This window comes from Mesorhizobium sp. B2-4-19, assembly GCF_006441315.1.
In the GTDB taxonomy this organism is placed as follows: Bacteria; Pseudomonadota; Alphaproteobacteria; order Rhizobiales; family Rhizobiaceae; genus Mesorhizobium.
Map to the genome: position 1 here is coordinate 161,887 of NZ_VFUV01000006.1, position 113,389 is coordinate 275,275.

Genomic DNA, 113,389 nt, shown 5'->3' on the forward strand with positions numbered 1-113,389 from the left:
CCGTCTTTTGCGGCAACGACCAGATCGCGCGCGGTGTCATCGATGCCTTGCGCGAGCGCGGCCTCGACGTTCCCGGCGATGTCGGCGTCATCGGTTTCGACAATTGGGAGATTGTCGCCGAAGCGACGCGCCCGCCGCTGACCTCGGTCGACATGAACCTGGTCGCCCTCGGGCGCGAGGCCGGGCTGACCCTGCTTTCCCTGGTCGGCGGTCAGCCCGCCGCGCCGGGCATTCGAAAACTGCCGTGCCGGCTGGTGGTGCGTCAGTCCTGTGGCCGCCCACCGGACGGCTGAAAACGCAGCGCCGCGTGACCGGCGCCAAGCCGCGCACCGCGGCCAACCCTTGGAGGAGGAGAACATGAGGAACGTGATTGCCAAACTGGCCCTGGCCGCTGCCGTACTGGGCGGTGGTCTCGGCACTGCCGCCGCCGACACCGCCAACATCTGGGTGCGCGCCGACGGCTCGAACTTCATGCCGCGCATCGTCGACGCCTACAACAAGGCACATAAGGACCAGATCAAGCTCGACATCATCCCCAATGCCGAGATCATCCCGAAATATGGCGCCGCCGCCGCCGGCGGCACGGCGCCCGACGCGCTGTCGCTCGACCTGATCTACACGCCCTCCTTCGCCGCCGCCGGCCAGCTGGAGGACATCACCGACTGGGCCAAGTCCCTGCCCTATTTCGCCAGCCTGTCGCCGGCGCATGTCAAGACCGGCACCTACAAGGACCACATTTACGGCCTGCCTTTCTCGGCCGACGCCTCGGTGCTGATCTGGAACAAGAAGCTGTTCAAGCAGGCCGGCCTCGACCCTGAAAAAGGCCCCACCAACTGGGCCGAAATCGCCGCCGACGCCGAGAAGGTCAACGCGCTTGGCGGCAACATCAAGGGCTTCTACTTCTCCGGCAATTGCGGCGGTTGCAACATCTTCACCTTCACCCCGCTGATCTGGGCCTCGGGCGGCGACATCCTCAGTGAAGACGGCTCCAAGGCGACGCTGGACAGCCCGCAATTGCGCGGCGCCATCGATCTCTACCGCTCGATGGTCAAGAAGGATCTGGTGCCGGCCGGCGCGCAGACCGACACCGGCGCCAACTTCTTTGCCGCCTTCGCCGCCGGCAATATCGGCATCTCGCCCTCCGGCGCCTTCGCCATCGGCGCGCTCAACACGCAATATCCCAATGTCGATTACGGCGTCACCTTCCTGCCGGGCAAGGATGGCGGCTGGTCGTCCTTTGCCGGCGGCGACAATTTCGTCGTCACCAAGGGCACCAAGAAGCTCGCCGTGGTGAAGGAGTTCCTGGATTTCGCCTATTCGCTGGAAGGCCAGACCATCCTCGCCAAATATGGCAGCCTGCCGGTGCGCGGCGACATCGCCAAGGATGCGCTGAAGGATCTCGATCCGCGCTACCAGGTTGCCGCCGAGGCCATGGCCAAGGGCAAGACGCCCTATTCGGTGGTGTTCAACGACCTGATCAACTCCGCCAACGGCCCTTGGACGCAGATGATCAACGAGGTCTTCTTCGGCGACGATGTCGATGGCGCCATCGCCAACGCGCAGGAGACCATGCAGTCGATCATCGACCAGGCGCCGCAGAAGTAGCGGCCGCCTGCCGGCCGCCCGCCTGTCTCCCTGGGCGGGCGGTCGGCGTGCTCCCTACCCTCCCCACAAGGGGGAGGTAGGGCGGCCACCTGGATGCGACGCAAGAACAGGCAAAGCATGACCACCATCACCGCAAGCACCACCGCCCCGCCCCGCGCCCGAAAACTCGTCGGCGCCGGGCGCCGGCAATGGATCGGCCTCATCTATGTCGCGCCGGCGGTCGCGTTGGTCATGGTGTTCTTCGTCATCCCGCTCGGCATGACGGCGTGGATGTCGCTGCACAACTGGCCGCTGATGGGCGAGCACGCCTTCGTCGGCCTCGACAATTACTGGGCGATCCTGCGCGACACCAGGTTCTGGAACGCGCTCAAATTCACCGGCTACTACACGGTGGTCGTCACCATCGCGATCTTCGCCGTCGCCTTTCCCTTGGCGATCTTCATCGAGAAACCGCGGCCGCTGACCAACCTCTACCGCACTTTCTTCTTCATGCCGGCGGTGGTCGGTTTCGCCTCGGCGAGCCTGCTTTGGTCATGGCTGCTCAACGTCGATTCCGGCCTGTTCAGCCCTGCCGCCTACGACCTCGGCCTGATCGACAGGAAGTTCAACCTGCTCGCCACCTTCCAGCCGGCCTTCTGGTCGATCATCGCCATGGTGGTGTGGAAGGTCGCCGGCTTCACCATGATCATCCTGATGACCGGCCTGCAATCGATCCCGCAGGATCTGCAGGAGGCCGCCGTCATCGACGGCGCCGGGCCGTTCGCGCGGTTCCGGGCGATCACCTTGCCGCTGATGCGCCGCACGCTGGCGCTGGCGCTGATCCTGTCGGTGGCGGGCTCGATCCTTGCCTTCGACCAGTTCTACATCATCCTGCGCGGCGGCCCGCGCAACCAGACGCTGACGGCGGTCTACTGGATCTTCAACCAGTCCTTCGTGTCGTTCAAGCTCGGCTATGGCGCGGCACTCTCCATGGTGCTGCTGGTCATCCTGGTGGCGCTCAGCCTCATCCAGCTGTGGCTGCTGCGCAAGCCCGAGGGGCTCGACTGATGGCGCAGGCGATATCAGCCAGGGGCAAGTTTGCCGCCCGCCTCGCCAGGCACTCCACCGGCATCATCGCCTCGGTGCTGTTCGTGGCACCCATCGTGTGGACGGCGCTGTCGGCCTTCAAGCCGGCGGCCGAAGCGCGCCTGCCGCCGCTGCCGCCCTGGCCGACCACGGGCTTTTCGCTGGAAAACTATGCCACGCTGAACTCCTTCGGCGACGGGCTCTGGGTGTCGGCGCAGAACAGCATCTATGTCTCGGTGATGACCGTCCTGCTGTCGGTCATCGTCAGCGTGCTGGCCGGCTACGGCTTTTCTCGCTTCCGCTTTCCGTTCAAGGACCTGTTCTTCGTCCTCATCCTGTCGACGATCATGATCCCATTCCAGTCGATCCTGACGCCGATCTTCCTGGTGCTGACCAAGCTTGGCCTGCACAACACGCTGACCGGCCTGGTCGGCGTCTATGTGACGCTGCAATTGCCGTTCTCGATCTTCATGATGCGCAACGCCTTCGACGCGGTGCCGCGCGAGATCGAGGAGGCGGCGCGCATGGACGGCGCCGGCAACGCCACCATGCTTTTGAAGGTGATGCTGCCGCTGGTCTGGCCGGGCGTCGTCACCATCGCGCTGTTCGCCTTCCTCGGCGCCTGGAACGAATTCCTCGCCGCCCTGGTGCTGATGACCGACCAGTCCAAATTCACGCTGCCGGTGATGATGACGGCACTTCAGTCGGGCCGCTTCGGCGCCATCGACTGGGGCGCCGTGCAGGCGGGCGTCACCGTGATGATGGTGCCGTGTCTCATCCTGTTCCTCGCTTTGCAGCGCTTCTACATCCGCGGCCTGATGGCCGGGGCCGTCAAATAACAGACTGAATGGAGTGAGTTCATGACCGCATCGCCATCCCCCCGCCCCGCCCCGAAGGGGAAGCCGAAACTCGCTTTCCGGCCGCTGCCGGTGCCGCAGGTCGATGTGCACGGCTTCTGGGGCGACCGCGCCGACGCGGTGGCGACCCGCACCGCCGACATCCTCTACGATCGTTGCGTCGAGGCGCGCATGCTGGAGCAGATCGATCCGGACCGCCCCTCGCCCGGCATCGTCATTCCCTTCCACTCGCCCTCGCCCGATGAAGCGGACCGCCAGGGCGCCGAATTCACCGGCTCGACGGTAACGACGCAGATGTTCTGGGATTCCGATCTCGGCAAGACAATCGAGACCGCGGCCTATTCGCTCTACCGGCGCAAGAACCCCGGGCTGGAGAAGAAGATCGACGCCGTCATCGACATGTATGGCAAATTGCAGCAGGAGGACGGCTATCTCTCCAGCTGGTACCAGCGCATCCAGCCCGGCAAGCGCTGGACGAACCTGCGCGACTGCCACGAGCTGTATTGCGCCGGCCACCTGATCGAGGGCGCGGTCGCCTACTACCAGGCGACCGGCAAGCGCAAGCTGCTCGACATTATGTGCCGCTATGCCGACCACATCGCCTCGGCGCTGGGACCAGAGCCCGGCAAGAAAAAGGGCTATTGCGGCCACGAGGAGATCGAGCTGGCGCTGGTCAAGCTGGCGCGGGTGACGGGCGAGCAGAAATACATGGATCTGGCGAAGTACTTCATCGACCAGCGTGGCCAGCAGCCGCATTATTTCGACGAGGAGGCGCGCGCCCGCGGCGCCGACCCCAGGGCCTATCATTTCAAGACCTATGAATACAGCCAGTCGCACCGGCCGGTGCGCGAGCAGGACAAGGTCGTCGGCCATGCGGTGCGGGCCATGTACCTCTATTCGGGCATGGCCGACATCGCCACCGAATATGGCGACGATAGCCTGCGCATCGCGCTCGACCGGCTGTGGGACGACCTCACCACGAAAAACCTCTACATCACCGGCGGGCTCGGCCCGTCGGCGCACAATGAGGGTTTCACCAGCGACTACGACCTGCCCAATGAGAGCGCCTATGCCGAGACCTGCGCCGCCGTCGGCCTGGTGTTCTGGGCAAGCCGCATGCTCGGCATGGGGCCGAACGCCCGCTACGCCGACATGATGGAGCGCGCGCTCTACAATGGCTCGATCTCCGGCCTGTCGCTCGACGGCTCGCTGTTCTTCTACGAGAATCCGCTGGAGAGCCGGGGCCGGCACAACAGATGGAAATGGCACCGCTGCCCCTGCTGCCCGCCCAATGTCGGGCGCATGGTCGCCTCGATCGGCAGCTATTTCTACAGCCTGGCGGACGATGCGCTTGCCGTGCACCTCTACGGCGATTCCACCGCCCGCTTCGACATCGCGGGCACGCCGGTGCAGCTCACACAGGCGAGCCGCTATCCCTGGGACGGCGCCGTCGAGATCACGGTCGAACCGCAGGCGCCGGTGGAGTTCACGCTGCATCTGCGCATCCCGGCATGGAGCAGCAGCGCCACGCTTGAGATCAATGGCGAGGCGGTCGACCTCGAAGACATGACCAGCGACGGCTATGCCGCGATCCGGCGCAGCTGGCAGAAGGGCGACCGTGTCCGGCTCGATCTCGAAATGCCGATCGAGCGGCTCTACGCCAATCCCGAAGTCCGGCAGGATGCCGGCCGCGTCGCGCTGTCGCGCGGGCCGCTGATCTACTGCGTCGAGGCATCGGACAATGACACCCGGCTGCACCGCCTGACCCTGCCGCGCACGGCAGGCATAGAGGCGCATGAAGCGCCCGGACTGCTGGGCGGCGTGGTGACGCTTTCAGCCACGGCGCGGGCCGACGCCGGCGACGGCTGGCAGGATGGCCTCTACCGACGTGAGCCGCCGGCCAGCGTCGAGACGCGCCTGACCGCCATCCCCTACTACGCCTGGGACAACCGCGAGCCCGGCGAGATGCTGGTGTGGTTGCGGGACGGCTGAGGCTTCCCGCTGCTCGACTATGTCCGGCTTGATTGGGCGGCGGCCGCCGGCAGCGCCGCGCTCGGCGCCGCTTGCGGCGCGCTGTTGTCGATATGCGCCCAGGCCGGCCGCTCGAACAGGAACATGCCGAAGCCGACCCGCTGGATGATGAGGTAGAGCACGACGGGGCTTATGATCGAGACCAGCAACACAGCCAGGCTGAGCAAGCCGGTATCGGTCAGCAGGCCACTCGCCAATGCGGCGCCGCGGAACAGCGACATCGGGATGGTGAAGGCGACATAGACGACCAGAGAATGTTCGCCGAGCCAGCGCAGCCATTCCATCGAGGCGAATGTCGACAGCAAGCCGCCAAGCACGCAGAGCGCCACCGCGCCGGCGACGGCCAGGGTGAGATGCAGCGGCGGCCATGCCGCCAGCCCCATCTGCATGCCGACCGGCTGCATGGCATAACCCGGCGAATAGACGAGCAGGCCGTTGACGACAGCCCACACGAGCAGGCCGGCGGCGGCCAGCATCGGGCGGGGCTGCGTCCATTCGACGAGGCGGAACACCAGCGGCGCCATGACGAAGCCGACATAGAAGAACACGAAATAGGCGGCGAACTGTTCGACCGCATAGCTGTCGGGACGCGGCGCCCACATCTGCAGGGCGGCAGCGATGGGGATGACGATCCAGGCGGGCACGCGGAACTGCCGAAAGAGCTTGGCGGCAAGGCCGAACACCGCCAGCATGTAGATGAACCACAGCACGCCGTATGGCTGGACGACGGCCATTGCCAGATCGTGCAGCATGCCGCCGGGATCCCGGCTGAAGATGCCGATCTTGAGCCCGATCGAGATGATCGCCCACAGCACGTAGAAATAGAGATAGTGGACGACGCGCCGGTCGATGTAGCGCCGCCACGGCCGGTCGATCACCTGCGACAGGAACAGGCCGGAGATCAGGAAGAATTCCGGCATGCGGAACGGCGTCGCGAAGCCGATGACATAGTGCAGGAAGCCGACGCCGCCCGTGTACTCGCCGGTGTTGTAGGCCGCGTACATCATCACCACGAGGACGATCGAGAGGCCCTTGGCCGTGTCCACCCACGGCATGCGCATCGGGCTGTTCATGGCAGATCCATCCGGGGCCGGCCGAGGCGGCCAGCCATCATCCGGCGACATCTAGCACCATCGAGCTTCCCAGATCGTAAACACGGCTGGTTTCGGAGGTGGCTGGCAGCGCCTAGCGCTTGGCCTTCGACTTGTTCAACGCCACGGCGGCTCGCACCAGCGCCTTCAGCGCCTCTTCGTCGACTTGCTCACCCTTCTGAAAATCGATCGCCCGCCGCGTATTGCCTTCGAGGCTGGAGTTGAACAGGCGCGTGGGATCGGGCAGCGCCGCGCCCTTGGCGAAGGTCAGCTTGACGATTCTCTTGTAGGTCTCGCCGGTGCAGATCATGCCGTCATGCTCCCACACCGGAACCCCGCGCCACTTCCAGGTCTCGACGACATCGGGATCGGCTTGATGGATGAGCGCGCGCAGCCGGGCCAGCATGTCGCCGCGCCAGTCGCCGAGTTCCGTGATCCTGCCGTCGATGAGTTCGGAGGGGGATTTGCTCTCCTGCGATCCGGTCATGCTGTTCTCCTCAAGACTTGGACAATAAGGCGCTCACATGCGCTCGCCAGGCAATTGGCTGGCCTGCTTCACCCAGGCGCTGAACTGCGCCTCGTCGAACGCGTCGTCCTCATGGATGTCGAGGTAGCGCGTGTCCCGACTTTTGGATTCGCCCGGCGGCACCGGATCCAGCGACAGGCCGCGAAAGAAGGCCACCTTGATGTATCTGGTGAAGCAATGGAAGCTCAGGAACCAGCCTTCGCCCTCGACGCCGTAGAAAGGTGAGTTCCATTTGACCGCCTTGTGCACGCCGGGCACGGCACGCTCGATGAGCGCGTCGAGCCGCCCGCCCATCTCGCGCTTCCAGCCCGGCATCGCCGCGATATAGGCCTGCACCGGAGCGTCGCCATAACCCTTTGCGATCTGCGGATTGCCGCCGGAAAGCAGCTTCGGCTCAGCCTTGGCTGGGGTCGACTTGGCCATGCGCTTTCCTCCTATCCATTGGCCCGCCGTGCGCCGCGTCCTTTCGCGACATAGGGCAGCACGAACATATAGAGGCCGCTGAACAGCATAAGGAAGAGCGGCGGCAGTGGCGAATAAACCACCCAGGCGGGCGGCTGTCCAAACGCCATGGTGACGAAATTGGCGACGACGGTCGCCGTGAAAATGATCGACATCCAGCGATGCGCCTGCCTGATCCATGTGCTCCAGTCCAACTTTACCTCCTGTGAAACGTGTGAACCCGGGTGCTACCAACGCGCCAGCTGCGTGATCTGGATGAGATTGCCGCAGCCGTCGTTGAGCTTGGCGATGGTCGAGCCGGTCACCTCGGTCGGCGCCATGGCGAATGTGCCGCCGCGCGCCTTGATGCGCTCATGATCGCCCTTGATGTCGTCGGTGAAGAACATTACAGCCGGCTGGCCCTGCTCGAACATCGCCTGCTGATAGGCCTTGGCGGCCGGCTGGTTGTTGAGCGCCAGCTGCAGCTCGGTGCCCTCGGGCTCGTCCGGCGAGGCGACCGTCAGCCAACGGAATGGCCCATTGCTGAAATCGGCTTTCTTGGTCAGGCCGAGCACGCCGGTGTAGAAGGCAAGCGCCTTTTCCTGGTCGTCGACATAGATGCTGGTCAGTTTGATCTTCATCGTCTTTCTCCATAGGTTTTGCTGGCGGCGGACCGCCCGGTGACGTCAGGCGTTGGGTTCGATCGACCCGGTCAGTTCGTCCGGTCGAGAAGCTGCTCCAGCTTCTCGAAGAATTGCGGCCAACCCATCTTGGCGCCGCCATAGGCGCGCCGCTGCTCGGGCCGGAAACCGGATTGTTCCATGCGCAGATGCGTTCCGGTTGGCGTCGGGGTGAGCGTGAAGGTCACCACGCTCCTGAGATCGAACGCCGGATCCTGGTGCGCGAGATTCCAGGTGTAGGACAGCGTCCTGTTCGGCTCGACAGCCAGCACCTCGCAATCGAGCACGCCGCCCCAATCGGCGCTGATGTTGAAGCGGTGGCCGACAGCGGGCTTGAAATCGTTCTTCATCAGCCACTCCTCGATCAGATGCGGTTGCGTCAGCGCGCGCCAGAGTTTTTCCGGCGGATGGGAGATCTGCCGCTCGACGACGACAGTGCGGTTTTCAGTGGCACTATCGTTCACTGGTCCATCCTTTTGAGCAAATCCTCGAGATCATCGAACCGGCTCTCCCAAAACCCGGCCATCTGGCGTGTCCAGTCCATCAGCGGCGCCAGCGCGCCAAGCTGCGCGCTGTAATGCGTCTGGCGGCCTTCATGGCGGTCGCGCACCAGACCGGCCTGCTTGAGCACGCCCAGATGCTTCGACACCGCCGGCTGCGACACGCCGGACTGGCTCGTCAGCGCCCCGACCGTCTGCTCGCCCTGGCGGCACAGCCGTTCGAAGATCGCCCGCCTGGTCGGGTCGGCGAGCGTCCTGAAGAGCATGTCATGGCTATCCGGCATGTCAGATCGATAACCCGTTGGCTATTGGTTGACGTATAACCGCAGGGATATATGTTCGTCAAGCGGAAGATTGGAGCGCTCTAAATATCGGCGGGCTAGGGAACCGCATGGGCGCGGCTGATCTCCTGCGCCACCAGTTCCTGCAACTGCCACAGATTGCGGTCGCGTATGCCGCAGCCGTCGAGGTGGCGGATCGTCTCGAGCAGATACTGCGCGCCCGAGCCCCAGTGGCCGACGGCCCTGGCCAGCGTCGCCGCGACCGCGGGCTTGTCGAGCTTGCCGGCATAGCGCGGATTGGCGGGATCGACGACGAAGCCGAGCGCCCGGCTCGCCTCGCCCTCGGTGCTGACCTGCAGCCAGCGCGGCACGTTGACGGCGGGCAGGATGGTCATCTCGCGGCGCAGCAGTGCTTCCAGATTTTCGGCGACCGGCTCGGCGATCTCGAACACCATGCCCTGGCACTGGCCGCCGCGGTCGAGCGCCATCATCAGGCCGGGCTGTTCGAGCGTGCCGCGAAAGCGCTGCACCGTGAAGCAGAACGACCGGTGCCAGCCCCGTGCCACCGCCCGTTCGCCACCCCGGACCTCGCCGGCCGGCTTCCACAGCAGCGAGCCATAGGCGAACAGCTTCAGCGGTCCGGGCGGCGCCGAGGCCAGGATCTCGTCGCGAAACCGCGCATAGTCGGCGTCCGTCATATAGACCATGCCCGGCGTCGGCCCGGCATCCGCGACCACGCGCATGGTCCGCGCCACCAGCGCCTCGGTCAGCGCCATCGGCGCCTTGCGCGGTACGGACTTGCGCGGTGGCGTGACGCCCTTTCCTGTCTGGCTCATCCCCGCGTCCACCTGAGTTGGTCCATGAAGCTTGTAAACCTCTGCACAACGGCATCGGGCGTCGTCTCCCGGTGCCATTGTCTTTGCGCGATCGCCGTGTCGACATACCGGAATTCGATCCGCCCAGAATGCAGTGGGGTCACCCTCAAATGTGGTCCCGAAAAAGGCTCGACGTCGACCTGCTGGATGCACAGGTCAAACATGGACGTCCACCCGTATAGAACCAACCTCAAGGGACCGCTTGCTATGAACGAGGCAAGCGTCTCCACACCACCAAACGCCGAAGCGGATGGATCCGGCTGATTCAAGCGCCTGTCTCGAATGGAAGCGACGATGTCTGGCCAATCGTTCTGCATCGGCTGAAGGTGTTGGGCGCCAAGTGGCTTGTCAACAAGGTGAACAGAAGCGGGTGGCACTGCGACCTTCATTCCTTCTCCATGAAGGACGAAGCCGCTTCGTTGATCCAGAGGCATCCTTGCTTGCCCAGCGCTTGTTGCTGTCCTATGCCGCGACCGGCTGGACCCAACCCGCTTTGCGACTGGTAGAAGGCGTATTGACATGGCTGGGGTCCCAAGGTGCACCAGCGGTATGCGCGCCATGGAAATATCGCCAGATCGTCCCCCAAACAGGCTGCCATATGTCGATGGCCTCCCGGAACATATCCAGGAGAACACCAACGGCAAGACCTTCTTCGTTCCGAAAACTGAGTTCGAGCAAGGCATTGTTCTGGCTGTCTTCGGACATATATTGCGAATAGGCACCGCAATGGACCGAGGTCGACGCTTCTAGATTTCCATGACGCTGGTTCCAAAGCGATTGGGGCGTCTTTCTCACGACAACTGGCCACCAACTCATGACACCAGCGCCATCGGCACCTTCAGCCCGTCGATGAGCGCATCTCGGAACTGCGCGATCGGGCGGGCCAGCCGTCCGGCGGGCGGGCGGTGCAGCAGCCAGGCGCGCACTTGCGGCTTGAAGTCGGGGCAGTCGATGACCTCCACCTTGTCGCGCCAGCGGCTGTCCGCGAAGGCGCCGGGCGTGACGATGCCGATGCCATGGCCGCGCGCCACCAGCGACATTCTGAGGTCGACGCTGAGCGCCTCCACCCCGACCTGGAACGGCAGCCTTGCCGCCTCGAAACCCTGGCGAATGAAGGCGCGAAACCCGCAGCCGTTTTCGTTCATCACCCAGGCAAAGCGCGACAGGTCGGCGAGCTTCGCCGGCTTCGGCACGCCAAGGCCGGGGGACGCGACCAGCAGCACCGACTGCGCGCCGAGATCGTCGCAAACCAACTCGTCCGGCGGCGCCAGGCCTTCGGCGAGGCACACCGCCACGGCGTCGAGTTCGCTGCGCGCCACCTGCTCCACCAGCCTTGGCGACCAGCCCGAGGTGATGCGCAGCGTCAGCTGCGGAAACGCGGCGCGCAGCGTGTCGAGCGGCAGCGCTAGTGCCGCGTCGGAGAGATAGGGCATGACGCCCAGGCGGAACTCGCCCTTGACCTCGCCTTGCGGCGACACGCCCGCCCTGAGATCCTCCAGCGAGCGCAGCACCCGCCTTCCATGCTCATAGGCCTCGCGCCCGGACGCTGTCGGCTTCAGCGGCTTCGACTGGCGGTCGAGAAGTGCTGTCGCCAGTCCGTCCTCGAGATTCTGGATGCGGCGCGTGACGCCCGGCTGGGTGAGGTTCAGCCTGGCGGAGGCGCCGACGATCGAGCCGGTTTCCACCACGGCGATGAAGGCTTCGAGGTCATGGATGTTCATGCACATCTCGCATAATCATTATCGAATTGATTGAATTGTAGCATGATAATCCTTCGGCATAAAGTCCTCAAACAATATGCAAGTTTAATGAGGACCTCATGCTCGACACCAAGGACGGCCAGCTGTGCGAGCGACTGCCCACCGGCACCATCACCGGCCCGCAGACGCTGCTCTTTGCCGCCTCCACCGGCATCATCGTCACCAATCTGTTCGCGCCGCAGACGCTGGTCGGGCTGATCGGCCCGTCGCTCGGCGCCAGCGCCGCGAGCGTCGGCCTCGTCGCCATGGCCACGCTGCTCGGCTATGCCGGCGGCCTGTTCTTCCTGGTGCCGATGGCCGATCTCGCCGAGAACCGCGCCTTGATCCTGCGCATGCTCCTGACGGCGGCCCTTGCGGCCGGCGTCGCCGTCTTCGCACCCACGATCGCCTCGCTGCTGGTCGTCCTGTTCGTCCTCGGCGCCGCCTGCTCGGCGATCCAGATCCTGGTGCCGATCGCCGCTTCGATGGCGCCGCCCGGCGAGGCCGGCCGGGTCATCGGCGATGTGATGAGCGGGCTGATGATCGGCATCCTGCTGGCGCGGCCGCTGGCCAGCCTCGTCGCCGACGCCTGGGGTTGGCGCGCCTTCTATGGCCTTAGTGCTACCGCGCTCGTCCTGGTCGCCGGCGTGCTCGCCATCACCTTGCCGCAGCGGCGCCCGGAAGCAAAATCGTCCTACGGCGCGCTGATTGCCTCACTGTTCGGCCTGCTGCGCGACGAGCCGGTGCTGCGGCGGCGTGCGCTGACGGCGGCGCTGGTGATGGCGGCGTTCAGCCTGTTCTGGACGGCGGTCGCCTTGCGTCTCGCACAGCCGCCTTTCGGCCTTGGCCAGCGCGGCATTGCGCTCTTCGCGCTTGTCGGCGCCGGCGGCGCCGTGGTCACGCCGCTGTTCGGCCGCGCCGGCGACCATGGCTGGACGCGATCCGCCACCATCGCCTGTCACCTCGTGCTGATCGGCGCTACGGCGCTCGCCGCCTGGGCCGGCGCCTCTCAGCCCGGTGCGTCATGGCAATCGCTGGTGCCGATGGGCCTCAGCGCCGTGCTGCTCGACATCGGCGTCACCGGCGACCAAACGCTCGGCCGCCGTGCCGTCAATCTGCTTCAGCCCGAGGCCCGCGGCCGGCTCAACGGGCTGTTCGTCGGCATCTTCTTCATCGGCGGCGCCATCGGCTCATTGCTGGCCGGTGTTGCCTGGACTTGGGGCGGGTGGACTTGCGTGTGCGCCATCGGCGCAATCTTTGGCGCCACCGCCCTGCTGGTCGACTGGATCGGCGGGCCGGAATGACCGGGCGTTCTTACAATCACGTCCAGTGACCCAGGGGAACTATGTTACCGGCAAACTGTTTTAGTCCTTGCCGGAGGATGCCATGAACGATGCGTCGGCGACGCCCGCGGGTCCCGTCCTTTCATCGACGGAGCGCGTGAACACGCTGTCGCATTTCCACCGCGCCGAGATCGCGCGCATGGCGGGCTGGCGCGATCGGCTCGACAGGACCACGAACTGGGCGATCACCGTGGTGGCGGCGATGCTCTCGGTCTCTCTGTCGACGGCCAGCGCGCACCATGGCGTGCTGTTGTTCGCCATGCTGCTGATCCTGCTGCTTTTGTGGATCGAGGCGCGCCGCTACCGCTTCTTCGACTTCTACCGGGCCCGCGTGCGCCAGTTCGAACGTCACTATTTCGCGCAGATCTTCTCGCCGCAGCCCGATTTCGCCTCGGATTGGCTGCTCATTGTCGGCGAAGGCCTGCGCGCGCCGAAGTTTCTGCTGTCGCAGCGCGCCGCGCTGGCGCGGCGCCTGCGCCGCAACTACATCTACCTCTTCCTCATCCTGCTCTTGGCCTGGGTGCTGAAAATATCGACACCCAGCCTGCAAACCGTGGGGATCAGGACCGGCTTCGTCAGCTCGCTGCGCGAGGCGATGGACGGGGCCGCGCTTGGTCCCATTCCCGGCGTCGCCATCGTCGTGATCGTGGCGGCATTCTATGCCTGGCTGTTCGCCATCGTCCTTTTCGCGGCGGGCGACGACGGCGAGCTCGCCTTCGGCGACGTCCACGTCTGACTTGCAATTCGGGCAACCGGCGGCGCAACGCAAATGCCAGCCATGCGTTGTCATGGTCAGTCCGCCGCGACGTTTGAGGGAACCCATGAACCGGCAACCGGCAACGACGTCAGGCCGCCTCGCGGCCACCCTGGTGCTGGCCACCCTCGTGCTGGCCACCCTTGCCCTGGCACCGGCAAGCCGCGCCTTCGCCGCCCAGGCGCCCGGACATGCCTCGGGCATGGGCGGCTCGGCCGAGGGCCTGTTCGTCGCCGAGATCGTGCTTCTCCTGCTGGTCGGCCGCGGCCTCGGCGAAATCTTCCAGCGCTACGGCCAGCCGGCGATCATGGGCCAGCTGATCGGCGGCATCCTGCTTGGCCCATCGCTGTTCGGCTGGATTTGGCCCGACGCCCAGCACCTGATCTTCTCCAGCGATCCGGCGCAGAAGGGCATGATCGATGCGGTATCCCAACTCGGCATCCTGCTTCTCCTCCTCCTGACCGGCATGGAGACGGATCTGCGCCTGGTGCGCCGCGTCGGAGCTGCCTGTTTTTCGATCTCGATCACCGGCGTCGTCGTGCCTTTCGCCTTCGGCTTCGCGCTGGCGCAGTTCCTGCCGGACTCGCTGCTGTCCGATCCACGGCAGCGCGTCGTCGCCGGGCTGTTCCTCGGCACGGCGCTGTCGATCTCCTCGGTCAAGATCGTCGCCATGGTGGTGCGCGAGATGAACTTCATGCGCCGCAATCTCGGCCAGGTCATCATTTCCTCGTCCATCATCGAGGACACGATCGGCTGGCTGGTCATCGCGGTGACCTTCGGCATCGCCACCAACGGCAGCCTGCAGGTCTTGCCGCTCGTCACCACGGTGGCCGAGGTGGCGCTGTTCATGGTGTTTTCCTTCACCATCGGCCGCCGGCTTGTCTTCACGCTGATCCGCTGGAGCAACGACTCTTTCCGCAGCGAATACGCCGTCATCACGGTCATCCTCATCATCATGGGCGTCATGGCGCTGATCACCAACCTGATCGGCGTCCACACAGTGCTCGGCGCTTTCGTCGCCGGCATACTGGTCGGCGAATCGCCGATCCTGTCCAACCACATAGAGAGCCAGTTGCGTGGCCTCATCACCGCGCTGTTCATGCCGGTGTTCTTCGGCATGGCCGGCCTGTCGGCCGACCTCACCGTGCTCACCGACCCGACGCTGGCACTGCTGACGCTGGCATTGGTCGCCATCGCCAGCATCGGCAAGTTCGGCGGCGCTTTCCTCGGCGGCCGGCTGGCCGGCATGTCGCTGAAGGAAGCCACCGCCGTGGGCAGCGCCATGAACGCCCGCGGCTCGACCGAGGTCATCGTCGCCAGCATCGGCCTGTCGATGAACATCCTGTCCCACAATCTGTTCACGATGATCGTCACCATGGCCGTCATCACCACGCTGGCCATGCCGCCAATGCTGCGCTGGGCGCTCGGCCGCCTGCCGGTTGGGCATGCCGAGAAGCAGCGGGTCGATCGCGAACTGCTCGACGAGCGCGGCTTCGTTTCCAGGCTGGAGCGCCTGCTGCTGCTGGTCGACGATAGCCCGGTCGGCAAGTTCACCGCCTACCTTGCAGGCCTGGTCGGCGGCGGCAGCGGCATGCCGACTACTCTGCTTCATCTCCAGGACGGCAGGCTCGCCGGGCAGGTCGGCGACAAAGGCCCGGAGCGGGCGTCCAGGGAGGTCAAGAAAGGCGCCGCCAGGAGCGCGAGGGCCGTCAGCAAGGCGGAGGACACGCTTGTCGACAAGGTCCACCTCACAGCTCGCACCGAGCTTCAGGCCAGCGCCGAGACAATCGCCGCCGAAGCCCGCAAGGGCTATGGGCTTCTGCTGGTCGGACTGGAGAACATGCTGACCGACAAAGGCACCTTCAGCGGCGCGCTGAAGGACGTCAGCAGCGGTTTCGATGGCCCGCTCTGCCTCGTGCTGAACGGCGCCAAGGCCGATGGAAAGATGCCGGTGCTGCGCGCCGGAACGACGATACTGGTCCCCGTCAACGGCACCGAGGTCGCGCGTCGCGCCGCCGATTTCGCGCTGGCGCTGGCGCGGCCGCACCGCGCCCGCGTCAAGGCGCTCTATGTCTCGCAGGCCAGGCAGGGCAGCCGGCCGGGCACGGTCTCGCACCGCCGGGAGGAAGCCGTGCTCAAGGATGTCGCCGATCTCGCGGACCGCTACGGCGTTGCCGTCGACACCGCGATCCGCACCCGCGCCACGGCGGATAGGGCGATCGCCAGGGAGGTGACCAAAGGGGCCGCGATGGTGGTGATGGGTGTCACCCAACGGCCGGGCGAGGAGCTGTTCTTCGGCGACACCGCGACAGCGGTGCTCGCCGCGGTCGCCTGCCCGGTCGTGCTTCTGGCCAGCGAACGCGTCAAGCGGGCCGACGCCAATGCCGACGAGGCGGCGGCCGAAATCAGTGCCTGATCATTCCGGCGCAGCTTTCGGAACTTACAGGCCGAAGAACTGTCGCCCTATGATGTAGCCCAACGCCGCCACCACGAGCGGGAACAGCGCCGGCGCTGCCTTGCTGAAGAAGGAGACTTTCGTGTCCTTGGGCGGCACATAGCGTGCGTTGCCGAGATTCTTGGTCATTGCGTACCCCGCGCCAAACCAGACAGTTTTGCGCATGTCGTTATCCCAAACCGCTGCGCGGTTCCGGCCGGCATGCATTAGCAGACGCTTATTAACAGCATGGCCAAATTAACGGGTTGCAAAGAAATTCGATCGAATAGGCGGCTTTGCGTGGTGAAATTCGCAACTTACTTGTCGCTGTTTTCGAACGCGCCAATTCCTTGCGCGATGAGGTTGGTGGCCATCACCAGCGAGATGATCGCCGAGCGCTAAATCCGGCAGACCGCCATGACGAAGAACTCGCGGTAGCAGAAGTCGGGATCGTCGAGCAGGCGATCCGGCCGCTGCTTCAGCTCCCGCCAATAGGCCTGGTCGGCGTCAGGCAGGGCGTAGCCAGGCGCGACGCTGGCAAAATAGGCCAGCAGGTCGCGAACATAGTCGCGCGTGAAGCGAGGCGCCGGCGCCCAGCGTTCGACCAGCCAGCCCTTGCGGCTGACGACCTCCAGGCCCGCCTGCCGCAGGCGCGCCGGAAGCGTCGAACCGCAATCGGTGCCGAGCACGCCCCGGTCGCGAAACCCCTGCAGCCTGGCGGCCATGAAGCGCGCCAGCAAGGCCCGGTCCATGGGCAGGATCTGCAGGATCGTCGAATCGAAATCCTTGACGGCGAAGATGCCGCCCGGCTTCAGCACGCGCCGGGCCTCGCCGACGGCAAGCTCGAACTCGGCCGGCGTCAGATACTGCATGACATTGCCGGACCAGACGCAATCGAACGATGCGTCGGCGAATGGCAGCGACAGGATGCTGCCGACACGCGCGGCAATTTCCGGCGGCTCGGGCAGCCTGCCCGCGAGCGCCTCGACCCGGCCGATGTTTTCAGGCGCGAGGTCGAGCGCGGCGATGAAGCCGGATGGGCCGACGGCCCTGGCGATGAGCGGCAGGAAGCCGCCGCTGCCGCATCCGGCGTCGAGCACGCTCCAGCCCGGGCGGATACCGGCGTCGAGCAAGGCGGCCTCGTATTCGGGCCGCGACGATTCGAAATGAAGATCGAGCCAGCCGGCCTCGCTCGCTTCGTGACCGGTGGACGTTTGGTTCCTGGCAGACAAATGATGACCCCCCATGGCGCGGCGGGATAGAAGCGCACCCAACGGCATCACGCAATGCCCCGCGAAGCAGGCGACGCCGGTCTACGCCGGCAGCGACGGCTCGGTGTTCGGCTCCAGCGCCTCTTCCGCCTCATGCTCGTCCGGAAGCACCTCGCCATGCACCGCCAGCGGCCGGCCGATCCAGACCGGATCGACCAGATGGTCGCGCTTGGGATTGTTCGTGTTCGGGTGGATGAGGATGCTCAGGCCGCCATGGTTCAGCATCAGCCACGGAACCAGCGCGCCGAAAATCCCGGTTGCGAAGGAGACCTGGTACATGGCCTGCTCATGCGGGCCGACTTGTCTGTCGTGCCAATTGCCCAGGCGCACGCGGAACCGTTCGGCGATGCGCAGACGCAGCCATTCGGCATGCTGCCGCTCGGCCTGCCCGTCGAAATAGATGTGGGCGTGATAGCTGGCGATCTCGGCAAGTGGCCTTGGACTGTCTTGGGTCATCTCGATGCCCCTCCTCGCGGCGTGTCCCGCCATTCAGCCCAAGAACGCGGCTTTAAGCAAGGCCACTCGACCCGCCGGGACGATCGGCAATGGCTGGACGCGGTTGACCGGCCAGGCATTCCGTCACGCCGCTCGCGGCGCCAGGCTTTCGGCCCCGCGCACATCGTGTAGTCTGACGGTTTTCCTGGGGAAATGACATGATGAACACCGCCGAAACCCTGCCCTATCTGTCATCGGCGGTCCTCGATCGCCTGGCGATCTCCACGCCCAACGTTGTCGACGAGATCGAGCGCCAGATCGTCGGCCAGAGGCGCGGCGAAGTCTGGTGCGCGCCCAAGGCCGCCGTGTGGCCGGGCGACGACCGCTACTTCATGGCCACGCTCGGCGTCGCCACCGTGCCGCCCGTGCTGGCCACCAAGTCGCTGGTGGTGAACCCGCGCAACGCCGCGCGCGGGCTGGCCACGCTCAATTCGCTGATCACGCTGCTCGACGCCGAGACCGGCCTGCCGCTGGCCCTAGTCGACGGCAATTGGGTGACGGCCAAACGCACGGCGGGCCTCAGCGCCGTCGCCGCCCGGCGCATGGCAAGGCACGATGCGTCGTCGGTCGCCTTCATCGGCTGCGGGGTGCAGGCGCGCGGCCACCTCGAAGCCTTCGCCGACCTCTTTCCGCTGCGCGAAATCCGCGCCTTCGGCCGCGGCAAGAGCAATCGCGACGCGCTCTGCGAGATGGCGCGGTCGCGCGGCCTGCAAGCAATCCCCTGCGACACGGCAAGGGCCGCGGTGGAAGGCGCCGACATGGTGGTGTCGACGGTGACCCTGGTGCCCGAACCCGAACCGTTCCTCGACGCCAACTGGCTGAAACCGGGAAGCTTCACCGCCATCACCGACCTCGCACTGCCCTGGCTGCCCGCAACCATGCGCCGCCTCGACCGCATCGTCGTCGACGATCTGGAGCAGGAGAGAAACATGACCAAGCCGATGGTCGACCCGGCGATGGTTGCCGGAGATTTGACGGGGCTGGTCTGTGGGGATTTTGCGGGAAGGCAGAGCCCGGGCGAGACGACGGCGTTCGTTTTTCGAGGGCTGGCCGTGGGGGATCTGGCGGTGGCGGGGTTGGTGTATTTGCGGGCGCGGGTGGCTGGGGTGGTTGGGGTGTAGGGTGAGGGCGGCGGGAACGGGTTTCGGTTCGGATTGCGCTGGATCGAAGGTCGCAACCGGGATTCACGCTTCGCGGCTCCGTGGTCGACGCAGAGCGCTTCCGCCTGGGCGGCTGCGGGTTGGAGCCACGGCAAAAGCCGCAGGATTAGTCGCAGCTGCCTGATGACGGATGTCAGCGCTCATGCCCGCGCGTAGGCCTCGATTTCGCACGTCGCCTCCCGGCTAGCGCGCTTGGAAGTTCCGGAAGATTTTCTCGAACGAGCCGCGTAGCCGGATTTCTTGATCTGGCCCTAGGGGAGAAAGGCCGATTTCATATTCTTTCCGGTGCCTAGAAAAAAGCTTATCAACCGAACCCGCATTTTGAGTTGAAACGAAGAAGCGGCCTTCCGCATAAATGTCATCGACGAGGCCCAGGAAAGATCGGCCAAGATTGATCCCCAAATTACTGCTCAAAAAGTATTTACATTCAACTGACAACAGTATTTTACTTGAGCGAGGGTTTACTCTGTTGGCACGGCAAGTATTAGCTTCGTCTCCGTATATTACAGCAACATCACACTCATGATTCACTCTCGACTTGCCAGATACATAAATACCGATATGCGCCTCGAGAACCGGCGATCGAGGGAAGCGTATTTCGGCATGACAATAATCATGCAAGTCGGAAAAGATCGATGTTGGGGAGGTTCGGAAGTAAAAACTGGTCGCCGGAGCACCCGATCGAGTCATAAGGCGAATCGTCGCCCCCTCTCGCCGAGCGGCTTCGAGAACTAGTGCCCAGATATAGCATTCGTAGAGATCATTGCCGGCTGACGCGGCGGAGAGATTGGCGTTGACCGCCGATCCGATCGCGGCAGTGATGTCTCCCCACATTTCGGGACGAAGAGGCATCAGAAACTAGCCTCGTCTGAGAACCTACGCCAGGTTAGTTCTGACTCTTTGGAAATCTCAGCCAATAGCCGGCCGAGATCCGTCGTAGCCGCACGCGATTGTGCGATACTCGCGCGCGAGATGGGCGGCGTGGCCTCAGTTTCTCCGGTATCGCCTACTCCGACCAAATGGATGTTGACGTAAGGCGACTCTCCAAGACCTTTCTCGGTGGAACTACTTGCGATCACGCCTAAGAAGCGGGTCGCCATCATCTGAGGTGCTATGAGGGCGATGCCAAGCGCGGCGACCAGCATGTCAAGCTGCTCGATTGTGCTATAATCTTTCTTACCGATAAAATCACCGCTTGTTGTTGTCCGTGTCCGCGGGACATCGGCCAGTTCATCCAGACCCGGACTTTCTCGAACCGTCAGCCTGCGCTCGACCGGACGGCCCGCTTCCACATCGGATCGCCACTGATTGAGCAAGTTGATTATTCCCTGTGTTTCGGGTTCAGTCGCAAGCTCCCTTACAGTATTATCGAGATAATCGACTAGACGCTTAGCCTCATCTTCTGAAATTGCCATCTTTGAAGCCTCCCATAAACCTTAAGCCTGGCGAACCGACCTCGCCGCATACCCAATAGTTACTAATGCCGGTCAAGCTGTAGACGTATTTTATGGTTGCCCGCTTTGCACCTGAACCAGCCAGTCCTTCGCGAGCGCCTGCGGGATATGGAAAACAAGCAAGGGCGCTCGTCTTGTAGCCAGAGTTTTGTTGCTCCCAAAGAACAAGTCGTACGAATGGAGTTGTACCGTGACGCGATTTGCTTGTTGGTAGAAGGTGTCACCGGGGTATCCACCCTGCCGGTCGGTCCGGCCCTGAAGGAAATTGTCGATTGTGCCGTCATCGTGAATTTCGCGCCGACCAAGAGCTGTCGGCCGCATTTTGTAAACAGCCGCAACCAAGGTAGGATCTCGACGGAGCGCTTCACCAATCGTTACCAGCAGGCCGGTGAATGCTGCCGTATCGCGAGGTTGCTCAAAGCGATAGTCTACCAACGCATCGACTACAGCCTGCATCGGGATATGTTGAGCAACAAGATGCTGTTGAGCTGGCTCCTTCGAAACGTATGTCGTGTCAGGAACGAATTGCGCGGCTTTCCCAAGTTTGTCCAACACAGCCACATTCGCCGAACTGTTCATGATGGAAACCAACGCTCCACGCTGTTGTGTCCAGCCGCCGCCGGCCCGCGCTCGGGTATAGGGGTCCGAGATCACCGATCTGCGGCATGGGCGAAGGGCAGGATCAAGAATAAGCCTTCGCCGCCACGAATGTAGGTTTGCGCCGGAATCCGCAAGTTGCTTCAACTCGGTCCGCATTGTCTGCTCATGTTCAACGTAGTCTTCAAACGCGGTCCTGAGATTGACTTCGAGAAATATCCGGCACAGCCCAAGATATTTCCGCTTGTAACCGAAGAAGCGCGCTCGCTGTTGGATCGTGTCGGCGTTTCCAACACCCACCCCCCTCGGCATGTAGGTGATCGAAAGCGAGTCGACCGTGAACCCACGGTCCACTGCCTGACCTCCGACAAGAATCCAACCCTCGGCGTTGCGCCAATTTATCTCAGGCGTCTTAGGGGCGCCGCGAGTATTGAACTCGATGACGGTCGTGCCTCGCAGAGCGCGCGGCAATTTCTCGACAATCTGGTCGTAGCTCGGCAACGTAGGGTCAGTCGTAGCGAGTTCGTCATAGGCCTTCTTAAACTCAAGGATTGCCTCTTTTCGATCCGGGTCGCTGGCAGGCGCCGTCAACGCCCCATACCAAACATCCTTCGCTGCCGCCGCCCATTGGACGTTAGCGAAATGCACTAAACGCTCTCGGGCGGGATGGATGAGCATTGAGCGCCGGCCTGACCTCACGATGATACTAGCAGCAAGCCCCACATAGAAGAGACGCATAGCCATAACGAGACTAACAGGCGGACCGACTGGCAATGGAGCATTTTTGGGCGGGATGTCTCCAGTGGGGATCGTCTTGGCGTAAGGGCTGAGCCGTTTGAAAAACTCTTCGCCACCGACGTAGCCTGTGCCCGGCTCCAACACATGGACAAAGTCAGGCGACAAAATGTCTGCGATATTGATGAGCAGGGGCGCTTGCGGAGTGGCCGTGTATTGCAAAAACGTGTGGCACGGTAGCGCGTCTCGCAATTCGCGAAGCCTTGTATAAGTCGTGCTCTCGTCGTTTTGGTTCACCTTCGTATTCAGGCTGGCCTGATCTGCTTCGTCATCAATGATCAGTGCGGGCACGTCCGCAAGGTTGAGCTTGCGTAGAAGTCTGGTCAGCGCGTCGAGCCGCTGATTCTGCTTGAGCACCGTCAGCAGAAGTGTCGGCTTTTCATCAAGATCTCGTGTGGTATCGCGCCAGTTCGCAATGGTTTGCCGCAAAAGCTGTTCATATTGGCCATCCTGGACCTTTGGATTCTTTTCCATAATCCACGCAGGTAATCCTTCCCCACCGTCGACATCCAGATCCTTATGGAGCCGCTGATGGGATTGGGTCAGCAGATTGTCCTTGTTTCCAGCTACAAGGATGACAAGCGGAAATCCGTTGTCACGTGAGAGGCCGATCACTGTTGTGAACGAGAGCGTTTTGCCGCTTTGCACGTACCCAACTACGAGGCCTGTTGCCCTATCTGGCAGCTTCTTTGGGTCCATGCCCGAGCCGAGGATATGGGTCGCCGAACGTATCAGCGACTCTTGGGCGCTTGCATCAAGCTTGGTACGGGCGGCCACACCGAGAGCCTGTTCGCCGCATACAGGCTGCCATTTCTGGGTCATGGTTGCGACAAGGCCTCCCTGAGAAGATCGTTCATATTGCGTCGCACCGTGCCTGCCGACTTCACACCGGCTCGCCGCGCCAACTTCTCGGAAATCGCCAATGCCGCCGCCACCCTGAGAAGGGGCTCAATATCGCCAGCATCGGTCTGGGCAAATGAAATCATAAATGGATGAGCCATCGACACGCGAATCTCAACCGTGTCGGGGCCAGACTGCATAGTTTGGCCTTGGTCACTGATCGCAAGCCAGTCGCCTTCAGCAGGATCGTCCGAAAGCGTGATCGTTACGAGCCACGGAACGCCTCGGAAATCGAACCGAAGCTCGCGAGTGGCCAGCATTGCCTGGTCTGGCAGAGGAGTGGTCGACGTTTCAACTGGCTCTTTGTCCGCAATGACAGGCAGTACCTCGGGCAAAGTGTCGGCGATGACATCGCCGGTTCGTTGTAGTGCTTTTTTGGCAGCCTCAATGCGGTCCTTTTTGGAGGCGAGTGAACGGTAGTTTTCACATTGCCGCAGCAGAGGTAAATCGTCGCTGTCGAGGTGCTCCCTCAAAAGCTCGAGGAAGGGTTCCTCATTTTCATCCCATCGAAAGCCGTCTTTCGTATGGCTCACCTCGAACCCTTCAAGATGAAACTCCCCAAATAAACGAAGCCGTGCATAGCTGCTGCTGCCGCCGGTGCCAAAGATGGTCGTAGGGCGATAGCCCTCCTCACCGCTTCCCTCGATGAGTCGACCGCGACGAAATAACGCGAAGCCCGAACGTGAGTAGTTGCCGGGATCGCGCAAGGCCGCGAATCCCCGCACTGATAGCCCTCCGCCCAATTCGAAATCGATCTCTTTGCGCCAAAGCTCCGGCTTACCGGATGGCTCCTTATAGTAAGCGGCTCTCAGCACTGGTGGCTCGACGTAGCTGAGTGTATCCGTGCCGAGCTTTAGTTCGAGAATCCCTTCGCGCATGAACACCCTATAGATGTCGGTCAGATGCTCTTTCATCTTCCCGAGCGTGCGCCCCATCGGAATGTGATGGAGGTCTTCGAGTACTACCTCGGTGTAATGAGCACTAAGCGGGCTGGGGCGCTCTTCGATTTTCAGTTCTTCGATCTCGTCCCGAACGATGTTGGCGATGTCAAAACGGACCGTCCGCTCGACGTCCTCGCCCAGAGCTTTTGTCCGCACGTGCCAGCGAGAGGAAAACCAGCAGGCAGCGCTCTTCATGCCCATTCCGAATTCCGACAGCCCGGAGCGGTCAGGTGGAACGACAGCAGGTCGAAAGGCTCTCGGGAATAGGGACTTCGGAATGCCTCCGGCATTATCGCGTATGGTGATGCGACCAGGGGACGACGTGTCGATCGAGATTGCGACCTTCAGCTTGCCAGCCGTGCCGGCAAGAGCGCTTCGGTTGTCGAGAAAGCTTTGCACGGCGTTGTCGACGAATTCAGCCAACGCAAACCACGGCTTGTAGTTAAGGTGCCGAAGAACGGACAACACGCTAACGCCAGGACGAATACTGACCGTTTGCAGCTGATCCTGACCGATAGGTGTTCCGCTAGCTAGCAAGCCCGATCCCATCAGCTCTCCTTCTGCCTACGTTGGTCGCGAGATCAGCCGGGCGCAGAGCGTGGTGTTCGCCTTTGCCGCTCAGAGGTGGGGGCATTGCCAAAAGGCGTGTTGCAACTGCCTTTACAACCTCAACGTTGACTGCGTTTCCAAGTGCCTTGTAGGCGGCCGTCTGTGTTTCTGGCAGATGCTCAAGATCGCCCATGCTTTGGAGCCGCGAGCACTCTCTCATGGTCATGTATCGCCGTTCCCAAGGGATTACTGGCACCTGGCTTGTCGTGAGGGCGACCAACGATGGTGCCGCGTTCGGACGCTTTGCTCGAATGCCCGAAGCACGAAATTGGATGATAGTGTGCCAGAGGTCTCTCGGCCCATCTTTCCAGTTCCATTCTAGTTTTTGAAAGCTCGGCGCAAACTCTCTAATGGCCGGAAGCCAAGCATCGATAATGGCACGATGCTTGCGATAATATGCTCGGTTCCGGGCAATAAATTCGACTTTCCAAGCGGGAAACTCTCGTTTGTCCGACCGAGCATAGGCAGGCAGAAGAGCTGCCATCTGAGATTTCTTTAGGTCTCGCAGCGATTGCCCGAAAGCACCCTTGAAAGAGCCTAAGTCTTTCGCCGACAAGCTCAAAGGCGTTTGGACCCTGAAGGGATACGTTGCTCCAAACTCCATCGCCCAAATCGGAAAGGACGGAAGTCGCTCGTCCTTCGGCAATCGATCGAGAAGCGCCTGCCATGCGGTAAGATATTCGATTGCTGCCGGTGTCAGTTGGCGTGCGTCGGCAGGGGCATGATCTAGGATAGATGTGACGGCAATCTCGTCGGCGTTATGGGTTGGTGTCGGCCATGAAAAAGCAGCTAAACCGTCTCGCGCACCTACAATCAGAGCACGGTCTCTAGTCTGCGGAACGCCGAACATGTGTGGCGAGAGAAGCCGGTAGTCGATAGAATACCCTGCATTGCGAAGCCGCTCACAGACACGCTCCCATGTACGCCCCCGATCGTGTCTAAGCAGATTGGGAACATTCTCGATAAGCAGATAGCGCGGCGTATGCCTCTCTAACGTTCTTATAACATACTCGAATAGATCGCCCCACTGAGGGCAATCGAAGCCAAGTTGCTCTCCGGCTTTCGAAAATGGTTGGCAGGGAAAACCGGCGCATAGGATGTCGTGCGGCGGAATTTCTTTGTATGATTCTCGGATGTCTCCGGATGGTTTCACACCAAAATTCCGCTCATAAAGCTCAGCTAAATTAGCGTCTATCTCCGACGCAAAAACACATTCATGCCCCAGGTATTCTAGAGCTTGATGAAAGCCGCCGAGCCCAGCAAACAGATCAATAAAACGCATCCCCGACAAACAGTATTCTCCCACAGAAAAACTCTGGGAAGGTTCAGAACTGCAACCTTGCTAACTGTCCCCCCAACATGCGATTCACTTGCGCGAGCATTCTAGCCGAAAATCGGAAAATCGCTAGAAAGGAAAGATGGCTTTCCTCCAATAATTTAGCAATGAATACCTGACTCCAGAAAGTCCCTAACGCATCGGCGAAGCAGGCGGGCAATTGTCCTATACAATTGGGTCATCTGTCGCGTCCATTTACAAACCACGCCTTGGTCATCGATCGCAGCGGGACGCCCGTCCCCGTCACCCCCCAGCCAGCCTCGGCAGCAGAAAAATCTCCGCCCCCTCCGGCAGCTTCTTCGACCACGTATCGCGATAGATCGTCCCGTCGATCGCAACCGCGATCCCGCGATCGATCCACGGCTCGAACCCGGGATACTGTTCAGCCAGTTTCCTGAACAGTTCCCTGATGTCCTTGGCCTCGACCTCGACCTTGCTCTTGCCGCCGGCGAGCTGGCCGAGCGCGCCCCAGAGGGTGACTTCGACCATTCGCCAGACCTCGCCCTACTCTCCCCGTTCCGCCTCGATGGCCGCCAGGATGCGCGGCGGCGACATCGGGATGTGGGTCATCCGCACGCCGGCCGCGTTCGACACCGCGTTGGCGATCGCCGCCAGCGGCGGCACGATCGAGGTTTCGCCGACGCCGCGCACGCCATAGGGGTGGTTGGGGTTGGGGATTTCCAGGATCTGCGTGTCGATCATCGGCAGGTCGGAGCACACCGGGATGCGGTAGTCGAGGAAGCCGGCGTTCTGCAGTCTTCCGTCCTTGCCGTAAATATACTCCTCGTTGAGCGCCCAGCCGATGCCTTGCGCGGCGCCGCCCTGGTACTGGCCCTCGACATAGGTCGGGTGCACCGCCTTGCCGGCATCCTGCACCACCGTGTAGCGGATCACCCGGGTCGAGCCGGTCTCGGGGTCGACCTCGATGTCGCATATATGGGTGGCGAAGGAGACGCCGGCGCCGTCGGCGACGAGCTCGCTGTGGCCGGCGATCGGCCCGCCGGTCTTGCCGGATTCGGCCGCGATCTCCTTCAGCGAAAGCTTGCCGAGATTGCCGTGCTTTTCGCCCTTGGCGACCGCGTGGCCCTGTTCCCAGACCACGTCGTCGACGGAAATGTCCCACATTTGCGCGGCGCGTTCGCGCAGGATCTTGATCGCGTTGCGGGCGGCCGAGATGGTCGCCATGGAGGAGGAGAAGGTGCCGCGGCTGCCGTCGGTCATGTCGTTGTAGCCGAGGGAAGAGGTGTCGGCGACAACAGCCTTGACGTGTTCATAGGCGATGCCGAGCTCCTCCGCCGCCACCAGCGACAGCGACGCGCGCGACCCACCCACATCCACCGTGCCGACGGCGAGCGACACCGAGCCGTCCATGCCGATGTTGAGGTCGGTGCAGGTCTGGCCGCCGAAATTGAACCAGAAGCCGCAGGCCATGCCCCTGCCCTGGTTTTTCCTGAGCGGCGCCTTCATGTGCGAATGGTTCTTCACCGCTTCCAGCGTCGGGCCGATGCCGATCGGGCCGTAGACCGGGCCGTAGGACGAGCGCGTGCCTTCCTGCGCGGCGTTCTTGATGCGGAAGTCGACCGGGTCCATGCCGAGCTCCTTGGCGAGCTCGTCGACCGCGCTTTCCACCGCGAAGGCCGCCATCGGCGCCGACGGCGCGCGATAGGCCGCGGTCTTGGGCCGGTTGACCAGCACTTCGTAGCCGACCGTCTTGACGTTATCGAGCTTGTAGCAGGCGAACGCCGTCATGGCGCCGATCTCGGCCCAGGAGCCGGCATAGGGGCCGGCGCTGTAGCGCAGCGTCGCTTCGGCGGCGGTGATGGTGCCGTCCTTGCGCGCGCCGATCTTGACGTCGATCGAGGTGGCGCTGGTCGGGCCCGAGGCGCGAAAGACCTCGTCGCGGGTCATCACCAGCTTCACCGGCCGTCCGGCCTTGCGCGACAAGGCAAGCGCCACCGGCTCGGCCCAGACATGGGTCTTGCCGCCGAAGCCGCCGCCGATCTCGGAGGAGGTGACGCGCAGCTTGGAGGCTTCCATGCCGAGCAGCTGGGCGCAATGCTGGCGGTAGACGAAATGGCCCTGCGTGCAGACCCACAGGTCGGCGGTGCCGTCGGATGAGACGCTCGCCACGCAGGCATGCGGCTCGATATAGCCCTGGTGCGTCTGCTCGGTCTTGAAGGAGCGCTCGACGATGAAATCGGCCTGGCCGAAACCCTGGTGGACGTCGCCATGGCCGAACTGGCTGCGCTTGGTGACGTTGGAGGGTTTTGCCGGCTTTTCCTCCAGCCCCTCGGTGAAGATCGTGTCGTTGATCAGCGGGGCGTGGTGCTGCATCGCCTCGTCGACATCGGTGACATGCGGCAGGATCTCGTATTCGACCTCGATCAGCTTCAGCGCCTGCCTGGCCGTGCGGGCATCGACGGCGGCGACCGCGGCCACCGCGTGGCCGTCATAGAGCGCCTTGGTGCGCGCCATGCAATTGTCGAGGATGTCGTACATGGCGGCATCGCCGTCGGTGAGGTCGGGCAGGTCTTTCGCCGTGATCACCGCCTTCACGCCGTTCAGCTTTTCCGCCTTCGACGTGTCGATCTTGCGGATAATCGCATGCGCATGCGGGCTGCGCAGCACGCGGCCGACCAACTGGCCGGCCATGTTGAAGTCGGCGCCGTAGCGGGCGCGGCCCGTCACCTTGTCGACGCCGTCGGGACGGATGGGGCGCGTGCCGACGGATGCGAATTTACGCCCGGAAAAACGCGGATCGAAATTCATCTTCAGGCTCCCTTCATCACAATTGCGGCGTCCTGGACGGCGCGCACGATCTTGTCATAGCCGGTGCAGCGGCACAGGTTCCCGGCGAGCCCAAAGCGGATCTCCTCCTCGCTCGGGTCGGGGTTTTTCGCCAGCAGATCCTTGGCCGCGATCAGGAAGCCTGGCGTGCAGATGCCGCATTGCAGGGCGGCATGCTCGAGGAACTTCTGCTGCAGCACATGCAGCTGGTCGCCATGCGCCATGCCTTCGACGGTCTCGATGCGCCGGCCTTCGGCCTCGGCGCCGAGCACCAGGCACGAGCAGACCAGCCGGTTGTCGAGGATGATGCTGCAGGCGCCGCAGTCGCCGGTGCCGCAGCCTTCCTTGGCGCCGGTCAGCCCGAGCCGGTCGCGCAGCACGTCGAGCAGCGTCTCGTCAGGCTGGCAGAGATATTCGATCGTGTCGGCGTTGATCGTCGTCGAGACTGCAATGCCAGCCATTATTTGCCTCCTGCACGTGCGTAGGCGGTCGTTGCGGCACGTCTGGCCAGCACGCCCGCGACTTTCCGCCTGAATTCGATGGTACCGCGCTTGTCGTCGATCGGGCGGCAGGCGCCGGCGCAGACCTTTGCCAGCCGCTCGAGCGCGGCCTCGTCCAGCTTCCTGCCGATAAGCGCCTCGGCGGCCTCTTCCACCAGCAGCACCGTCGGTGCCGCCGCGCCCAGCGCCACGCGGGCCGCCGTGACGACGCCATGCTCGTCGATCGTCAGGTTCACCCCGGCGCTGACCACGGCGATGTCCATCTCGGTGCGCGGAATGAAGCGCAGATAGGCGTCGCCCGAACGCGGCGAGCGCTTGTCGAGCAGGATCGCCTCGATGATCTCGCCCTTGGCGAGCGAGGTCTTGCCCGGTCCGGTCGGCACGGCCTCGACGGCAATGGTGCGCTTGCCCGAAGGGCCGGCGATCACCGCCTTGGCGCCCGCCGCCACCAGCGCCGGCACGCTGTCCGCCGCCGGCGAGGCGTTGCACAGATTGCCGGTGATGGTGCAGCGTCCCTGCACCTGCTTCGAGCCGATCAGCTTGGCCGCCTCGACGACGCCGGGCCACGCCTTTTTCAGGGCGGCATTTTCGCCCAGCACGGCGCAGGGAACGGCGGCACCGATGCTGAAGCCGTCCGCGGTTTCGCCGATGTCGCTCAAGCCGGCGATCGACTTGATGTCGACGATCAGGTCGGGCTCGACAAAGCCCCCCTTCATCCTCACCAGCAGGTCGCTGCCTCCGGCCAGAATGGCTGCCGTGCCAGCCGATCCGGCCAATTGGCCGACGGCATCTTCGATTGAAAGCGGACGTATGTAGCGCATCGTCTCCCCTTGGATATCGCGATTTCAGCGACCGTTATAAACACTCTCCTCATAATGGCTATCCGGTTCGTCATTTGCGACGATTGGTCCAGCCGCCGCAAAATCGAGTCCCAAATCAGGCTGAATTGGCCTACGCCAGTGCATATCGTCCAAAAGCGTGCAGCGGTTTTGCGACAACGACATGCGGAGATAGGCTGGGCCTACGGCCGGTTCTCGAAAATTTGCGAGCCCGTGTCGGATCGGTCAAGCCCCGTTCGTCCTTGGGACATCGAACAGGCATCATGAAAGGACAGGATATGCCCGGTACCGTACGTTTGCACCGCGTTCTCACCACCAGCCCGCAAAAGGTCTATCGCGCCTTCGTCGAAGCCGATGCGCTGACGAAGTGGCTTCCGCCGAACGGCTTCACCTGCACGGTCCATCAGTTCGAGGCCAAGGTCGGCGGTACGTTCAAGATGTCCTTCCGCAACTTCACCACCGGCGGCAGCCACGCCTTCGGCGGCGAGTATCTCGAACTCGTTCCCGGCGAGCGCCTGCGCTACACCGACAGGTTCGACGACCCCAATCTGCCCGGCGAGATCCAGGTCACCGTGATCCTGAAAAAAGTCTCGGTCGGCACCGAAATCGACATCACCCAGGCCGGCATTCCCGACGTCATCCCGGTCGAAGCCTGCTATCTCGGCTGGCAGGAATCGCTGCGGAACCTGGCAAAGCTGGTCGAGCCGGAGATCAATCAGTAAGGCGGCTCCAGAAAGCGCGCAGCGCCGCCGCCGATGACAGGCCCATCGGCGGCGGTTGCGCGTCGAGCCCTTGACCGTGCGATCGCCTGCGTGAAATCCTCCCGGCCAAAGGGAGGATTTTCCATGCGACATCTGCTGCTCGTGCTGTCCGCCCTGCTGCTGGCCACTTCCGCCGAAGCCAGGACCATCTACTACGGCAACAAGGTGGGAATGGAACTCACCATCGTCAAAAGGTCGGGCATCGGCTCCGAGCACGCCAGCATCCTGGCCAGACACGACAGGCAGAAGGCCGGCGTCTACTGCCGCGAATATGGCCACGATTTCTCCAAGGAGTGCATCGAGGCGGAAATGAAGTCGCCCCTGCACTTCGAGATCACGGCGAACTGCAAGACCGGCAAATTCACCACCTTCTATGGCGCCAACATGCTGTTCCAGGGCCGCAACAAGGGCACGCAGGTGACGACGGACTATCTGATCACATCGATCGATGACAATGTGGTGCTCGATGGCTCCGGCGCCTCCTCATACGATGTCACGCTGGACCAGTTCAAAGCGCTCTGCCCCAATCGCGTGCGCTAGCCGCGTTTGCGACACTGTGCCGATCGGAACAAACGGAGGCGCAACGCATGACCCTGACCAACCGGGATATCGTCGAGCTGACCGAATGGCGGCGCAAGCTGCACCGGCAGCCGGAAATCTCCAATGAGGAGGAGAAGACGGCGAAAGAGGTCGTCGCCTTCCTTGCCGACACCGGGCCGGACAAGGTCCTGACCGGCCTCGGCGGGCATGGCGTGGCGGCGGTCTACGACAGCGGCAAGGCCGGGCCGACCGTGCTGTTCCGCTCCGAACTCGACGCGCTGCCGATCGAGGAACTTTCCGGCGTACCGCATGCCTCGCAAGTGCCGGGAAAATCGCATATGTGCGGCCATGACGGGCACACGGCCATTCTCGCCGCGCTTGGCCGGCAGCTGGGGCGCGAGCGACCGGCCAGCGGCCGCGTCGTGCTGATGTTCCAGCCGGCGGAAGAGACCGGCAATGGTGCCGCCGGCGTCGTCGCCGATCCGCGCTACGGCGAGATCGCGCCGGATTTCGCCTTCTCGCTGCACAATCTGCCCGGCGTGCCGTTCGGCGAGGTCAGGCTCAAGCCCGGCGTGGTCAACTGCGCCTCGCGCGGCATGCGCATCGTGCTCGAGGGCAAGACCGCGCATTCCTCCATGCCCGAGACAGGCATTTCGCCGATGCCGGCGATCTCGGAGCTGATGCCGGCGCTGCCCGCGCTCGGCCGCGCCACCTTCGCCGACGACGATTTTTCCATGGTCACCGTCACCCATGCCGAGATGGGCGAAGCCGTGTTCGGCATCGCGCCCGCCCATGCCGAGGTCTGGGCGACATTGCGCACCCGCCGCGACGAGCGCATGGCGGATCTGTGCGCCGCGGCGCAAGCCCTGGTCACCGAGATCGCGGCCCGCCATCGCCTTTCCGCCCGCTGGGATTACCACGAGATCTTCGTCGCCAGCGTCAACGCCCCGGACGCGGTGGAGCACCTGGAACGCGCGCTCGACGAAGAAGGCGTCGTGCACGGGCAAGAGGCCCTGCCGATGCGCGCCTCGGAGGATTTCGGCCTGTTCGGCCGCAGTGCCAGATCGGCGATGTTCTTCCTCGGCGCCGGCGAACGGCACCCGTCCCTGCACAATCCGGATTATGATTTTCCCGACGACCTGATCCCGATCGGCTCGAGGATCTTCATGCGCACGGCCCGCAATCTGCTGGGGTGAGTTCGCCGGGCGTTGTTAGGCGGACCTGAGGAACGGGCGCTTGTGGACGCCCCGCTTTGCCTGGAAATTCGCGGCGGGGACCGGACGGCCGACGCGGAAGCCCTGGATCTTGTCGATGCCGAACTCGCGCATCAGCGCGATCTGCTCGTCGGTTTCCACGCCTTCGACCAGGATCTTGTGGCCGCGATTGCGCACCAGCGCGATGATGTCCTGCAGCATGGCCATGCCCTTCGGTGTGCCGCAGTCGTGCAGGAACGAGCGGTCGATCTTCACCGTATCGAAATCGATCAGACGCAGCCACGAGAGGCCGGCGAAGCCGGTGCCGAAATCGTCGAGCCAGATCTTGATGCCGAGCAGCTTCAGGTCGCTGATGCAGCGCAGGATGTCCGAGTGCATCTCCATCTCGAGCCCTTCGGTGATCTCGAAGGCCAGCCTGTTGCCGGTCACGCCCGTCTCGCCCAGAATGGTCGCGACGGACGCGGCAAAGCCAGGCGTCTTGAGCTGGATCGGCGAGACGTTGACGCTGACGAGAGGGACGTGATCGTCCGCCAGCAGCTCGGCGCACACCGTCCGTATCGCCCAGCGGCCGAGTTCCAGGATCGCGCCGGTGCGTTCTGCCACGGGAATGAACAGGCTCGGCGGAACCAGGGTTCCGTCCAGCATCTTGAGACGCATCAGCGCCTCCACCGCTTCGACGCGGCCCGACACCACATCCTGGATGGGCTGGTAGACGAGTGAAACGAGACCCTGGCCGATCGCGATCTTCAGCAACGCCGCGAGGTTCTCGCTCTCGTCGCTGCTCTGCGGATCGGTCGGGTCGAACAGCCTGGCACAATTGCGGCCGCTGGCCTTTGCCAGATAGAGCGCGCGGTCCGCCTCGTGGATGATCTTCTCCAGCTTGGCGCCGGCCTGCGTCCTGGTGAAGGCAGCGCCGACGCTCGCCGTCACGATCGAAATACCGTCGCGCCTGAGCTCATGGGTGATCGCCAGGGTTTCCACCGTGCGGCAAATGGCTTCCGCCAGCTCCGCGACCTGGTCCTTCTTGTCCATGCGGGCAAGCACGATGAATTCCTCGCCGCCATACCGCCCGATCGAGCCATTGTAGTTCTTGATCAGGTCGCTCAGCGCGTTGGCGACATGGATCAGGCAGCGGTCGCCTTCCTGGTGGCCGTAGCAGTCGTTGAACTTCTTGAAGAAGTCGACATCGATGAGGATGGCCGCGAAGCCGTTGCCAAGCTTTTGCCAGTCGCTCCAGTAATCGCGCAGCTTCTCGTCGATCGCGCGCCGGTTTTCCAGGCCGGTGAGCGGATCCGTCCGCGACAGTCTGAGCAGGGCCTTGCCGCGTTCGGTGGCCTCCTTGTGCTGGATCTTGGCTTCCAGCGCGTTCAGGAAGACGTTGTAGCGCTCCTCATTCAGCTTCCAGTTCACATAGGAGGTGAAGGTGAAGCACGAAACATAGAACGTCCCGAACACCATCTTGTATGTCAGCGAGGCGGGTAGGAAATAGTTCACCACGTACAGGATGCACAATATGATCGTCGACGTTATGATCGACACTTTGAAGCTGAACGTGAAAAATAGATTGGCACTCATCATGAAAATGGTGCCGAAGACCATATAGTAGGCAACGGTTTCCTTGTTGGCGCCCAGGGATGCCGGGAACAACCAGCCGACATAGCCGAAGATGATCGCCGCGGCGCAGGTCACGTCGAGCCACTCCGTCGCCACGCCCCGGCGAAGCTGTGCTTCCAGGGTCAGCAGAGCGGTCAATCCCACCGCAAAGCGCGCCGCGATCGTGAAGGCCGCCACGTCAGGTATCAGCAGCAGGTCCGATACCGAAAACAGCACATAGATGACGACGGCGATCCAGAGCCCAGGCCTGGCGTCTTTCCTTCGCTTCGCCAGGGCTTCGGCGCGATAAAGGATGCGCAGTTCCGCCACCCCCAGTTCCTGGCGCGGATCATACGGTTCCACATCCACCGTATCGGCCGATCTGGCTGACGCGCGTTCGTTCACAAATCCCCGGGTTGGGGGATTTTGCGCTCCGAACTCTTTTCCAGCTTCTGCCCCCACGCAGGACGACTCCTTGGGACGCGACACGATTGCCACGCGGCAAAATGCGATGGCGCCGGACAAGTTTGCGTTAACTCGGACCCAGAATCTTATCCGCAATATCGCTAATAAACTGAGATGGTTAGCGGGAAATTAATCATAACAATAAAATGCGTCCGAAGCGCCGTTGGCAAATGGAGCATTCTACGCAATAAGTTAACTGACTGTTAACCAAGGAGTCCTGGTGTGCAAACCGTGTTCGATGGGCAAAGCCTGATTACCGCAGAGATTATCGCCGGCAGTCTGCCCCGGGGTAAGCTCGAGCATCACGGCGAAGAGTTCGAAACCGCACGTGCGGAACTGGCGCTCATCCTCCACGCCACACAGCAGCAGATCGAGCAGCAGAAATATCCCGCCGAGATCGTTCGCCGGCTTCTGTCGCTGCTCAACGCGCTGCGGGCCAAGGTGCATCCCGACGTCTGGCAGGCATTGATACCGGTGGCGCAAAACCACCCGATCCTGAAGTATTTTCTGGAGGATCCACTGACGAACTGGTCCTTCACCAAGCCCAGGGGCTATTCCGGCGACGCGCAGCTGCTCGACTACATCTATTGCGATCCGCACGTTGCCGAGAGCGTGGCCAACGCCTCGGAGATCGGCAAGGCGCTCTACAGCCATACCCAGAACGTTCCGTCATGCGTGGCGGCACGTGAACGGCGCGATCTCCTGACCCGCTATGTCGACGAGACGGCGGCAAAGAACGGACCCGAAACCGAGGTTCTGGCCATCGCCGCCGGCCATCTGCGCGAAGCCAATCGCTCCGTCGCTCTGGCCGAGGGCCGTCTCAAGCGCTGGGTCGCGCTCGACCAGGATCCGCAGAGCGTCGGGCTGATCGCACGCGACTTCCACGGCACCGCGGTCGAGGCCGTGGACGGCTCGGTGCGGACCGTGCTGACGCGGGGCCACAAGCTCGGCAAGTTCGATCTCATCTACGCCTCGGGCCTCTACGATTACCTCCAGCACAATGTCGCCGTGAAACTCACCAAGACCTGCCTGCAGATGCTGAAGCCGAACGGCACATTCCTGTTCGCCAACTACGCCGAGGGCACCCCTGACGCCGGCTACCGCGAAACCTTCATGGACTGGGTGCTGCTGCTGCGCTCTGAGGTCGACATGTGGAACATCGTCAACGCCAGCGTCGACCGCAACGCGGTAGAGGCCAAGGTGTTCTTCGGCGAGAACCGCAACGTGCTTTACGCCGTGATTGAGAAGCGCGGGTAAGCAGGCGGCGCGGGCATCCGGGAACGCCTGCGTGAATTGTCGGCTGTATTTGGCTGGGAGGCGACCTTCGTCTCCTGGCCGCTTTCCGCCTCATCGCCGCTACAGGAAGCCCTGAGCGGTTCCGCGGCCCAGGCCGAAGGCGATCTGTTGCGCATCCGGGAGGGAGCGCGGCAGGCCGAACATGGCAGGACCGTCCTTTCGAAGGCGGTCATGGCGCCGATTCGGTCGCCGGCGAGAGCCAGGACAAAGACCCCGGATCCGTGGATGCCGGTGGGTGGGTGTCGGTAGACGCCGAATGCCGGCTGACAATTGGCTCGCGTCGGCACCAGTTCGTATCTCTGTCCGGAGCCTAAAATAGGTGCGAAGAAGCGGGCCACGATGTCTCGGCCTCATATTCCAGCGGTATCGGCGGCACCGACAAGAAGACGTCGTCGGTCAACAGAGCCACCAGCGCATCGATGTCGGCGGATTCGTAGGCGCTGACGAACTTCGCCACGATCGCGTCCTCGGCAGGTGAGTTGCCGAGAGGCGGCTGCTCTCGGGCGGTGGTCACCTTCATAGTGCGCCAAGAGCGTGCCCGTGCGGCCTCATCGCCGATACAACGACGCCCGGCCTGGGCGACCGAAGACCGAAAGCAGGGATCATGAGCACAGTCATCGTTGTCGGCCACGTCAATCACGACCAGGTCTGGTCGCTGTCATCGCCCCTCGCCTCCGGCGCGCGCCTCACCTATTCCGATCGGGTTGTCAGGCTTGGCGGCGGCGGCTTCCACACCGGCACCCGGTTGGCGAAGCTGGGCAACCATGTCCGGCTGATCAGCAATCTGATGGACGACGGCCATGGCCGGGCGGCACTCGCCAATTTGCAGGCGAGCGGCATTGACACCGGCTACGTCACAATGTGGGCCGGCGAAACCCGGTTCACCGAAATCCTGCTCGAGCCCAACGGCGAGCGCACCATTTTGAACACCAGCGGCCAGCTGCGCCCTCCCTTCGCCGCACCCGAGCCTGTCAGCGGCGACGCCGCCTATCTCAACGCCCTGGTGCTCGACGACGGTCTTGTTGCCTCGCTGCGGACGATCCCGCTGGTGGTCTCGCAGTTTCCGCTGCGCAGCGCCTCGCACCGCCCGGCCGACATCGTCATCGGATCGCGCGCCGACTTTCCCGGCGAGAACACGCACGCGATCTGGGAGCGGGCGTCAAGGATTGCCGGGCCTCGCCTGAGGACGCTGGTGCTGACCGATGGAGCGCGCCCGATCTCGCTCTACGACGGCAAGGCGCTCAATCACGTCACGCCGCTGAAGCAGGTCTCCGTGCCCGACACGATCGGCGCCGGCGACTGCTTTGCGGGGATCTTCCTGCACGGTCTGCTGCAAGGGCTGATCCCTGGGCTTTCCGCCGAACAGGCCAGCCGGCAAACCGCCGAATGGCTGTCGGAACGATCCCGTACCGGCTGAATCAGCGGCTCCGGCAACGCCGGCTTTCATGAAAATGTCATAAAAATCAAATGGAAACCGGCATTCGAGTGAACTAGAAAACATGTTCTGGAGAGATCGTGATCGAGGCGTCGGCAAGCCGGCGCATCGTCGCCATGATCGGCGTCTTTCATCATCCCAACGATGCGCCGACCTTGTCGCCCGCGAAATCCACCTTGAAATCGCTGCCTTGCAAGAGACATGACATGTGGCTGAGTGAATTCGAAATTGTCCTGCGCGACCGCGTCATCCCCAACGGCGCCGTCAGGATCGAGAACGGCCGGATCGCCGAGATCCGCGAGAAGCCTGTCGGACACGCCGACATCGAGGGCGGCGGCCGCCTGCTGCTGCCCGGCTTCATCGACATGCATGGCGACATGGTGGAGAGGGAAGTCGAGCCGCGCATCGGCGTGCATGTACCGATGCGGGTCGGCATTGCCGAGCTCGACAAGAAGCTCGCCTCCTGCGGCATCACCACCGCCTATGCCGCGCTCTCCTTCATCGGCGCCAGCGTCACCAGCGGCGTGCTGCGCTCGGAAGACCATACGACGGAAATCATCGGCACCATTGCCGGGCTGAAGGACCACTTGTTGGTCGACCACCGCATCCACGCCCGCTTCGAAGTGACCTTCACCCCGGCGCTTCCCACGCTGCGCAAGCTGATGGACGCCGGCAGGCTGCATTTGATCTCGCTGATGGACCACACGCCCGGACAGGGGCAATACCGCGACGTCGAGCTCTACATTGCCCGCATCGCCAAGGAGCGCGGCATGTCGGTTGCCGCGGCTTCCGAGGTCGTCGGCAAGCGCATGGCGGGCCGCGAAGGGCAAGGCGATGTGCTGAACGCCCTGCAGGACCTGTCGACGCGTGCCCGGGCCGCCGGCATCGTCCTCGCCTCGCATGACGACGACACGCTGGAAAAGGTCGAACTGGTGCATGGCCTGGGCGCGGCGCTCAGCGAATTCCCGGTGACCCTGGAAGCGGCGCAGGAGGCCCGCAGGCTCGGCATGCATACCGCCATGGGAGCGCCCAACGCACTGCGCGGCGAGTCCTATTCCGGCAATCTTTCCGCCCGGCAGGCCTATGAAGCCGGGTTGCTCGACATGCTGGCCAGCGACTACCATCCGGCGTCCATCCTGCCGGCCGTGCTCGGCCTGGCGGAGCTGCGGGGCAATGGCCTCGCGGCGGCGGCGGCGCTGACAAGCGCCAACCCGGCCAACGCCCTGGGGCTCACCGATCGCGGCGCCATCGAGCCCGGCCTTCTGGCCGATTTCGTGGTGGCCGACCGCCATCCCGTGCCACGCGTCCGCGCCACCTTCCGTGCCGGCCGCATGATCTACGGTGATGGCACGCTTGCAACAGCGGGCAAGGCAGAACGCCTTGGCCCCGTCGCGGCTGAACGGCTACCGGCTGCCGTCCCGGAAAGCGCGTAGCGCATTCCGTTGGGAATTGCGTCAAAACAAGAGTTGGAGCAGCTCGCCGTTTCCGGGACAAGGCGAAGCTCTAAACGTCGAGCACGACCGTCATGCCGCGCACTTCGGCCATTTCCAGCAGCATGTCCTGCAGGGTTTCGATGGTGAGCGCCGCGCCGGTCCTTGCCAGCAACTCGGTGATACTCTCTTTCATGGAAATGACCGCGACTCCGGTCTTCTCGGAAAGCAGCCGTCCGACGGCTGCGCGGATCATGGCATTCTGGTCAGGCATGATTCCCCCTTCATGCTGGATGACGGTATAAGCCTTCTCAAACGGCATGCTTTTTTGCACAACTTCTGCGAGCTTTAGCTTACGCTTGCAAGCCGTTTTGGTACTTCTGGTCTCCATTATTTATCTGACAGTTGCTCGGCGATGACAGCGACGGCAGCGCCCACTGATTGCGGCTTGGCGGCAAACGGGGCCGGCGGCAGTTCGTGCCGACGGAGCCCGGTGAGAGCCCGCCCCTGCCGAGCCGGCAATTCCGGAAATCGCGCGCCCTGCGGCCCAATCGGCGAAAACCGCTTCGCACCATTTTAAATCTTGACGCGTGTCAATTTTTTATAAAACATGCGCAAACGCTGATGGGGCTAGGTCAGCGCTCTGGGAGGAGAAATGCCTGGCATGGAAAAGGTCCCGACCGGGTCCGTCGTCCGCGAGACGTTTGGCGTTCGCCGGGCCGCAGGCCGCGCGGCGTTGCCGATGCAAGCATGGCTCTCGCAGCACCGGCCACGGGCGTCCGTGGGCTTGCCGACAAGACACGTCCAACAATCAAGAAGCGGAGGAACAAAATGCGTATCTTCAACGGCCTGACGCTTGGCGCGGGCCTGCTGGCAACCATCGTCTCGGCCCACGCCGAGGACGCGGCCAAGGTCGCGGCCATCGTCAAAGGCCTCGACAACCCCTTCTTCCAGACCATGCAGAAGGGCGTCGAGGAGCAAGGCAAGGCCAGTGGCGTCAATGTCAGCGTCCAAGCCGCCGCCAATATGGGCGACGCCACCGGCCAGGCCGACCGCCTGACCGCCATGGCCATGCAGGACTTCGATTGCTACCTGGTCAACCCGATCAGCGTCTCCAACCTCGTCCAGGCGCTGGTGCCGGTCGCGCAGAAGAAGAAGCCGATCGTCAACATCGACTCGACCATCGACGCCGAACAGGCCAAGGCCGCCGGCTTTGCCGTCTCGACCTATATCGGCACCGACAATGTCGCCGCCGGCGCGCTGGCCGGCGAGGAAATGCTGAAGCTGGTACCGAAGGGCTCCAAGGTGGCGCTGATCGCCGGCATCGTCGGCGATGTCGGCTCGAATGCCCGCATCAAGGGCTTCAAGCAGGCCGTCGAGGGCAAGCTAGAGGTGGTGGTGATGGTCAGCGCCGACTGGGATCGTGAGAAGGCGTTGACCGCCGCCACCGACATCCTCGCGGCGCACCCCGATCTCGCCGGCTTCTTCGCCGCCAACGACATCATGGCGCTCGGCGTCGAACGCGCCGTGCGGACCTCGGGCAAGGACGTCAACGTGATCGGCCTCGACGGCATCGTCGATGCGCTGAAATCGATCGCGGCAGGCGAACTCACGGCCACCGTCGCCCAATATCCCTATGTCGTCGGCGCCATGGGTGTCGAAGCCTGTGCGTTGGCCGCCAAGGGCAAGGAACTGCCCGCCAACGTGCCCGCACCCGTGCTCCTGATCAACAAGGACAATGCCGACGCCTCGCTGAAGAATTTTCCGCGTCCCGGCGGCGATTATCCCGATCCCTTCCGCGAGATGCTGAAGTGAGCAATCCCACGGACAACGCGCCCGTCGCCCATTCGGCGGGCGCGGCGGAGGAGAGCCGCCCCTCCCTGTCGGCTCTCCTCCTGGATCCTTCCTTCTGGGCCGACTGGGCATCCGTCGTCGGCCTGGTCGGTCTCGTCATCGTCTTCGGCATCGCCCAGCCGGTCTTTCTCAGCGTCGCCAATCTGCAGGCGCTGCTGCTGGCGGCGGCTATCCTGGTCGTGTTGTCGATCGGCCAGACCTTCGTCGTCGCGACGGCAGGCATCGACCTGTCGCTGGCGGCGGCCGTCATGCTTGGCGCCATCATCCTCGGTCTCCTCAACGCGGCCGGCTACGGCATCTTCATCGCCTGCGTGCTCGCGGTGCTCGCCACCAGCGCCATCGGCTTCCTCAACGGCCTCATCATCACCGCAGGCAAGATCCCCGATTTCGTGGTGACGCTCGGCACGCTGTCGGGCATCACCGGACTTGGCCTGATCCTGTCGGGCGGCGAACCGACCATGGTCGGCTCGACCTTCCTGCTGAAGCTCGCTTCGGGCTCGTTCGGACCGTTCGGCTATCCGGTCTGGGTAGCGATCGCGGCCGTCATTGTGGCGCATATCGCCCTCTACCACATGCGCTTCGGCGTCCATCTCTTGGCGACCGGCGGCCAGGTCGAAAGCGCCGGCGCGCTCGGCATCCGCACCAACCGCGTCAAGATCGCCGCCTACACCATCTCCGGCTTCTGCGCCGGCATCGCGGCCATTCTTCTGGTTGCCCGCATCGGCTCGGCCGAGCCGCAGATCAACACCAGCCTGCTCCTGAATTCGGTGGCGGCGGTGGTTCTGGGCGGCGTCAGCCTGTTCGGCGGCCGCGCCAGCATATTGGGCCCGGCCATCGGCGCGCTGATGCTCACCGCGCTGGTCAACGGGCTGACGCTGCTCAACGTCTCGGCCTTCTACCAACCGCTTGCCGTGGGCGCTATCGTGGTGCTGGCAGCGCTGATCATGCGGTACCAGAAATGAGCGCCGTCAGCCCCTCCTCCGCCTCGGACGCGATCATCGCCTGCAATGGCCTGAGCAAGCATTTCGGCGGCGTGCGCGCCTTCACCGACGTCGCCTTCCAGGCACGCCGCGGCGAGGTCACCGCCGTCATCGGCGACAATGGCGCCGGCAAGTCGACGCTGATCCGCTGCCTGGTCGGCGTGCATGTGCCGGATGCCGGCTCGATCGTCTTCGATGGCCGCGAGCATCCCTTCTCCAACCCGGACGGGGCACGCAAGGCCGGCATCGAGACCGTGCACCAGAACCTGGCGCTGATCGACGAACTGACGGTGGCGCAGAACCTGTTCCTCAACCGCGAGCTCGTGCGCCGCATCGGCCCCTTCGCTTTCCTCGACCGCAAGGCGATGAAACGCGAGGCCCGTTCCATGCTGTCGCGCCTGTCGATCAACGTGCCGTCGATCAACCAGCGTGTGCGCCGCCTGTCTGGCGGCCAGCGGCAGGCGATCTCGATCTGCCGCGCCGTCGGCTCCGGCGCCAAGCTGGTGGTGATGGACGAACCGACGGCAGCGCTTGGCGTGCAGGAGACCGCCAATGTCGAGGCGTTGATCCGCCGCCTGCGCGAACAGTCGGTCTCGGTCATCCTGGTCAGCCACAATTTCGATCAGGTGCGGCGCCTGTCCGACCAGATCTGGGTGATGCGGGCGGGAAAGATGGCCGCGACTGTGCGTGCCTCCGAGACGTCAGGCAACGAACTGGTCGCGCTGGTCACCGGAGCGGCGTGATCGCCCAACTGTGAAATCAATCGTTGGCCGCATCGGCCGCAAATGAAATCAAGGGAGTTTGAGAGTGGCGCCACTTCGTGTCGGGCTTGTGGGTCTTGGGGAGGTCGCGCAGTCGATCCATCTGCCCGTTCTGGCTGACCAGCGCGACCGCTGGGTAATCGCGGGCGTCTACGACGTCTCGCCAAGCCTGGTGGCGCTCATCACATCCGAGTATGCCGCAAGAGCCTTCGACACGGCCGAGGCGCTGATCAATTCACCCGACATCGACGTCGTCTTCGTGCTGTCGTCGGACGACACCCACAGCCGCTTCGTCCGCGCGGCGATTGCTGCCGACAAGCACATCCTGCTGGAAAAGCCCGCTTGTCTCACGGTGCGCGAGATCGACGATCTGCTGGCGCTGATGCCGGCCTACGGGAAGACCCTGTTCGTCGGCTATATGCGCCGCTACGCGCCGGCCTATCTCCAGGCGAGAGACGAACTGCCTGATCATGCCGACATCACCCATGTCCGCATCTTCGACCTGATCTCGGAGGGCCGGCATTTCCTGAAGAAGAGCCAGAACATCCTCTATCCCAACGACATCGACCCTGCCCTGCTGGCGCGCGGCGCCAGGGAGCGGGACGCGCTGATCCGCGAGGTTGTCGGCACCGACGCGCCGGCCGACCTGGTGCGCGCCTATCGGGGGCTGACCGCACTGTCCTCGCACCACATCTCGGCGATGCGCGGGCTCATCGGCGAGCCCAAGGGCGTGGTTGCCGCGCACCGCACCAATGGCGGCGCCAACACGTCGGTCACCTTCGACTACGGCCATTTCGCCTGTCTCTATGATGCTGTCGTCGACGACCTCGGCCTGTTCGATGCCATGATCGAAGTGCGCTCCAACACCAGGCGCGTGCGCATCATCTACGACACGCCCTACATCCGCAGCCTGCCGACCCGGCTGGAGGTCACCGAAGCCGGCCCGCTCGGCCCGGTGACGAAAAGCTTCGGGCCGCTTTACGGCGATGCTTTCTCCAACGAACTGGAGATTTTCCATCGGCATATCATCGAGGGCACCAAGCCGCTGACCGACCTCGCCGATTCCCGCCGCGACCTGGCGCTGATGGCCGATATCATAGGGCGTATGAAGGAAAGCGGCGGAGACGCCTGAGCCCTGCCGCCAGGGCACCCGCAGGAACAACGCGTTCCGACAAAGATTGACTGCTGGCCCTTGCCGAAGCCGGCGGGCTCGCTCATCCATGGCGTACAGACAACAGCCTGGAACCCGTGATGACCGATGCCGCCCTTCATCTCGTCGAAGCGACGATCCACCAACTGCGCCGCGCGCTCGATGGCGGCACGGTCACCAGCGTCGAGCTGGTCGCGGCGCATCTCAGGCGGATCGCGCATTTCGACCGGCATGGCATCAGCCTCAACGCCGTCCCGGTGCTCAATCCGTCGATGTTCGAAGAAGCAGCGGCTTCCGACCAACGCCGGCGCAACAATGCCTTGCTCGGGCCGCTCGACGGCATCCCCTACACCGCCAAGGACAGCTACAAGGTCAAGGGCCTGACGGTCGCGGCCGGCTCGCCGGCCTTCGAGCATCTGGTCGCCAATGAGGACGCCTTCACCATCGCCCGGCTGCGCGCCGGCGGCGCGGTGCTGATCGGCCTCACCAACATGCCACCGATGGCCAATGGCGGCATGCAGCGCGGCGTCTATGGCCGCGCCGAAAGCCCCTACAATGCCGATTACCTGACCGCCGCCTTCGCCTCGGGCTCGTCCAATGGCTCGGGCACCGCAACGGCCGCCAGCTTCTGCGCCTTCGGGCTCGGCGAGGAGACTTGGTCGTCCGGCCGCGCGCCGGCCACCAACAATGCGCTGGTCGCCTACACGCCGTCGCGCGGCGTCATTTCCGTGCGCGGCAACTGGCCGCTGCCGACCATGGATGTCGTGGTGCCGCACACGCGGACCATGCCTGACATGCTCGAACTGCTCGACGTGATCGTCGCCGACGACCCGCAGACGCGAGGCGATTTCTGGCGTGCGCAGCCTTGGGTCGCACTGCCGAAAAGCTCTCAAGTGCGGCCGCAGCGCTATACCGATCTGATGCTTGCGGGCGCGCTGAAAGGCAAGCGGCTCGGCGTGCCCAAAATGTATATCGGCCGCGACAGCGAGGCCGACAAACCGATCGAAACCCGTGCCTCGGTACTCGCCCTGTGGGAACAGGCAGCGGCCGATCTGAAGCGGCTTGGCGCCGAAGTGGTGGAGGTCGATTTTCCCGTCGTCTCCAACTACGAGCGCGACCTCCCCGGCGCCCGCACAATGGTCGAGCGCGGGCTGGTGCCGCCGGATTTCGCCGACCGCGAAATCTGGGATCTCTGCATCTGGGGCTGGGACGATTTCCTGCGCGCCAACGCCGACCCGGTCCTGCCCGATCTCGCTTCTGTCGATGGCCCGAAGATTTTCCCGCAGCCGCCCGGCACGCTGCCCGACCGCTATGAGGGCGGCTTCGACCTGGCGGACTATGTCGAACGCGCCAAATCCGGCATCACGCCCTTCAGGGACATCCCGACGCTTGAAGACGGCCTGAAAGGGCTGGAAACGACACGGCGGATCGATTTCGAGGACTGGCTCGACGCGCAAGGCATCGACGCCGTGGTGCTGCCCGCCGCCGCCGATGTCGGCCCGGCCGACGCCGACATCGACGAGGCGTCTGCGGACCTCGCCTGGCGCAACGGCACCTGGGTCGCCAACGGCAATCTGGTCTGGCGCCATTTCGGCATCCCGACCGTCACCGTGCCTATGGGCACCATGGCCGACATCGGCATGCCGGTCGGCCTGACCTTCGCCGGCAAGGCCTATGACGACGAAAGCCTGCTGCGCATGGCCGGCGATTTCGAGCGCGCCACCCAGCGCCGCACAAGCCCGCCACGCACGCCCGAGCTGGCCGATGACGTGTTTTCAGGACGGAGCGCCAAGGCCGGTGGCAGCGCGGCGCCGCGACTTGCCATCGCGCTCGCCGCTGAGACACGCAATTCCGGAGATCAGGACGAGATCACAGTTACGCTCGACCTGCCTGTTGAGCCAACCGAAGCCCAAAACGCCGACGTCAAACTCCATGTCAACGGAGAGCCGGTCGCGATGCAGCGGGCCGGGGCGCGCTTCAGCGGGCGTGCACTCATGCCGGCCGCCGAGCATCAGCGCCTCCACAGCGTCTGGCGCGGCTCCTATGGCTCGATCGTGACAGTGGTGGTACGGCTGGAAGATGGCCGCAGCGCTGGTGGCTATCTGGTCACCGGTGGGATTGGATGAGAGCCGACCACTAAGAAGGCAGCGAAGCCAGCCATTCTTCCCACCATGGTTGGTCTTGACCGACCGTCACGGAAATCCTTCCGGCGTCATCCGCTGGCCGAGCGACTCGCCACAAAGGCCAAGTCCCGCTGAATGACGTCTCGTTTGTCCTGCGACAAGCCGACAAGCAGCTTTTCATCGAGATAACCCGCGCGAATGAGCTGCGCAAACACGTAGAGAAGCTGGGAATAGCGGTAATCGAACGTCCGATCGATGTCCCGCCGCCGTTCGCGCAAATAGTCTTCCAGCTCCCACATATCGGAGGGCTGTGTCACCGCACCGGCCTTGCTTTTGAATTCGGCCATCGTCTTGGCGAGGGCCGTCTCAAGAGCCGTATCGAAGGCATGGCGCGCGAGCTTCTTCTCGGATATGGACCAGTTGAAATCACTCATTGGATATCTCCGTAGATGTCCCAGCGAATTCGGCCCAGTTTTTCACAGGACTTCGCGTGCCGCTACCCCCGCGCCGCCCACAGCAAACCACGCTCGACAATCAGCGCCATTTCCGGCACCGCGAACTCGTCCGCAGTGTGTCCAAGCGAACTGTAGAACACCTTTCCCGCGCCATACCTTCGCTTCCAGACCACCGGCATGACGACACCATCGATGCCCGGGAAATGCGCGTCGCTGAAGGTCGTCGTCGCCAGCACCTCGTTGCTCGGGTCGACATGCATGTAATACTGCTCCGACCGGTAGGCGAAATCACCGACGCCTCTGGTAATCGGGTCGTCGGGCTGAGTGATCACCACCTGATAATCGATGATGTTGCCGGGGTGCGCGACCCATTGGCCGCCGGTCATGAACTGGTAGTCGGGCTCGTTGCGGAAACTGTCGCCCATCGTGCCGTGGAAGCCGCCGAGGCCTGTTCCCCCGCGAACCGCGGCGGTCAGATTCTGCAGCTCGGCCTTTTCGATCGTCGACATGGTGATGGCAGGTACGATGAGATCGAAGGAAGGCAGTTCCGGATCGGCGAACATCGCCGTACCCTGGCCCAGCGTGACATCGAACCCGTTGCGCTGAAGCAGCGCGCGGACGACGTTGGCGCTGCGTTCGGGCGTGTGGCCTTCCCAACCACCCCAGGCAATCAAAGCCTTCTTCGCCATGCCGTGAACCTCCTGAATCGCCAACCGCGATCGATGGTTACATGGCGCGACCGTCAGCGCCAGCCCAGGGCCGGCGCGACATGGGTCAGGATCGCCTCGATGACGTGGGCGTTGTAGTCGACGCCGAGCTGGTTGGGCACGGTGAGCAGCAGCGTGTCCGCCTCGGCGATCGCCTCGTCCTGCGCCAGCTCCTTGATCAGCACGTCAGGCTCGGCGGCGTAGCTGCGGCCGAAGATCGCCCGCGTATTTTCCTCGATGAAGCCGATCTGGTCGCGGCTCTCGTTGCCGCGGCCGAAATAGGTGCGGTCGCGGTCGTCGACCAGTGCGAAGATGCTGCGGCTGACCGAGACGCGTGGCTCGCGCTCGTGGCCGGCCGCTTTCCACGCCTCGCGATAGATCCGGATCTGTTCAGCCTGCTGGATGTGGAACGGCTTGCCGCTTTCGTCGAATTTCAGCGTCGAGCTCTGCAGATTCATGCCGAGCTTGGCCGCCCATTCCGAGGTGGCGTTGGTGGCCGCGCCCCACCAGATGCGCTCGCGCAGACCTGCCGAATGCGGCTCGAGCCGAAGCAGGCCGGGCGGGTTGGGGAACATCGGCCGTGGATTGGGTTGCGCGAAACCCTCGCCGCGCAGCGTGTCGAGAAAGACCTCGGCGTGATGCCGCGCCATGTCGGCGTCGCTTTTGCCTTCCTGCGGCTGGTAGCCGAAATAGCGCCAGCCATCGATCACTTGCTCTGGCGAGCCACGGCTGATGCCGAGCTGCAGCCGACCGCCGGCGATGATGTCGGCGGCACCCGCATCCTCGGCCATGTAGAGCGGATTCTCATAGCGCATGTCGATGACCGCAGTGCCGATCTCGATGCGGCTGGTCTTGGCGCCCACCGCCGCCAGCAGCGGGAACGGCGAAGCGAGCTGGCGGGCGAAATGATGCACCCGGAAATAGGCGCCGTCAGCGCCGAGCTGCTCGGCAGCGACGGCGAGATCGATGGATTGCAGCAGCGCGTCGGAAGCCGAGCGCACCTGCGATTGCGACGAGGGCGTCCAATGCCCGAATGACAGGAAACCGATTTTTTTCATGGCCCTGAAGTATATGCGAGCGGCACTTGCTTCAATGCCAAAACAGCAGGGTTACACACCGTCGCCTTGCACCATACTCTGGGCTTGAACGCCGTGGAGAGTGGAATGCTGAGAGGGACGCGAATCGTCGAGATCGAAGCGCTCGGGCCGGCGCCTTTCGCCGGCATGTTGTTCGCAGATCTCGGCGCCGATGTCATCGTCGTCCACCGCAAGCAGGCGCCTGTGCCTGGCCTGCCCGAACGCTCGCTGCTCGATCGCGGCAAGCGCTCCATCGCGCTCGATCTCCGGGATGCCGGGGATGTCGCCGTGCTGATGCGCCTCATCGCCACCGCCGAGGGCCTGATCGAGGGATTTCGGCCTGGCGTCATGGAGCGCCTCGGCCTCGGCCCGGAGGCCTGCCTTGCGGCCAATCCAAGCCTGGTCTACGGCCGCATGACCGGCTGGGGCCAGGACGGCCCCCTCGCCCGCACCGCCGGGCATGATTTGAATTATACCGGCGTGTCCGGCGCGCTGTGGTACGCGTCCTTGCCGGGCGAGCCGCCCATGGCGCCGCCGACGCTCACCGGCGACATAGGCGGCGGCGCGCTTTACCTGGTGATCGGCATGCTGGCCGCCATCATGAGCGCGCGTGCCGGCGGCCAGGGCACGGTGGTCGACGCGGCGATCGTCGACGGCTCGGCCCACATGATGAATCTGCTGATGGCGCTCGGCCAGTCCGGCGCGCTCGTCGCCGAACGCGGCCAAAGCCTTCTCGACGGACCGCACTGGTGCCGCGTCTATCGCACCGCCGATGACGGTTTCATCGGCGTCCAGTGCATCGAGCCGAAATTCTACGCGCTGTTTCTCGACAGGCTCGGCCTCGCCGCCGATCCGCAATTCGCCAAGCAATTCGACCGTGATCTCTGGCCGGAACTCGGCAGCCGGCTGGCGGCGATCTTTGCCGCAAAACCGCGCGACGAATGGACCAGCCTGTTCGAAGGCTCCGACGCCTGCGTCTCCCCCGTGCTCAATCCATGGGAAGCAGCACAGCATCCGCACATGGCCGCGCGCGGCTCCTGGCTGGCGGTGGACGGCGTCCTGCAGGCAGCCGCTGCTCCGCGCTTTTCCGGATGGGCGCAAAAGACGCCGATGATAGGTCCCGCGCGCGACGAACACGGCACCGAGATTCGCGCGGAACTGGCGGGTCCCGATGCAAACCGTTGAAATCAGGCAGTTTCAGGCTGCTGGAATTGCTATTGGCTGCCGGGCCCGGCACTGGCTTGTGCTGATCGCCAAGCGGCCAGCTATTTCCCGCAATGATGATCGTTGATCTTGTTCAACGCGTTCGCATCCGGCCCGACCCGGTGGTAGGAACAGGCGCCCGCTGCCGTCGTGAACAGTTGTTGGTCGTAGTAGCGCGGACCGCCGAACAGGAAGCCGATGAGATCGTCATCGGCGGGAACGTAGCGTTCCGGCTCGGCCTGGTGGTGGCGATGCCTGGACCCGGCGAATGCCGACATTGACATGCCACAGGCCATCGCCACGGCAAGAGCGCAGATCGCAACCCGTTTCGTCGTCATCGGCAACACCCTCCTGGCCATTCGCATTTCCTATAGGCAAAAATCACCAGCCGAACAAAGGTTCCCCGGCAACGGTTCGCCTGCCGGCGATTTGCCTGCGCCGCAGCGAACTGTACAGCGCATCACACGCGCCAGGGTGTGTCGAGACACACCCGTCAGTCTGTCTGGATCCAGACAGACTTGGTCTCCAGATACTCATGCAGATGCTCGATGCCGCCCTCGCGTCCATAGCCGGACATCTTCATGCCGCCGAACGGCACCGCCGGGTCGATGGCATGGTACATGTTGACCCAGACCGAGCCGGCCTTGATGCGGCGCGCCAGCTTGTGCGCGGTGCCGAGATGCGTGGTGAAGATGCCGGCGGCGAGCCCATAGGGCGTCGCATTGGCGCGCGCCACCGCTTCGTCGAGCGTGTCGAAGGGCATAGCCGAGATGACTGGTCCGAAAATCTCTTCCCGCGCAATGGTCATCTTGTCCGATACCGAACCGAAGACGGTCGGCGCGATGAAGTTGCCGCCGTCATAAAGCGCGCCTGTCAGCCGCGAGCCGCCGGCGACCAGTTTCGCGCCCTCGTCGCTGCCGGCCTTGATATAGGCCTCCACCTTGCCGGCCTGCCTGGCATTGATCAGCGGCCCGATTTCGGTTTCCGCCTCGATGCCGTGGCCGATGCGCAGCCTGCCGGCGAATTCCGCGACGCGGCGCACGAACTCGTCGTGGATTTCGCGCGCCACGAACAGCCGCGAACCGGCGATGCAGATCTGCCCTGAATGCACGAACACCGCCATCGCCGCGACCGGAACGGCCTTGTCGATGTCGGCGTCACGGCAGACGATGATCGGCGACTTGCCGCCGAGTTCCAGCGAAAGCCGCTTGAGGTTGGTCACACCCGCCCGCGCGATCGCTTGTCCGGTCAGCGTCGAGCCGGTGAAGACGATCTTGTTGACGTCGGGATGCTCGGCGAGCCGCGCGCCGGCCTCCGCCCCGGTACCGGTGACGATGTTGACGACGCCGTCGGGCGCGCCGGCTTCCTGCATCAGCCGGGCGATCAGCAGCGGCGTCAGCGACGCATCCTCGGAAGGTTTCAGCACGATGGTGCAGCCGGTGGCCAGCGCCGGCGCGATCTTCCAGATCGAAGCGGCGGTCGGCGCGTTCCAGGGAATGATTGCGCCGACGACGCCGACCGGCTCGCGTCTCGTGAAGGAGACGATCTCGCCAGGGATCGAATTCTCGATCGCCTCGCCATGCAGCGCCGTCGCCATGCCGCCATAGAAGCGCAGCATGCCGATGACACGGCGCCGGTTGGCCAGCGTGCGCGTGATCGGCAGCCCCATGTCGAGCGTGTCGGAAACGCTGAGCTCTTCCCAATGCGCCTCGAACAAGTCGGCGATGCGCAACAGCACGCATTGCCGCTCATAGGGCGAGAATTTCGACCACGGTCCTTCGAAGGCCGCGCGTGCGGCGGCCACCGCCGCGTCGACATCGGCCGCCCCGCCGCGCGGCACCGTGGCCAGCACCTCGCCCGTCGCCGGGTTCAGCGCCTGCATCTCCTGGCCGGACCGCGCCGCGACCCACTTGCCGCCGATGAACATCGGCCGGAATTCGCCATGGTAGAGCGTCGTGGCCTTCGCCCTCGGGTCGAAGTTGAGCGTCATCTCTTCCTCCTCACGAACTCCGCCGCGACTATTACTCCCGGCGCGGTCGACCTCAACAAGGAAAGGTGAGCTTGGGCTCCATGCCGGCAACGTTTAGCACCGCAAGCGTCGCCCGGGCGGGTGTCGGAAGCAGGGTGCCAGGCGCCCGCTCGCATGGCGAAAGAAGGATGGTTCAGTCGAAGAAGCCCGCATCCTCTTCGCTGAGATACTTCCTGGCCGCTTCGGCATCGATATCGAGCCCCAGGCCCGGCGCTTCGAGCAGGTCCACCATGCTGTCCTTGACGATCTGCGCCGGCAGGCCGATCACCAGGTCCTCCCACCACGGGTCCGAGGCACTGGGATATTCGAACGCCACGTAATTTGCCGGCAAGGTGGCGCAGACATTGATCAGCGCGCCGAGGCCGAGCAGGCCGTTCGCGGTACCGTGCGGCGCCATCAGGATCGAGTGCATATAGGCGTGCTCGGCAACCCATTTGAGCTCGGCAATGCCGCCGATATCGGCCGGGTCCGGACCGATCACCCGAACCGCCTGCGTCTCGATCAGTTCCTTGAAATTGTGTCTGAGATAGATCTGCTCGCCGGTATGGATCGGCGTCGAGGTGGAGGTGGTCAGCTCGCGATAGGCCTGCGGATTGACCCACGGCACATAGTCGCCGGTCAGCATGTCCTCGAGCCACATCAGATTGTACTTCTCGACCGCGCGAGCGAACTTGATCGCATCGGGCAGCATCCAGCCCGGGCCGCAGTCGAGCGCCAGGCTGACCTTGTCGCCCAGCACTTCCTTCATCGCGATCACGCAGTCGAGCATGTGATTGAAGCCGCGCTCGCTGATCACGCCCTGATCCATGGCGCCGTGATAGCCGGCCTTCTTCTGCGTCACGCCGTAATGGAAGCCCTCGATGCTGTCCTTCATGTTGGAGTGGAACGAGATTCCCTGCTTGACCATGAAGAAGTTCTGCGGCTGCTCCATCATCCATTTGACGTCGGCGGCGTAGTCCTCCGGCCGGTCGCCGGCGCGCTTGCGGCGGATCGAGCCGTTGTAGACCCGCACCTTGTCGCGCACCTTGCCGCCAAGCAGTTTGTAGACCGGCACGCCCGCCGCCTTGCCGGCGATGTCCCACAAGGCGTGCTCGATGGCGGAAACGGCGGCGCCATAGGGCTTGAACGAGCCGCGCTGGCGGATCTTCAGCATCACCCGCTCGACGTCGGTCGGATCCTCGCCGATCAGCGCCTCGCGGAAATGCAGCACAAAGGGCTTGAGATAGGTCTTTGTGAACTCGACTTCGCCCAGGCCGTAAAGGCCCTCGTCAGTGACGACGCGAACGATGGGATGCCGCCCGATGACGGCGCAGCGCAGGTCGGTGATCTTCATGGCGCAGTCCTAGTTCACAGACGAGAAAGCTGTCGGCGTGAGCAGCTGGCTGCTGATATTGGCAATGATCTGCCCGTCGCGCTCAGACTCGTCCCGGGCCCTGTGCCATGTCGGATCGGTGACGAAAGCCGACCATTTCGCCTCACGCTCGGCCAGCGATTCCCAGGCGAGGAAATAGGTGAGGCGATTGCTGTTTTCGCCGATCGCCGTGGTGAAAAACCCGGCTTGGCGGATGCCATGCCTCTCCCAGATGGCCAGCGTTTGGTCGGAAAAGCGCTTGAGCAAAGCCGGCAGCCTGCCCGGCAGGCAGTCATAGATACGCAGTTCGTAGATCATGATTTCGTCCGTTTCTCTCTTCGCCTCTCCTAGGGAGAGGTCGCCACGAATGGTCGGGTCGTTGGCCCGGTGAGCCTGGGGCGAATGATGGCAGGGGGTCTGGCCTAACTCCAGGTCCGGTCCCAGCTATATTCACTGTCCCAATGCTCGGTGGATTGCCATACCCCCGTGACACCGGGCTGCAGATGCTGACTGATCACCTCGTCGACCACATCGTCTATACCCAGCCCCGGCTTGTCGGGCACGATAATGACGCCATCCTTGACGAGCGGCTTGGGCAGGCCGGTGACGATATCGTCCCACCAGTCGACATCGGCGGAATGGTATTCGAGCGCCATGAAGTTCTCGGTCGCGGTGGCGACATGCGCGGCGGCCATCGCGGCGATCGGACTTTCGGCCATATGGATGGCCATGGCGATGCCGTGATCCTGCGCCATGTCGCCGATCTTCTTGGTCTCGAGAATGCCCCCGCTGGTGAGCAGGTCCGGGTGAATGACAGAGAGGCCGCCGCTCTTGAGCAGCGGCTCGAAGCCCTCCTTGAGGTAGATGTCCTCGCCGGTGCAGATCGGCACCGTGGTGGCCCCCTGCAATTGTCGGTACTGCTCGGTATGTTGCCAGGGGATCACATCCTCCAGCCAAGCCGGGACGTATTTCTCGATACGGCGCGACAGGCGTATGCCGTCCTGCAGCGAGATGTGGCCGACATGGTCGATGGCGAGCGGGATCTCGTATCCGATCACCTCGCGAACCTCGTGGATGTACTGCTCGAGCAGATCGATCCCCTTTTCGGTGAAATGCAGGCCGGTGAACGGGTGCCGCACGTTCTGCGCGTCGTAGGCGAGATTGCGGACCTTCCGCTCCTCAAGCGTGCCGCCACGGCCGCGCGGATTGGCATGAAACCCTTCGAGCGCGCCGGCGGGCGCGGACACGGCGCCCGGGACATGGGCGATCTGCATCAAGCCCAGGTCCATCTTGAGGAAGGTGAAACCGCGGTCCATGCGCTGCTTGAGGCGCTTTCCGGTTTCGGTGCCGCTCGGTTTCTCGGCATCGGTATCGCAATAGACGCGCACCTGATCGCGGAACTTGCCGCCGAGCATCTGGTAGATGGGGACGCCATAGGCCTTGCCTGCGAGATCCCAGAGCGCGATCTCGACCGCCGAGACGCCGCCGCCTTGCCGGCCGTGACCGCCGAACTGCTTGATGCGGCGAAACAGGCGATCGATGTCGCAAGGGTTCTCGCCAAGCAGCCGGCTCTTCAGCATCAGCGCGTAGGTGGCGCTGGCACCGTCACGCACCTCGCCGAGCCCGACGATGCCCTGGTTGGTATAGATCTTGAGCAGCGCCGAGGTGAACGGCGCGCCGACGATTTCGGCCACCCGCATGTCGGTGATGCGAAGGTCGGATGGCTTGGAATTCGCGTTGACCCGATTGAGAGCCTCGCCGGCTCCGCCCGTTTTTGGCATGATTTGTCCTCGTTCTGGTCGGGGGCTTGTCGCTCCCCAAGCGCGTGCCGAAGTTGAGCCTTGCTAGCTCAGCTCGATCTCATGGGCTTGCAGGTAGTCGCGGTTCATCTCGACACCGAGACCAGGCTTCGACGTCAGCTTGAGGCTGCCGTTCGAAACATCGAGCGGTCTGTCGATGAGGTGATCGTATTTGCCCAGGTTCCACTCCGACGTTTCGAGCTTGTAGAAGTTCGGAACGGTCATCATCACCTGCGCCCCCGCGACCACGTTGATCGGCCCCGCGGCATCATGCGGCGAGACCGGGATGTAGTAGGCTTCGCACAGGGCGGAAATCTTCTTGAGTTCGGTAATGCCGCCGGTCCAGGTGACGTCAGGCATGATGTAGTCAGCGAGCTTGTTTTCGAGCACCGGCACGAAATCCCATTTCGTGTGGCCGCGCTCGCCCCACGAGATTGGGGCGCTGACCTTGTCACGCACCTGCTTCAGGGCATTGAGGCTCTCGGGCGGACAGGGCTCCTCGAACCAGTCGATCTGGCCCGCTTCCTCGAGGCTGCGGCAGAGGCGAATGGCGGTGGGAACGTCGAAGCGTCCATGCGCATCGATGAGGATGTCGACGTCGGGACCCGCCGTCTCGCGGATCAGCGCCGTGAGTTCGGCCGCTTCGCGCTCGTCCTTGCGGGTCATGCCGCCATCGAGATAGCCGTCCCGCTGCTCGCGCGACAGCCCATCGGCGCCGCGGCCCTGATGCGGGAAAGGATCGAATTTGAGCGCGGTGTGCCCGGATTCGACGATATCGCTGATTTCGCGGACCACAGCCTCCTTGCTGGTGAACTTCGCCTGGTTGGGATGGGTGTAGAGCGCGATTTCCTCGCGCACCGGTCCACCCAGCAACTCGTAGATCGGCTTGCCGAGGACTTTGCCACGGATGTCCCAGAGAGCTATGTCGATGGCGCTCACGCATTCGACGGCGGCGCCGCGGCTGCCCATATAGGTGAAGCTGCGGAAAATCTTGTGCCACAGATGCTCGATGCGCGCCGGATCCTCGCCGGTCACGGCCGCGCCGATCTGTCGCAGGATCGTGCAGAGCGCACGGTTGGCCAGCTTTGTCGTGGTGGTAATCTCTCCCCAGCCGCTCACCCCTTCGTCGGTCGTCACTTCGACAAACAGGTACTCTCCCCAATAAGACGCATCGGATTTGATCAGCCACGGCCGAATGCTCGTGATTTTCATCTCTCAACTACCCTTATCTGGAAGACCCGAAGAGCGGTGTTCCGGGCCGATTGTTCTACCCTGCCCGCGCGGCGTTGCGCGCGCGCATGTGTTCGAGGACATGCCGCCCGGAGCCCTCGACATGGCGCGCGATGAGTTCGGCTGCCTCGTCGGCATTTCCCGCCTTCACATGCGCGATGAGTTCGCGGTGCTCGCGAATGATGGCGGCACGCCGGGCGAGCGTGAAATTGAAACGCCGGCTCACGGCGCGCAGCACTTCGCGATGCTTCCACCAAAGCTCGGCGGCATGGCGGTTGTAGTGCCGCTGGTACATCACGGTGTGAAAGGCGGTGTCCAGCTCGCTGTGCCTGAACGTGTCGGCGAAGTTGTTCTCTTCGATCAGACCTTGAAGACGTTCGAGTTCGGCGATGTCCTCGTCTGTGGCCATGCTCACGAACCATCGCGTCAGGGCCGGCTCGATCAGCACACCGATCTCGTAGATATCGCGGACAAAATCCTGGTCTATGGGCCGCACGCGCGCCCCGCGATTGGGGAGAAAGGTGACAAAGCCTTCCCCACGCAACAGTTGCAGGGCCTCGCGCACGGGATTGGTCGAGGTGCCGTGACGCCGGGCCAGATCGGTGACCACTAGCCGCTCGTTGGCGGCGAGCCGGCCCTCGATGATGTCCTCCCTGATCAGCTCATAAAGCGAGGCGCCCTCGCTCGAGGCCCCGAGAGGATCGATCCCCGCGGGTGGCTCTGCTTTGAATTCCCGCGTTTCGGCCAAGGCCGGTTCCCCCTTCAATGAATACACGCCTTTTTCGATATCACGCACGATTTCCATAAACAATGTACGATTTGTTGCGTTGACAGCCAATCTGCGATCTGAAAACGTGTAAAGCGTTCGAAGGGATACATTTGAGGAGATGTTCCCGCGGCCGACGAATAAAGCCGCCCGCCTCGATGTAGAGCGGCATGGGAGAGAAACCTGGAGGATACCTATGACGAGGTTCACGCTCGGCGGTGCCGTCCTGCGCGGCACTGTCTCCACTGCATTGATCGCATCGTTGATGTCCGCACCGGCTCTGGCTGCTCCGCCGGTCGACTTGAGCAAGTGGTCGCCGGAATATGTGCGCTCCATTGCGGGCACGCAGGAATTTGACACGGCGGCCGATTGTGCCAAGGTCACCCCGCTCGACTACAAGGGTCGACTGACCTTCTGGTATCAGGGCGTGTTCGAGGGCGACCCCGATCTCTTGCGCCAGTACTACAAGGATTTCTTCGCGACCTTCCGCAAGACCTATCCGAACATCCAGCTCGAGGAACAGGCCCTCACCTACAACGACCTCCTGGACAAGTTCCGCACGGCGCTCCTTGGCAATGCGGCGCCGATGGCGGTCCGCCTGCAAATCCTGGGCGGCACCGAGTTCGCTTCAAAGGGCTATCTGCAGCCGCTCAAGCCCGAGGATGTAGGGTATTCGACGGATGATTTCTGGCCCGGCGCCATGAAAGCCGTGTCCTGGGACGGCGTGACCTACGGCATTCCAACCAACAATGAAACGATGGCGTTCATCTGGAATGCCGATATCTTCAAGCGCGCGGGCCTCGATCCGGACAAGGCTCCGGCAACCTGGGACGACGTCGTCAAATATTCCAAGCAGATCCACGACAAGCTCGGCATTGCCGGTTACGGCCTCGTGGCTCGCAAGAATGCCGGCAATACCCCGTATCGCTTCATGCCTCAGTTGTGGGCCTATGGCGGCGGCGTCTTCGACGAAGCCAAGGCGAACCCGACCTATCAGCAGATCGAACTCGACAGCCCGCAGAGCAAGGCGGCGCTGCAAGCCTCTTACGACATGTATGTCCGCGACAAGTCGGTTCCGGTTTCGGCGCTCACCAACCAGCAGGCCGACAACCAGCCGCTGTTCCTCGCCGGCCAGCTCGGCATGATGATCTCGCACCCGTCCGACTACAATGTCATGCTCGACCTGCAGAAGAAGGCGACCGGCACCGACAAGGACAAGGCGCAGACCGTCATCGACAACATGCGCTACGGCCTTATCCCGACCGGCCCCGACGGCAAGCGCGCGGTCGTGTTCGGCGGCTCGAACATCCACATCCTGAAGCCCGAATATGTCGAGGGCGGCAAGGTGGACGAGCCGGCCGCGAAGGCCATCATCTGCATGTGGTCGAGCCCTGAATGGTCGCTGAAGATGGCTTATGCCGGCTCGAATCCGGGCAACCTCAACGGCTTCAAGACCAAGTGGATGAAGGAACGCCTCGACAGCATCAAGTTCCTCGATGTCACGACCTCAATGCTGCCTTACGGCATCCCGTTCCCGGCGCTGCCGCAATCTCCCGAGATCATGAACATCATCATCCCCGACATGCTGCAGAATGCCCTGACCGGAGCGATGACCGTCGATCAGGCAGCGGACGACGCGGCCAAGAAGGTGAAAGACCTGATGGGCGGACTCTAGTCCGAGCCTGACCTGCGATCCTGACCGGCTGCTCCGAGGTCAGCCGGTTCGTTCCGAAGAACAAGGGCACGCCAAAGTGACGATCGTGACCGGCAAGGCCGAGGCTCGCCGAAGATTGCAACCCGGTAGAGCCGGCGTGCTGCGCAAGATCTGGGAGCATCGCGCCGACTACGCGTACGTGCTGCCCGCGATCGCCGTGATGCTCGTCGTCATCGCCTATCCGATCTACTACACGATCGAGCTGTCATTCTTTAATACGCCGCCTGGCCTGCAGCTTCGCGACAAGACCTTCATCGGCTTCAACAATTACACCGTCATCCTCACCAGCGCGGTGTTCTGGAAGGTCACCTGGAACACGTTGATCTGGACGGTGGGGTCCACCGTCATCTCCTTCGTCCTGGGGTTTGCCGCCGCGCTGGCGCTTCACCGCGACTTTTTCGGCCGAGGTGTCCTGCGCGCCATCCTGATCATTCCTTGGGTCATCAGCGCGGTCGCCGCCTCCTATATCTGGAAGTGGATCTACCATTCGGACTTCGGCATCATCGGCGCGGTGCTGGTCGGCCTCGGATTGGCCGACCGGCCGCCGAATTTCATCGACAGCGTCTCAACGGTGCTGCCCTCCCTGATCGTCGTCAACATCTGGCGCGAATTTCCGTTTGCCATGATCATGATGATGGCAGGCCTGCAGACGGTTCCCGACCAGTTGCTGCGCGCCGCCAAGGTCGACGGAGCCAATGCATGGCAGCGCTTCTGGCACGTCACCTTCCCGCATTTGAGCAATGTCTCGACAGTGACGATCCTGCTGCTGGCAGTCGCCAACTTCAACTCCTTCATCATCCCCTGGATCATGACCGGCGGCGGGCCGTCGAACGCATCGCATATCTGGATCACCCACATCTATGAGCTCGCCTTCGGCCGGCAGCGCTGGGGGGTGGCATCGGCCTATTCGGTGCTGCTGTTCATCATCCTGATGACGCTGGGCTACTTCTACGTCCGCGCGCTAAGCGGCAACGGCCGCAAGGATGGGAGCGCATGAGCACGATTGCCGAGACTCCTCCTCGAGGCCGGGCCCGTCGCCGCATGCGCATAGACGGATGGCGGTGGGGCGGGCGCATCTTCCTCGTGTTCATGCTGCTTTACACCGCGTTGCCGATGGCCTGGATGCTGATCACCTCGATCAAGTCCGGCTTCGCCGCGATGCAATTCCCGCCGCAATGGTGGCCTGACCAACCGACCCTCGCCAGCTACCAGAAGCTGCTCGATCCGCAGAACAGTGTCGGCCAGGACTTCCTCCGCTTCTTCTGGAACAGCCTTTTCGTCTCCACCGCCACGACTGTCCTTTCGGTGATCGTGGCGGTTCCCGCGGCCTACGCGTTTTCGCGCTTCACCTTCCCGGGCCGGAACTTCCTGTTCTTCACCGTCTTGCTTCGCAACATGTTCCCGGCGGTGACCTTTCTCGTGCCGCTCTTCATCCTGATGCGCGCGATCGGGCTGGTGAACACGCATGGCTCGCTCATTCTCACCTACCTGACATTCGGCCTGCCGCTGGCGATCTGGCTGCTCAAGGGCTTCTACGACAACATCCCGGTGCAGCTCGAGCAGGCGGCGCGCATCGACGGGGCAACGCGGTTCCAGGCCTTCATCCTGATCGTGATGCCGCTCTCGACGCCGGGCATCATCGCCACGGCGATCTATTCCTTCATCGGCGCGTGGAACGAGTACATCTACGCCTACACCTTCCTCTCCAAGAACGAACAGTTGACGCTGCCGGTCGGCATCCAGCGCTTTTTCTCGGAAAACACGACGGACTTTCCAGGCCTGATGGCGGCCAGCTTCATGATGAGCGTCCCCGTCGTGGTGCTGTTCCTCGTCCTGCAACGATACTTCGTACGCGCCCTTACAGAAGGCGCGGTCAAGCACTAGGGAGTTGCCGATGGCCCATGTGGTCCTCAAGGATCTCGTCAAGACCTATGGCGGCTTCAAAGCCGTCAACGAGGTTTCGCTGACCGTCAATGACGGCGAGTTCGTCGCGCTCGTCGGCCCCTCTGGCTGCGGCAAGACGACGACGCTCAACCTCATCGCCGGGCTGATCCCGATCACGTCGGGCGACATCGTCATCGGCGACCAGGTGGTCAACGGTCTCGACCCCAAGGACCGGGACATCGCAATGGTGTTCCAGAACTACGCGCTCTATCCGCAAAAGTCGGTCTACATGAACCTCGCCTTCCCGCTACAGATGCGCAAGCTGCCCAAGGCCGAGATCGACAAGAAGGTCCGGGAAGCGGCGCGGGTGCTCGACATGACGCAGTTGCTCGAGCGCAAGCCGCGCGAACTTTCTGGCGGGCAACAGCAGCGCGTGGCGCTCGGCCGCGCGCTCGTTCGGGATCCGGCGGTGTTCCTGATGGACGAACCGCTCTCCAATCTCGACGCAAAGCTGCGCGTGCAGATGCGCTCCGAAATCAAGCGGTTCCATCAGGACCTCAAGGCGACGATCGTCTATGTGACGCACGACCAGCTCGAGGCCGTGACCATGGCGGACAGGATGGCTGTGATGAACGGCGGCTATCTGCAGCAATATGATTCGCCGGCGCAGGTTTTCGCGCATCCAGCCAACATGTTCGTCGCCAGCTTCGTCGGCAGCCCGGCGATGAGCCTTATTCCGCTGGAGGCTTCGACGGCAAACGGCGACACCGTCCTGAAGAGCGCGGAAGGCTGGAGCATCGAGCTGTCGCAACGCAACGCGCGCAAGGCCCAGAGTTCGACCACCAGGAAGGTCGTGCTCGGTGCGCGACACTCGACGATCAAACTCCACAAGGGCGCGATCCCCGGCGCCATTCCGGCCAAGGCCTATACGGTGGAACCAACCGGAGACGTCACCTTCGTGCAGGCGCTGCTCTCCGGCGCCATCGTCAACATCAGCGTGTCCCCAAACATTGCCGTCAAACCTGACGAGCAGATCTGGCTCGAGTTCGACCAGGAGCGGATGCACCTGTTCGACGGCGAAACTGAAATGGCTCTCGAGGCCGCCTGAGACAGGCGTTTGGGACGCGGGCGTTGATGACGACGAAGCTCAAGATCACTGCGATCAAGCCCTACCCGGTGTGGGTGGGAACACGCAACCAGATGCTGGTGAAGGTCGAGACCGACCAGGGCATCTTCGGCTGGGGCGAGAGCGGCCTGAGCGGCCGCGAGAGAGCCGTGACCGGCGCGGTCGAGCACTATCGCGAATTCCTCATCGGCCGCGATCCCCTGCAGATCGGCCGCATCTGGCAAGAGGCATACCGCAGCCAGTATTTTGAAGGCGGGCGCGTTTTGCAGGCGGCGATCTCCGCCATCGACATCGCGCTTCACGACATCAAGGGCAAGGCGCTGGGCGTGCCGGTCTACGAATTGCTCGGCGGCAAGCAGCGCGACCGCATCCCCACCTTCGCCTCGACCGGAGACGAGGCCGAGGGCGATGTTGCCATCGAGCGAGCCCGCGAATTGTACGAACAGGGCTGGCAGGCGATCCGCTTCTTCCCCGCCGGGCAAAGCAGCAAGGACATCTTCGAGCCGCGCGAGTCGATCGGCGTGACCGCGCGGATGCTGAACAAGGCCCGCGAGGCCCTGGGCGACGAGGTCGTCCTCGGCATCGACTATCATCATCGGCTGTCGGTGGCCGAGGCGGCGAGCTTCTGCAACAAGCTCGGCCGCGGCGTGCTCGATTTCCTCGAGGAGCCGATACGCGACGAAACCCCGGAAGCCTACGAATCCCTGCGCACGATGACCGACATCCCGTTCGCCATCGGCGAGGAATTTGCCAGCAAGTGGCAGTTCCTGCCCTACATCGAGCGCGGCATCCATCAGTTCAACCGGCTCGATGTCTGCAATGTCGGCGGGCTCACCGAAGCGATGAAGATCGCTGGCTGGAGCGAGGCGCACTATGTCGACCTGATGCCGCACAATCCGCTCGGCCCGGTGTGCACGGCCGCGACCGTGCATCTCGCCGCCGCGGTCCCCAATTTCGCCTGGCTCGAGACCAGGGTGCCGGAAAGAAAGCTGGGCTTCGACAGTTCCGAATTCTTCCCCGTGCAACCGCAACTCGACGGCCCCGCCTATCCGGTCGGCGATCTCCCGGGGCTCGGCGTCGAGGTCAACGAGGCGGCGATCCAGGCGCAGAGCTTCCGCTTCTGGGAAGCGCCCCACCTCAAGCGCCGCGATGGTTCTGTCACCAACTGGTAGTTCAATTTCAACCGGAGTCCACCATGACGCATACCTCCGACATCATCCGGCCGCCCAAGGACCTGATCGAGGGATTGAGGGAGATCGGTGCGGCGACCGTTGCCGGCACGCTCGGCCACATGGGCTTCCGCAATCCGCACATGGTCGGACCGGTGGCGCAGAACCACGGCAAGTCGATCGTCGGGCCGGCGCTGACGCTGCAGTTCCTGCCGCAGCGGCCGGATCTCTTCAACGAGGGAGAATATGCCGATCCGGAGACGCAACTGCATCGGCATGTGCTCTATCACGCCCAGGACGGCGACGTGGTCGTGGTCGACGCGCGCGGCGACATGAGCTCTGGTGTCTTCGGCGATATGATGTCGACCTACTTCAAGGGCAGAGGCGGCGCCGGCATCGTCATCGATGGATGCATGCGCGACAGGCCCAATGTCGAGAAGCTCGACCTGCCGCTTTGGCTGCGCGGTTGGACGCCCAACTATCATGTGCAGACCAGCATCTATCCCAATGCCGTCAACGTTCCGATTGCCTGCGGCGGTGTCACGGTGATCCCCGGCGACATCATCGTTGCCGACGATGATGGCGTCGTGGTGGTTCCTGTCGCAATGGCCGCAAAGGTCATCGAGGAAGCCAAGAAGCATCACGATTGGGAAGAATTCTCGCGCGAGAAGCTCCTCCAGGGCGCCCCGTTGCAACGCTATTATCCGCTGCATGACGACGCGCGCGCAGAGTACGAGGCGTGGCGCAAGAAAAACGGCTTGGGGAACCCAAATTAACGCAGGGGTCACCCGCGGCGGGTGTCAGCCCTTCCGGCAGCGCGATGGCCCTCGCCGTATCGTCGGCCGATATTTTGAGCCCGCCTCGCCCACAGGTGGGCTTACAGAAAACGGGACGTATCGAGCAGCTCGGCCACGCCGTCCAGTTCCTTGTGTAGGCGATGCCAGCGACGGTCGAGATAGACCAGCGAATGCGCCTCCGGAGGGACCTCGTCCGGCTGTACCTCGCCCTCCAGCAGCTCCGCCGCGACCAGCGTCGCGCCCTCGATCGGCAGCAGGCCGAGCCGGCGTGCGCGAAACCAGGTCGAAACGCCGGTATAGCGCGGTTCCCCCGTGGGCAGCCGCGCCCAGGCGCCCCCGGGCGGGAAGCGTTCCGCGCCGCTCGACGCGCAGAGTTGCGCCAGGTCGATATCGGTGAAGCGGAGCAGGTGGATCACCATGGTCTCGGCCCGCAGCAGGGGCTCGGACGAAGTCGATTTCATCGAAAGCGAGAAGGCGACGACCGGCGGCGCGGCACTCACCGAGATCAGCGAGGACACGGTCATCGCCACCGGCCTGTCGCCGGGATCGGCCGTGATCACGGCGACGCCCGCCGGATGGCGACGAAAGGCTTCGCGGAAGGCGTTGGTCATCGGATGCGGCAAGCTCATCGACGTATCTCAGCTCCACTTTGAAAGGAGGCCGGGCGGCGTCTCCCGCCCGGCCCTTCGGACTACTTCTTCTCGATCAGGTCGTAGAACTGCCAGACGCGGTCGCTCCACATGCCGCCGATGTCGCGGCCGGCCGAGGTGACGATCGACGGCGCGATCGTGAAGTGGTTGGCCGCCACCATCATCTCGCGAAAGGTGCGCTGGATCACACCGGCGCGCAGCGACGCGCCGCCACCCGCGCGGTAAGCGAAGTTGCAGATATCGACGCCAACTTCGTGAATCTCGGACTTGGCCAGATGGACAAGGCTGATCTGCCGCGTCGACATCCTGTTGCCGGCCTCGACCGTCGCCTCGACGTCGCGCCAGGTTTCGAAGACAAAGGCGCGGGCGGCACGATAGCGGGCCTCCGCGCGGCCATAGTCATGCCAGAACTTCTCGCTCTCGCCGATTAGCCCGGCGCGGCCCGACTTCGAGCGGGCGAATTTGGCGATCTCGTCCAGCATCCGCCGGCCGGCACCCAGAGCCCAGCCCGTATGGCCGATGGCGGCGAGGCCTACGACACCGAGGCTGAAGAACTCCTTCTGGCGCAGCGGCGGCGCGGTCAGGATCGGGAAGACGAGATCGTCGGCGATGAAGACGTCCTCGGCCGCATAGTCGATGGAGCCGGTGCCGCCGAGGCCCAGCACGTCCCAATTGCCGAGCTGCTTGTGCTCGGAGATCGGCGCATGCGCGCACATGACGATGACATTGCCGTTCTCGTCCTTGGCGGGCTTGCCGGTGCCGTCGTCGACGAAGGCGGCGCTGTGGCTGTAGGTGGCGTGGCTGAAACCGCTGCCATAGCTCCACTTGCCGTTCAGCCGGTAGCCGCCGTCGACCTTCTTCAGCATGCCCAGCGGCGCCCCCTGCCCCGAGAAACGGTTGTCGGTGCCCGGCGCGAAAAGCCGCGCGACCGCGCTGTCCGGCAGGAAGGCCGCCGACATCGCGCCGATGCAGCAATGCACCATCGAAACCCAGCCCGCCGATCCCGAATGCCAGGTGATCGCTTCGATCAGTTGAAGGCCCTGCGTGGGTGGCAACTGCGCGCCGCCAAGGCTCTCGGCGGCGAAGATATGCGACATGCGCAGCGGCTTCAGCGCCTCGAACGTAGCCTGGATCAGTTCGCCGCTCTCCTCGTCGGCGGCGGCATTGGCTTCCAGGATCGGCCCGATCTCGGCGATCTTCTCCAGCAGGTCGCGATGGTCGACGGTCGTTCCCCATGAGCCATGCTTGATGGGTTTGTTCATCGTTCTCTCCTCCTTGTTTGAAATGTGATCAGCCGGCGAGGAAGTCGCCGATCTTGTTCAGCGTTTCGGGTTTTTCCTGCATGACGAAATGGCCGGCATCCTCGACCAGGATCAGGCGTGCGTCCGGGAGCGCCTCGACGAAGAGTGGCGCCTGGCTGGCCGGCAGCAGACGGTCCTTGGTGCCCCAGACGACCAGCGCCGGATTGGTGATGCGCGCCAGGAAGCGGCGCAGATTGGGGTGGCCCATGCCGAATGGCGCCAGCAGGCGGCCCAGCGTCTCGCCTTCGCGGGCGCGATCGGCGCCGAAGGCCTCGGCAAAGGCCGGGTCCGAGCCGTCGGGGAAATAGCGCAACGCCACCGAGATGTCATGCGACAGAAAGGCCGGCAGTTCCTGCGGCGCGACCGCGCCGAGATCGGTCGCCGGGTGCGCGGGATCATTGAGCCCTGCCGGCGCGATCAGCACCACCTTGTCGAAGCGCTCGCGGGCAAGGCCGGCCAGCTCCGTCGCCATCCAGCCGCCCATGGAAAAGCCGATGAGATGAGGTTTTTCCGACAGTTTCAGGGCATCGAGCAGGTTCAGATAATGCAGAACCATGTCGGACATCCCAGCCACATGCGGCGCGGCACCCGAAAAGCCGAAGCCCGGATGGCTGGGGCACAGGACGCGGAAACGGTCGGCGAGACCTGCCGCAAAGTCGAAACCTTCCAGCGTCGAGGCGCCGTGCAGGAACAGCACGGGTTTGCCCTTGCCGATGGCCTTCACCACCGTTTTTATGCCGCCGACATCGTAGTCGAGCGTGTCGAGATGAACGGTCATTCTCATTTCTCCTCAGGCAAGGTCAGGCTGGATCAGCACTTTGCATTGCGTCGTGCGGCGGCGAAGGCTCTCGAAGACCTGCGGAACCGGCGAGAGGTCGATCCGATCGGTGATCAGCGCCTGCGGCGCGAAAGGTCCGCCGCGCAGCGCATCGAGGGCGACGCCGAACTCGTTGCGCTGATGGAAGAAGACCGAGAACAGCAGGTTCACTTCCTTGGTCAGCGCGACGAACGGGTCCCATTCGTCGCCGCCGATGCACAGGCCGACGCCGACCACAGTGCCCTGCAGCCGGACCGCCTTGACCGCCGCGTCGATGAGGCCGCGCTTGCCGACGCATTCGAAGACGATATCGGGCGCACCGTCGCAGAGATCGGCAAGGTTCTCTGCCAGCCTGTTGCCCGATAGCGCGAAACCGGTCGCACCGAGCGCCAGCGCGCGGTCGCGCTGATGGCTGTGGATATCGGCCACGACCACGCACGACGCCCCCATCCGCCGCGCCCAGAAGGCGACGAGCAGGCCGATCGGTCCGGCGCCCAGGACCGCGACGCGGTCTCCCGGTTTCATGCCCGAGCGCACGATGCAGTGCAGCGCGACCGAGAGTGGTTCGGCCAGCGCGCCGTCCTCCAGCGCCACCTCTTCGGGCAAGACATGGCACTGGCGCGCGGCGACGGCCGCGTATTGCGCATAGCCGCCACCAATCAGCACCATGTCGGGGCAGCGGCCCGGATCGCCGCGCCTGCAGGCCTGGCAGTGCCCGCAGCCGCGCATCGGCACGACGGCAACGCGATCACCGACCCCAAGCCCCGCCACCCGTGATCCCAGCGCGATGATGTCACCGGCGAACTCATGGCCGAGAACGAAGCCTCCGCCGATGCCGAAAGGCACCGGATCCTCGGTGATGTGCAGGTCGCTGCCGCAGATGCCGCAAGCGGCGACACGCAGGACGACCTCGTCGGGCGCCGGCGCCGGGTCCGGCACCGTGCCGACGCGCAGCGGACTGCCGACCGTATCGAAGATGGCTGCTTTCATAAGAACCTCCCTCTCAGCGGTCCGGATGGACGAGCTTGCGTCGGATCGGGAACCATGGCGCATCCCACCGTTTCGAGATCAGGCCCCAGATGCCCGTGCGGGCGTAGAGCGCCACCAGCAGCGTCATCAGGCCGAGGACGACGAAATAGGTTGCGCCGTATTCACCGAACCAGCGGTCGGCGATGAAGAAGATCAGGGATCCGATCAGAACGCCCTCGATGGAGCCGATCCCGCCGACCATGACGATGAAGATCGCCACATTCGCCCACATCGGATCGAAGGCCGAACCCGGCGTGATCCGCAACTGCGCCATGAAGTAGATCGCGCCCGCAAGGCCGCAGCCGACCGCCGACGCGACATAGACCAGGAAGCGCAGCTTTGCGACATTCACGCCCTGGCTGGCTGCCGCGACCGGATTGTCGCGCATGGCGATCAGCGCAAGGCCGAAGCGCGAGCGAAGCAGCCAGTAGCTGCCGCCGAGCGTGACCAGCAGCATGCCCGCGCAGAGCAGCGACATGGCGACATTGCGCTCGAAGGCCGAATAATCCTTCATCACGCGCAGCGACATGCCCGCGCCGGAATTGACCAGCGGCAGGTTCGAGGCGGTCAGCCGGAAGACCTCGGCCACCACCCAGGTGCCGATCGAGAAATATGGGCCGTCCAGGCGATGAAGCAAAAGGTAGATCGGCACGGCCAGCGCCGCTGGCACCAGCAGCGACAGGAAGACCGCCATGAACGGATTGATGCCGTAGGTCTGCGCCAACACGAAAAGCGCATAGCCGGCCGCGCCCATGAAGGCGTGCTGGCCCACCGAGACAAGGCCGGCATAGCCGGCGAGCAGGTTCCACATCTGCGCGACGGCGATGTAGCAGCACAACACCAGGATCGAGCGGATCGTGCCGGTCGAGGCCCACCACGGCATGGCCGCGACTGCGATCATCGCCAGCACCGCCAGCGTCATCGCGACGCGGCCGGAGCGGGTCTGGCGCTGCACCAGGACCTCGGGCGCCTCGGTTTCCACATAGGGGATCGCACTCATGACAATGCCTTTCCGAACAGGCCCCGCGGGCGGGTCGCCAGCACGATCAGGAAGACGATGTGTCCGGCGAGCACGCCAAAGCCCGGATCGATGCGGAAGCCAATGGCCTGCGAGATGCCGAGGACCATCGAGCCGACGAAGGCGCCCCATACCGTACCCATGCCGCCGATGATCACCGCCTCGAACGCGTAGATCAGCTGGGCCGGTCCATCGGCCGGCGCGACGGTCGACCGCAGCGCCTGGAAGACGGCGGCAAAGCCCAGGATGCCGACCGCCGCCGCCGTCGCCATCGCATACACGGCGCGCGGGTTGATGCCGGTCATCGCCGCCGCCTCGACATCGGCCGACGCGGCGCGGAGCGCCCGGCCGAAGCGCGTGCGCTTCAATGTCAGATCGAGGCCCCAGGTCAGGCCCGTGGCGACCGCCAGCACGATCAGCGGCAGCAGGCCGATATAGACGCTGCCGATCTCGATGGATTGGCTCTCGATCCCATGTCCGGGCAGCGACCGGCTGTTCGCGGACCAGATCTGCAGCATCAGGTTCTGCAGCGCGATCGACAGTCCGAAGGTCGCGATCAGCGAAGGCAGCGGGTCGCTGCCCACCACCCGGTTCAGCACGGCCTTCTGCAGCACCCAGCCCATCAGCACCGCGAGCGGCACCAAGACGATCAGCACAGGCAGCGGTCCCAGGCCCCAGGCCGTCGCCATCGAGATGCCGATCAGCGACAGCAGGATCACCAGATCGCCATGGCTGATGTTGACGATGCGCATGACGCCGAACATCAGCGCCATGCCGAGCGCGTACTGGGCATACATGCCGCCCAGCAGGATCCCCTGCACCAAGGCGTCAAACCACTCCATGGCCCGCTCCAAAATAGGCTTTGCCGATCTGCTCGCGCGTGATTTCAGCCGACCTGCCGGTCAGGGTCACGCGCCCCTCCAGCATGCAGTAGAGACGGTCCGAGGCGGTCCGGGCGAGGCCGACATCCTGTTCGACCATGATCACCGCCGCCCCGGTGGCGCGGATTTCGGGCAAGGCGGCATAGATCTCGCGGATCACCTTGGGCGCAAGGCCGAGGCTGATCTCGTCGCAAAGCAGCACGCGCGGCTGGCACAGCAGCGCGCGGCCGATGGCCACCATCTGCTGCTGCCCGCCCGAGAGGCTCTGCACCTGCGTGCGGGCCTTTTCCTTGAGGATCGGGAACAGCTGGTGCAGTCGTGGCAGCGTCCATCCGCCCTTGGCGCCCATGCGCGCGGCCTGGTCGATGGCGACGCGCAGATTGTCCTCGACCGACATGCCGGCGAACAGGCGGCGGCCCTCCGGCACGATGGCGACGCCCTTCTGCACCATGCGGTCGGTCGCGGTACCGCCGACAGGGTCGCCGTGCAGCCGCACCATCTCGCGTCCGACCGGGAGCAGGCCCATGATTGAACGCAAGAGGGTGGACTTGCCTGCTCCGTTGGCGCCGATCAGGGCCACGGCCTCACCCTGGTGCAGCTCGATGTCGATGCCGTAGAGCGCCTGGAAATCGCCATAGCGGGCCAGCAGCCCGTGGGTGGAAAGAACGGCCGTCATGCCTCGATCCCCATATAGACGCGCTGGACCTCGGGCAGCGCGATCACTTCGGCGGGCACGCCTTCGGCGATCTTCTCGCCGAAGTTCAGCACCAGCAGCCGGTCCGCCACCGCCAGCAGCGCGTGCAGCACGTGCTCGATCCAGACGATGGTGATGCCGCGGTCGCGGATGCGGCGCACCAGAGCCACCAGCGCTTTCGATTCATCGTCTGTCAGCCCGCCCGCGATCTCGTCCAGCAGCAGCAGCTTCGGATCCGACGCCAGCGCGCGCGCCAGTTCCAGCCGCTTGCGGTCGAGCAGCGTCAGGGCGCCGGCCGAGACATTGGCCTTGTCGGAAAGCTCGCAATCGCGCAGCACCTGGGCGCAAAAAGCATAGCTTTGCTTCTCCGACCGGCCGCCGCCGAACGCGGCGGCGACCAGCAGGTTCTCGAAGGTGGTCATGCCGGAATAGGGACGCGGGATCTGATAAGTCCGTCCGATCCCCATCTGGCAGCGACGGAAGGGCGGCTCGCCGCGCAGCGCCGTGTCGCCGAGCTGGATCTCGCCGCCGGATGCCTTCAAATCGCCGCTGATCATGTTGAACAGCGTGGTCTTGCCCGCCCCGTTCGGGCCGAGGATGCCCAGCACCTCGCCCCGATGCACGTCGAAACTCACCTCATGCAGGACGCGGACGGCGCCGAAGGACTTCGACACGCCGCGCGCCGTCAGCAGGATTGCCCTATCCATGGATCCGTCCGCGTCCCTGCTCATGTCACCAGGCGATCGGCTTGATCGCCTGTTGGGGCGCGAAGAGCTGATTGACCGTGTTGTCGACGATCTTCAGGTCGTAGGGCCATTTCTCGCCCTTCACCCACTGGCCGCCGAAGATCGGCGTCTTGCAGATGTTCTTGTGCGGCGAACCGTCGAACTTGATGTGCCCGACCAGCGTCTGCAGATCGGTGGCGACCAGCGCGTCGCGGTTGGCCTGGCGGTCGAGCGGATTGGAGGAGCGCTTCAATATGTCGAGCGCGACCTCGAGCAAGGCATGCGAATAGCCCAGCGGCTGCGTCCACTGCCGCTTCGCATCGGCTTCCCACTGGTCGGCGATGTCGCGGCTGACCTGCCCGGTCAGCGACGACTTGAACGGGAAGGCCGGCGTCCACCAGACCTCGGAGGACATGCCGGCGCCGAGCGGACCCATCGCCTCGACGCCGCCTGGGAACAGCAGCGCCGCCGCCACCGTGACCGCCTTCGGCTTGAAGCCCTGCTGGTTGCACTGGGTGACGAAGGTCTTCAGATCGTCCGGATAGGTGATGCCGCCGATGATGTCGCAGCCCTGTTTCTTGAATTCGGATATCTGGGCGGAGAAATCATTGGTGCGCGGCTGGAAATAGCCGGGCACGACGACCTCGTAGCCGGCCTTGCGGGTCGGCGCCGGCAGGCCGTATTCGTCATTGCCCCAGGTCTCGCCGTCGATGTTCTGGGGAAACAGCATCCCGACCTTCTTGTTGGTCTCCAGATGGTTCCAGAGCCCGACGAAGGTGTTCAGCGCCTCGTCGAGACCCCAGAAGAAATGGTAGGTCCAGTCGAAGGTCTGCTTGCCGCCGCCGCGCGGCATGATCACCGCCTGCCAGGGCGCGCCCGAGGAGATGCACGGCGTCTCATAGAGTTCGGACTGTTCGGCAGCGGGCAGGATCGTGTCGGTGGTCGAAGCCGGAACGAGCAGGTGCACCTCGTCGTTCAGGATGAGGTTGCCGGCGATTTCCGATGCCTTGTTCGGATTGGACTGGCTGTCGCGATCGAGGATCTCGATCTCGTAGGTATTGCCGTTGGCGCATTGCAGCTGGCCGCCGAGCAGGGCGCGGATCTTCTTCAAGGTGTAGCCGTCGGTCTCGCCGAAGAGGGCGAGCGGACCGGTGGTGGGGCTGAGATAGCCAAGCTTGATCTTCCCAGCGGTCGCGGCGCGCGCATAGCGCGGCATGGCCAGCGTACTGGCGGCCGCGACACCGGCTCCAATCCCCTTCAGCACGGTCCGGCGGCTGGGCAAACCCGATTTCACGAGTCTGTTTTGGTAGGTCATGTTCATTTCCTCCCTGGGTTAAGCCGGCCCGTCCCCTCGACGAGACCGGCGTCAGTTCAAAGCTTCTTCAAGTCATGCGCAGCAGCGAGCCGCCATCGATGACGATCAGCGAGCCGGTGACGTAGGACGCGGCGGGCGACGCCAGGTAGAGCGCCAGCCCCTTGATCTCCTCCGGATCGCCTATGCGGCCGACGAGCGACTGGGCCTCGAAGGCCTGGCGGTCGGCCGGATTGCGCAGCCGGCCACCGGCGATGTTGGTGATGAACGGTCCGGGCAGGATGGCGTTGATGCGGATGTTGTAGGTGCCGAGTTCCATCGCCATGTGGCGCACGAGATGGTTCACCGCGGCCTTGGCGGGCATGTAGGGCGTGCCCACGATGCTCTCGTTGATCAGCGAGGCGATGGACGACGTGACGATGATCTGGCCGCCGCCATTCGGCTTCATGTGCCGGACGGCATGCTTGATGGTGGTGTAGACCGAAGTCAGGTTGATCTCGATCACCTTGTCCCAGTGCTCGTCGGGCAGGTTCTCGATGGCGCCCTCGGGGTTCCTCTCGCCGGTCGGGGTGTTGAAGCCCGGTCCGGCGTCGATCCCGGCATTGGCGAACACGACATCGATCGAGCCCGCCTTCTCGGCTACCTTGTCGAAGGATCGAGCCATCCCCGCGCGGTCGCCGACATCGACGACCTGGCCCCAGACATCGCCGCCCGCGGCCCTGATCGCGGCCACCGTCCTGTCCAGCCCGGCGGGGTTCAGGTCGAAAATGCAGACCTTCGCGCCATGCTCGGCCATGATCTCTGCATAGGCCTGGCCGATGCCGCTGGCGCCGCCAGTGACGATCACCGACTTGCCTCTGACCTCGAACATCTTCTCAAGTGCGGCCATCAGTTTCCTCCCATTTTTGCGCGATACCGACCTGCGTGCGGGCGCCTGCGCGGCGCCCACGGCGCGGGGATCACTTCTTCTTTCGCGAAAGCACGAAATCGAACTCGACGTCGTAGAACGGCGCGGCAACCTTGGCCTTCGCCGCGGCTTCGGCATCCTCGACCTTGCGGAATTCGGCGAGAAGGCTCTGCTTCACGCCGAAGACGGCGTCCGTATCGATATACGGGTCGTCCGGATCGAAGATGTGCGTGGTCAGCGCGTCGAAACCCTCGGCCTCGACGATGTAGTGGAGATGCGCCGGGCGATAGGGATGGCGCCCGAGCGCGCCGAGCAGCTTGCCGACCGGCCCGTCATCCGGGATCGGGTAATATTTGGGCTTCGCGCCGCGGAACCAGTAGCGTCCGTCCGCGCCGGTGCGGAAGACGCCGCGCAGGTTGAAGTCGGGCTGGATGCCCTTCTGCTGCACATCGTAGAAGCCCTCGTCATTGGCCTGCCAGACATCGATCTTGGCGCCAGCGATCGGGTTGCCCTCGGTGTCGAGGATGCGGCCATGCACGAACATCGGCTCGCCCTTCTGGTCGAGGCAGATGTTCGAGCCCATCGGCAGTTCGGGCGCGTCGGCGACATGGAATGGCCCCAGCACGGTGGATTCCGAGGCGCCGGACGGCTTGCGGTTGTTGATCGCGTCGACCAGCATCGAGACGCCGAGGACATCCGACAGCAGGATGTACTCCTGCCGCCACTCGTTGCAGATCTGGCCTGTCCGCGTCAGGAACATGATCGCCTCGAACCATTCCTCCTGTGTCGGCTCGATCTCCTTCACCGCCTCGTGCAGCTTGCGGGTGATGACCTCCATGACCTGGCCGAGTCGCTGGTCCTTGGCGTTCTTGTTGCGCGCGACGACGACTTCGGCCGAGTTGGCTTCGGTGAAATAGCCGTGTTCGTGTTCGTCGGTCATGGGATCCTCCTCAGCGCGCCAGAACGGATTTGAAGACGCGGCGCAGTTCGGCCGCGGGATCGGCGGCCAGCGTTTCGGAACGCCAGGCGACGTGATGGTCGGGGCGCACCACCAGGCAGCCGGCGTCGCGGATTTCGCATGCGCGCGCCCAGTCGCCGGTATGGTCCTCGATCGCGCGGCGCGGGCCGATCACATGGGTGCGGATCGGCAGGCCGAGTTCCGCGGCGGCCGTCTCCGCGGCGGCGACCCACGCCTCGCCGCCAATGCCGGTCAACAGCGTGAACTCGCCATGTCCGCAAAGGTCGAGTGTCGAGACCTTCCTGCCCGCGCGCTCGAAGACCCAGACATGCGGCAGGCGCGCGCCGGGCCAGGTCGTGGGCGCATAGTGCAGCTCGCGATCCTTCTCGAAAGCCGGCTCGCGCTGGCCGTCGGTCACCACGGCGCCCGACGCATAGCGATGGTTCATCTCGACGCCATGGGCGTCGAACTCGTATTTCTTGAAGGCGATGGCCTTGCGCAGCGCCTCGCGCTGCGCTTCGGCGGCTTGTGTGGCGTCTGCGCGGGCCTCCATGTTCCTCTGGATCTTGTCGTGATCCACGCCGCCATCCATGCCGAGCGCCTCGAAGATCGGGCCGAATTCGGCGATCGACTGGTTGGCGCGCGTCACGATCTGGCGCGCGATCGGCGCACGCTCGGCCGAGTAGCTGTCCAGAAGCCCGATCCCCGCCTGCCCCTTGACGACCTTGGCGAGTTTCCAGGCGAGGTTGAACCCGTCCTGGATCGACGTGTTGGAGCCAAGCCCGTTCGAGGGCGGATGCCGGTGCGCGGCGTCGCCCATGATGAACACCCGCCCCTTCTGCATGTGCGTGGCAAAGCAGTTGTTCACGGTCCAGGTGTTGGCGCCCAGGAGTTCGATCTCGAGCTCGGGATCTCCGACCAGCTGGCGCGCGACGCCGGTGGCCAGTTCCGGCGTCACATCAGGCGGCGGCTGGTTGATGTCGTAGCCCCAGACGATGAGCCACTCGTTCCACGGCCGCACCATGCGAACCAGACCCATGCCGATCCCGCCGACATCGGCACCGGGCTGCATGACCCAGTAGAGGACGCTTGGCCGGTGAGCGACGTATTTCGAAAGATCGGCCCGGAACAGGATGTTCATCGACCCGCCGACGCCCATCTTGCCCTCGAAAGGCAGGCCCAGATGCTCGGCCACCAGCGAGTTGCCGCCATCGGCGCCGACGAGGAATTTCGACCGCACGGTGAAGGCCCTGCCCGATAGCCTGTCGCGGCAGGTCGTGGTGACGCCGTCCGCATCCTGGACATGGCTGACATATTCGGTGCTCATGCGCGCCTGCGTGCCGCGAGCGCACGCCGTCTTGAACAGGATCGGTTCCATGAAGGTCTGGGGCAGATCGTTCATGAAGGACGGCGACGTCTGGAGATGTTCAGCCTTGGAGAGCGGGTCGGTGCCCCAGCTCTTCATCCGGCCAAGCTCTTCGCCGGCCAGGCTTTCGCAGAACACGTTCTCGCCCATCAGCTCCTGCGGCGAGGCGTGCATCACGGCCTCGGCCTCGACCTCCGGCCCGAGGTCGCGCAGCACTTCCATGGTGCGCTGGTTGGTGATGTGGGCACGCGGCGTATTCGACAGCCAGCGGTAGCGGTTCACGACCATGTTGGCCACGCCGGAGCTGGCGAGAAGTGCCGCCGTGGCCGAGCCGGCCGGGCCCGTGCCCACGATCAGCACGTCGGTTTCGATATCCGCCATCAATGTCCTCCCTCGATCTTCGGGCCGGCCAGCCTGCGGCGGACCGGAAACAGGTGCAGGCCGGTGCGGGCCGAAATCAGCCCCCACAGCCCCTTCGGTGCGAACAGCATCACCGCGATGGCGGCGAGGCCGAGTGTCATCAGGTACCAGCTGCCGTAGTCGGCCAGCGCCGAACGCAGCGCGAAGAAGACCAGCACCCCGACGATGGGTCCCTCGATGGTGCCGATGCCGCCGATGACGACGATGAAGATGACATAGGCCGTCCAGTCTGTGACGGCGAAGGCCGCCTCCGGCGAGATGCGGGCCGTCTGCACGAAGATCAGCGCGCCGGTCAGTCCGGTGGCGGCCGCGGCGATCAGAAACACCGCCCATTTGAGCCGCCCGACATCGACGCCGACCGCCTGGGCCGCATCGACATTGTCGCGCACCGCCGCCAGCGCCAGCCCGAGGCGACTGCGCAGCAGCCAGTAGATGCAGCCGGTGACGGCCACCACCAGCGCCAGCGCCAGCCAATAGGCGAGAATGTCGCGGGCGGCCGCCTCGCGCACGCCGAACAGCGTCCGGATCGCATCCGTGCCCATGATGTTGCTGGTCGCCTCGCGTGGCAGCGAGGTGCCGGTGCCGCCACCGAGCGCCTTCCATTGCGCGATCAGCAGCCGCGTCACCTCGGCGATCACCCAGGTGCCGATGGCGAAGTAGGCGCCCTGCAGGCGGAAGGCGAAGAAGGCCGTGGGAACGGCCAGAGCCAGCGCCGCAAGGCCGCCCAGCAGGATCGCGGCAACCGGGTTCCAGCCGAGCAGGATCACCCCGGCGAACATCGCATAGGCGCCGATGCCGACGAAGGCCTGCTGACCCACCGAGACGAGACCGCCATAGCCCGCCAGCAGGTTCCAGATCTGCGCCAGCGTCAGCATGGTGAGAATGAAGAACAGGTCCTGTATGACACCGCGCGAGGTCACGGCGGGCAAGGCGAGCCCGGCCACGACCAGAAGGATCACGGCGATCTCCGTGGCAGTTCCGGCGCGGGTGCGGGTTGTCAGCCGATACATGCCGCCCTCAATCCACTGCGCGAGGGAACAGACCCCGCGGCTTGAACAGCATCACGATCAGAAAGGCGATATGGCCCGCCAGGATCTGCCATTCCGGATTCACCGCCGCGCCGGCCGTCTGGGCCACGCCGATGATGATCCCGCCCGCAAGCGTTCCCCACAGGCTGCCGAGGCCGCCGATGATCACCGCCTCGAAGGCATAGATCAGCCGCGCCGGCCCGATCGAGGGATCGAAGTTGGCCCGCATGCCGAGATAGAGCGCCGCCAGCGTCACCACGACCATCGCGATCCCGGTGGCGATGGCGAACACCCGCTTCGGCTCGATCCCCATCAGGCCCGCCGTCACGGCGTCGTCCGAGGTGGCGCGGAAGGCACGGCCGAGGGCGGTGTGATAGAAGAGCCCGTTCAAGGCCACGATGGCGACGATCGCGGACGCAAAGGTCATCAGCGGCATCACGCCCACCGTGACCAGCCCGAGATCGACCGAGGCCCCCTCCAGTGCGCCTGCCGGAATGCGCCGGCTGTCTGCGGAAAAGGCTTCGAGCAGCCCATTCCGCAGAGCGACCGACAGGCCGAACGTGACGAGAAGCGGCGGCAGGATATCCTTGCCAAGCACCCGGTTCAGTACGGCGGCCTGCAGCAGCCAGCCAAGCATGAACATCACCGGCATGGCGATGAGCGCGGCGACCCAGGGCGACAGTCCAAGCAGCGTGACGCCCGTCAGCACCAGATAGGCGGCAAGGACGATAAGGTCGCCATGGGCGAGGTTCACCAGCCGCATGATGCCGAAGACGAGGCTCAGCCCCGCCGCGAACAGCGCATAGAGCCCGCCCAGCAGCATTCCCTGCACGAGGGTGTCCAGCCAGATCATCGCCGCGCCCCCGTCGTCAGGCGGCGGGAAAATTGCGCGGGCATGCGGGGCTGCCTCGTCATGCCGCCACTCCGAAATAGGCGGAATGGATTTCTTCGCGCGTGACATCGGCCGCCTTGGCGACCAACGTCACCCGGCCCTCCATCATGCAATAGACACGGTCGGCCACCGCCAGCGCCTTGCCGATGTCCTGCTCCACCAGCACGATCGCGGCGCCGCCTTCGCGGACCTTGGGAAGTGCTGCGTAGATGTCGCGGATGACGACGGGCGCGAGGCCGAGGCTGATCTCGTCGCACAGCAGCAATTCAGGATTGGACATCAGCGCCCTGCCGATCGCGACCATCTGCTGCTGGCCGCCCGAGAGCGCCGTGCCGGGGTTTTTGCGCCGCTCGCGCAGGATCGGGAAGAGGTCGTAGACCGACTCCAGGCTCCACGGCCCCGGCGCCTTGCGCGCCTGCCCGCCGATCAGCAGGTTTTCCTCGACGCTCAGCGAGGCAAAGAGCCGGCGCCCTTCCGGCACCATGGCGATGCCGCGCTTCATGATCTCGGCCGAGGACAGCGCGCCGATGGGCTCGCCCCGGTGCAGAACCATGGCGGCCTCGTTGCGGATCACGCCCGTGATCGAGCGCATCAGCGTGGACTTTCCGGCGCCGTTGGCGCCGATGATCGCCACGCACTCGCCCGCAGCCACGGAGATATCCACGCCGAACAGCGCCCGGAACTGGCCGTAATTCGCGATGAGGGCGCGCGTCTCCAGCAGCATCAGACCTCGAGCCCCAGATAGATTTCGCGAACCTGCTGCGAGGCCATGATCGCGTTCGGCGCGCCGATCCCGATCACGCGCCCGAAATCCAGCACGAGAAGCCGCTCGACCACCGACGTCAAAGCATGCAGGACATGCTCGATCCAGATGATCGTGGTTCCCTTGGCGTGGATGGCCTTGATCGTCGCGACCAGCGCCTTGCATTCGCCCTCGGTCAGCCCGCCCGCGATCTCGTCGAGAAGCAGCAGCTCGGGTCCCGTCGCCAGGGCGCGGGCGAGCTCCAGGCGCTTGCGGTCGAGAAGGCTCAGCGATCCGGCCGGCACATTGGCCTTCCTGAGAAGTTCGGTCTCTTCGAGGATGCGCGCGCAATCGTCGACCATCTCGGCCTCGCGGCCGCCCCGGCCGAACGCGGCAGCGGTCAAGAGGTTCTCGAACACGCTCAGCCCCTCGAAGGGCTGCGGGATCTGGAAGCTGCGGCCGACACCCATGCGCACCCGATCCATGGCTGGGGCGCGGGTCACGTCGCGGCCGAGGAGTTCGATGCGGCCTTCATTGGCGAGCAGATTGCCGGTGATCAGGTTGAAGAGCGTCGACTTCCCCGCCCCGTTCGGGCCGATGATGCCCAACGCCTCGCCGCGCGGTACCGAGACGGTCACGCCATCGGTAACCTTCAAGGCCCCGAAGGACTTCGAGACGTTTTCCAGCCTGAGTATCATCACTGTCATCCTCGGGTCGCGCCGAACGAGGGCGGCGGCATCCGCCGCCCTCGGCGGTGTCAGGCCAGGGCTTCCATCTTGCCCGCGGTCGGGATCTCGGACGCGGTGGCGTTTTCGACGATCACCAGATCGAAGCCGCCGCTTGCCTTCTTGCGCCACTGGCCGCCGACGAGCGGCGTCTTGCAGACGTTCTTCGCGGCGAAAGGCGGCAGTCCCGCGCCGGTCCAGGCCACCTTGCCGACCACGGTCGTCATGTCGGTAGCCGCGATCGCCGCCGCGATCGCCTCGGCATTCGTCGGATCCGAAACGCGGCCCATGACATTGGCCGCCACCTCGAACAGCGAATGGACGAAGCCGATCGGCTGGGTCCACGGACGCCCGGTCTTGGCGGTGAAATCCGCCGCCAGGTCCGCTGAACTCTGACCCGTCACCGACGACTTGAACGGATGCGAGGCCGACCACCATACCTCGGACGAGAGGTTGTGGCCGGCGTCGCCGAGCGTCTCGACCGATTGCGGGAAGAGGATCGCCTTGGCCACCGTCACCGCCTTGGGCTTGAAGCCTTGCTGGCGGGCCTGGTTCCAGAAAGTGGTGAAGTCGGGCGGAATGACCACGCCGGTGACGATCTCGGCATTCGCCGCCTTGAAGGCGTTGACCTGCGCGGTGAAATCGTCCGAGAGGTTCTGATAGCGGCCGGGATCGCTGAGGCTGAAGCCTGCGGCATCGAGGCCCGGCTTCAGCCCGTTCTTCGGGTCACCCCAGGCATTGCCGTCGGCATCGTTGGGGAACAGCCCGCCCACCTTGCCGTTGGAGGAAAGCTGCTTCCACATGCCGGTGTAGACGGCGATGATGTCTTCGAGGCCCCAGAAATAATGATAGGCGAACTTGAAAGGCTTCCACGACGATGGATCGGCCGGATTGCCTTGCTGGCCAATGAACCAGGGTTGCCACGGCGCCATGGTCGAGATGACCGGCACGCCCTCCGCCTCGCAGGTGGTGGCGACCGGGTTGGTGTTCTCGGGCGTCGAGCCGACCAGCATCAGGTTGATCTCGTCGTCGACGATCAGGCTCTTCGCCACCTCGGCCGCGCGATTGGGGTTCGACTGGCTGTCCTTGACGATGACGTCGAAATTCTTGCCCGCCTCGGATGCGAGGAAAGCCTTAATGTTGTAGGCATCGCTTTCGGCGAAGCCGGCGAGCGGCCCCGTCTGCGGCGAAACATAGCCCAGGCGAATCTTGGCGCCCTGCGCGAGCGCCGGCGTCGCCAGCCGAGAACCGGCAAGCGCAAGACCTGTCGCCGCCGACGCTTTCAGTAAGCTCCGTCTTGTAATCATCTGCTCTTCCTCCCTCTTGCCTCTCGTCAGCCCCCTGGACGGCGTCCCTCAAACGCCGCCTGGAGGAGTTCCCTTATCGACCCCAAATCGATTGGCCTCGGATTCGCATAGGCGTTCCTCACCGCGATTGCCGCCGCGCGGTCGAGATCGGCTTGCCCGATGCCGATCTCCTTCAGGCTCAGCGGAGAGCCGACGGAGCGCGCGAAATCCCAGAGCCCGCTGCCCGCCGAGCCACCACCGAAGGCATCGGCCATCGGCCGCAGCAAATCTGGCACCGCCGCTTCGTTGAAGGCGGTCGTGTAGGGCAGCAGGATGGCGTGGGTTTCGGCATGCGGCGTGTCGAACGAGCCGCCGAAGACATGCGCCAGCTTATGGTGCAGCGCCATCGAGACATAGCCGAGCGCGGTCGAGCAGCACCAGGCCGCATAGAGCGCCTGCGTCCGCGCCGCGCGGTCCTGCGGATTGTCGATCAGCCGCGGAATGCCGTCCCGGAACGCAGCCATGGCATCCCTGCACATCAGCACGATCACCGGGTTGCGGTCGGGGGCGTAGAAGGCCTCCATGGCGTGGGCGATCGCATTCATCGCCGAAGTGACGGTGAGACCAACCGGGAGGCTCAGTGTCAGATCGACGTCGTAGATCACCGTCTCGGGACGGATGTCCGGCGAGCGGCGTGTGGTCTTTTCGCCGGCCGCCGTCTCGCCGAGGATGTCGGTCATTTCCGAGCCGGCATAGGTGGTCGGGATCACCACCTGATCGGCGCCGGTGCGCACGGCGATGGCCTTGCCGAGCCCTGTGGTCGAGCCGCCGCCGAGGCTGACGACCGCCGTGGCGCCGCTGGCGCGGAAGGCGTCGACGGCCTTTTCCGTAACCTCGACGGGGGTATGCATGACCGCGCCGGCGAAGACCCCGGCGGCGAGGCCGCCAAGGCTTTGAGCCAGCTTGTCCGCATCGGCCTTCTGATGTGGCGTCGACAGCACCAGCGCCTTGTCATGGCCGAGCCGCCGCACCTCCTCCTCGGCGCGGGCCATCGTGCCGGCACCGAAGATCACCCGCGTCGTCAGCCCGGGAAAGGTGAAACTGTCCATCATCGCGCCGCCCCCATGCGCGCACCCCGGCCGGCCTCCAGGTCGGCGATGATGGTGCCCAGCATTGCAATCTCGGCGTCCGAAACCTCGTGGCTCCGGCCGGGGAACAGATCGGCCCGCAGGCTCGCGCCACCGCGGCCGAGCGACTGCGCCGTGTCGGCGAAGGCCGAGACCGGAATCCAGGGATCGGAATCGCTGCCGGAAAGATAGACCGGCACGCCGGCCGGCACGGCTTCGGAGCGCCCGTCCGCCGGCACACCGACGCGGCAGCCCGTGAAGGCGGCAAGCGCGTCCGGCGGCGGCAGCCCGGCGCAGAGATATTCGATCGACAGGCATGCTCCTTGCGAGAAGCCCGCCAGAAGCAGCGGCAGTCCGGGCAATTCCGCCCGCGCCGCCACCACAGCGGCCGCCAGGTGGTCGAGCGCGTCGGAAAGGTGCGCGCGGGCGACCGGCGTCAACGGGTCGACGGCGCGCGCCTCCCACCATGCGCCGAGCGGCGCGCGCGGCAGGATGAATGCCACGGCCGGCGCGGAAAGCCGCGACAGCACATGCGACTGCATCTCCTCCGGCGATTGGCCGCGGCCGTGGACGAAGACGCAGATCGCCTTCGCTTCTGCGCCCTTTGGCCCGAGCCGAAGTGGACCGCTGCCTGAACTCACGCGAAATCCGCCTGTTCCAGACCGGCCTGCAATTCGCTCTCGCGATCCTTGAACCATGGCGGGAAGACCAGCGTCTTGCCGATCTGGCCCGGGGGTTCGTCCTTGGCCCAGCCTTCCGGCGTGGTCCAGGCGAGTTCGAACAGCGCGCCGCCGGGCGAGCGGACATAACAGGACTTGAAGTAATTGCGGTCCTTCTGCTCCGAGATATCGGTGAAGCCGAGGCCCTCGATATGAGCGCGCAACTTCAACTGGTTCTCTTCGCCGCCCGTGTTGAGGGCGAGGTGGTGGATCGTCCCGCCCGCCAGCGTCCAGGTGCCTTGCGCGCTGTCGCGATCGACGATCACCTCGACCCGCTGATTGACGCCGGTCGCGTCCGGCACGCGGAACACCAGCCCCTCGTGATTGTCCGCCTCCTTCTCCAGCGGCAATGCGACGGTCAGGAAATCGTCCATCGCGGTGCGATCCATCACCGCCACGATGGCGCCGTAGATGCCCTTGATGCCGTGGGCCTTGCCGATGCCCTGCGCCTCGCTGGTGATGGGCGCGCGCGGATCGCTGTCGCTTTCCACCAGCTCATGCGGGATGCCGCAGGGATGCGCGAAAGCCACGCGGTCGGCGCCAAAGCGTGTGATCTTGGTGGCCTTGATGCCGCGCGCGCTCAGCCGGTTCACCCAGAAATCCGCCGCCCCCTTGGGGATGGATTGCATGATGGTGCGCGACTGGTTGGTGCCGCGGCGGCCATAGACGCCCGGCTTGCGGAACGGGAAAGTGGTGATGATCGTCGAGGCATCGCCGTCGGGCGAGCCGTAATAGAGGTGATAGACCGGGATGACGCCGTCGAACAGGACGGTGCGCTTCACCGAATGCAGGCCGAGTGCCTTGGTATAGAAATCAAAATCTTCCTGAGCGCCGTCAGTCGACAGCGTCAGATGGTGGTAGCCGCTGACACGGGCCATCGCTCATCTCCTCCCAGAGGTTTCGGTTTCGCCCGGCCGCTGCGGGCAGAGCACGAGATTGAGGTCGAGTGCGTGCTTCCGCTTTCCTCCATTGGGCGGCAGCGCGCGGAACTCGGCCATGAGTTCGGGTTTGACCCCGAAAATGGCATCCCGGCCGATCGCGGGGTCCGACCGGTCGAAGATGTGGGTCGTCAGCGTTTCGAAGCCCTGTGCCGAAACGCGAAAATGGATGTGAGCCGGTCGCTCGAGGCCAAGACCGAGCGCGGACATCAATTGACCGACAGGGCCGTCCGCCGGCAGCGTGTAGCCCTTCGGCTTGACCGTCATGAAGCGGAACCGCCCCTGCGGATCGGCACGGAAGCGTCCGCGCAGGTTGAATTCCGGTTGTCTGTCCGGTTCCTGGTTCTCGTACAGGCCCTCGGCATTGGCCTGCCAGATCTCGACCATGGCATCGCCGATCCCCGCGCCGCCGAGCGCCACGATCCGCCCCGTAACCTCCAGCGGCTCGCCCTTGTGGTCGCGCGAGATGTTCCCGCCGAGCGGCATTTCCGGCACATCGGCCCGGTAGAAAGGTCCGGCCAGGGTGTTGGGTGTCGCCCCGGCGGGGCGCGGGCTGTTTTGGTCCTCGATCAGCGAGGACACGCCCAGCACATCGGCGAACAGCACCCATTCCTGGCGCCGGGCATCGGCGTAATGGCCGACCTCGGTCAGAAAATCGATCGCCAGCCGGAATTCCTCGCCGGAAGGCCGCAACTCCACGATCAGCGCGTGCAACCCATCCACGGCCGCCTGTGCCGCCGCCGCCAGGCGGGACTGGCCCATTGCCGCCAGGCGCCGCGCGAATTCTTCGGCCTGCGTCGAGATCGCCTTGGGGAATTCATCCCTCTGGGGGTCGTGCTGGCCGTCCATTTCGCCGGGGCCTCCCTTCCCCTTGCCAAACGGGATAACACGGCCCGACGCGATGCTTGATGAGATGTCGCGCCCCTTGTATAGCGTTTTGCTATGAAGCTGAACGAGCGCCACCTGATGCAGCTCGCCGCGGTGCTGGATGCAGGCGGCGTGTCGGAAGGAGCCGCCATGCTGGGCCTGACCCAGCCTGCGGTCAGCCGATCGCTGGCCATGCTGGAGGCGCGGGTCGGCGAGCCCCTCTTCCTCAAGGGCCGCCGGCCGCTGCAGCCGACACCGCTCGGTTTCCAGCTGGCGGCGCAAGGGCGCACGATCATCACGGCCTCGCGCAAGGCGTCGGATGCGGTGCAGGGCTTCATGAAAGGCACCAAGGGTGTCGTCCGCGTCGGCGGCGTGCCTTTCTTCATGGATGCCATGATCAGCCGGATGATCGGCGAATTCCAGAAGCTCGAGCCCGAGGTCACCGTCCAGCAAAGCTATATGAACCTGCCCGAGATGGTCGCGGCGCTGGAGAGCAACCAGATCGACCTCGGGATCGTGCCGATCGGCGTGCTCGACCTCGGACCCGGCTTCGAATTCACCGAGATACTGCCCGGACGCAATGTCGTGGCTTGCCGGCCAGACCATCCGCTGCTGCGCAATCGCCGCCTCAGGGCGCATGACCTGACCAGCTTTCCCTGGGTGGCGCCCCTGCCCGGCTCTCCGCTGATGTCGGACCTGCAGATGATCCTGATGAGCATCGGCATGTCGGACCTCAACGTGCGCTATTCGGGGGGCTCGCTGATGAGCGTGATCAACTTCCTCGCCGAAACCGATGCACTGGCCGTGCTGCCATTTTCCGTGGTCTTCGCGCAGCGCAAGGAGAACCGGGTGACGGTGCTCCCCTATGAAATCCCGCAGCCCAGCCGCTCACTGGGCATCCTGCGCCGGGTTGGCGGGCCGCGCTCTCCGGCGGCGGAGCGCTTTGCCGGCCACGTCACGACCGCCTTCGAGAATTTGAAGCACATCATAAAACGGCACGAGAATGCCGTCATCTGGGGTCGTTAGAGCAGTTCATCGTTTCACGGAACGGCGCCACAAACGGCCGTCTGGCCTGTTTTCCGAGTACGCATATTCCCGAGACTCGCGATCGCGACGGGAACCGCTGGTGAGAGGTTGCACTTCGGGGGACAGCGCGTTGGCATGCCGGGTCCGAGTCTTTAGACTTGTCATTTCGGCCAAGTTCAGTAATTGCGCCAGTTGACCTGCCAGCATGGCATCCGGAAGCACAAACGAAGGATTGAGGAACTTGGTCGAACTCAACACCCAGATTGCGCATGCTGCGCGTGATCGGAACTCCCCACGAGTCGTCGCGGTCCTTACAACACGCAACGAGGAACGGTTTGTCGCCGGATGTCTCGATAACCTCTTTCGTCAAGGCGTACAGGTCTACATTTGCGACAATCAGTCGACGGACCGAACGCTTGAGATTGCCCAGCGCTACCGCGGGGCCGGATTGATAGGGTTCGAAAGCATCCCGCACAACGGCTGGTATTGCTGGGAACAGCTTCTTCGTCGCAAAGAGGAACTATTTCAGTCGCTCGAGGCTGACTGGTTCATGCATCTTGACGCTGACGAGATCCATCTTCCGCCGGCTTCGTACTCATCGTTGGTCTCCGCCATTGCGGCAGCCGACGCACTCGGCTTCAATGCGATCGAGTCTTCCGAGTTCACGTTCATTCCCACCAGGGAAGCCCCCGACCACGACAATCCCAATTATCAAGACACGCTGCGCACCTACTACCCGTTCCGGCCGTTCTCCCCACACTGCGTCCGTGCGTACAAGAAACAGGACGGCCCCATGGAGATTGCGTGGTCAGGGGGCCATCGCGTACGCTTCGGGGAGCCGGTGAGGCTCTCCCCCGAGCGTTTTCGCATGAAGCATTATCTGTTCCTGAGCGCAGAGCACGCCGCGCGCAAGTATGGTGGCCGCCGGTTCCTGAGCGAGGAGGTCAATGGTCGTGGTTGGCACGGATGGCGACCCCGCTTGCGACCAGGCGATATCCAACTGCCGGACACTACCCAGGTGCGCACCACTGCGACGGACGATGATCTGGACGAGGCCAATCCATGGTTGGCGCACTGGCTTGAGCGGTACGCCTCGTGAGCGATGGACAGCTCCCCCGCATCTTGGCGATCGCGGACCGACCCGGCTGGGCGATCGATAGAAAGACCCAGAACCTCCGGCGCGTGCTGGCAAGAAGGTTCGAGATCGTCGAACGATTTCAGCATGATGTGACTGAGTCCGACGTGAACGCCGCCGATGTCGTGCTCATCTTCTATTGGTTCCAGATCGCGAAGCTGCCTCTGCCGGAATCGGTCCTCGCCCGGCGCTCTGACAGGCTGCTCATCGGGATCTGCAGCCACAGGGAGGTGGAGGGCGAATTCCGCGAGCCCGGGCTCGCTATCCTGCAGCGGTTGGCGCGCGCCGTCTTTGTCAACAATCGGAAGCTCGAGCGCGAATACGCTCCTCTACTGCGTATCCCGGTCCACTACACGCCCAATGGAGTCGACACGACATTCTTTTGCCCCCCGCCGGAGCCGCAACCCTATTCTGGCGAGCTCCGCGTCGGATGGGCGGGAAGTCTCGGCAACCATGGTCCGGCACATCGCGGCTTCCACGACGTCATCGAGCCCGCGGTCGCGGCCGTGCCGGGCGTGCGACTGCAGACTGCGATTCGGGAGCAGCACTGGCGCAACCATGACGAAATGCTCGACTTCTACCGGGATCTCGACGTTTATGTCTGCGCCAGTCGCAGCGAAGGCACACCCAATCCTTGCCTGGAGGCGGCGGCGTGCGGTGTCCCCTTGGTGACGACCCGTGTCGGAAACATGCCCGAGTTGATTCAGGATGGCGACAACGGGCTGTTCTTCGATGGAACCGCGGAAGGGCTTGCGAACAAGCTCGCCCTGTTGCGGGACATGCCATCGCTCCGGTCGCGGATGGCCGCCCGCATGATCGAGGCGATCCGAGAGTGGGATTGGGGCGTGCAGGCGGAGAACTACGCGCACATGTTTACCTCGTTGCTCACTGCAGCGGAGCGGTCGGGCCGGTGAGACGTGCGGCTTCAGAGGTGCCCGGCCGAACCTGACCTTTGGCGGCCGAACTCGATGCCGAAACACGTCGCGCCATGTTCCAGCAAAACGAACTAAATGCCGTATGACCCGTGGCACCGGCAGCCTGTGCCGTCGGTGGATTTCGAGCGCCTCGGCCGCGAAGATCGACAGGATGGCGAGGAGCTTCAGATATTTGAACCTGCGGCGTGCGCCCCCTTGGCCGGCGGTCGATCCAGGGTCATTGTGTGGCGGGTAAGCTTTCACTAGTCTTTCGGCTGGGTCGAGGATCGCACGCATGACGCCGAAACTGAACCGCTGGAAGCGCTTCGCCGACTGGGACGAGCGGCCGTTGCGGCTGGACAAGTTTGCGGCGGAAGACCCCGCCAACGGCTTCTCCGCTTTCTCCAGTCCGGCCGATCCCCAACCCGGCATCGGCATCAAGGACGGGCGCGTCGTATCCCTCGATGGGGTGCTCGAACACGACTACGACATGATCGACCGCTTCATCGCCCGCCATCACATCGATCCGGAGGTGGCGCCGGAAGCGATGGCGCTGGACTCGGCGACCGTCGCACGCTGGCTGGTCGACATGAATGTGCCGCGCGAAACACTGGTGCGGCTCGCCCATGGCATGACACCCGCCAAACTCGCCGAAGTGGTGTCGCAGCTCAACGCGCTGGAGATCGCCTTCGCCTACTCGAAGATGCGGGCTCGCAAGACGCCGGGCAACCAGGCGCACGTCACCAACGCCAAGGACGATCCGCTGCAGCTCGCGGCCGATGCCGCGACCGCCGTCGCCTTCGGCTTCGACGAGATCGAGACGACGATGCGCGTGTCGCGCAACGCCTGGTCCAACGCGGTGGCGTGCGCGGTAGGCGGCGCGGTCGGTCGCTGGGGAACGCTGTTCCAATGCTCCAGCGAGGAAGCCGAAGAGCTGCGCATCGCCATGGCTGGCTTCACCTCCTACGCCGAAACCGTTTCCGTCTACGGCACTGAAAAGTCGTTCACCGATGGCGATGACACGCCGTGGTCCAAGGCGTTCCTGGCCGCCGCCTACGCCTCGCGCGGCGTCAAGATGCGCTGTACGTCCGGTGCCGGCTCCGAGTTGCTGATGGGCTTCCACGAAGCCAAATCGCTGCTCTACCTGGAAGCGCGCTGCCTCTGCCTGCAGCGCGGCATGGGGGTGCAAGGCACGCAAAACGGCGGTATCGACGGAGCGCCTTTGACCGCCACCATACCCGGCGGTGTTCGCGAACTGATGGCCGAGAACCTCATCGCCGTCTGGCTCGATCTCGAATGCGCCTCGGGCAATGACGCGCGCTCGACCGAATCGGAAATTCGCGTCGGCGCCAAGATCCTTCCCTACCTGATTGCCGGCTCGGATCTGATCTGCTCCGGCATGGGATCGATCCTGAAATACGACAACTCGTTCAACCCGTCGCTGATCAACGGCGAGGAACTGGAAGATTATCTGGTGCTGCAGCGCGATTTCGAGGCCGATGGCGGGCTGACGCCGCTGCCCGAGTCGCGCGCGATCGAGCTGCGCGAGCGGGCGGTGGAAGCGATCGCCGCCGTGTTCGAGGAACTCGACCTTTCCTCACCGACCGAGGACATGAAGAGCAGCGTGGTCTATGCGTCCGGTTCCGACGATACGCGCAGCCTGATGCCGCGCGACGTCAGCTTTATCAGCGAAGCCATCAAGGAGCGCGGCATCACCGTGATCGATGTGGTCAAGGCGCTGGCCAAGCGTGGGTTCCGCGAAGAGGCGGAGAACCTCCTCGACGTGGTCAAGCTGCGCCTTTCCGGTGACTATCTCCAGACATCGGCGATGATCCGCAATGGGCGGATCGTCAGTGCGGTCAACGATCCAAACGACTATCTCGGCCCGGGCTCCGGCTACCGCGTGTCCGAAGAACGGCGTCTGCAGCTCAATGACATCCGCGACGTGCTGGACCAGAAGGAGGTGCTGCGCTCGGAAGCCCTGCACGAGAAGGACGAGGCAAGGCACATCCGCTATCGCAACCTTGGGCCGGCGGCCAACGGATCGACGAAGGACGATGTGGTCATCGGCATCAGCCCGGCCTTCGGGCTCAAGCTTTATCGGACGACGGCCGGACATCGGCTCTCCGAAGTGCTCGGCGCCATGCTGGATGCGATCCACGCACGCGGGCTCAAGGCGCGCGTCGTCCGCTTTCGCCATACGGCCGATACCTCCTTCCTCGGCCTGTCCGCCGCCCGGATGGCCGGCAGCGGCATCGGCATCGGCATCCAGGCCAAGGGCACGGCCGTCATCCACCAGCGCGATCGCCAGCCGCACAACAATCTGGAGCTGTTTTCCAATGCGCCGATCACCAGGCTCGAGCACTATCGCGCGCTCGGTGCCAATGCGGCGGCCTATGCGCTGGGCGAAATGCCGGAGCCCATCGTCGTGCCGCAGCGGGGCGAGGCCATGGGGTCTCGCTACCACGCCCGTGTCGCCCTCATCTACGCCATCGAAACCGGGCTGACGGAGGCAGGCGCGGCTCCCGAAGAGGTCGACGTCACCCTGACGGGGGTGAAATCGTGACCCACACGCGCGCCGACTATCCGCTCGCCGAAACGCAGCCCGGCGCCGTGACGGGCAAGCGCGGCAAGTCGCTTGCCGAGATAACGCTGGATTCGGTGCTCGCGGGCGACGTGACGATGGATGACCTTCGCATCACCCCCCAAGCGCTGCAGGCACAGGCCGATGTGGCGCGCGATGTCGGCCGGCCGACACTGGCCCTCAACTTCGAGCGTGGGGCGGAGCTTGTCGAGGTGCCGCAGGATTTCATCATGCAGGTCTATGAACTGCTGCGCCCCGGCCGCGCCAAATCCAAGGAAGAATTGCTCGAGGCCGCGGCCACGATGCGCGATACCTACCAGGCCGAACGCATCGCCCGTTTCATCGAAGAAGCAGCCGAGACCTACGCGGCTCGCGGCCTTTTCACGTTCCGCTTCTGAAAGGACCGCATGAACTGGAAAACCGGATTCCGTTCGCTCTACTATCTCGGCGCGCCCGAGCCGGATGATCCGGTGCTGGTGCCGGCGCAAACAGCCATCTTGGTCATCGACGTTCAGAACACCTACCTGGGACGGCCGGATCGCGCATCGCTTTCGCCGCAGGAACAGCACCGCTACGATCTGTGGACGCCGTTTCACGAGCGTATGCACGGCACGGTCATACCGAACACGGCGAGACTGCTGGCGCTGGCACGGCAAAACGGCATCGAATGCCTTTTTGCCCGCATCGCCTGTCACACCAAGGACGGGCGTGACCGCTCGCTCTCGCAGAAAATGCCGGGCTGGAATAACTTGCTGCTGCCAAAGAACGACGCACCGTCGCAGCTGGTTGCCGAGCTTCAGCCGGCCGGTGACGAGATCGTGGTGACCAAGACCACCGATTCCGCGCTGACGGGAACGAATCTGCGCCTGATCCTTCACAATCTCGGCATCAGGAATGTCATCTGCTGCGGTATCTTCACGGACCAGTGCGTGTCCTCGACGGTGCGCAGCCTGGCGGATGAGAGCTATGCCGTCATCGTGATCGAGGATTGCTGCGCGGCGGCGACCGAGGAGCTTCACCGCAAGGAGCTCGAAATCATCAACATGATCTATTGCCACGTCATGTCGAGCGGCGAGCTATGCAAAATCATGGCCTTGGCAAACTGACGCCGCGTCCGTACTGTCATGGCTGCACGAGCAGGCTGGGACACATCGGCCGCCCCGTGCGGGGAACTGCATACAGCTGTCACGAATGGAGAGGGCTTCATGTCCATGGAAACTGCACGCGGGACGATCGACGTCTCGAAGAGTAACAGCATCAACCTTTTGCACTCGAAGGCCGTGGGGCTCGCCGGAGTGCTCTTCCTGGCCGTCACCGGCGCGGCGCCAATGTCGGCGATGCTGGGCAATGTCCCGTTCGCGGCGGGCTACGGCATCGGCAAATATACCCCTGCCGCCTTCCTGATGGCGACGATCGTGCTGACCATCTTTTCGATCGGCTATGCCGCGATGGCATCGCGCGTATCGTCCGTCGGCGGCTTCTACTCCTTCATCAGCCAGGGGCTCGGCCGCGAGGTCGGCATGTCGGCGGGCATCGGCTCGCTCGCCTGCTACTCGCTGTTCGAAGCTTCCCTCACCGGACTGTTCGCCTTTTTCGGCAATCTGTGGCTTTCCCAGCATTTCGGCATCAATGTGCCGTGGATCGTGCTGGCGCTCGCCATGATCGTGGTCATCGCAGCGCTCGCCTACCGCGACGTGAAGGTGTCGGCACGGCTGCTCGGCATAGCCCTCATTCTGGAAGTGATCATGCTGATGATCTTTTCGCTAGGCGTGATCTTTGCCCATGGCGGGACGAATTTTTCCGGCGATTCGCTCAATGTGTTCAAGGTGTTCACGCCTGTCGCCGAGCAGAAAGTCGGCAGTGTCGCCATACCGGCGGGCGAAGCGGCCGTCGGTATCTTCATGGCGTTCTGGTCGTGGGTCGGCTTCGAGATGGCGCCGAACTATGCCGAGGAATCCCGCGATCCGAAGCGCATCATTCCGCAATCGCTGCTGATTTCGGTCATCGGCCTTGGCCTGTTCTACACCTTCGTCAGCTGGTGCGCGGTCGCGGCCTATCCGACCGAGGCCGATATGGTGGCCAAGGCCTTCTCCGACGGCGTGAACTTCTTCTTGACACCGGTGCAGAGTTTCGTCGGCGGCTGGGGCTACCAGCTGATGTCGCTGCTCATCCTGACGAGTTCCTTCGCCTGCGGCATGGCCTTCCACAACACCGCTTCCCGCTATCTGTATTCGCTGGCGCGCGAAGGCGTCCTGCCGCAGGCGATCGCCGAGACGCATGACCACCACAAGAGCCCGCACAAGGCCTCGGCGCTGCAGTCGGTGCTGGCGGCGGTATGGGTGCTGCTCTACGGTCTGGCCTACGGCTTCGACGATCCGTCGGGACAGGCCTGGCTTGGCGTCTATACGCTGTTTGCCGTGCTTGGCACCGGACTGCTTTTGGTGCTGCAGGCGGTTGTCTCGCTGGCCATCTACATGTGGTTCAAGAAGAACGGCGGTGGCAGCATGCTGACGACTGTCATCGCGCCGTTGATCTCGCTCGTCGTGCAGTTGGTCCTCGTCTATACGCTGGTCGCCAATCTGGCGACTCTGGGCGGCACCAATGGCTTTGCCAGGAGCATCCCCTATGTCGGGCTTGCCATCCTTATCGTCGGCCTGATCTGGGGCTTCGTGCTGAAGTCGGCCAACCCCAAGGCGTATGAGAACATCGGTCACATGGTGAACGAGGGCTAGGGCATTCCTCGCCCTGGACTTCCAGCGTCAACGGGGACGGAGCCTCGCTCTGTCCCCGTCTCATTTTGGAGCTTCAAGTCATGACCCAGTCTTTGAAGGGTCGGTCCGTCGTCGTTACCGGCGGGTCGAAAGGCATCGGCAAGGGCATAGCGCGGGTGTTCGCACTCTCGGGTGCCAAGGTCGCCATCGTTGCGCGCCATCCCGACCAGGCCGAAGCCGCGGCCGCCGAGATCGGCCATGGCGCCTTTGGCGTGGTTGGCGACGTTACCTCGCTCGCCAGCATCGAGAGCGCGCTTGCAGAGGCAGCCGCGAGAAACGGCAGTATCGACGTTTTGTGCGCCAATGCCGGCATCTTCCCGCAGGCACGGCTCGAGGACATGACCTCGCAGCAATGGGACGAGGTTGTCGACACCAACCTCAAGGGCACCTTCCACGCGGTCAAGGCGGCGGTTCCCCACCTAAAGGCATCCGACCAGGGCCGCATCGTGCTGACGTCGTCGATCACCGGCCCGATCACCGGTTTTCCCGGCTGGTCGCACTACGGCGCCACCAAGGCGGGACAGCTCGGCTTCATGCGAACGGCCTGCATCGAATTGGCGAAATACGGCATCACCGTCAACGCCGTCATGCCCGGCAACATCTTGACCGAGGGCCTTGTCGGCCTGGGCGAGGACTACCAGAAGACCATGGCCGCCTCAATCCCGCTCAAGCGGCTCGGAACCGTGGAGGACATCGGTTACGCCGCGCTCTATTTTGCGTCGAAGGAAGCCGGCTACGTGACGGGACAGACAATCATTGTCGATGGCGGCCAGATCCTGCCTGAGAGCCTGGAGGCACTGGCATAGGGTGGTTCAAAACTTGCTCAGATAGGCCTCGCACAGCCCGACCGTTCCCTCGGTATAAGGAAGGCCCATCGACTTGGCGAGGTCTGTCTCGGCGTGCGAGCCGATCCACGCGACCAGGAGCAGACGGCGCAGCATCACGAAGGTCGGGATCTCGTCTTCGTCCGCCCTGGGCAGGTCAAGCACACGGCGATAGCCGGTCGTCCATGACCGGATGAGATCGGCTGCCTGTGGCTCGTGCTCGTAGAAAGAGATGGGCGTCGCCGCGTCGTACATGTACCAGCCGAAGCCGCAGTCGTCGAAGTCGATGACCTTCACCGTCCTGCCGTCGATCAGAAGGTTGGCGAGCCGCAGATCGCAATGGATGAGGCCGAAGCGGTCATGGCCCTTGCCGAAGGCGGCGAGCCGGCGGCCGATCAGCTCCGCGGTGCGGCCAAAAAGCCTGGCTTTCGCGGCGTCGACGCCGATGCCGTCACGCCAGCGTCCCCAATGCGGCCTCTCCTCGCCGAGGCTTGTTTCGAAATCCCACACAGGGCGGCTGAACCAGGAAGGGCGCTTCCACTGCCGGGTATGGATGTGCATGCGGGCCGTCACCTCGCCGAGCAGTTCGAAAGGTTCGCCAAGCGCCTCGCCTATGCCCGGCTCCGAACCGGTCTCCCATTGCGACAGCACGACATTGCGTGGTTGCGCCAATCTGGCGTGACCGACACGCTGGATCTGTTCGCCGTCCTTGCCCGCGATCGGCATGGGCGTGGGGACGATCCCGGTCTGGCGCAGATCGGTCAGCCAGGCAAGTTCGGATTGAATGGCCGTCCTTGAATGGTAGCCGTCGCGATGAATGCGGAGCGCCCAGCGCCGGCCGTCGCGGGCCGCAATCTTGTAGGTCGCGTTCTCCGACAGGTTGATCATCTCGACGGAAACGTCCGTCGGCAGATCGTAGTTGGCGGTGGCCGCTTCCGCCGTTTCCTGCAGGATCCCGAGTTGCTGGTCGTGGGTGAGCGCGTCGAAATCCATCACTGTCCGTCCTGCCCTATCCCAAAACACCTGCCCCCTGCAGGAACCCGCGCGATCCCGGCAAGCCCAGCCGCCCGTTCGCACTGGACGCCTGACAATTTCAACGAGGGTTGGACCATGTCAACTCGCCTTGCCTGCCTGATGCAGCAACGCCCGCGCGCGCGGCATTGCCGCGTCGAAGCGATCCATAATGTCCCGGCAGGTCTCGTTGTCCAGAAGAACGCCGGGCTTCCATTGCAGCACCCGCTTGTCGAGCGACGAGAAGATCGCCCAGACGCCCTGCTCGTAGAGCGCACGCGACACGAAGACGGCGCCTTCCGGATGATTGCTGAATTCCAGCCCGAGGATCACGCCTTTCTGGCGCACCCCGGTGAAGATATCGCCGTGACGAACCAGCATCTCGCGCATGGCCTGCGCCATGAACTCGGTCACGGTGCCGACATTGGCCACCAGTTCGGGCCGCTGCAGCATCTCGATGACCTTGTGGCCGACGACACAGCCGAGTTCGGCCCCGCCGGTGGTCGAAATGTGGGCCGCCCCATCCTCGTTGAGCCAGCCGCCGGCTCTGTCGTTCACCAGCGCCGCGCTGATCGGATAGAGGCCGCCTGACAGGCCCTTTGCCGTCACCATGATGTCCGGCTGGACGCCGTAGGCCTGCCAGCCCCACATGCTGCCGGTGCGCATCAGGCCGGTCTGGACCTCGTCGGCGATGTACATCGCGCCATGCTTTTCGCACAGCGCCTTGCAGGCGGTGAGATAGCCATCCTTCGGCATCGGGAAGCCGTAAGTGGCGGGGATTGTCTCCATGATCAGCGCCGCGACGTCTTGACCCTCGAGCACCCGTTCCATGGCGTCGATATCGTTGAAGGGAACCTGGATGAACGTCTCCGGCTGGTCGGAGAGAAAGATCTTGGTGAAGCGATCGTCGCCGGTCGCCACGGCGAGCCCCGAATGCCCGTGATAGCCCTTGATGATCGACACGATCTTGCGCCGCTTGGTGGCGTAGCGGGCGCTCTTGATGGCGATGTCCACCGCCTCCGCGCCGCCCGGCGCGAAGATCGCGTATTTCATTCCCGGCGAGACATTGACGAGGGATTCGGCCAGCGCCGTTCGCGCCACGGAAGGGAACCAGTGGTTGCCTATGTCGAAATAGTCGAGCGCGCTCTTCAGCGTCTCGACCAGCTCCGGATTGCGGTGACCGAGATTGTAGGTGCCGCCATTGAGGTGCAGGTCGATCAGGCGCCGCCCCGACATGTCGTAGAGGAAATAGCCCTCCCGCCTGCCGATCACCAGATCGATCCCGGCCTTCTGCCAGAACCTGGTCTTGTCGGGGTTCCAGAAACGCATTGCCTTGTCGAAAAAATCCTGCTTCGACTCGAACTCGAAGGGGCCGAAGTCGTACATGCCTGTCTTGTCCTCAAAGGTTGATCGGGCGAGGCTCGCCCGATCGATGATGCAGGATTACCGACCGGCGAGAAAGGGGGGAAGCATGATCCTGAAGGACAGGACCGCGATCGTCACCGGCGCGGGATCCGGCATCGGTAGGGCGGCGGCGCTGATCATCGCGCGCGAGGGTGCGGTGGTCGGCGTCGCGGATCGTAGCGCCGACGGCGCCAACGCGACCGTCGAACAGATTCTTGCCGCCGGTGGCCGGGCAAAGGCGCTTGTGTTCGACCTGACCGACGATCAGGCGCTTGAAGCCGGTTTTCACGATTTCATCCACACTCAGGGCAGGATCGACATCCTGCACAATCATGCCGGCGTACAGGTCGAAGGCGACGTGCTCGGTGTCAGCGTGAAAGGCTTCGACACCTCCTGGACGCTTAACGTGCGGGCTCACTTCCTCGGTGCCCGCATCGTCATGCCATTCATGAAGAAGGCAGGCCGCGGCGTCATCCTCAACACGTCGTCGAGCTCCGGCGTGCTCTACGACCGCGAGATGATCGCCTATACGACGACCAAGCACGCGGTGATCGCGATGACCAGGCAGATGGCCGGCGACTATGGCCGCTTCGGCATTCGCGTCAACGCGCTTTGTCCGGGTTGGGTGGACACGCCTTTCAATGCTCCTTTCATCGCCCAGATGGGAGGCCGGGAAGCCATCGAAGCCTACATCCGCGAAAGGGTGCCGCTTGGCCGTTGGGCAACCGTCGAGGAGGTCGCGGAGGCAGTACTGTTTCTGGTGTCCGACCGGTCCTCGTACATGACGGGACAGATCCTGGTTGTCGATGGAGGAGAAACGGTGATCTAAGCAATTCCAGGAAAAGTGTGAGCGGTTTTCCCCGGGAAAAGCGCACAGCGCTTTCCCTTGGGAATTAAGTCAAAACAAAGAGTTAGAGCGGTGCGCCGTCTCCATGAAACGGTGAAACTCTTCGGGAAAAGCGCAGGTGCTTCAGCCTGGCGCGAGTGCCTTTCACGAGTGCCGGTGCGCCAATGATGGCCCTGACCGGTCATAGGAATGCGCTTTGGTCGGCGCTGGGGACGGACGGCGAAGATCTATTCGAAAGAGTAGGTAAATCCTTCCGGCGAGGCACCGACGGTGACTTTTGTCATCTTCTTGCCCTCGAGCGAGCGATTGAGCACGCCGCGGCTGAGTTCCGGCAGCAGCGTGTTGGTGAGGATGGCGTCGATCATGCGCCCGCCGGATTCGATCTCGGTGCAGCGCGCCTTGACCATGTCCATGACACCGTCGCCGATCACCAGCTCGGCATCGTTGGTTGCCTTGAGGCGCCGCGCGATCTTGCCGAACTGGTGCCTGGTGATCGCCTCGATCATCGCGTCCGAGAGCGGATAGTAAGGGATTGTCACCACGCGGCCGAGGAAAGCGGCCGGAAACACTTTCAGCAGCGGACCGCGCAAGGCTGTGTCCAGGTCGTCCATGCCGGTGCGCAAGGTGCCGTTCTTCGTGCGGTCCATGATAACCTCGGAGCCGACATTCGAGGTGAGCAGGATCAGCGTGTTCTTGAAATCGATCCGGCGGCCTTCGCTGTCGTCCATCATGCCCTTGTCGAAGACCTGGAAGAAGATCTCGTGTACGTCAGGATGCGCCTTCTCGACTTCATCGAGCAGGATCACCGAATAGGGCTTGCGCCGCACGGCCTCGGTCAGGATGCCGCCCTTGCCGTAGCCGACATAACCGGGCGGCGCGCCCTTCAGCGTCGAGACCGTGTGCGCCTCCTGGAATTCGGACATGTTGATCGAAATCAGGTTCTGCTCGCCGCCATAGAGCGTTTCGGCCAGCGCCAGGGCCGTCTCGGTCTTGCCGACGCCGGAGGGGCCGCAAAGCAGGAACACGCCGACCGGCTTCTCCGGCGCGCCGAGGCCGGCACGGCTGGTCTGCACACGCCTCGCGATCATCTCCATCGCATGGTCCTGACCGACAACGCGCTCGGACAAAGTGACGGCGAGCTTGAGCGCCTTCTCGGTCTGGCTGGACAGCATCCGTCCCGTCGGGATGCCGGTCCAGTCCTGGACGACGGCAGCCACCGCATTGCGATCGACCGACGGCAGGATCAGCGGGGTCTCGCCCTGCGCCTCGGCAAGTTCCGCCATCAATTCGCGCAGTCGTGCCAGATCGGCGGTGGAATCCGGCACGGCAACAGGCTCGTGCGCGGCAGCGGCCTGCATCTTTGCCGCCTTTGTTTTCGTGGACTTGCTCTTCGAGCCCTTGGGTTCAGCCGTCTCGGGTTTCGGCGCTTTGGCCTCAGGTGCCTTGCTTTCATGCGCCTCGGCAGCCGGCGCATCGACGGCCTCGCCCGGAGCGGCTTCCCCGCCCTCCACCGCGTCGAGCGGCACGCCCTCGCCTCGGAGTTTGGCGCGCAGGTCGAGAATCTCGGCGACAAGCGCCTTTTCCCGATCCCAGCGCGCTTGCGCTGCCGCAAGCGTGGTCTCGGTTTCCGCCAACCCGGCCTCCACGCGAGCCTGTCTGTCGGCCACTTCGATGCCGATCGCCGCCTCGCGGCCGATGATGGCTTCCTCGACCTCGAGCGCCTGGCGGCGGCGCAGAATGTCCTCGACCTCCGCCGGCGTAGCGTGCTGCGAAACGGCAACGCGGGCGCAGGCGGTGTCGAGGAGGCTAACCGCCTTGTCGGGCAGCTGTCTGGCCGGAATGTAGCGGTGCGAAAGCGAAACCGAGGCCTCTATCGCCTCGTCGAGGATCTGCACCTTGTGGTGCTGCTCGAGAACGCCGGCGACACCGCGCAACATCAGCACGGCCACCGTTTCGGAAGGTTCTTCGATCTTGACCACCTGGAACCGACGGGTCAGCGCCGGATCCTTCTCGATATGCTGCTTGTATTCAGCCCAGGTCGTGGCGGCGATGGTGCGAAGCTCGCCGCGCGCGAGCGCGGGCTTGAGGAGATTGGCCGCATCGCCGGTTCCCGCCGCGCCACCGGCGCCGATCAGCGTGTGCGCCTCGTCGATGAAGAGGATGATCGGCGTCTCTGAGGCCTGGACCTCGTCGATGACGGCCTTCAGCCGCTTTTCGAACTCGCCCTTGACGCTGGCGCCCGCCTGCATCAGCCCGACATCGAGCATGCGAACGCTGACGTTCTGAAGCGTCGGCGGCACGTCGCCCTGGGCGATGCGCAAGGCAAAGCCCTCGACGACCGCCGTCTTGCCGACACCTGCCTCGCCGGTCAGGATCGGGTTGTTTTGCCGGCGCCGCATCAGGATATCGACAATCTGGCGGATTTCAGGATCGCGGCCGACGACCGGATCGATCTTGCCGTCGCGAGCACGCTGGGTCAGGTCGGTGGCGTATTTGGCGAGCGCCGAATCCCCGCCCGGGCCGCGTCTCATCGGCGTTTCGGCGGCCGCCGCGGCCGGGGGTGAGCCGGCTTCGAGCGAGCCCTCGGTGACGTCGGCGAAGCGGGCAATGACCCCGTCCGCATCGATCTTGTCGAATTCGGCGCTGATTTTCGAAACCAGCCCATCCAGCGCCGGCGTGTTCAGACAGGCGAGAAGAATATGCGCGCTGCGCACCTCCTCGACACCGAATTCCAGTGTGGCCAGGCTCCAGCCTTCCTGTATGGCGTGGAAGATGTGATCGGAGAATTCCTCCACCGAGGTCGCGCCGTAGGGCAGCTTGTCGATGGCGCGGGTCATATCGGCCGTCAGCCGGCTGACATCCAGCCCGGCATCGGCGACGATCATCTGCACATCCGAGCGCTCGGACAGCACCAGTTGCTGGACGAAATGAACGAGTTCGACATAGGGGTTGCCGCGCAACTTCGCCGTGTCCGCGGCGGCCTTGAAGGCGCGCACCCCGGTGGGATTGAGCTTTGCAACGAGTTCCTTGCGCTTGAAACTCTGCGACGATCGGCGCTGTTCCATTGAACCTGCCCCCGAAATCTGCTGACCGTACCCTGCCATAGAAGCGGCCGCTTGACAAAGCCGTGTGACGAACGAGGCCTTCCGACCCGGTTCGGGCGGCACCTCGTGGTTACACAAGCCCTGCAAACTCCTGCAACAAACCCTGCGGTCCGAGCCATGCGAGCCATTTCGCATGCCCGGCCGCCGATCGCGTTATGGGTTTGGTTGAAGGATTACCGGAGAATTCAGCTTCTGTTAGTTTTTGAGGAAGTGCTCAATTGTCGTGGCATGGGACCGATGATAACGTTGCGTCACATGGGTCACAGGGCCCTTGCTGGGGGTAGGTGTGATTGATCTCGCACTCTGGCTGAATCCTCTGGACGGTGCGAACCCGTCGGGAGAGGATTTACGCAACGACCCGGCTTTTCATGAGCTCGAGCGGCTCACGGAAGCCCAGCTCAAGGTCGTCCACGACGGTGGCAACAAGGCTTCGCAGTCAACCAGCTTCGTCGACTGGGCGGCCATCCTCGAAAAATCGGAAGAATTGCAGTCGCGCGGCCGGGATTTGCGCCTTCTGGTCATCGTCACGCGCGCGCTGGCCAATGAAGAGAAGCTGGCCGGCCTCGCCCAGGGACTGACCCTGATCGCAAGGACTTTCGACCAGTATTGGGATACGATGCATCCGGCTTTGCGGACGGGTGCCACGCCCCGCGACGCGGCACTGCGACGCATCAATGCGCTGCTTGACCTCCAGAACGGCCAGGAAGGCCTGCTGGCGAACCTCAGGCACACCGTCTTCTTCTCACCGCGCGCCATCGGGCCGATCAGCGGGCGAGACCTGGAACAGGCAGCGCTCGACGAGCGCGTCATGCTCCAGGAAGCTGCCTCGGGCCTCGGAACCGCCGAAAAGGCGGCGCTGACGGCCGCCCACAACCAGCTGCTGAACCGAGTGCGCACGGGGTGCGCGGCGCAGATCGATCAGGCCGCGGGCACAGTCACGACACTTTTGGCCGATGCGCGCGCCGCGATTTCGGCGCTGGAGGCGGTGGATGCCGCGCTCAATGCCCGCATCGACGGCAACGGCGCGGCCGTTCCGGATTTGAAGAAGTTCCTGCAGCGCCTGCTGACGACGCTGGAGCGGAATTCCAGCGCCGGCGCCATGGCCAACGGTGCGGCAAAGCCTGGCCCGCAGCCGGCCCAACCGGCATCGACGCCCACCCAAAACGGTCATGGAGCCGAAACGATGGCAAGTGTGGCAAGCTCTGTGGAAGCCAGCGCCGGCCTGCCTGACCGGATCAACTCGCGCGACGATGTCGTCAAATGCCTCGATCTCGTGGTCGCCTTCTACGACCGCACCGAACCGTCCAGCCCTATCCCGCACCTCGCCCGGCGCGTGCGCAGGATGGTGCACATGGATTTCGTGGAACTGATGGAAGATCTCGCCCCGTCGGGGCTGAAGGAATTCCGGCTGCTTGCCGGTGTCGCCGATCCCAAGAAGCCGGCCCAGAAGGATGAAAGGTAACAATCATGCCAGCAGAGAGCAAAGCCAAGGTCATCGAAAGAAACCGCGCCCCGCGCGTGCAGATCGCCTACGACGTCGAAACCTACGGCAGCCCCACGACGATCGAGTTGCCGTTCGTCATGGCCGTCATGGCCGACCTTTCGGGCGCCTCGCAGACCAAGGAAGCGTCGAAGTCGGTTCTGGACCGCAATTTCGTCGAAACCGACGCCAATCGCTTCCCCAAATTCATGGAAGCGATGGGGCCGCGCGTGAAGGCGCGCGTGAAGAACACGTTGCCGCAAGCCGAAGGCGCCGAGCGGGACGAGGAACTTGCGATCGATCTCACCTTTGCCAAAATGGGTGATTTCGCGCCGGACAAGATCGCCGAGCAGGTGCCGCAACTGGCCGAGATCCTCAAGATGCGGCGTCAACTCGAGGAACTGCTGGGCTTCATGGATGGCCGGGTCGACGCCGAAAAGCGCATCGCGCAGCTTCTGAACAACGAGCCGCTGCTGAGCAAGATCGCCAGCCAGGCGATTTCTGACGGCAAGGGCGAGGAGTAAGTCATGGCCGAACAGCAAAAGACCGCAGTCGCTACCGCCGAGGCCGAAACCATCGATCTTGGCGAATTCAGCGGCCTCCTTGAAAAGGATTTCAAGGTCAAGAAGGACGACAGCGAGAAACTGCAGCAGTTGGTGCGCAACCTGGCGCTGGCCGCTCAGTCCCGTTCCGAGACGACGACCATCTCGTCCAACGCGATCAGGTCGATCAAGTCGCTGATCGCGGGCATCGACAAGATGCTGACGACGCAAGTCAACGAGATCCTGCATGCCCCGGAAGTGCGGGAGATTGAAGGCACATGGCGAGGCCTTTGGTACCTCATCAACAACACCGAGACGGACACCAAGCTGAAGATCCGGGTGATGAACATCTCCAAGGAGCAGTTGGGCGACACGCTGGAAGACTATGAAGGCCAGATGTGGGACCAGAGCCCGATCTTCAAGAAAGTCTACACGGATGAGTATTCGATGCTGGGCGGCGAGCCGATCGGCTGCATCATCGGCGCCTACGAATTCTCCAACCATCCGCGCGACGTCGGCCTGCTGCGCAACATCTCGGGTGTCTGTGCCTCGGCGCACACGCCATTCATCGCGGCCGCCTCGCCGCGGCTGTTCCGCATGGACAGCTGGCAGGAACTGCCGAACCCGCAAGACCTGCAGATGATCGTGAACAACCCGGCCTATGCCTCATGGCAGTCGCTGCGCGAGAGCGAGGACGCCCGCTATATCGGGCTCACCATGCCGCGCGTGCTGGGACGCTTGCCCTATGGCTCGGAAACCGTTCCGGTGAAGGGCTTCACCTTCGAGGAAGAGGTGGGCGGCGACCACAACAAATATGTCTGGATGAACGCCGCCTTCCCGATGGGCGTCAACATCAATCGCAGCCACAAGCTCTATGGCTGGGGAACGCAGATCCGCGGCGTCGAGAATGGCGGCACGGTGCTCAATTTGCCCGTGCACGCTTTCCCGACGGACGACGGTTCGATCGCAATGAAATGTCCGACCGAGGTCGCCATCGACGACCGGCGCGAGGCGGAATTGGCGAAGCTTGGCCTGATGCCGATCCTGCACCGCAAGAACACCGATCTCGCGGCCTTCATCGGCGCGCACTCGCTCCAGGATGACGAGACGCGCGCCGGGCGCCTCGTCGACCCCGACGCCCAGTCGAACGAAAGGCTGAGCGCCAACCTGCCCTACCTGTTCCCGGCGTCGCGTTTCGCGCATTACCTCAAGGCGATCGCGCGCGACAAGATCGGATCGTTCAAGGAACGCACCGATATGGAGATCTGGTTGACCGAATGGATCAACCGGTACGTGCTGGCCAATCCAGCCTTCGCCGACGACAAGGCGCGGGCCAAGCGTCCGCTTGCCGCTGCCGAGGTTCAGGTCGACAGCGTCGAAGGCCGGCCCGGTCACTACAATGCCCGTTTCTATCTGCGTCCGCACTACCAGTTGGAAGGCATCAACGCCTCCCTCCGGCTGGTATCGGAACTGCCGTCAGTGAAGGGCTGAAGTCGCAGCGAAGTCATCTTGTTTCGTTTGAAAGCGGTGGAGAAAGACAATGCCAACCACAGAGAGAAGCGAGGCTCCTTCAATGAAGATCGATGGTTTTTTGAAAGTTCCGGACATCAAGGGCCCGAGCAAGCGCGACGGCCATGAAGACGAGATCGAAGTGCATGGCGTCGATTACAAGATGATAGCGCCCTACGACCCGAATTCGCTTTCGCGACGCGGCCGTGTGTCGATGGGAATGATCAAATTCATCAAGCACTACGACAAATCGTCGCCATATCTGAAGAAGGCGCTGTTCGAGAACAAGGCGCTCGACGAGGTGGTGTTCTCGGCACGCCGCACCATTGACGGCGAGACCAGCGACTATCTGGTCGTGACGCTCACCGACGCCTCGGTCATGGAGTACGATATGCGGCAGGCCACCGACGAGGCCGATCTTATCGAGGAAGAAGTCAGCTTCGCCTACAAGAAGATCAAGTTCGTCTACGACAAGGACGACGAGATCGAAATGGACGTCTATGTCGGCAAGTGAGGCCAAGCGGCCTGGCGCGAAGCCACAGCTTGCCGGCAGTTCGCGGGCAAAGCGCGAGGCGGTCCAGCCCTCGCTCTGGGACCGCCTCGTCAACGACTTGCCTGGTGTGGCGTCGGAGATCGACGGGCTGCGGCGTCTGCTGGATGAAGAACTCGGCGCCGAGCGCGTCGAGGCTCTTCTTGCCGGCAGCGCACGCGGCATCGATACCGACGCCGAACTCACGCCCGAGCAGAGGCGGCGCCTGCACCGGCTGGTCTTCCAGGCCGAGCATCGCGCCGAGATCGAAAGCCGCGGCGTGGTGGTTTCGGCACGCGTGCTGAAAGAAGCCGTGCGGCGCGACATCGAGGCCCTGTTCAACACCGAGCGCTTCGAATCCGTACCGATGCTCTCCGATGCCGAACACGAGCAGCCCCTGGACGAATTGCCGTCGCTGGCCGACTTTCCCGAGGTGCGCCGCAGCGTGGTTAATTATGGCGTACCGTCCTTTTCCGGCCGCTCTTCGCGGGATTTCGACCGCGATGCGCTGGCGCGCGAAATCCGCGCTGTGCTTGCCACCTTCGAGCCGCGCCTGAAGGAGAGCGCCACGACCGTCAACGTCACGCTCGCAGACAAGAACGTCGGCCTCAAGATCGAGATCGACGCGGTGCTGATCATGGCCCCGACACCGGAGCGCATGCGGCTGCGCACCACGATCAATCTCGACAACGGCCTGGCACGAACCGAATTCCGGGAGACCTGAGATGGATCGGGTCTTCGTGGAGTACTACGAAGAAGAACTGACCCATATCCGGGCGTTGGCAGCGGAATTCGCCGACATGCATCCGGCGGTCGCCCGTAATCTTTCCCTCGACACGGTCCCATGTCCCGACCCTTATGTGGAACGGCTGCTCGACGGCGTGGCCTTCCTGGCCGCGCGCACCCGCCTCAAGGTCGACGCGGAGCGCTCGCGCTTCTCGCGCGCCGTGCTCGATGTGCTTTACCCGGATCTGGTGACGCCGGCGCCGGCGACGGCGATGGCCGTGCTGAAACCCGGCCAGCAGGTGCAGTCGATGATTGCCGGCCACGCCGTCGCGCGCGGCACGCGATTGGTCTCCGGCCTCAATCCAGGGCTTTCGACACGTTCGACCTTCACCACCGCGCAGGAGGTCACGCTGTGGCCGATCGCGATCACCTCGGTCGGCTATTTCCAGGATCGCAGCGCGCTCGCGGCCGCCGGAATCGCGCCGATCGGCGACGCGCGCCGCGAGGCGGCGTTTCGCGTCACCCTCTCCCGGACGGGAAAGGGCAAGCTCAGCGAACTGTCACTCGACCGTCTCGACCTCTATTTCGCCGGGCGTGCCAGGGCACCCCTGCTTTTCGATGCAATCTTCGGCGCCTGCTCGGCTCTCGGCGCGCGGGCGGAAGGCAAGACCAATCCGCTGACGGCACTGCCCGAGCCCGAAATGATCGGTATCCGCGACGACGAAGCGCTGATGCCGCGCACCCGTCCGACCTTCGAGGGATATCGGCTGCTGCGCGAATATTTCATGATCCCGGAGCGCTTCCATTATGTGCGGGTCGCCGGCCTCCAGCCGGTGGTGCGCAAGTGCGATGCGGGGATCGAGATCATCTTCCTGTTCCGGCGTCCGGTGCCCGAGCTCGCCGATGTGACGGTTGCCGACTTCGAACTGTTCGTGACACCGGTCATCAATCTCTTCGAACGCGAATGCAACGTCATCGAGATCGATCCGCGCAAAACGCGTCAGGTGCTGCACGCCGACCGCACCCGGGCGCGGGATTTCGAGATCTTCCGGGTCACCCGGGTCGAGGACGCCGACGCGGAGAGCGGCGAGGCGACAATTCCCGAATTGTTCAGCCTGGGGCAGAATCGCGGCAGCGGCTGGGTCTATTCGACGGAGCGACGTCCGCGCCGGGCCACCGAGGACGAGCGACGCGAGGGCCTGACCCGCACCTCCTACACAGGCGACGACGTCTTCATAGCCGTCTCGCGGCCGGCAGGAAGCTTCCCAAACCGACCACTCAAGCGTCTCGACATCACGGCGCTGTGCACCAACCGCGACCTGCCGATCCTGGACGACACGCCGACGCTGACGCTGGAGACGGCCGATCCGGTCGAAGCGGTGCGCTTGCTTGGAGCGCTGCGGGCGCCGCAGCCGGCAATCCCGGCGTCCCTTCCGGCCAGCGCGGCAGGCGAATCCCGCGCCGACGATCTCGCCTGGCGGCTGGTGGCGCAGCTCTCTCTCAACTTCCTCAGCCTTGCCCAGGAAGGCCGTGGTGTCGATCCGCTGCATGCCTTGCTCGACCTCTATGCCGATCGCGGCGATCCCAGCCTTGCCCGCAACGTGCATTCGATCGTGCGCATCGATTCACGCCCGGTGATCGAGCGGCTCCAGATCGACGGGCCAATGTGTTTCGGACGCGGCACCGAAGTGACACTGCATGTCGACCAGTCCGTGCTGGCGGGGCAAAGTTCGCTGCTGCTTTCGGCCCTGCTTTCGCGGCTGTTCGCCCGCCATGCGGGGATAAACGGATTTGTGCGGACCCGTACCCGGTTGCTGCAGAAGCAGGAGGATGTGCCATGGCCGATGACGCCCGGCAATCGCTACCTGATCTAGCGGAGCCCGCAACGATTGCGGCCGAACCGTTGCTGGAGAGCTTTGACTTTTTCGAGCTGCTGCGGCGCCTGGAGCAGCGCGGTGGATTGTTCGGCCATTCCGGAACGGCCGACCGCGAGCCGGCGAGACTTGGCCAGCATGTACGCCTGAGCTTCTCGGCTCGCGATGTCGTCAAGCTCCAGGACGTCGGGGACAAGGCCCACGCGCGGGTGACCGTCGCCAATCTCGGGCTGCTTGGACCGGAAGGACCGATGCCATTGCATCTGACACGCTGGGTGCTCGACCGGCTGTCGCAGCGCTGGTTCACCGGGGCCGATGCCGAGCAGACCAGCGACACGACCTTCGTCGATTTCGTCAACATCCTGCAGCACCGCATGATGGCCCTTTACTATCGCGCCTGGGCTGACGCGCATCCGGCGGTGCAGGTCGAGCGGTCCGTCGGCGGGCGGGTTCGCGCCATGCTGGAGGCAATGTCCGGGATCGGCCTTCCCGGCACGCAGGATCCCGAACTCGACACTGTGCGACTGCGGCAGGCTGGATCGCTCGCCAGCCAGATCGACGGCGCGGAGCGGCTGACGCTGTTTCTCGCCACCGCCTTCAAGGTGCCGGTGCAGATCAAGGAATTCGTCGCCGCTTGGATCACCATACCGAAGGCACTGCAGACGCGTCTCGGCAAGGCCCATGCCGGGCTTGGAGGCGGCGCGACGATCGGGCCGCGGGTGTTCAGCCGCCAAAGCAGGATCGAATTGCGCATCGGTCCGTTGAGCCTCGACGACTTCAGGTCGTTCCTGCCCGGAGAACGGCGCCTTGGCCTGTTCAAGAAGGCGGTGCGCGACATGATCGGCGAGACGCTCGACGTCGATTTGCGCATCGTGCTCGCACGCGACGCCGTGCCGCCGCCACGGGTCGGGACCGTCCAGCTTGGCCGGACGACCTGGCTGGCGCGTCCCGCCGAAAAGGGTGACGCCGACGATCTCAGATTGCACACCATCGTCGGCTGGCGGCCGGAAATGGCGGAGGCAGCCGCATGAGCCTGCTGCTGACGCTGGAACAAGGCCCGCGCTCGCAAGTGGTCAGGCAGACCCGGCTGGACGAGGGCGAATTGGTGATCGGGCGCAGCGCCGACGCCGGCTGGCAGATCGACGACCCGGACATGTTCGTCTCACGCGCGCATTGCAAGATCAGCGGCGACCGGGATGGCTATTTCGTTACCGACACGTCGAGCAGCGGATTGTTCGTCGATGACTCCGACAGCCCCCTGGGTCCTGGCAGGTCGATGCGGCTGCAGAGCGGCATGCGGCTGCGCATGGGCGACTATGTCTTCCACGTCGAGGTTCAATCCAGAGCGAACCGGACGTCGGTCGGCCCAGCCCCTGTCGCCGGCCATCCCGCGCCTGCGTGGTCATCGCCGGGAGCGCGAACGCCTGCCAGCATCGGCGGTGACGACTTCTTCTCGGCCAAGGTCGAGGAAGAACCGCGCCCGCCACGCCCGGCGGACTTGCCGAACCCGTTCGAGCAGCCTGTTCCGGGGGCTTATGACCGCGCATCGAGCCAACGCAGCTCGCCTGCCTTCGACGACCCGTTCAGCCTCGACCCGGTGGCGTCGCAATCCAGCGATGCCGCTGCTCCAGGTCAGCCAGATCCGTTCGGGTTCGGCGAAATGCCTTCGCGCGACGATGCGTCCGGGCATGCGGCAAAGCCGGCCAGCTTCGATGACGATTTCAGCCTTGGGCCGGCCGCGACCCCGCCTCTGGCCAACGGCGCAGACCCGGCAGGACGTGTGCGGCATCAGGCTGAAAAGCAGCGCGCCGGGCATCCCTGGGATGTGCCGGTGCAGGCGGCCGAGCCACCGCCGCCGCGACGCGCCGCTCCAACGCCCAGGCCGGCGCGCCCGGCGCAACCCGCATCCGGCGATATGGCGCTTCGTGCCGCATTCTTGCGCGGCATGGGCGTCGAGGAGGCCGATTTTCCCGGCCGCGATCCGATCGCCGAAATGGAAAAATTCGGGCGTGAATACCGGCTGATGCTGGATGGCTTGATGCAACTCCTGCGCAAGCGCGCCGAGGAGAAGGGAAGCGCGCGCGTCGCCCAGACGGTGGTCGGTGCTTCCGAGGTCAACCCGCTTAAATTCCTGCCGACGGCCGAGGATGTCATCGTCACCATCATCTCGGAACGCAGTCCGGGCTTTCTCTCCGGCGAGGCGGCGATCGACGATGCGGTAAAGGATCTTGCACAGCATCACATACGCGCTTGGCGCGGCGTTCAGGCCGCGCTTCGGCGCATGATCGACCGTTTCGATCCGGCCGCGATCGAGGAAGAGCTCAAGTCCAATTCCGCCATCGGCAATCTGCTCTCCGGGGGACGTAACGCCAAGCTGTGGGAGCTTTACCAGAAACGCCATCGCGACATCGCCCAGAGCGCGGAATCGAGTTTCCTGGGCGAGATCGGCGCAGACTTCAGGGACGCATATGAAGAGGAGGAGTAGGACATGATCGACAGACGCGAATTCGTCGTTGCCCTTGGCGCGACGGGGCTGCTTGCGGCTTGCCAGAGCGGCCCGCCGAAACCATCGGTTATCTCGGTCAACGTGACCGGGGGCGCCGGCATGAATCCAGGACCGGGCGGCGGCGACAGGCCGGTGACGGTATTGGTGATGCGGCTTGCCAGCACCGGCAAGTTCAACTCGGCCGACTATTTCGCGCTGCAGGGCGATGCTAGCTCGGTGCTCGGTGCCGACCTCATCGGCTCCGACACGATCTCGGTCGCGCCAGGCAAGACGGCGGCCAAGACCATCACGGTCGAGCCGAACGCCACGGCACTCGGCTTCGTGGCGCTGATCCGCGAGCCGGGCGGACGCAACTGGCGCACGACCAAGTCGGTATCGCCAGGGTCGAAATTCACCGTCAATGTCAGCCTCGGCAAGGGCGGCATTTCCGCCTAGCGACAGGGGCCGCGGATGGTTGTGCGCAGAAAGTAATGGCATGAGCGAAGCAAACAGGGTGCTGTGGTCGGAGGGCCTGTTTCTCAGGACCCAGCACTTCCAGCAGCAGGATCGGTTCTTCGAGGGCATGGTGCGCGGCGCACTGCAGGCCGGCCAGCTCCATACTTTCGGCTTCCAGCAGCTGACCCTCGACCAGTCGCTGCTCGACGCCGGCCAGGTCTCGATCGTGTCCGCCCGGGGTATTTTCCCGGACGGCACGCCTTTCTCCATCCCGGAACTGATGGATGCGCCGAAGCCGCTGCCGGTCACTGCGGACACCGGCGCCGGTCCGGTGCTGGTGGCACTGCCGCTCGAGCCGCCCGGTGGCGTCGGATTCGATCCGGCGCATGCGGCATCGACGGGCGCGCGCTACCACGGCAGGATCGTTTCGGTGCGCGACGCCGTCCAGAGCGGCGCCGATCCGGAAGAGATCGAGATCGCCCGGCCGCAAGCCGCCCTGCTTGCACCCGGCAAATCGGTCGGCGGTTATACCGCCTTGCCGATCACCGACATAAAGGGTGTGCGCGCCGACGGCGGCATCTCGCTCGATGAGACGTTCCTGCCGCCGACGCTGATTACCGGCGCGGTCCACTGGTACCGGCAATTGCTGCAGGAAGTCGTCACCGGCCTCGACCAGATCGCCGAAGCGCATGGCAAGATGGTGATGGGCGGCGCCGGCCGCAGCGTCGAAGACCTTTTGATGCTGCACCTCGCCAATGCCGCTCGCCCGCGGCTTGCCCACATGCTGGCGCAGGATGTCTTTCATCCGGCCGAACTCTATCTCGAACTGGCCGGACTGGCCGGCGAGATGGCAACCTACGGCTCGAGCTCGCGGCGGCTCGGCGAATTGCCGGCCTACGACCATATGGCGCCCGGCCCCGCCTATATGGCGCTGGCCGACGCCCTGCGCTCGCTCATCCTTAGCCTGCGCTACATCGAGCCGAAATCGCGCGCGCTGCCGGTCATGCGGCACGCGACCAATGTCTGGAAAGTGCGCATCGACAACCCGAAGCTCTTGGTCGCCAGCCGCATCGTCATCCGCGTCGGATCGGAACTGTCGGAGGACGCGCTGCGCAAGATTTTCGTCAACCAGGCGACAGTCGGCGCCGCCGACCAGTTCGAAGGCCTTTGGAAGTCGCGCCTGCCGGGTATTCCGCTGAAACCGCTTCATTCGCAGCCACGCGAGATTCCCTATGATGGCGACCGGCTGTGCCTGGAGCTTGACCAGAAGAGCGAGCATTGGGCCTCGTTGCTCGACGCCCCCGGCTTCGTCATCGGCGTCTCCGGTGTCCTGCCGAGCGAGCCGCAGGTCGACTGCTACTCAGTGAACAGGTGAGGCCATGAGCCGGGATGATCCTTTCGGACTGTCGGAGGATCGCGAACGCACACGCATCAGGCTGGCGGGCGCCGCGCCACGGCCGATGGCGCCGCTGGCACCGGGCGCGCCGGTCAAAAGGGCGCGCGCCCATCCCAACACGCTCATCAATATATTCGCGCCATTGCTCGAATTCGCGCCGGAGCTCGAAAGCGCGCTGGCGCCGGAGAACCCGGAAGCGATGCGCACGCGCCTGCTCGACGAGCTGGTTCAGGCGCGCGACGCCACGATGGCAGCAGGCTCCTCGCTGGAGCGCGCCGACCAGGCGGCCTGGGCGGTGGCGGCGTTGCTCGACGACCTGGCGCTGAACACGCCATGGGGCGGCGCCAGCGCCTGGCCGCGCCAGCCGCTGGTGGTCATGCTGCGTGGCGATGTCGATGCCGGCACCCAGTTCTTCACCCGCCTTGACGAGTTGGAGCGCCATCCCAACCGCGACCGCGAGATGCTTGAGCTTCAGTATTACTGCCTGGCGCTCGGCTTCCGCGGCAAGTACCGGGTACCCGGCCGCGCCGGCGACCGCTCGCTCAATGCCGTCCGCGTGGCGGCCGCGCGCTTTCTGCGCAACGCGGACGCCGAGGACGCGCCGCTGTCGCCGAACTGGAAAGGCGTGATCGCTTCCGACGAGCCGCAGCGCTTCATCATTCCGATCTGGGTGATGGCACTTGCCGCGGTCGTCGCCGCCGCCGTCGCTTATATCGGTCTGTCGATGGGCTTGAGCAGCCAGGCGGTCGAACTCTCCGCCCTCGTGCGCACGCTGCCGCCGGCCTCGCGCGCGGACGTTGCCCGCGCCCAGCCCAAGCAGGACGCGCCCGCGCCTGAACCGCCACAGCCGGTCGATTTCGCGCTGCTGCCCGCGTTCAAGGCGGAAGCGCCGGCGAGCCTCAAGGGCGCGCTCAGCGGCACCGAGAGCGTCTCGCTGGCCAAGCTGATCATCCAGTCCTCCAACCCCGAACTCTTCCAGTCCTCGCGGCCGACACTGTCGCAAGGCTATGAGCCGCTGATCCAGTCGATCGCCAAGGTGATCCTCGCCAATCAGGAGCTGATCGGAAACATCACGATCGTCGGCCATACCGACAATGTGCGCCTGCAACGGTCCAATCCGCTCGCGAGCAACCAGCGGCTCTCGGAGGCACGTGCCCAAACCATAGCGGACCTCCTGGTGCAGGCTGGCGTGCCACAGGAGCGCATCCATTCCGAAGGCCGCGCCGAGTCCGATCCGGTGGCCGACAACTCGACGCGCGAGGGCCGCGCGCTCAACCGGCGCGTCGAGGTCCTGGTCGAGAAGAGGCTCTGAGATGTTCATCCTGCGCTTCCTCTGGGCGGTCATCACCTCGCGCTTTCTCTGGACGCTGATCGGCATTGCCCTGCTTTCGCTTTTGATCTGGGTGTTCGGCCCGATCGTCCGGGTCGGCCCGTACGCGCCATTCGAATCCGACAATGTGCGCATCGCCATCATCGCGGGGCTGATCATCCTGTGGCTGGTCTGGCTGATCATCGCGCAACGGCGCGCGATCCGCGCCAACCGCATGTTCGTCGCCGAGATCGCGGCACCCGTGACCGAAAAGCAGCTCACGCCCGGCGAGGAGAGTGTTGCAGCCGTCGGCGCCAAGTTCGGCGAGGTGATGGCCGAGCTCAAGCGGCGCAAGCTCGGCGGACGGAAGTTCCTGCGCGAGATGCCGTGGTATGTGATCGTCGGGCCTCCGGCCACCGGCAAAACCACGGCATTGCGCCAGTCGGGCCTCAATTTTCCAATCGATCTGACCGATGATCTGCAGGGTGTCGGAGGCACGCGCAACTGCGACTGGTTTTTCTCCGAGAACGCGGTGCTGATCGACACTGCGGGCCGCTACGTCCAGCAGGAGAGCCAGCCGGACGTCGACGCCGCGGAATGGCTGGGCTTCCTGGACCTTCTGAAGAAGCACCGCGGCCGCCGCGCACTCAACGGCGTCATTGTCGCGCTGTCGATCGATGCCCTCTCGGAGGGCGACGAGGCGATCAAAGCGCACGGCCGCAAGATCCGTCGCCGGCTGGCGGAGCTCAACGATCGCCTGGAGATTCGTCTGCCTGTCTACCTGATGCTGACGAAGGCCGACCTGATCAAAGGGTTCGAAGCCTTCTTCGGCGGCTTGTCGACGAGCGCGCGCGAGCAGGTGTGGGGAACCACCTTTGCGCTGGATGCCCGCGTCAACGCCGGCATGATCCAGACGGAGCTGGCCAAGCTTGGCACCGAACTGGAGCGAAGGCTGGTGCCGCGCCTTGAAGACGAAGACAAGCTTGGCTCGCGCGCCGAGATCTTTCGTTTTCCGGCGCAGTTGGCGAGCTTCTGCGGGCCGATCCAGGTGCTGATCGAGGCGATGTTCGGCGAAAGCCGCTATGAGGAAGCCGCGTGGCTGCGCGGCCTTTATCTGACATCGGCGACACAGGAAGGAGCCCCCATCGACCGCCTGACCGCGGCGTTGTCATCGTCCTTCGGGTTGCCGCCGCGCCGCGCCATGCCGGCGGCGCGCGTCGAGAAGCGCAGCTTCTTCCTCAGGAACCTCCTCACCGAAGTGATCTTCAAGGAGGCCGGCCTCGGCACATTCGATCCGCTGGCGCAGCGCCGCCGCGCCTGGATCTGGCGCGGGGCCGCCGCCGCCTGTGCGCTGGCGGCCGTGCTGGCCGGCGGAATGTTCACCTGGTCCTACCTCGACAACCGCAATGCGATCACCGAACAGGCCGGCCAGTTCGAAGCCCTGCAAGGGCCGCTCACCCAGGTCGCCGCCACGCCGGCCGCGGTCGAGCAGCCGACCATGGATGGCGCGCTGGCGGCGATGGACGCGGTGGCGGCCGCCCGAACGCCGCCGCCCGACGCCGTCCATAACCTGCTCGGCCCTACCGCGTCGCCGGAGCTGGTGCGCGCCCAGACCGATACCTACGACCATGCGCTGCGCAACGTGCTCGAGCCGCATATGGTCGCCCTGCTCGAGGCCACGATGTGGCGGCAAATCCGCGATCCGGATTTCATGCTCGGCGCGCTGAAGACCTACCGGATGATGACCGGCCTGTCGCAGATGGACACCGATTTCGTCCAGAACTGGTGGGTGAACAGCCTGCCGCAATTCGCGCCGGCTCCGCCTTTCCCCACGGCCGACGCCGAAGAGCACCAGCTCGCCGCCATCCGCCGCATGGCCGTCGACGACAGCTACATCGCCCCGGACAAGGCACTGGTCGCGGAGGCGCTGAAGACTGTATGCACGATCTCACTGCCGCAGCGCGCCTACAAGCAGCTCCTGGCCGACCCGGAAGTAGCCGCCGTCAAGGAATGGGTGCCGGCCAATTTCGCCGGGCCGAACGGCGCCAAGGTGTTCGCGCGCCGCTCCGACAAGACGTTGCGCGTCGGTGTTCCCGGGCCTTACACCTATGCGGGTTTCCACGACGCGATCCTCGACCGGGTCGAGGATGTGGCGGGACAGGCGGCCCTCGATCGCGCGGTGTTTGCCGGCGGCTGCTCGGAGAATTCGGAGACGTCGGTCTCGGCGCTCTCGCAGGACATCCTGAA

107 protein-coding genes (2 of these 107 running past the window's edge) are annotated in these 113,389 nt (G+C 64.2%); 48 read left to right on the forward strand and 59 right to left on the reverse strand.

Going from position 1 to position 113,389, the window contains the following annotated elements; genetic code table 11:
* The 5 genes from FJ546_RS13190 to FJ546_RS13210 all read left to right on the forward strand — a co-directional run.
* Window positions 1–293 carry the 3' portion of a LacI family DNA-binding transcriptional regulator gene (locus tag FJ546_RS13190; RefSeq protein WP_140889725.1) on the forward strand. The gene continues 751 nt to the left of window position 1, outside the view, so the window shows 293 of its 1,044 coding nt (coding positions 752–1,044); its start codon lies beyond the left edge, outside the window; the stop codon is at window positions 291–293.
* A gap of 64 nt (window positions 294–357) precedes the next feature.
* Complete coding sequence (locus tag FJ546_RS13195) at window positions 358–1,605, forward strand: sugar ABC transporter substrate-binding protein (RefSeq protein WP_140889726.1); 1,248 nt, start codon at window positions 358–360, stop codon at window positions 1,603–1,605.
* 117 nt (window positions 1,606–1,722) lie between these two features.
* Window positions 1,723–2,652, forward strand: coding sequence for a sugar ABC transporter permease (locus tag FJ546_RS13200; protein ID WP_140889727.1), 930 nt, complete (start codon window positions 1,723–1,725; stop codon window positions 2,650–2,652).
* Window positions 2,652–3,509 (forward strand): carbohydrate ABC transporter permease, encoded by an 858-nt coding sequence (locus FJ546_RS13205; protein WP_095774922.1) that lies wholly within the window; start codon window positions 2,652–2,654, stop codon window positions 3,507–3,509. The genes FJ546_RS13200 and FJ546_RS13205 overlap by 1 nt, the downstream gene beginning before the upstream one ends.
* Before the next feature lie 21 nt (window positions 3,510–3,530).
* Entirely contained in the window at window positions 3,531–5,519 is a 1,989-nt protein-coding gene (locus tag FJ546_RS13210; RefSeq protein ID WP_140889728.1) for a glycoside hydrolase family 127 protein, read from the forward strand.
* Between the two features lie 17 nt (window positions 5,520–5,536).
* Here the strand turns inward: FJ546_RS13210 and FJ546_RS13215 are convergent, their stop codons facing one another.
* From FJ546_RS13215 to FJ546_RS13260, 10 genes are all read right to left on the reverse strand, one after another.
* Window positions 5,537–6,631, reverse strand: a complete 1,095-nt coding sequence (locus FJ546_RS13215) for an acyltransferase family protein (protein WP_140889729.1) — start codon at window positions 6,629–6,631, stop codon at window positions 5,537–5,539.
* A gap of 112 nt (window positions 6,632–6,743) precedes the next feature.
* A complete protein-coding gene (locus FJ546_RS13220; RefSeq protein WP_140889730.1) occupies window positions 6,744–7,136 on the reverse strand; it encodes a DUF1801 domain-containing protein in 393 nt (130 codons plus the stop codon).
* A 33-nt stretch (window positions 7,137–7,169) separates the two neighbouring features.
* Window positions 7,170–7,598, reverse strand: coding sequence for a DUF1801 domain-containing protein (locus FJ546_RS13225; RefSeq protein WP_140889731.1), 429 nt, complete (start codon window positions 7,596–7,598; stop codon window positions 7,170–7,172).
* Window positions 7,599–7,609: 11 nt separating this feature from the next.
* Window positions 7,610–7,831: a hypothetical protein gene (locus FJ546_RS13230; protein ID WP_140889732.1), complete on the reverse strand. Its 222-nt coding sequence runs from the start codon at window positions 7,829–7,831 to the stop codon at window positions 7,610–7,612.
* Between the two features lie 33 nt (window positions 7,832–7,864).
* Complete coding sequence (locus tag FJ546_RS13235) at window positions 7,865–8,257, reverse strand: VOC family protein (protein WP_123167512.1); 393 nt, start codon at window positions 8,255–8,257, stop codon at window positions 7,865–7,867.
* A gap of 71 nt (window positions 8,258–8,328) precedes the next feature.
* On the reverse strand, window positions 8,329–8,760 hold the full coding sequence (locus FJ546_RS13240; RefSeq protein WP_140889733.1) for an SRPBCC domain-containing protein: 432 nt from the start codon (window positions 8,758–8,760) through the stop codon (window positions 8,329–8,331).
* Window positions 8,757–9,080, reverse strand: a complete 324-nt coding sequence (locus FJ546_RS13245) for a metalloregulator ArsR/SmtB family transcription factor (protein ID WP_140889734.1) — start codon at window positions 9,078–9,080, stop codon at window positions 8,757–8,759. The genes FJ546_RS13240 and FJ546_RS13245 overlap by 4 nt, the downstream gene beginning before the upstream one ends.
* Before the next feature lie 95 nt (window positions 9,081–9,175).
* On the reverse strand, window positions 9,176–9,913 hold the full coding sequence (locus FJ546_RS13250) for a gamma-glutamylcyclotransferase (RefSeq protein WP_140889735.1): 738 nt from the start codon (window positions 9,911–9,913) through the stop codon (window positions 9,176–9,178).
* 501 nt (window positions 9,914–10,414) lie between these two features.
* Window positions 10,415–10,747 carry a hypothetical protein gene (locus tag FJ546_RS13255; protein ID WP_140889736.1) on the reverse strand — a complete coding sequence of 111 codons (333 nt, stop codon included), beginning with the start codon at window positions 10,745–10,747 and terminating at the stop codon, window positions 10,415–10,417.
* 17 nt (window positions 10,748–10,764) lie between these two features.
* Window positions 10,765–11,673 (reverse strand): LysR family transcriptional regulator, encoded by a 909-nt coding sequence (locus tag FJ546_RS13260; protein WP_140889737.1) that lies wholly within the window; start codon window positions 11,671–11,673, stop codon window positions 10,765–10,767.
* 98 nt (window positions 11,674–11,771) lie between these two features.
* Here FJ546_RS13260 and FJ546_RS13265 point away from each other — a divergent pair, with 98 nt between their 5' ends.
* The 3 genes from FJ546_RS13265 to FJ546_RS13275 all read left to right on the forward strand — a co-directional run bounded on the left by FJ546_RS13265 (window position 11,772) and on the right by FJ546_RS13275 (window position 16,204).
* Complete coding sequence (locus FJ546_RS13265) at window positions 11,772–12,995, forward strand: MFS transporter (RefSeq protein ID WP_140889738.1); 1,224 nt, start codon at window positions 11,772–11,774, stop codon at window positions 12,993–12,995.
* Window positions 12,996–13,077: 82 nt separating this feature from the next.
* Window positions 13,078–13,770 (forward strand): DUF2270 domain-containing protein, encoded by a 693-nt coding sequence (locus FJ546_RS13270; RefSeq protein WP_140889739.1) that lies wholly within the window; start codon window positions 13,078–13,080, stop codon window positions 13,768–13,770.
* 85 nt (window positions 13,771–13,855) lie between these two features.
* Window positions 13,856–16,204, forward strand: coding sequence for a cation:proton antiporter (locus tag FJ546_RS13275; RefSeq protein WP_246686838.1), 2,349 nt, complete (start codon window positions 13,856–13,858; stop codon window positions 16,202–16,204).
* A 24-nt stretch (window positions 16,205–16,228) separates the two neighbouring features.
* On the opposite strand, the gene FJ546_RS31220 is transcribed toward FJ546_RS13275, so the two are convergent.
* The 3 genes from FJ546_RS31220 to FJ546_RS13285 all read right to left on the reverse strand — a co-directional run bounded on the left by FJ546_RS31220 (window position 16,229) and on the right by FJ546_RS13285 (window position 17,949).
* Window positions 16,229–16,372 carry a hypothetical protein gene (locus FJ546_RS31220; RefSeq protein WP_181167919.1) on the reverse strand — a complete coding sequence of 48 codons (144 nt, stop codon included), beginning with the start codon at window positions 16,370–16,372 and terminating at the stop codon, window positions 16,229–16,231.
* Between the two features lie 248 nt (window positions 16,373–16,620).
* On the reverse strand, window positions 16,621–17,454 hold the full coding sequence (locus FJ546_RS13280; RefSeq protein ID WP_246686839.1) for a class I SAM-dependent methyltransferase: 834 nt from the start codon (window positions 17,452–17,454) through the stop codon (window positions 16,621–16,623).
* An 81-nt stretch (window positions 17,455–17,535) separates the two neighbouring features.
* Window positions 17,536–17,949, reverse strand: a complete 414-nt coding sequence (locus FJ546_RS13285) for a DOPA 4,5-dioxygenase family protein (RefSeq protein ID WP_140889741.1) — start codon at window positions 17,947–17,949, stop codon at window positions 17,536–17,538.
* A 197-nt stretch (window positions 17,950–18,146) separates the two neighbouring features.
* On the opposite strand from FJ546_RS13285, the gene FJ546_RS13290 reads away from it, so the two are divergent.
* The gene (locus FJ546_RS13290) at window positions 18,147–19,109 is read left to right on the forward strand and encodes an ornithine cyclodeaminase family protein (protein WP_246686840.1); all 963 of its coding nucleotides are present in this window, start codon (window positions 18,147–18,149) and stop codon (window positions 19,107–19,109) included.
* 222 nt (window positions 19,110–19,331) lie between these two features.
* Here the strand turns inward: FJ546_RS13290 and FJ546_RS13295 are convergent, their stop codons facing one another.
* From FJ546_RS13295 to FJ546_RS13335, 9 genes are all read right to left on the reverse strand, one after another.
* On the reverse strand, window positions 19,332–20,000 hold the full coding sequence (locus tag FJ546_RS13295; protein ID WP_140889742.1) for a hypothetical protein: 669 nt from the start codon (window positions 19,998–20,000) through the stop codon (window positions 19,332–19,334).
* Window positions 20,000–20,563 carry a hypothetical protein gene (locus tag FJ546_RS13300; protein ID WP_140889743.1) on the reverse strand — a complete coding sequence of 188 codons (564 nt, stop codon included), beginning with the start codon at window positions 20,561–20,563 and terminating at the stop codon, window positions 20,000–20,002. Before FJ546_RS13300 ends, FJ546_RS13295 begins: the two co-directional genes overlap by 1 nt.
* A 90-nt stretch (window positions 20,564–20,653) precedes the next feature.
* Window positions 20,654–22,816, reverse strand: a complete 2,163-nt coding sequence (locus FJ546_RS13305; RefSeq protein WP_140889744.1) for a Z1 domain-containing protein — start codon at window positions 22,814–22,816, stop codon at window positions 20,654–20,656.
* Complete coding sequence (locus tag FJ546_RS13310; RefSeq protein WP_140889745.1) at window positions 22,813–24,384, reverse strand: ATP-binding protein; 1,572 nt, start codon at window positions 24,382–24,384, stop codon at window positions 22,813–22,815. Before FJ546_RS13310 ends, FJ546_RS13305 begins: the two co-directional genes overlap by 4 nt.
* Window positions 24,362–25,726 (reverse strand): DNA (cytosine-5-)-methyltransferase, encoded by a 1,365-nt coding sequence (dcm, locus tag FJ546_RS13315; protein ID WP_181167928.1) that lies wholly within the window; start codon window positions 25,724–25,726, stop codon window positions 24,362–24,364. Before dcm ends, FJ546_RS13310 begins: the two co-directional genes overlap by 23 nt.
* Before the next feature lie 297 nt (window positions 25,727–26,023).
* Window positions 26,024–26,269, reverse strand: a complete 246-nt coding sequence (locus tag FJ546_RS13320; protein ID WP_019859698.1) for a MoaD/ThiS family protein — start codon at window positions 26,267–26,269, stop codon at window positions 26,024–26,026.
* A 15-nt stretch (window positions 26,270–26,284) separates the two neighbouring features.
* Entirely contained in the window at window positions 26,285–28,549 is a 2,265-nt protein-coding gene (locus FJ546_RS13325; RefSeq protein ID WP_140889747.1) for a xanthine dehydrogenase family protein molybdopterin-binding subunit, read from the reverse strand.
* Between the two features lie 2 nt (window positions 28,550–28,551).
* Window positions 28,552–29,028, reverse strand: coding sequence for a (2Fe-2S)-binding protein (locus FJ546_RS13330; protein ID WP_140889748.1), 477 nt, complete (start codon window positions 29,026–29,028; stop codon window positions 28,552–28,554).
* Window positions 29,028–29,888 (reverse strand): xanthine dehydrogenase family protein subunit M, encoded by an 861-nt coding sequence (locus FJ546_RS13335; RefSeq protein WP_140889749.1) that lies wholly within the window; start codon window positions 29,886–29,888, stop codon window positions 29,028–29,030. Before FJ546_RS13335 ends, FJ546_RS13330 begins: the two co-directional genes overlap by 1 nt.
* Before the next feature lie 296 nt (window positions 29,889–30,184).
* Between FJ546_RS13335 and FJ546_RS13340 the strand changes: the two genes are divergently transcribed.
* From FJ546_RS13340 to FJ546_RS13350, 3 genes are all read left to right on the forward strand, one after another.
* A complete protein-coding gene (locus tag FJ546_RS13340; RefSeq protein WP_140889750.1) occupies window positions 30,185–30,628 on the forward strand; it encodes an SRPBCC family protein in 444 nt (147 codons plus the stop codon).
* A 123-nt stretch (window positions 30,629–30,751) separates the two neighbouring features.
* The gene (locus FJ546_RS13345; protein ID WP_140889751.1) at window positions 30,752–31,207 is read left to right on the forward strand and encodes a hypothetical protein; all 456 of its coding nucleotides are present in this window, start codon (window positions 30,752–30,754) and stop codon (window positions 31,205–31,207) included.
* Between the two features lie 47 nt (window positions 31,208–31,254).
* Window positions 31,255–32,403: an amidohydrolase gene (locus tag FJ546_RS13350; RefSeq protein WP_140889752.1), complete on the forward strand. Its 1,149-nt coding sequence runs from the start codon at window positions 31,255–31,257 to the stop codon at window positions 32,401–32,403.
* Between the two features lie 15 nt (window positions 32,404–32,418).
* On the opposite strand, the gene FJ546_RS13355 is transcribed toward FJ546_RS13350, so the two are convergent.
* Window positions 32,419–34,383 (reverse strand): EAL domain-containing protein, encoded by a 1,965-nt coding sequence (locus FJ546_RS13355; protein WP_246686841.1) that lies wholly within the window; start codon window positions 34,381–34,383, stop codon window positions 32,419–32,421.
* Window positions 34,384–34,701: 318 nt separating this feature from the next.
* Between FJ546_RS13355 and FJ546_RS13360 the strand changes: the two genes are divergently transcribed.
* Complete coding sequence (locus FJ546_RS13360; protein ID WP_140889754.1) at window positions 34,702–35,736, forward strand: class I SAM-dependent methyltransferase; 1,035 nt, start codon at window positions 34,702–34,704, stop codon at window positions 35,734–35,736.
* A gap of 349 nt (window positions 35,737–36,085) precedes the next feature.
* On the opposite strand, the gene FJ546_RS31225 is transcribed toward FJ546_RS13360, so the two are convergent.
* On the reverse strand, window positions 36,086–36,295 hold the full coding sequence (locus tag FJ546_RS31225) for a hypothetical protein (protein ID WP_181167921.1): 210 nt from the start codon (window positions 36,293–36,295) through the stop codon (window positions 36,086–36,088).
* 84 nt (window positions 36,296–36,379) lie between these two features.
* Here FJ546_RS31225 and FJ546_RS13370 point away from each other — a divergent pair, with 84 nt between their 5' ends.
* Both FJ546_RS13370 and FJ546_RS13375 read left to right on the forward strand, forming a co-directional pair.
* The gene (locus FJ546_RS13370) at window positions 36,380–37,192 is read left to right on the forward strand and encodes a PfkB family carbohydrate kinase (protein WP_140889755.1); all 813 of its coding nucleotides are present in this window, start codon (window positions 36,380–36,382) and stop codon (window positions 37,190–37,192) included.
* A 224-nt stretch (window positions 37,193–37,416) separates the two neighbouring features.
* Complete coding sequence (locus tag FJ546_RS13375; RefSeq protein WP_140889756.1) at window positions 37,417–38,643, forward strand: alpha-D-ribose 1-methylphosphonate 5-triphosphate diphosphatase; 1,227 nt, start codon at window positions 37,417–37,419, stop codon at window positions 38,641–38,643.
* 70 nt (window positions 38,644–38,713) lie between these two features.
* On the opposite strand, the gene FJ546_RS31590 is transcribed toward FJ546_RS13375, so the two are convergent.
* Window positions 38,714–39,031 (reverse strand): hypothetical protein, encoded by a 318-nt coding sequence (locus FJ546_RS31590; RefSeq protein ID WP_246686842.1) that lies wholly within the window; start codon window positions 39,029–39,031, stop codon window positions 38,714–38,716.
* Between the two features lie 440 nt (window positions 39,032–39,471).
* Here FJ546_RS31590 and FJ546_RS13385 point away from each other — a divergent pair, with 440 nt between their 5' ends.
* The 5 genes from FJ546_RS13385 (at window position 39,472) to FJ546_RS13405 (ending at window position 45,511) form a co-directional block, all read left to right on the forward strand.
* Window positions 39,472–40,455, forward strand: coding sequence for a substrate-binding domain-containing protein (locus tag FJ546_RS13385; RefSeq protein ID WP_140889757.1), 984 nt, complete (start codon window positions 39,472–39,474; stop codon window positions 40,453–40,455).
* Window positions 40,452–41,456 (forward strand): ABC transporter permease, encoded by a 1,005-nt coding sequence (locus FJ546_RS13390; RefSeq protein ID WP_140889758.1) that lies wholly within the window; start codon window positions 40,452–40,454, stop codon window positions 41,454–41,456. The genes FJ546_RS13385 and FJ546_RS13390 overlap by 4 nt, the downstream gene beginning before the upstream one ends.
* Window positions 41,453–42,217 carry an ATP-binding cassette domain-containing protein gene (locus FJ546_RS13395; protein ID WP_140889759.1) on the forward strand — a complete coding sequence of 255 codons (765 nt, stop codon included), beginning with the start codon at window positions 41,453–41,455 and terminating at the stop codon, window positions 42,215–42,217. The genes FJ546_RS13390 and FJ546_RS13395 overlap by 4 nt, the downstream gene beginning before the upstream one ends.
* A 64-nt stretch (window positions 42,218–42,281) precedes the next feature.
* Window positions 42,282–43,367 carry a Gfo/Idh/MocA family oxidoreductase gene (locus tag FJ546_RS13400; protein WP_140889760.1) on the forward strand — a complete coding sequence of 362 codons (1,086 nt, stop codon included), beginning with the start codon at window positions 42,282–42,284 and terminating at the stop codon, window positions 43,365–43,367.
* Window positions 43,368–43,486: 119 nt separating this feature from the next.
* Window positions 43,487–45,511, forward strand: coding sequence for an amidase (locus FJ546_RS13405; RefSeq protein ID WP_140889761.1), 2,025 nt, complete (start codon window positions 43,487–43,489; stop codon window positions 45,509–45,511).
* Window positions 45,512–45,597: 86 nt separating this feature from the next.
* Here FJ546_RS13405 and FJ546_RS13410 read toward each other — a convergent pair whose 3' ends face one another.
* The 3 genes from FJ546_RS13410 to FJ546_RS13420 form a co-directional block, all read right to left on the reverse strand.
* Window positions 45,598–45,942: a hypothetical protein gene (locus FJ546_RS13410; RefSeq protein ID WP_140889762.1), complete on the reverse strand. Its 345-nt coding sequence runs from the start codon at window positions 45,940–45,942 to the stop codon at window positions 45,598–45,600.
* A gap of 62 nt (window positions 45,943–46,004) precedes the next feature.
* A complete protein-coding gene (locus FJ546_RS13415; RefSeq protein WP_140889763.1) occupies window positions 46,005–46,652 on the reverse strand; it encodes a ThuA domain-containing protein in 648 nt (215 codons plus the stop codon).
* A 53-nt stretch (window positions 46,653–46,705) separates the two neighbouring features.
* Window positions 46,706–47,728 (reverse strand): LLM class flavin-dependent oxidoreductase, encoded by a 1,023-nt coding sequence (locus tag FJ546_RS13420; protein ID WP_140889764.1) that lies wholly within the window; start codon window positions 47,726–47,728, stop codon window positions 46,706–46,708.
* Window positions 47,729–47,833: 105 nt separating this feature from the next.
* Here FJ546_RS13420 and FJ546_RS13425 point away from each other — a divergent pair, with 105 nt between their 5' ends.
* Entirely contained in the window at window positions 47,834–48,931 is a 1,098-nt protein-coding gene (locus FJ546_RS13425) for a CaiB/BaiF CoA-transferase family protein (protein WP_140889765.1), read from the forward strand.
* A gap of 80 nt (window positions 48,932–49,011) precedes the next feature.
* Here the strand turns inward: FJ546_RS13425 and FJ546_RS13430 are convergent, their stop codons facing one another.
* From FJ546_RS13430 to FJ546_RS13460, 7 genes are all read right to left on the reverse strand, one after another.
* A complete protein-coding gene (locus tag FJ546_RS13430) occupies window positions 49,012–49,287 on the reverse strand; it encodes a hypothetical protein (RefSeq protein WP_095793388.1) in 276 nt (91 codons plus the stop codon).
* Window positions 49,288–49,442: 155 nt separating this feature from the next.
* Window positions 49,443–50,939 carry an aldehyde dehydrogenase family protein gene (locus tag FJ546_RS13435; protein WP_140889766.1) on the reverse strand — a complete coding sequence of 499 codons (1,497 nt, stop codon included), beginning with the start codon at window positions 50,937–50,939 and terminating at the stop codon, window positions 49,443–49,445.
* A 172-nt stretch (window positions 50,940–51,111) separates the two neighbouring features.
* Window positions 51,112–52,311 (reverse strand): mandelate racemase/muconate lactonizing enzyme family protein, encoded by a 1,200-nt coding sequence (locus FJ546_RS13440; RefSeq protein WP_140889767.1) that lies wholly within the window; start codon window positions 52,309–52,311, stop codon window positions 51,112–51,114.
* A 9-nt stretch (window positions 52,312–52,320) separates the two neighbouring features.
* Window positions 52,321–52,647, reverse strand: coding sequence for an NIPSNAP family protein (locus FJ546_RS13445; protein WP_095775051.1), 327 nt, complete (start codon window positions 52,645–52,647; stop codon window positions 52,321–52,323).
* Window positions 52,648–52,751: 104 nt separating this feature from the next.
* Entirely contained in the window at window positions 52,752–54,110 is a 1,359-nt protein-coding gene (locus FJ546_RS13450) for a mandelate racemase/muconate lactonizing enzyme family protein (RefSeq protein WP_140889768.1), read from the reverse strand.
* A gap of 63 nt (window positions 54,111–54,173) precedes the next feature.
* Complete coding sequence (locus tag FJ546_RS13455) at window positions 54,174–55,340, reverse strand: mandelate racemase/muconate lactonizing enzyme family protein (protein WP_140889769.1); 1,167 nt, start codon at window positions 55,338–55,340, stop codon at window positions 54,174–54,176.
* Window positions 55,341–55,395: 55 nt separating this feature from the next.
* Complete coding sequence (locus FJ546_RS13460; RefSeq protein WP_140889849.1) at window positions 55,396–56,106, reverse strand: GntR family transcriptional regulator; 711 nt, start codon at window positions 56,104–56,106, stop codon at window positions 55,396–55,398.
* 214 nt (window positions 56,107–56,320) lie between these two features.
* Here FJ546_RS13460 and FJ546_RS13465 point away from each other — a divergent pair, with 214 nt between their 5' ends.
* The 6 genes from FJ546_RS13465 to FJ546_RS13490 all read left to right on the forward strand — a co-directional run bounded on the left by FJ546_RS13465 (window position 56,321) and on the right by FJ546_RS13490 (window position 62,793).
* Entirely contained in the window at window positions 56,321–57,799 is a 1,479-nt protein-coding gene (locus FJ546_RS13465) for a sugar ABC transporter substrate-binding protein (RefSeq protein ID WP_140889770.1), read from the forward strand.
* A gap of 76 nt (window positions 57,800–57,875) precedes the next feature.
* On the forward strand, window positions 57,876–58,835 hold the full coding sequence (locus FJ546_RS13470) for a sugar ABC transporter permease (RefSeq protein WP_140889771.1): 960 nt from the start codon (window positions 57,876–57,878) through the stop codon (window positions 58,833–58,835).
* Complete coding sequence (locus FJ546_RS13475) at window positions 58,832–59,722, forward strand: carbohydrate ABC transporter permease (RefSeq protein ID WP_140889772.1); 891 nt, start codon at window positions 58,832–58,834, stop codon at window positions 59,720–59,722. The genes FJ546_RS13470 and FJ546_RS13475 overlap by 4 nt, the downstream gene beginning before the upstream one ends.
* Before the next feature lie 10 nt (window positions 59,723–59,732).
* Window positions 59,733–60,830, forward strand: coding sequence for an ABC transporter ATP-binding protein (locus tag FJ546_RS13480; protein WP_140889773.1), 1,098 nt, complete (start codon window positions 59,733–59,735; stop codon window positions 60,828–60,830).
* 26 nt (window positions 60,831–60,856) lie between these two features.
* Window positions 60,857–62,020: a mandelate racemase/muconate lactonizing enzyme family protein gene (locus tag FJ546_RS13485; protein ID WP_140889774.1), complete on the forward strand. Its 1,164-nt coding sequence runs from the start codon at window positions 60,857–60,859 to the stop codon at window positions 62,018–62,020.
* A 23-nt stretch (window positions 62,021–62,043) separates the two neighbouring features.
* The gene (locus FJ546_RS13490; protein WP_095789860.1) at window positions 62,044–62,793 is read left to right on the forward strand and encodes a ribonuclease activity regulator RraA; all 750 of its coding nucleotides are present in this window, start codon (window positions 62,044–62,046) and stop codon (window positions 62,791–62,793) included.
* Window positions 62,794–62,894: 101 nt separating this feature from the next.
* On the opposite strand, the gene FJ546_RS13495 is transcribed toward FJ546_RS13490, so the two are convergent.
* The 21 genes from FJ546_RS13495 to FJ546_RS13595 form a co-directional block, all read right to left on the reverse strand.
* Entirely contained in the window at window positions 62,895–63,443 is a 549-nt protein-coding gene (locus FJ546_RS13495) for a flavin reductase family protein (protein ID WP_140889775.1), read from the reverse strand.
* Window positions 63,444–63,505: 62 nt separating this feature from the next.
* The gene (locus FJ546_RS13500; RefSeq protein WP_140889776.1) at window positions 63,506–64,726 is read right to left on the reverse strand and encodes an acyl-CoA dehydrogenase family protein; all 1,221 of its coding nucleotides are present in this window, start codon (window positions 64,724–64,726) and stop codon (window positions 63,506–63,508) included.
* Between the two features lie 28 nt (window positions 64,727–64,754).
* Window positions 64,755–65,543 carry an alpha/beta hydrolase gene (locus tag FJ546_RS13505; RefSeq protein ID WP_140889777.1) on the reverse strand — a complete coding sequence of 263 codons (789 nt, stop codon included), beginning with the start codon at window positions 65,541–65,543 and terminating at the stop codon, window positions 64,755–64,757.
* A 12-nt stretch (window positions 65,544–65,555) separates the two neighbouring features.
* The gene (locus FJ546_RS13510) at window positions 65,556–66,572 is read right to left on the reverse strand and encodes an alcohol dehydrogenase catalytic domain-containing protein (protein WP_140889778.1); all 1,017 of its coding nucleotides are present in this window, start codon (window positions 66,570–66,572) and stop codon (window positions 65,556–65,558) included.
* 13 nt (window positions 66,573–66,585) lie between these two features.
* Window positions 66,586–67,611, reverse strand: a complete 1,026-nt coding sequence (locus FJ546_RS13515; RefSeq protein WP_140889779.1) for a branched-chain amino acid ABC transporter permease — start codon at window positions 67,609–67,611, stop codon at window positions 66,586–66,588.
* Window positions 67,608–68,471 (reverse strand): branched-chain amino acid ABC transporter permease, encoded by an 864-nt coding sequence (locus FJ546_RS13520; RefSeq protein WP_140889780.1) that lies wholly within the window; start codon window positions 68,469–68,471, stop codon window positions 67,608–67,610. The genes FJ546_RS13515 and FJ546_RS13520 overlap by 4 nt, the downstream gene beginning before the upstream one ends.
* Window positions 68,458–69,186, reverse strand: a complete 729-nt coding sequence (locus tag FJ546_RS13525; RefSeq protein WP_140889781.1) for an ABC transporter ATP-binding protein — start codon at window positions 69,184–69,186, stop codon at window positions 68,458–68,460. Before FJ546_RS13525 ends, FJ546_RS13520 begins: the two co-directional genes overlap by 14 nt.
* Window positions 69,183–69,911 carry an ABC transporter ATP-binding protein gene (locus tag FJ546_RS13530; RefSeq protein WP_095774989.1) on the reverse strand — a complete coding sequence of 243 codons (729 nt, stop codon included), beginning with the start codon at window positions 69,909–69,911 and terminating at the stop codon, window positions 69,183–69,185. Before FJ546_RS13530 ends, FJ546_RS13525 begins: the two co-directional genes overlap by 4 nt.
* Window positions 69,912–69,936: 25 nt before the next feature.
* Window positions 69,937–71,244: an ABC transporter substrate-binding protein gene (locus tag FJ546_RS13535; RefSeq protein WP_140889782.1), complete on the reverse strand. Its 1,308-nt coding sequence runs from the start codon at window positions 71,242–71,244 to the stop codon at window positions 69,937–69,939.
* Window positions 71,245–71,311: 67 nt separating this feature from the next.
* On the reverse strand, window positions 71,312–72,130 hold the full coding sequence (locus tag FJ546_RS13540; protein ID WP_140889783.1) for an SDR family NAD(P)-dependent oxidoreductase: 819 nt from the start codon (window positions 72,128–72,130) through the stop codon (window positions 71,312–71,314).
* Between the two features lie 70 nt (window positions 72,131–72,200).
* The gene (locus FJ546_RS13545; protein WP_140889784.1) at window positions 72,201–73,088 is read right to left on the reverse strand and encodes an intradiol ring-cleavage dioxygenase; all 888 of its coding nucleotides are present in this window, start codon (window positions 73,086–73,088) and stop codon (window positions 72,201–72,203) included.
* 10 nt (window positions 73,089–73,098) lie between these two features.
* Window positions 73,099–74,853: an FAD-dependent monooxygenase gene (locus FJ546_RS13550; protein ID WP_140889785.1), complete on the reverse strand. Its 1,755-nt coding sequence runs from the start codon at window positions 74,851–74,853 to the stop codon at window positions 73,099–73,101.
* Window positions 74,853–75,902, reverse strand: a complete 1,050-nt coding sequence (locus FJ546_RS13555) for a branched-chain amino acid ABC transporter permease (protein WP_140889786.1) — start codon at window positions 75,900–75,902, stop codon at window positions 74,853–74,855. The genes FJ546_RS13550 and FJ546_RS13555 overlap by 1 nt, the downstream gene beginning before the upstream one ends.
* A 7-nt stretch (window positions 75,903–75,909) precedes the next feature.
* Window positions 75,910–76,773: a branched-chain amino acid ABC transporter permease gene (locus tag FJ546_RS13560; protein WP_140889787.1), complete on the reverse strand. Its 864-nt coding sequence runs from the start codon at window positions 76,771–76,773 to the stop codon at window positions 75,910–75,912.
* 58 nt (window positions 76,774–76,831) lie between these two features.
* Entirely contained in the window at window positions 76,832–77,539 is a 708-nt protein-coding gene (locus FJ546_RS13565) for an ABC transporter ATP-binding protein (protein WP_181167929.1), read from the reverse strand.
* The gene (locus FJ546_RS13570) at window positions 77,536–78,252 is read right to left on the reverse strand and encodes an ABC transporter ATP-binding protein (RefSeq protein ID WP_140889788.1); all 717 of its coding nucleotides are present in this window, start codon (window positions 78,250–78,252) and stop codon (window positions 77,536–77,538) included. The genes FJ546_RS13565 and FJ546_RS13570 overlap by 4 nt, the downstream gene beginning before the upstream one ends.
* Window positions 78,253–78,311: 59 nt before the next feature.
* Window positions 78,312–79,586 (reverse strand): ABC transporter substrate-binding protein, encoded by a 1,275-nt coding sequence (locus tag FJ546_RS13575; RefSeq protein ID WP_140889789.1) that lies wholly within the window; start codon window positions 79,584–79,586, stop codon window positions 78,312–78,314.
* 26 nt (window positions 79,587–79,612) lie between these two features.
* Window positions 79,613–80,674: a maleylacetate reductase gene (locus FJ546_RS13580; protein ID WP_246686848.1), complete on the reverse strand. Its 1,062-nt coding sequence runs from the start codon at window positions 80,672–80,674 to the stop codon at window positions 79,613–79,615.
* Window positions 80,674–81,333 (reverse strand): phospholipase, encoded by a 660-nt coding sequence (locus FJ546_RS13585; protein WP_140889791.1) that lies wholly within the window; start codon window positions 81,331–81,333, stop codon window positions 80,674–80,676. The genes FJ546_RS13580 and FJ546_RS13585 overlap by 1 nt, the downstream gene beginning before the upstream one ends.
* Window positions 81,330–82,289: a VOC family protein gene (locus tag FJ546_RS13590; RefSeq protein ID WP_140889792.1), complete on the reverse strand. Its 960-nt coding sequence runs from the start codon at window positions 82,287–82,289 to the stop codon at window positions 81,330–81,332. The genes FJ546_RS13585 and FJ546_RS13590 overlap by 4 nt, the downstream gene beginning before the upstream one ends.
* A gap of 3 nt (window positions 82,290–82,292) precedes the next feature.
* Window positions 82,293–83,198 carry a dioxygenase gene (locus FJ546_RS13595; RefSeq protein WP_140889851.1) on the reverse strand — a complete coding sequence of 302 codons (906 nt, stop codon included), beginning with the start codon at window positions 83,196–83,198 and terminating at the stop codon, window positions 82,293–82,295.
* 93 nt (window positions 83,199–83,291) lie between these two features.
* Between FJ546_RS13595 and FJ546_RS13600 the strand changes: the two genes are divergently transcribed.
* From FJ546_RS13600 to fabG, 8 genes are all read left to right on the forward strand, one after another.
* Window positions 83,292–84,242, forward strand: coding sequence for a LysR family transcriptional regulator (locus FJ546_RS13600; RefSeq protein WP_019859771.1), 951 nt, complete (start codon window positions 83,292–83,294; stop codon window positions 84,240–84,242).
* A 241-nt stretch (window positions 84,243–84,483) separates the two neighbouring features.
* Window positions 84,484–85,341 (forward strand): glycosyltransferase family 2 protein, encoded by an 858-nt coding sequence (locus tag FJ546_RS13605; RefSeq protein ID WP_246686843.1) that lies wholly within the window; start codon window positions 84,484–84,486, stop codon window positions 85,339–85,341.
* Window positions 85,338–86,291: a glycosyltransferase family 4 protein gene (locus FJ546_RS13610; RefSeq protein ID WP_140889793.1), complete on the forward strand. Its 954-nt coding sequence runs from the start codon at window positions 85,338–85,340 to the stop codon at window positions 86,289–86,291. Before FJ546_RS13605 ends, FJ546_RS13610 begins: the two co-directional genes overlap by 4 nt.
* A 295-nt stretch (window positions 86,292–86,586) precedes the next feature.
* Complete coding sequence (locus FJ546_RS13615; protein WP_140889794.1) at window positions 86,587–88,857, forward strand: propanediol/glycerol family dehydratase large subunit; 2,271 nt, start codon at window positions 86,587–86,589, stop codon at window positions 88,855–88,857.
* The gene (locus FJ546_RS13620; protein ID WP_140889795.1) at window positions 88,854–89,273 is read left to right on the forward strand and encodes a diol dehydratase small subunit; all 420 of its coding nucleotides are present in this window, start codon (window positions 88,854–88,856) and stop codon (window positions 89,271–89,273) included. The genes FJ546_RS13615 and FJ546_RS13620 overlap by 4 nt, the downstream gene beginning before the upstream one ends.
* A 9-nt stretch (window positions 89,274–89,282) precedes the next feature.
* Window positions 89,283–89,981, forward strand: coding sequence for a cysteine hydrolase family protein (locus tag FJ546_RS13625; RefSeq protein WP_140889796.1), 699 nt, complete (start codon window positions 89,283–89,285; stop codon window positions 89,979–89,981).
* Window positions 89,982–90,080: 99 nt separating this feature from the next.
* Complete coding sequence (locus FJ546_RS13630; RefSeq protein ID WP_140889797.1) at window positions 90,081–91,607, forward strand: APC family permease; 1,527 nt, start codon at window positions 90,081–90,083, stop codon at window positions 91,605–91,607.
* Between the two features lie 80 nt (window positions 91,608–91,687).
* On the forward strand, window positions 91,688–92,452 hold the full coding sequence (gene fabG / locus FJ546_RS13635; protein WP_140889798.1) for a 3-oxoacyl-ACP reductase FabG: 765 nt from the start codon (window positions 91,688–91,690) through the stop codon (window positions 92,450–92,452).
* 6 nt (window positions 92,453–92,458) lie between these two features.
* Here the strand turns inward: fabG and FJ546_RS13640 are convergent, their stop codons facing one another.
* Together FJ546_RS13640 and FJ546_RS13645 are read right to left on the reverse strand one after the other, a co-directional pair.
* Window positions 92,459–93,463, reverse strand: coding sequence for a phosphotransferase enzyme family protein (locus tag FJ546_RS13640; protein WP_246686844.1), 1,005 nt, complete (start codon window positions 93,461–93,463; stop codon window positions 92,459–92,461).
* A gap of 120 nt (window positions 93,464–93,583) precedes the next feature.
* Window positions 93,584–94,867 (reverse strand): aspartate aminotransferase family protein, encoded by a 1,284-nt coding sequence (locus FJ546_RS13645; protein WP_140889800.1) that lies wholly within the window; start codon window positions 94,865–94,867, stop codon window positions 93,584–93,586.
* 85 nt (window positions 94,868–94,952) lie between these two features.
* Here FJ546_RS13645 and FJ546_RS13650 point away from each other — a divergent pair, with 85 nt between their 5' ends.
* Window positions 94,953–95,714, forward strand: coding sequence for an SDR family oxidoreductase (locus FJ546_RS13650; protein WP_140889801.1), 762 nt, complete (start codon window positions 94,953–94,955; stop codon window positions 95,712–95,714).
* A 245-nt stretch (window positions 95,715–95,959) separates the two neighbouring features.
* Here the strand turns inward: FJ546_RS13650 and tssH are convergent, their stop codons facing one another.
* Window positions 95,960–98,797, reverse strand: a complete 2,838-nt coding sequence (tssH, locus tag FJ546_RS13660) for a type VI secretion system ATPase TssH (protein ID WP_140889803.1) — start codon at window positions 98,795–98,797, stop codon at window positions 95,960–95,962.
* Window positions 98,798–99,122: 325 nt separating this feature from the next.
* Between tssH and tssA the strand changes: the two genes are divergently transcribed.
* The 12 genes from tssA to tssM all read left to right on the forward strand — a co-directional run.
* On the forward strand, window positions 99,123–100,298 hold the full coding sequence (tssA, locus tag FJ546_RS13665; protein ID WP_140889804.1) for a type VI secretion system protein TssA: 1,176 nt from the start codon (window positions 99,123–99,125) through the stop codon (window positions 100,296–100,298).
* 5 nt (window positions 100,299–100,303) lie between these two features.
* Window positions 100,304–100,840 (forward strand): type VI secretion system contractile sheath small subunit, encoded by a 537-nt coding sequence (gene tssB / locus FJ546_RS13670; RefSeq protein WP_140889805.1) that lies wholly within the window; start codon window positions 100,304–100,306, stop codon window positions 100,838–100,840.
* Window positions 100,841–100,843: 3 nt separating this feature from the next.
* A complete protein-coding gene (gene tssC / locus FJ546_RS13675; RefSeq protein ID WP_140889806.1) occupies window positions 100,844–102,349 on the forward strand; it encodes a type VI secretion system contractile sheath large subunit in 1,506 nt (501 codons plus the stop codon).
* Between the two features lie 82 nt (window positions 102,350–102,431).
* Window positions 102,432–102,881, forward strand: a complete 450-nt coding sequence (locus tag FJ546_RS13680) for an Hcp family type VI secretion system effector (RefSeq protein ID WP_162034372.1) — start codon at window positions 102,432–102,434, stop codon at window positions 102,879–102,881.
* The gene (tssE, locus tag FJ546_RS13685; RefSeq protein ID WP_140889807.1) at window positions 102,868–103,620 is read left to right on the forward strand and encodes a type VI secretion system baseplate subunit TssE; all 753 of its coding nucleotides are present in this window, start codon (window positions 102,868–102,870) and stop codon (window positions 103,618–103,620) included. The genes FJ546_RS13680 and tssE overlap by 14 nt, the downstream gene beginning before the upstream one ends.
* A 1-nt stretch (window position 103,621) precedes the next feature.
* A complete protein-coding gene (tssF, locus tag FJ546_RS13690) occupies window positions 103,622–105,496 on the forward strand; it encodes a type VI secretion system baseplate subunit TssF (RefSeq protein WP_140889808.1) in 1,875 nt (624 codons plus the stop codon).
* Window positions 105,460–106,527 carry a type VI secretion system baseplate subunit TssG gene (tssG, locus tag FJ546_RS13695; RefSeq protein ID WP_140889809.1) on the forward strand — a complete coding sequence of 356 codons (1,068 nt, stop codon included), beginning with the start codon at window positions 105,460–105,462 and terminating at the stop codon, window positions 106,525–106,527. The genes tssF and tssG overlap by 37 nt, the downstream gene beginning before the upstream one ends.
* Entirely contained in the window at window positions 106,524–107,981 is a 1,458-nt protein-coding gene (tagH, locus tag FJ546_RS13700) for a type VI secretion system-associated FHA domain protein TagH (RefSeq protein ID WP_140889810.1), read from the forward strand. Before tssG ends, tagH begins: the two co-directional genes overlap by 4 nt.
* Window positions 107,982–107,984: 3 nt before the next feature.
* Complete coding sequence (gene tssJ, locus FJ546_RS13705) at window positions 107,985–108,437, forward strand: type VI secretion system lipoprotein TssJ (protein WP_140889811.1); 453 nt, start codon at window positions 107,985–107,987, stop codon at window positions 108,435–108,437.
* 40 nt (window positions 108,438–108,477) lie between these two features.
* Complete coding sequence (gene tssK / locus FJ546_RS13710; protein WP_140889812.1) at window positions 108,478–109,812, forward strand: type VI secretion system baseplate subunit TssK; 1,335 nt, start codon at window positions 108,478–108,480, stop codon at window positions 109,810–109,812.
* A 4-nt stretch (window positions 109,813–109,816) separates the two neighbouring features.
* Window positions 109,817–111,145 (forward strand): type VI secretion system protein TssL, long form, encoded by a 1,329-nt coding sequence (gene tssL, locus FJ546_RS13715; protein ID WP_140889813.1) that lies wholly within the window; start codon window positions 109,817–109,819, stop codon window positions 111,143–111,145.
* Window position 111,146: 1 nt separating this feature from the next.
* A protein-coding gene (gene tssM, locus FJ546_RS13720; RefSeq protein WP_140889814.1) for a type VI secretion system membrane subunit TssM crosses the window boundary here: on the forward strand, window positions 111,147–113,389 show its 5' portion. 1,288 nt of this gene lie beyond the right edge of the window; the window shows 2,243 of its 3,531 coding nt (coding positions 1–2,243); it begins with the start codon at window positions 111,147–111,149; its stop codon lies beyond the right edge, outside the window.

What these genes read in the sequence shown, in the direction of transcription:
- fabG (WP_140889798.1), top strand. Translation starts at nt 91,688, where the DNA reads ATGACCCAGTCTTTGAAGGGTCGGTCCGTCGTCGTTACCGGCGGGTCG.
- FJ546_RS13550 (WP_140889785.1), bottom strand. Translation starts at nt 74,853, where the DNA reads ATGGCGGATATCGAAACCGACGTGCTGATCGTGGGCACGGGCCCGGCC.
- tssH (WP_140889803.1), bottom strand. Translation starts at nt 98,797, where the DNA reads ATGGAACAGCGCCGATCGTCGCAGAGTTTCAAGCGCAAGGAACTCGTT.
- FJ546_RS13370 (WP_140889755.1), top strand. Translation starts at nt 36,380, where the DNA reads ATGAGCACAGTCATCGTTGTCGGCCACGTCAATCACGACCAGGTCTGG.
- FJ546_RS13275 (WP_246686838.1), top strand. Translation starts at nt 13,856, where the DNA reads ATGAACCGGCAACCGGCAACGACGTCAGGCCGCCTCGCGGCCACCCTG.
- FJ546_RS13405 (WP_140889761.1), top strand. Translation starts at nt 43,487, where the DNA reads ATGACCGATGCCGCCCTTCATCTCGTCGAAGCGACGATCCACCAACTG.
- FJ546_RS13650 (WP_140889801.1), top strand. Translation starts at nt 94,953, where the DNA reads ATGATCCTGAAGGACAGGACCGCGATCGTCACCGGCGCGGGATCCGGC.
- FJ546_RS13475 (WP_140889772.1), top strand. Translation starts at nt 58,832, where the DNA reads ATGAGCACGATTGCCGAGACTCCTCCTCGAGGCCGGGCCCGTCGCCGC.
- FJ546_RS13445 (WP_095775051.1), bottom strand. Translation starts at nt 52,647, where the DNA reads ATGATCTACGAACTGCGTATCTATGACTGCCTGCCGGGCAGGCTGCCG.
- FJ546_RS13310 (WP_140889745.1), bottom strand. Translation starts at nt 24,384, where the DNA reads ATGGGATCGGGCTTGCTAGCTAGCGGAACACCTATCGGTCAGGATCAG.
- FJ546_RS13580 (WP_246686848.1), bottom strand. Translation starts at nt 80,674, where the DNA reads ATGGACAGTTTCACCTTTCCCGGGCTGACGACGCGGGTGATCTTCGGT.
- tssB (WP_140889805.1), top strand. Translation starts at nt 100,304, where the DNA reads ATGCCAGCAGAGAGCAAAGCCAAGGTCATCGAAAGAAACCGCGCCCCG.
- FJ546_RS13505 (WP_140889777.1), bottom strand. Translation starts at nt 65,543, where the DNA reads ATGACCGTTCATCTCGACACGCTCGACTACGATGTCGGCGGCATAAAA.
- FJ546_RS13630 (WP_140889797.1), top strand. Translation starts at nt 90,081, where the DNA reads ATGTCCATGGAAACTGCACGCGGGACGATCGACGTCTCGAAGAGTAAC.
- FJ546_RS13625 (WP_140889796.1), top strand. Translation starts at nt 89,283, where the DNA reads ATGAACTGGAAAACCGGATTCCGTTCGCTCTACTATCTCGGCGCGCCC.
- FJ546_RS13590 (WP_140889792.1), bottom strand. Translation starts at nt 82,289, where the DNA reads ATGGCCCGTGTCAGCGGCTACCACCATCTGACGCTGTCGACTGACGGC.
- FJ546_RS13490 (WP_095789860.1), top strand. Translation starts at nt 62,044, where the DNA reads ATGACGCATACCTCCGACATCATCCGGCCGCCCAAGGACCTGATCGAG.
- FJ546_RS31225 (WP_181167921.1), bottom strand. Translation starts at nt 36,295, where the DNA reads ATGAAGGTGACCACCGCCCGAGAGCAGCCGCCTCTCGGCAACTCACCT.
- tssG (WP_140889809.1), top strand. Translation starts at nt 105,460, where the DNA reads ATGGCCGATGACGCCCGGCAATCGCTACCTGATCTAGCGGAGCCCGCA.
- FJ546_RS13295 (WP_140889742.1), bottom strand. Translation starts at nt 20,000, where the DNA reads ATGCCTCTTCGTCCCGAAATGTGGGGAGACATCACTGCCGCGATCGGA.
- tagH (WP_140889810.1), top strand. Translation starts at nt 106,524, where the DNA reads ATGAGCCTGCTGCTGACGCTGGAACAAGGCCCGCGCTCGCAAGTGGTC.
- FJ546_RS13290 (WP_246686840.1), top strand. Translation starts at nt 18,147, where the DNA reads ATGATGAACACCGCCGAAACCCTGCCCTATCTGTCATCGGCGGTCCTC.
- FJ546_RS13530 (WP_095774989.1), bottom strand. Translation starts at nt 69,911, where the DNA reads ATGGATAGGGCAATCCTGCTGACGGCGCGCGGCGTGTCGAAGTCCTTC.
- FJ546_RS13540 (WP_140889783.1), bottom strand. Translation starts at nt 72,130, where the DNA reads ATGGCCGCACTTGAGAAGATGTTCGAGGTCAGAGGCAAGTCGGTGATC.
- FJ546_RS13410 (WP_140889762.1), bottom strand. Translation starts at nt 45,942, where the DNA reads ATGAGTGATTTCAACTGGTCCATATCCGAGAAGAAGCTCGCGCGCCAT.
- FJ546_RS13225 (WP_140889731.1), bottom strand. Translation starts at nt 7,598, where the DNA reads ATGGCCAAGTCGACCCCAGCCAAGGCTGAGCCGAAGCTGCTTTCCGGC.
- FJ546_RS13595 (WP_140889851.1), bottom strand. Translation starts at nt 83,198, where the DNA reads ATGGACGGCCAGCACGACCCCCAGAGGGATGAATTCCCCAAGGCGATC.
- FJ546_RS13195 (WP_140889726.1), top strand. Translation starts at nt 358, where the DNA reads ATGAGGAACGTGATTGCCAAACTGGCCCTGGCCGCTGCCGTACTGGGC.
- tssJ (WP_140889811.1), top strand. Translation starts at nt 107,985, where the DNA reads ATGATCGACAGACGCGAATTCGTCGTTGCCCTTGGCGCGACGGGGCTG.
- FJ546_RS13270 (WP_140889739.1), top strand. Translation starts at nt 13,078, where the DNA reads ATGAACGATGCGTCGGCGACGCCCGCGGGTCCCGTCCTTTCATCGACG.
- FJ546_RS13260 (WP_140889737.1), bottom strand. Translation starts at nt 11,673, where the DNA reads ATGAACATCCATGACCTCGAAGCCTTCATCGCCGTGGTGGAAACCGGC.
- FJ546_RS13680 (WP_162034372.1), top strand. Translation starts at nt 102,432, where the DNA reads ATGAAGATCGATGGTTTTTTGAAAGTTCCGGACATCAAGGGCCCGAGC.
- FJ546_RS13425 (WP_140889765.1), top strand. Translation starts at nt 47,834, where the DNA reads ATGCTGAGAGGGACGCGAATCGTCGAGATCGAAGCGCTCGGGCCGGCG.
- FJ546_RS13520 (WP_140889780.1), bottom strand. Translation starts at nt 68,471, where the DNA reads ATGGAGTGGTTTGACGCCTTGGTGCAGGGGATCCTGCTGGGCGGCATG.
- FJ546_RS13245 (WP_140889734.1), bottom strand. Translation starts at nt 9,080, where the DNA reads ATGCCGGATAGCCATGACATGCTCTTCAGGACGCTCGCCGACCCGACC.
- FJ546_RS31220 (WP_181167919.1), bottom strand. Translation starts at nt 16,372, where the DNA reads ATGACCAAGAATCTCGGCAACGCACGCTATGTGCCGCCCAAGGACACG.
- FJ546_RS13305 (WP_140889744.1), bottom strand. Translation starts at nt 22,816, where the DNA reads ATGACCCAGAAATGGCAGCCTGTATGCGGCGAACAGGCTCTCGGTGTG.
- FJ546_RS13455 (WP_140889769.1), bottom strand. Translation starts at nt 55,340, where the DNA reads ATGAAAATCACGAGCATTCGGCCGTGGCTGATCAAATCCGATGCGTCT.
- FJ546_RS13515 (WP_140889779.1), bottom strand. Translation starts at nt 67,611, where the DNA reads ATGAGTGCGATCCCCTATGTGGAAACCGAGGCGCCCGAGGTCCTGGTG.
- FJ546_RS13500 (WP_140889776.1), bottom strand. Translation starts at nt 64,726, where the DNA reads ATGAACAAACCCATCAAGCATGGCTCATGGGGAACGACCGTCGACCAT.
- FJ546_RS13340 (WP_140889750.1), top strand. Translation starts at nt 30,185, where the DNA reads ATGCCCGGTACCGTACGTTTGCACCGCGTTCTCACCACCAGCCCGCAA.
- FJ546_RS13210 (WP_140889728.1), top strand. Translation starts at nt 3,531, where the DNA reads ATGACCGCATCGCCATCCCCCCGCCCCGCCCCGAAGGGGAAGCCGAAA.
- FJ546_RS13640 (WP_246686844.1), bottom strand. Translation starts at nt 93,463, where the DNA reads ATGGATTTCGACGCGCTCACCCACGACCAGCAACTCGGGATCCTGCAG.
- FJ546_RS13645 (WP_140889800.1), bottom strand. Translation starts at nt 94,867, where the DNA reads ATGTACGACTTCGGCCCCTTCGAGTTCGAGTCGAAGCAGGATTTTTTC.
- FJ546_RS13440 (WP_140889767.1), bottom strand. Translation starts at nt 52,311, where the DNA reads ATGAAGATCACCGACCTGCGCTGCGCCGTCATCGGGCGGCATCCCATC.
- FJ546_RS13525 (WP_140889781.1), bottom strand. Translation starts at nt 69,186, where the DNA reads ATGACGGCCGTTCTTTCCACCCACGGGCTGCTGGCCCGCTATGGCGAT.
- FJ546_RS13345 (WP_140889751.1), top strand. Translation starts at nt 30,752, where the DNA reads ATGCGACATCTGCTGCTCGTGCTGTCCGCCCTGCTGCTGGCCACTTCC.
- FJ546_RS13600 (WP_019859771.1), top strand. Translation starts at nt 83,292, where the DNA reads ATGAAGCTGAACGAGCGCCACCTGATGCAGCTCGCCGCGGTGCTGGAT.
- FJ546_RS13215 (WP_140889729.1), bottom strand. Translation starts at nt 6,631, where the DNA reads ATGAACAGCCCGATGCGCATGCCGTGGGTGGACACGGCCAAGGGCCTC.
- FJ546_RS13235 (WP_123167512.1), bottom strand. Translation starts at nt 8,257, where the DNA reads ATGAAGATCAAACTGACCAGCATCTATGTCGACGACCAGGAAAAGGCG.
- FJ546_RS13510 (WP_140889778.1), bottom strand. Translation starts at nt 66,572, where the DNA reads ATGAAAGCAGCCATCTTCGATACGGTCGGCAGTCCGCTGCGCGTCGGC.
- FJ546_RS13570 (WP_140889788.1), bottom strand. Translation starts at nt 78,252, where the DNA reads ATGATACTCAGGCTGGAAAACGTCTCGAAGTCCTTCGGGGCCTTGAAG.
- FJ546_RS13395 (WP_140889759.1), top strand. Translation starts at nt 41,453, where the DNA reads ATGAGCGCCGTCAGCCCCTCCTCCGCCTCGGACGCGATCATCGCCTGC.
- FJ546_RS13560 (WP_140889787.1), bottom strand. Translation starts at nt 76,773, where the DNA reads ATGATCTGGCTGGACACCCTCGTGCAGGGAATGCTGCTGGGCGGGCTC.
- tssC (WP_140889806.1), top strand. Translation starts at nt 100,844, where the DNA reads ATGGCCGAACAGCAAAAGACCGCAGTCGCTACCGCCGAGGCCGAAACC.
- tssE (WP_140889807.1), top strand. Translation starts at nt 102,868, where the DNA reads ATGTCGGCAAGTGAGGCCAAGCGGCCTGGCGCGAAGCCACAGCTTGCC.
- FJ546_RS13320 (WP_019859698.1), bottom strand. Translation starts at nt 26,269, where the DNA reads ATGGTCGAAGTCACCCTCTGGGGCGCGCTCGGCCAGCTCGCCGGCGGC.
- FJ546_RS31590 (WP_246686842.1), bottom strand. Translation starts at nt 39,031, where the DNA reads ATGGAGACCAGAAGTACCAAAACGGCTTGCAAGCGTAAGCTAAAGCTC.
- dcm (WP_181167928.1), bottom strand. Translation starts at nt 25,726, where the DNA reads ATGCGTTTTATTGATCTGTTTGCTGGGCTCGGCGGCTTTCATCAAGCT.
- FJ546_RS13300 (WP_140889743.1), bottom strand. Translation starts at nt 20,563, where the DNA reads ATGGCAATTTCAGAAGATGAGGCTAAGCGTCTAGTCGATTATCTCGAT.
- FJ546_RS13375 (WP_140889756.1), top strand. Translation starts at nt 37,417, where the DNA reads ATGTGGCTGAGTGAATTCGAAATTGTCCTGCGCGACCGCGTCATCCCC.
- FJ546_RS13265 (WP_140889738.1), top strand. Translation starts at nt 11,772, where the DNA reads ATGCTCGACACCAAGGACGGCCAGCTGTGCGAGCGACTGCCCACCGGC.
- FJ546_RS13325 (WP_140889747.1), bottom strand. Translation starts at nt 28,549, where the DNA reads ATGAATTTCGATCCGCGTTTTTCCGGGCGTAAATTCGCATCCGTCGGC.
- FJ546_RS13200 (WP_140889727.1), top strand. Translation starts at nt 1,723, where the DNA reads ATGACCACCATCACCGCAAGCACCACCGCCCCGCCCCGCGCCCGAAAA.
- FJ546_RS13220 (WP_140889730.1), bottom strand. Translation starts at nt 7,136, where the DNA reads ATGACCGGATCGCAGGAGAGCAAATCCCCCTCCGAACTCATCGACGGC.
- FJ546_RS13335 (WP_140889749.1), bottom strand. Translation starts at nt 29,888, where the DNA reads ATGCGCTACATACGTCCGCTTTCAATCGAAGATGCCGTCGGCCAATTG.
- tssL (WP_140889813.1), top strand. Translation starts at nt 109,817, where the DNA reads ATGAGCCGGGATGATCCTTTCGGACTGTCGGAGGATCGCGAACGCACA.
- FJ546_RS13415 (WP_140889763.1), bottom strand. Translation starts at nt 46,652, where the DNA reads ATGGCGAAGAAGGCTTTGATTGCCTGGGGTGGTTGGGAAGGCCACACG.
- FJ546_RS13545 (WP_140889784.1), bottom strand. Translation starts at nt 73,088, where the DNA reads ATGACCGACGAACACGAACACGGCTATTTCACCGAAGCCAACTCGGCC.
- FJ546_RS13430 (WP_095793388.1), bottom strand. Translation starts at nt 49,287, where the DNA reads ATGACGACGAAACGGGTTGCGATCTGCGCTCTTGCCGTGGCGATGGCC.
- FJ546_RS13575 (WP_140889789.1), bottom strand. Translation starts at nt 79,586, where the DNA reads ATGATTACAAGACGGAGCTTACTGAAAGCGTCGGCGGCGACAGGTCTT.
- FJ546_RS13205 (WP_095774922.1), top strand. Translation starts at nt 2,652, where the DNA reads ATGGCGCAGGCGATATCAGCCAGGGGCAAGTTTGCCGCCCGCCTCGCC.
- FJ546_RS13330 (WP_140889748.1), bottom strand. Translation starts at nt 29,028, where the DNA reads ATGGCTGGCATTGCAGTCTCGACGACGATCAACGCCGACACGATCGAA.
- FJ546_RS13435 (WP_140889766.1), bottom strand. Translation starts at nt 50,939, where the DNA reads ATGACGCTCAACTTCGACCCGAGGGCGAAGGCCACGACGCTCTACCAT.
- FJ546_RS13465 (WP_140889770.1), top strand. Translation starts at nt 56,321, where the DNA reads ATGACGAGGTTCACGCTCGGCGGTGCCGTCCTGCGCGGCACTGTCTCC.
- FJ546_RS13555 (WP_140889786.1), bottom strand. Translation starts at nt 75,902, where the DNA reads ATGTATCGGCTGACAACCCGCACCCGCGCCGGAACTGCCACGGAGATC.
- FJ546_RS13495 (WP_140889775.1), bottom strand. Translation starts at nt 63,443, where the DNA reads ATGAGCTTGCCGCATCCGATGACCAACGCCTTCCGCGAAGCCTTTCGT.
- FJ546_RS13480 (WP_140889773.1), top strand. Translation starts at nt 59,733, where the DNA reads ATGGCCCATGTGGTCCTCAAGGATCTCGTCAAGACCTATGGCGGCTTC.
- FJ546_RS13420 (WP_140889764.1), bottom strand. Translation starts at nt 47,728, where the DNA reads ATGAAAAAAATCGGTTTCCTGTCATTCGGGCATTGGACGCCCTCGTCG.
- FJ546_RS13485 (WP_140889774.1), top strand. Translation starts at nt 60,857, where the DNA reads ATGACGACGAAGCTCAAGATCACTGCGATCAAGCCCTACCCGGTGTGG.
- FJ546_RS13615 (WP_140889794.1), top strand. Translation starts at nt 86,587, where the DNA reads ATGACGCCGAAACTGAACCGCTGGAAGCGCTTCGCCGACTGGGACGAG.
- FJ546_RS13450 (WP_140889768.1), bottom strand. Translation starts at nt 54,110, where the DNA reads ATGCCAAAAACGGGCGGAGCCGGCGAGGCTCTCAATCGGGTCAACGCG.
- FJ546_RS13535 (WP_140889782.1), bottom strand. Translation starts at nt 71,244, where the DNA reads ATGACCTACCAAAACAGACTCGTGAAATCGGGTTTGCCCAGCCGCCGG.
- FJ546_RS13385 (WP_140889757.1), top strand. Translation starts at nt 39,472, where the DNA reads ATGCGTATCTTCAACGGCCTGACGCTTGGCGCGGGCCTGCTGGCAACC.
- FJ546_RS13350 (WP_140889752.1), top strand. Translation starts at nt 31,255, where the DNA reads ATGACCCTGACCAACCGGGATATCGTCGAGCTGACCGAATGGCGGCGC.
- tssK (WP_140889812.1), top strand. Translation starts at nt 108,478, where the DNA reads ATGAGCGAAGCAAACAGGGTGCTGTGGTCGGAGGGCCTGTTTCTCAGG.
- tssF (WP_140889808.1), top strand. Translation starts at nt 103,622, where the DNA reads ATGGATCGGGTCTTCGTGGAGTACTACGAAGAAGAACTGACCCATATC.
- FJ546_RS13250 (WP_140889735.1), bottom strand. Translation starts at nt 9,913, where the DNA reads ATGAGCCAGACAGGAAAGGGCGTCACGCCACCGCGCAAGTCCGTACCG.
- FJ546_RS13285 (WP_140889741.1), bottom strand. Translation starts at nt 17,949, where the DNA reads ATGACCCAAGACAGTCCAAGGCCACTTGCCGAGATCGCCAGCTATCAC.